Source organism: Luteimonas kalidii (assembly GCF_029887935.1).
Taxonomy (GTDB): Bacteria; Pseudomonadota; Gammaproteobacteria; order Xanthomonadales; family Xanthomonadaceae; genus Luteimonas; species Luteimonas kalidii.
Genome location: NZ_JARXRO010000016.1, coordinates 110156 through 222998 on the forward strand (window position 1 = coordinate 110156; position 112843 = coordinate 222998).

Below are 112843 nucleotides of genomic sequence, written 5' to 3' on the forward strand. Positions count from 1 at the left end.
GCCGTCGAAGTTCCTGATCCCGCTGTCGTACATGTCGCAGGCGGCCGGCGTGTGCACCCTGATCGGCACCTCGACCAACCTGCTGGTCGACGCGATGGCGCGCGAATCGGCGGGCATCGGCTTCACCCTGTTCGAGTTTGCGCCGTTGGGCATCGTGTTCGTCGGCATCTGCATGCTGTATCTGATGACGGTCGGGCGCTGGCTGCTGCCCGACCGCGGAATCCCCGGCAGCGACGACAACGAACACGTCGGCCGCTACGTCGCCGAACTGCTGGTGCCCGCCGAATCCGACGCCGTCGGCCTGCGCCGCGACCAGGTGGTGCCGGCCAGCATCGACGATGCCACGCTGCTCGAAATCCTGCGCCAGGGGCGCGCGGTGCCTGGCGCCGACGCGGTGGTCGAGCCGGACGACCGGCTGCTGCTGCGCGGCGAATGGCGCCACATCGGGGCGGTGCGCAAGGCGCGGCGTCTGCGCTTCGACCACGTGGCGCGCGACCTCGATGGCGACATCACCGCCGAGCGCGTTCAGGTGGAGGCGATGGTGTCGCCCGGCTCGCACCTGATCGGCCACACCCTGGCCGGAATGCGCTTCGGCCACATGTACCGGACCCGCGTGCAGGGCATCCATCGACGCCTGCTGGACATCCGCCAGCCGCTCGACCACGTCGAGCTCACCGTCGGCGACGTGCTGCTGCTGGACGCGCCCGAGACCGCGATCGAGGACCTGCGCGCGGACAAGGGCATGATCGTCCTGGGCACGCGCAAGGAAGTGAAGGTCGACGTGTTCCGCGCGCTGATGTCGGTGCTGATCATGGTCGCCACGATCGGCGTGGTGGCGCTGGGCTGGCTGTCGATCGTGGTCGCGGCGCTGATCGGATGCGCGGCGCTGCTCGTGTTCCGGCTGATCGAACCGGACGAGGCCTACCGCGCGATCGACTGGCGCGTGATCCTGCTGCTGGCCGGCATCATCCCGCTCGGAGTGGCGCTGCAGAAGAGTGGCGGCGCGGCACTGGCGGCGGAGGCCATGATCGGCACGCTCGGCCATTTCGGCCCCCTGGCCGCGCTGGCGGCGATCTACCTGATGACCGCGATCGCCACCGAATTCATGAGCAACAACGCCTCCGCGGTGCTGGTGGTGCCGATCGCGCTGGCCGCGGCCGAATCGCTGGGCGTAGACCCCAAGCCGCTGCTGGTGGCGGTGGCGTTCGCCGCCTCGACCAGCTTCGCCACCCCGATCAGCTACCAGACCAACACCATGGTCTTCACCGCGGGCGGCTACCGGTTCTCCGATTTCGTACGCATCGGCGTGCCCCTCAACATCGTGTTCTGCACCGCCGCCATCCTGCTGATCCCACGCTTCTTTCCGTTCTGACGCGCCGGCGCCGCTACGGGCGGCCGCACGGCCGACGCCCGAGCCACACGTCCGACCGGAGGCTCGGCGCGCTCACGTGCACGGGTGTTCAGCGAGCTGGGGGCAGCGCGCGGCATAATGTCGCGGAAACGTTTACAGCCCCGGATCCCCACTGATGCTCGCCAGCTGGTGGCTGGCCGTGATCGGCCTGCCCGTGTTCATGCAGCCCCTGCCCGACGCGCCGGACCTGCCGGCCGCGATCGCGGTCGCCTCCGGGCAGGTCTCGCTGCGCCAGCCGTGCCTGCAGCTGCGCTGCCCGGGGCGTGAATGGCAGGCGGACCGGCCAGGCCGGATGGTCGCAGGGACGGCGGCGCCCGGGGTGATCTCGCCGATCGCGCCCCTGCGGCTGCCACAGCTGGCCACGCGGCGCTACATCGGGCTGCACTCGCCGGCCTCCCGGCGCGACTGGTTCTACTCGACCGGCGGCGACGCGCTCGTGGCCACGCGCTACGGGCTGGAGGCCGTACGTGGCCCCGACACCCGGGTACAGGTCGAATTCGGGACCGGCTACCGGCTGCAGCCGTATGCGGACTACGGGACCGCGGCCCAGGGTCCGGTGGCGTCCGGGCAGCTGCGACTCTCGCAGCGGCTCGGGGAGCGGGCCGCGTTGAGCCAGCAGGTGCGGGTCGAACGCGGGCGCGAGAATGCCTTCGTGCGGCAGACGATCGGACTCGACCTGCAGCTGGACCCGCAATGGTCGCTGCTCGGCGACCTGGAGCTGCGCCACGACACCGCCGGCAACGGCGGTGAAGGCCATACCGATCGCGAAGGTTCGGTGCGGTTGCAGTACGCATTCTGAGGTGGCCTGCCGCCGGCTCCGGCGGCAGCGCGCGACGGACACCATGCGACGCGGCCCCACGGGCCCGGATCCACCGCCCGGCATCGCGATCGCCAGCGCGCACGCCGGCCGCGACGGCTCAGCCGGGGATCGCCCCCGGCGCCGGCAGGTCGAGCAGTCCGAGCAGTTCGCCCGCGCCCTGTGCGAACAGTCCGCGCGCCGCTTCGCGTCCGAGGGCGTCGGGATCGTGGCCCGAGACCTCGACCCGGACGAGACGCCCGTCGCCGGCGCTGCCGACCAGTCCCAGCAGTTCGAGCCCGGACCCGCCCTCCCGCGCGAAGGCGGCCACCGGGACATGGCAGCTGCCGTGGAGGGCACGGTTCATCGCGCGCTCGGCCTCCACGCAGCGGCGGGTGGTCGCATCGTTGAGCGGTGCCAGCAGGCGGTGCGTGGCCGCATCGCCGTCGCGGGTCTCGATCGCGATCGCGCCCTGCGCCGGCGCCGGCAGCCAGTCGGGCGGATCGAGCCGGGCGCGGATGCGCGCCTCCAGGCCGAGCCGCTGGAGGCCGGCGCAGGCGAGCACGATCGCGTCGTATTCCCCGCCGTCCAGCCGCGCCAGGCGGGTGTTGACGTTGCCGCGCAGGTCGCGCAACTCCAGGTCGGGCCGTCGCGCGCGCAGCAGCGCTTGGCGCCGCAGCGAGGAGGTGCCGACCCGCGCGCCGTGGGGCAGCGCGTCCAGGGCCTCGAAGCGGCTGCTGACGAACGCGTCGGCCGGATCGCCGCGCGCCAGGATGGCGGCCAGCGCGAAGCCCGGCTCCAGCGTCATCGGCACGTCCTTGAGCGAATGCACCGCGCAGTCGGCCTCGCCGCGCTGCATGGCGACCTCCAGCTCCTTGAGGAACAGGCCCTTGCCGCCGATCGCGGCGAGCGAGCGGTCCAGCACCTCGTCGCCGCGGGTGCTCAGCGGCACCAGTGCCACCTCCAGGCCCGGATGCGCCTCGCGCAGGCGCCGGGCCACATGCTCGGTCTGCCACAGGGCCAGCGGGCTCTTGCGGGTGGCGATGCGCAATCGTTCCATGCGCGCATTATCCCGTACCCGTGGCGCAGCGTGGCCCGGGCACGATCGTGTCCCGCGGGCTAGAGCTGGCGGACGGTCTCGCGCAGCTGGGACACGCAGCGGCGGCTGACTTCCAGCGGCCGGTCGCCGTGGCGCAGGATCGCATGCACGTGGCCGTCCAGGCCGCGCTTGAGCTCGACCAGCTCGTGCCGCGCGACCAGGCAATTGCGGTGGATGCGCACGAAGCGGTCCCCGAACTCGTCCTCCAGCGACTTGAGCGACTCCTCGATCAGATCCTCGCCGCGCGCGTGGTGGACCACCACGTACTTCTCCTCCGCCTGCAGGTAGCGCACGTCGTCGACCGGGATCAGGCGCAGGCTCCCGCGCAGGCGCGCGCACAGGTGGGTACGGCGCTTGCCGCCGCCACCCGGAGCCTCTCCCGCGTGCCGCGCCGCGGACAGCGCACGCGCGCGCTGCAGCGCCGATGCCAGGCGTTCGGGGCGCACCGGCTTGACCAGGTAGTCCACCGCCTCGGCATCGAAGGCCGACAGCGCATGGGCATCGTAGGCGGTACAGAACACCACCACCGGGCGCGGTTCGAACGCGCGCAGGTGGCGCGCCACTTCCAGCCCGTCGATCCCGGGCATGGCGATGTCCAGCAGCACCAGTTCCGGATCGTGCGCGGCGCAGGCGTGCAGCGCTTCGTGGCCGTCGCCGACCTCGGCCACGACCTCCACTCCCGGCTCATCGGCCAGCAGCGTGCGCAGCCGTTCGCGGGCAAGCGGTTCGTCGTCGGCGATGACGATCTTCACTGGGGCATCCGGTCCAGCGGGGCGAGATCCCGCAGGCATGGTAGCCGCGGTTCCCCGCCGACACCATCGACGGCTTCCCGCCGACCGCGCCCAACCGCGCCCCACGCCCCACCCCCGGATCCCGCAGCGATGGACCGGTCCGCGGGGCGCCCGCCATCGATCAGGCCGCGGCGATCCGGCGCGACATCCAGTCGCCGAGGTCGCGGATCTCCTCCAGGCACACCGAATGCGGGATCGGATAACGGTGGAACTCGACCTCGAAGCCGTGGCCGCGCATCCACGCCGCGCTCTGCTCGCCGGCGGCGAACGGAACCACCGGGTCCTGGGAGCCGTGGCCCATGAACAGCGGCTGCGAGGTCGCCGCGGAGGCCAGCGCGCCGGCGGCCTCGTGCATGGACGGCAGGTAGGTCGACAGCCCCACCAGGCCCGCCAGCGGCACCGCGCGGCGCAGGCCCGCGGCCAGGGTGACCGCGCCGCCCTGCGAGAACCCCGCCAGGAAGATGCGCGCGGGCGGGATGCCGCGCGCGACCTCGCGCTCGATGAGCGCGTCCACCTGCACCACCGATTCGGCCACGCCCGCTGCATCGGCGCGGTTGGCGAGGTCGAAGTCGCGGATGTCGTACCAGGCGCGCATGCGCGTGCCGTTGTTGATCGTCACCGCACGCACCGGCGCATGCGGGAACACGAAGCGCATCGCCGGCCAGTCGCGCCGCACCAGTTCAGGCAGGATCGGCACGAAGTCGCTGCCGTCGGCGCCAAGCCCGTGCAGCCACAGCACGCTCCATTCCGGCGCCGCGCCGGTCTCGCGTTCGATCGCTTCAAGCAAGGCGTGTTCGCCCTTGGACATGCACGTTCCCGGAGATCGCGGTGGACGCGGCAATATACCGCGCGCCCACGGCGGCGCCGGGGGTCAGTCGACCGGGCCGTAGCGTCGCCAGGCCCCGGCCACCGCCGCGCGCGCCGTCTCGAGTGCGGCATCGTGCGGGACCAGCCGCGAACGCCGGTCGAGCGTGCAGTCCAGGCCCGCGGCCACCAGCCAGGCATGGGCGTCGCGCAAGGCGTCGACGGCGGCCTCCGGCAACACGCGCGCCGTCGCCAGCGCATCGAGCAACGGCCGCGTGGCGCGCGGCACCAGCAGCGCAGGATGCGTGGCCGCCTCGCGCAGCACCAGGTACTGGAGCAGGAATTCCAGGTCGACCAGGCCGCCATCGCCCTGCTTGAGGTCGAACAGGGTGTCGGTGCTGCGGTCGAGTTCGCCGCGCATGCGCAGGCGCATCGACGCCACGTCCCCGCGCAGCCGCGCCGGATCCCGCTCGCGCGCCAGGGTGTCGCCACGGATGCGTTCGAACGCCTCCGCCAGTGCCTCGCCGCCGGCGATGAAACGCGCGCGCACCAGCGCCTGGTGTTCCCAGGTCCAGGCGCGCTCGTGCTGGTATTCGTCGTAGCTGGCGAGCGTGGAGACCAGCAGGCCCTGGCCGCCGTCGGGGCGCAGACGCACGTCCACGTCGTACAGCCGACCGCCGCCGGTGACCGCGCCGAGCAGGGCGACGATCTTCTGCGCCAGGCGCGCGAACCAGCGCGGCGCGTCGAGCGGGCGCGCACCGCCGGACTGCGCGTCGGGCGGCGCGTCGTACAGGAACACCAGGTCGAGGTCGGAGCCGAACCCCAGTTCCTCGCCCCCGAGGCTGCCGTAGCCGAGCACGGCGAAACCCGCGCCCGGGATCGCGCCGTGCGCGCGTTCGAGTTCGCGCCAGGCCAGCACCAGCACCGTGCCGACCACCGCATCGGCCAGCCAGGCCAGCTGCCGGGTGCTGTCGCAGGCGGGCTGGCGGCGGTCGAGGGTGGCCAGGGCGATGCGGAAGCTGAGCTGCTGGCGCACCTCGTTGAGCGCGAACAGCGCCGCCTCGGTCTCCATGCCGCGCGCCGGCGCACAGGCCTGCGCGAACAGCTCGCGCTGCGGCAGCGGGCCTTCGGCGCGCGCGTCGAGCAGTTCGTCCAGCAGCAGCGGATGCGCGGCCAGGCGTTCGGCGAGCAATGCGCTGCGGGTGACCAGGTCCACCAGCCGCGCCAGTACCGCCGGCTGCTCGTCGAGCAGGGCCAGGTAGCTCGCGCGGCGCAGGATGTTGTGCAGCAGCGACAGCAGGCGGCGGATCGCCTGCAGCGGGCGGTCGGCCGGCGCCGAGGCCTGCAGCAGTACCGGCATCACCCGGTCCAGGCGTGTGCGGGTGGCATCGGACAGTTCGCGCACGCTGGGCGAGCGCGCGAAGTCGCGCAGCGCGGCGTCGACCTCCGGCGCTGCCTGGAAGCCGGCCGCCGCCAGCGCCTGTGCGCTGCCGCCCTCGGGCAGCGCGCGCCAGTAGGCGGTGATGTCGTCGGCGACCGCCGGCTGCTGTTCGCGCTGCGAGAGCAGCGCATCGAACTCGCTCGAGACGTGCGCGCGATGGGCGGCGATCTCCTGCGCCAGTGCGTCCCAGTCGCGATACCCCAGGGCCACCGCGATCCGGGCGCGTTCCAGCGGCGATTCCGGCAGGGCGTGCGTCTGCGCGTCGTGCAGCATCTGCAGCCGGTTCTCGAGCCGGCGCAGGAAGCGGTAGTCGCCGGCCAGTCCGGCAGCGGCGTCCGGCTCGACCTGGCCTGCCTTGCACAGCGCCTCCAGCGCGGGCAGCAGCCGCGGCTCGCGCAGCGAGGCCTCGCGCCCGCCGCGGATCAGCTGCAGCGCCTGGGCCAGGAATTCGATCTCGCGGATGCCGCCGGGACCGCGCTTGATGTCGTCGGCCAGTTCCTTGCGCGCCACCTCGGCGGCGATCATCGCCTTCATCGCGCGCAGGCCGTCGAGCGCGCCGAAATCGAGGTAGCGCCGGTACACGAAGGGCCGCAGCGTGTGCAGGAACCGACGGCCGGCCTCGACGTCGCCGGCGACCGGACGCGCCTTCTGCCATGCGTAGCGCTCCCAGTCACGGCCCTCGCGCTGGAAGTACTGCTCCATCGCGGCGAAGCTCATCGCCACCCGCCCGGCGTTGCCGAACGGGCGCAGCCGCAGGTCGACGCGGTGGCAGAAGCCGTCGACGGTCGGCTCGTCCAGCAGCCTCGCCAGCTGCTGCCCGGCGCGGGCGAAATAATCCTCCGCCGCCAGCGGACGCACGCCGGTCTGCCCGGATTCGCCCCGGCTCTCGCCGCCGTGCTCGTAGGCGTAGACCAGGTCGATGTCGGAACTGAAGTTCAGCTCCCCACCGCCGAGCTTGCCCATGCCGAACACGACCAGGCGCACCGGCTGCCCCTCCGCATCGTGGACCACGCCGTGGCGACGCGCGAGGTCCTGTTCCACCGCCGCGAGTGCGAGCTGCAGGCAGGTGTCGGCCAGCTGCGTGGTGCCGGCGAGGGTGGCGTCCACATCGTCCAGGCCGAGCACGTCGCGCCAGACCAGGCGCGTGGACTCGGCCGTGCGGTAGCGGCGCAGCAGGCGTGGCCATGCGTCGCTGCTTCCGGGCTCGAGGGTCGGCGGCGACAGCGGCTGAGCACCGTCGTCCGCCGCCAGCCGTGCCAGCAGCTCGGGCTGGCGCACCAGCACGTCGATTGCGAAGTCGCTGGCCACGGCGACCCGGCCGAGGCGCTCGCGCAGGCCGGCGTCGTCGGGGATCGCTTCGAAGCGCGCGAGCGCGCGTGCGGCGCGCGCGTCGATCTCGGGAGGGGCGGTGTCCATGGCGCGATTGTGGCATCGCCCCCTGCCCCGGCACGCGCATGCTCCGCCGATGCACGGGCGTAAAAAAGCCCGCTTGCAGTTGCCTGCCAGCGGGCTTTGCTCCCTCCCCCACGTCGGGTGCGGAACCATCGTGAATGATTCGTTACCCCGGTTGCACGCTGCAGCGCAAAACGATACCGGCCGGTTTACTAAGCGCGCGCCCGTGGCAGACCCGGAAGGCCGTGGATGCAAACGGTTCCAGCCGCGGCGACCCGGCATTGCAAGTCGGCTGCATCCATCAGTCCGGACGCGGCCTGCGCCGCAGGTCGCGCAGGATTTCGCGCGCGGCGTTGCGTCCGGGCAGGCCGGTCACGCCGCCGCCGGGGTGCGTGCCCGAGCCGCAGAGGTAGAGGCCCGGCAACGCGCCGCGGTAGTCCGCCTGCCCGAGCAACGGGCGGGCGCTGAACATCTGGTCGGCGCCGAGCGCACCGTGGAAGATGTCGCCGCCCACCAGGCCGAACTCGCGTTCCAGGTCCAGCGGCGAGAGCGCGCGGTAGCCGAGCACGCTGCGCGCGAAGTTCGGCGCGTACGCATCGACCGTGTCGATCATCAGCCTGGCAACGGTGTCGCGGTGCGCGTCCCAGCCGCCGCCGACTTCGCCGCTGTCGGACAGCTCCGGGCTCACGTGCTGGCAGAACAGGCTGGCCACGTGCTGCCCCGGAGGGGCCAGCGTATCGTCGAGCGTCGAGGAGATCACCAGTTCCACGATCGGCGCGCGCGCCCATCCCGGGTTGTGCGCCTTCGACTTGGCGTCGAAGTAGGCGTTCTCGAAATACTGCAGCGACGGGCCGATCAGGATTCCGCTCTGGTGGTGCGGCTGCAGGTGGGTGCCGGGTGCGGCGCTGAAGTCCGGCAGTTCCGACAGCGCAACGTTCATGCGGAACGTGCCCGAGCCGCAGCGGTAGCGCGCGATGCGCTGCGCGGTGTCGTCGTCCAGGTGTTCGCGCGCCACCAGTCGGGTGTAGAGCAGCTTCGGGTTGAGGTTGGACACGATGGTCTTCGCGTGCAGCTCGCGGCCGTCGGCCAGCGCCACGCCGACCGCACGCCCGTCCCGCACCAGCACGCGCTCCACCGCGGCGTCGCTGTGCACGCGCACGCCGCGCGCGACGCATTCCTTCGCGATCGCCTGGGTGATCGCGCCCATCCCGCCGATCGCGTGGCCCCAGACGCCCTGCTTGCCGTTGACCTCGCCGAACACGTGGTGCAGCAGCACGTAGGCGCTGCCGGGCGTGTACGGACTGGCGAAGTTGCCGACCACCGAATCCCAGCCGAGCGCGGCCTTCAGCGGTTCGGATTCGAACCAGTGGTCGAGCAGTTCGCCTGCCGACTTGGTGAACAGGTCGAGCAGGTCGCGTCGGGCGCGCAGGTCGAGCTGCCTGAGGCGCTTGGCCGTGTCCCACGAGGCCAGCCAGTCGGCCAGCGACAGCCGCTCGCCCAGGTTGGGCGGCGTGCGCTGCATCAGTTCGCGCAGTACCACCACCACGCGATCGAGCATGGCGTTGTAGGCGACCAGTTGTTCGCCATCGCGTGGCGACCAGGCCTGCAGCGACTCCGCGGTGTGCGCGCCACCCAGACGGAACGCGCGTCCGTCCGGCAGCGGCAGGAAGTTCGCGTACGGGCGCTCGACCACGCGCAGGCCGTGCTCGGCCAGGCGCAGGTCGGCGATCACCTTCGGGTTGAGCAGGCTGACGGTGTAGCTCGCGGTGGAGTTGCGGAAACCGGGATGGAACTCCTCGGTCACCGCCGCGCCGCCGACCATGCCCCGGCGCTCGAGCACCGTCACCTTCAGGCCGGCGCCGGCCAGGTAGGCGGCGCAGACCAGGCCGTTGTGGCCGCCGCCGATGATCAGGACGTCATGCTCGTCGCGCATCTGTCAGGGATCCCCGTGCGTGCCGCGTGCGGCGTCCGGCCATTGTAGGAGCGCGTCGTGGCGCGATGGCGCTGCGGTCGCATCACTGCCGTGCATGGGGCCTCACGCCCGCCATGCGGTCACGCCGCCGGCAGCAGCCGCTCCACCGCATCGGCCAGCCGCGCGGCGGCATCGGGCCGCCCCAGCGCGGCCGCGGCGTGCGCGGCCTCGGGCAGCCGCGTCGGCGATTCGAACGCCTCGCGCAACACGCGCGCCAGGGATTCCGGTGTGAGGTCGGCCTCCGGGAGGTGCCAGCCGACGCCGGCCTGCGCCAAGGTGTCGGCGTTGCGTCGCTGCTCCTCGCGCGCACCGCCGTGCGGCAGCGGCACGAAGATCGCGGGGCGACCGATGGTCAACAGGTCGGCCGCGGTGGTCGCGCCGGCGCGGGTCACCACCAGGTGCGCCTCGCGCAGGCGTTCGCCCATGTCGTCGAAGAACGCTCGCACGCGCGCGTCGATGCCGGCCTCGCGCAGCTGCGCCACCAGCGCATCGGCATCCTCGCCGCGGTACTGCAGCGACAGGTGCAGGCGATGCCGCAGCGCCTCGGGCAGCAGCGCCAGCGCCGGCGGCACCACGCGGCCGAACACCGCCGCGCTCTGGCTGCCGCCCACCACCAGCAGTCGCAGCGGGCCGTGCGCGTCGAACGCCGGATAGTCGCCGCGCGCGTCGAGGATCGCGCGCCGCACCGGGTTGCCGGTCTCCACGATCTTCGCGGCGTCGATGCCTTCCGCTCCGGCGACCGTCGGGAACGAGGTCGCAAGCCCGTCGGCGAAGCGCAGCAGTCGCGCGTTGGCCTTGCTCAGCCGCGTCGCCTGCTCGTGCAGCAGCAATGGCAGGCCGAGACTCTTCGCCGCCAGCGCGGGCGCGAAGCTCGGGTAGCCGCCGAAGCCGACCACCAGCGCCGCGCCACGCCGCTTCAGGTCGCGCCGCGACGCGAGCACGCCGCGCAGGATCGTCAGCGCCGCCTTCGCCTTCGCCACGACACCGCCCTCGAGCGAACTCGCCGGCAGCACCACGTGTTCGATGCCCGCGAGCGCCTGCGTGTACTGCGCGCCACGGCGCTCGGTGTGGATCACCACGTCGAAGCCTCGCGCGAGCAGTTCGCGCGCCAGCGCTTCGGCCGGGAACAGGTGGCCGCCGGTGCCGCCTGCGGCGAGCGCGATCGTGCTGCGGCGGGATGAGGCGGTCGACGACATCGCGGGCGGGATCCGGCAGGGCGGCGGCGCACTATAGAACGTCGCCACGCGGCCCGCAGGCGGCGAAGCAGCGGTGCGTGCGTGTCGCGGACAAGCCGACGGCCACCTGCCCCACCCCGTCGACGAGTGCGCGAAATGCGCACCGCGGCCGTCTCCCCGTCATGAACGCGAGCAGCGCAGCGGCTACGCGTCCGCGCGGCGTAGCGTTCGCACGACGGCGTCCGTGCGTCGCGCGACGGCGGAGGATCCGCCCGGTCGACCCTCGCGTACCTGCTTGCCGCGTCTGGCCCGGACGCATGACTTTCGTCATGGGGCGCTACGAACGCGGCCTGTACCATACGGAGGCCAGTGCCGTGCCGCCGCCGGCCCGCCCCGCCCACCCGCCGAAGCGCTCCTTCCTCGCCCGACCGCGCCGCGGCCGGCCGCTTCGCATGCACCATGGATGTCCGGATGAACCGCAGAGGCCTCGTCAAACCCGCCCTGATCGTCGTGGCCGCGCTCCTCGCGGGCGTGCTGCTGTGGCAGGGATTCGGCAACGGCGGCGAGGAGGCCGAGACCCGCAGCGGCCGCGGATGGGGGCCTGACGGCGAACGCCCGCCCACGCCGGTGCGCGTGTCCACCGCCACCCGCGAGCGGCTGGCGGTGGAACTCAAGGCGCTGGGCACGGTGACGCCGCTGCGGTCGGTGACGGTGCGCCCGCGCGTGGACGGGCAACTGCAGCGCGTGGTGTTCGAGGAAGGCCAGCAGGTGGAGGCCGGCGACCTGCTGGCCGAGATCGACCCCGCGCCGTTCCGCATCCAACTGGCGCAGGCGCAGGGCCAGCAGAAGCAGAACCTGGCCGAACTCGAGAACGCGCGCATCCAGCTCCAGCGCTACCTGGACCTGTCCGAAGCCGCATACGTGTCGGCGCAGGACGTGGCCAACCTGCAGGCGCAGGTGCGCCAGCTGGAAGGGCGCCGCGAGATCGACCAGGCCCTGGTGGACGAGGCGCGGCTGCAGCTGCAGTACACCCGCATCGTCGCGCCGGTGGGCGGCCGCGTCGGCCTGCGCATGGTCGACGCCGGCAACCTGGTCGCCAGCGGCGACGAGGACGGCATCGCCAGCATCGCGCAGACGCAGCCGATCAGCGTGCTGTTCTCGCTGCCGGAGAACGTGCTGGGATCGGTGATCGACGCGATGCGGGGCGATTCCGCGCTGCCGGTGGAGGCCTGGGACCGCGGGGAGCGCAACGTGCTCGCCCGCGGCACGCTGTCGAGTGTCGACAACCGGATCGACACCGAGACCGGCACCCTGCGCCTGCGCGCCTTGTTCGCGAACGACGACGACGGCCTGTTCCCCAACCAGTTCGTCAACGTGCGCCTGCAGCTGGGCGACGACGAGACCCTGGTGATTCCCGATGCCGCGGTCCAGTTCGGCGGCGACGGCACCTACGTCTACGTGGTCAACGACGACAACACCGCCGCGGTACGGCCGGTGGTGCTCGGTGCGGGCAGCGGCGGCCGGGTCGCGGTGCTCGACGGCATCGCGGCGGGCGATCGCGTGGTGCTCGAGGGCATCGACCGGCTGCGCGAAGGCGCCGAGGTCGAGGTCGTGCAGACTGACGAGGCGCCGGTCGACGACGCGCCCGCGCAGGACGACGAGCCGGCGACATGAACCTCTCGCGCCCGTTCATCCTGCGTCCGGTGGCGACCACGCTGCTGATGCTGGCGCTGCTGCTGTCGGGCCTGTTCGCCTATCGTCTGCTGCCGGTCGCGGCGCTGCCGCAGGTCGACTACCCGACCATCCAGGTGCTGACGCTCTATCCCGGCGCCAGCCCCACTGTCACCACCAGCGCGGTGACCGCGCCGCTGGAGCGGCGCCTGGGCCAGATCCCCGGGCTCAACCAGATGTCGTCGACCAGTTCGGGCGGCGCATCGGTGATCACCCTGCAGTTCTCGCTCGAGATCGACCTGGGCGTGGCCGAGCAGGAGGTGCAGGCCGCGATCAACGCCGCCGGGAGTTTCCTGCCCGACGACCTGCCGATGCCGCCGGTCTACCGCAAGGTCAATCCGGCCGACACCCCGATCCTCACCCTGGCCATCGGCTCGGCGACGATGGCGCTGCCGGAGGTCTACGACCTGGTCGACACGCGCATGGCGCAGCGCCTGTCGCAGATGCCCGGCGTCGGCCTGGTCAGCATCGCCGGCGGCCAGCGCCCGGCCGTGCGGATCCAGGTCAATCCGTCGGCGCTGGCGTCCGCCGACGTGGGCATGGACGACATCCGCGCCGCGATCTCCGCGGCCAACGTCAACATGCCCAAGGGCAGCTTCGACGGCCCGACCCGCGCGATCATGCTCGACGCCAACGACCAGATGCGCTCGGCCGAGGAATACCGGCAGCTGGTGATCAGCTGGCAGGGCGGCGCGCCGCTGCGGCTGGGCGATGTGGCCACCATCAGCGAGGGCGCCGAGAACCGGCAGCTCGCGGCCTGGTCGGGCGAGCGGCCGGCGATCCTGCTCAACATCCAGCGCCAGCCCGGCGCGAACGTGATCGAGGTGGTCGACGCGATCCACGAGCTGCTGCCGCAGCTGCGCGCGTCGATGCCGGCCGCGGTCGACGTCACCGTGCTCAGCGACCGCACCGAATCGATCCGCGCCTCGATCCGCGGCGTGCAGCACGAGCTGCTGCTGGCGATCGGGCTGGTGGTGCTGGTGACCTTCGTGTTCCTGCGCACCATCCCGGCGACCATCATCCCCAGCCTGGCGGTGCCGCTGTCGCTGGTGGCGACCTTCGGCTTCATGCTGCTGGCCGGGTTCTCGCTCAACAACCTGACCCTGATGGCGCTGACCATCGCCACCGGCTTCGTGGTCGACGATGCGATCGTGATGCTGGAGAACGTCGCCCGGCACCTCGAGGAAGGCAAGTCGCGGCTGCAGGCCGCGTTCGACGGCGCGCGCCAGATCGGCTTCACCCTGATCTCGCTCACCGTCTCGCTGATCGCGGTGCTGATCCCGCTGCTGTTCATGGGCGACGTGGTGGGACGGCTGTTCCACGAGTTCGCGATCACGCTCGCGGTGGCGATCAGCATCTCGCTGGTGGTTTCGCTGACGCTCACGCCGATGCTGTGCGCGCGCTTCCTCAAGGCCGGCCGCGACCACGGCATCGCCGAGCCCGCGAGCGGAGACAGCGACGCCGAACACCATGCCGCCGGCGCCGAAGGCGACATGTTCGACCGCGTGGTCGCGCAGTACGACCGCGCGCTGCACTGGACCCTGGCGCGGCAGCCGCTGATGCTCGGCGTCACCGTGGCCACGCTGGCGCTCACGGCCGCGCTGTACGTCGCGGTGCCGAAGGGATTCTTCCCGTCGCAGGATGCCGGCCTGATCCAGGGGATCAGCGAGGCGCCCGCCTCGATCTCGTTCCGGGCGATGGCGCAACGGCAGCAGGCGCTGGCGGCGGCGATCCTCGAGGATCCGGACGTGGCGACGCTGTCCTCGTTCATCGGCGTCGACGGCAGCAATCCCACGCTCAACACCGGGCGCTTCCTGATCGAGCTCGCGCCGCATGCCGACCGCGACGCCGGCGCGCACGCGATCATCGAACGGCTGCAGCAACGCGTCGCGCAGGTGTCCGGCATCGCCCTGTTCCTGCAACCGGTGCAGGAGCTGTCGATCGAGGATCGCGTCAGTCGCGGCCAGTACCAGTTCGCGCTGACCAGCCCCGATCATGCCGCGCTGGCGCAGTGGACGCCGCGGATGATCGAACACCTGCGCGGCAGTGGCGCGCTCGCGGACGTGTCCAGCGACCTGCAGAACGAGGGCCTGCAGGCCTGGGTCGACATCGACCGCGATGCCGCCGCGCGCCTGGGCATCCAGGCCTCGGACGTCGCCGACGCGCTGTACGACGCCTTCGGCCAGCGCCAGATCTCCACCATCTTCACCCAGGCCAACCAGTACCGGGTGGTGCTGGAGGCCGATGCGCAGTTCCAGCTCGGGCCCGAGGCGATCGAGCGCATCTTCGTCGCCACCGCCGACGGCGGGCAGACGCCGCTGGCGGGCATCGCCCGTGTCTCGACCCGCAACGCGCCGCTGCTGGTCAGCCACATCGGTCAGTTCCCCGCCGCGACGGTGTCGTTCAACCTCGCGCCCGGCGCCTCGCTCGGCGAGGCGGTCGAACAGATCGAGGCCGCCTCCGCGGCGATCGGGCTGCCGGCGTCGATCGAGCTGCGGCTGCAGGGCGCGGCCCAGGCCTTCCGCAACTCGCTGTCCAGCACGCTGTGGCTGATCCTGGCTGCGGTGGTGGTGATGTACATCGTGCTGGGTGTGCTGTACGAGAGTTTCATCCACCCGGTGACGATCCTGTCCACCCTGCCCTCGGCCACGGTCGGCGCGCTGGCCGCGCTGCTGCTGAGCGGGCGCAGCCTCGACCTGATCGCGGTGATCGGCATCATCCTGCTGATCGGGCTGGTGAAGAAGAACGGCATCATGATGGTCGACTTCGCGCTCGAGGCCGAGCGCGAGCAGGGCCTGGCCCCGCGCGATGCGATCCACCGCGCCGCGCTGCTGCGCTTCCGCCCGATCCTGATGACCACGCTCGCGGCATTGTTCGCAGCGATCCCGATGATGCTCGCGAGCGGCTCGGGCGCCGAGCTGCGCCAGCCGCTGGGCCTGGTGATGGTCGGCGGCCTGCTGGTGAGCCAGGTGCTGACGCTGTTCACCACGCCGGTGATCTACCTGTTCTTCGACCGGCTGACGCGGAACCGCACGCGCGCGCCCGCCGCGGAACCGGCCGCAGGCTGATGGACACGCAGCGCGTCAACCTCTCGCGGCTGTTCATCGAGCGCCCGGTCGCGACCATCCTGCTCGCGATCGCGGTGGTGCTGGCGGGCATGCTCGCCTACCGCATGCTGCCGGTGGCGCCGCTGCCACAGATCGACTACCCGGCGATCCAGGTCAGCGCCTCGCTGCCGGGCGCCAGCCCCGAATCGATGGCCGCCACCGTGGCCACGCCGCTCGAACGCGCGCTCGGCACCATCCCCGGCATCACCCGGATCAGTTCCACCAGCAGCCAGGGCAATGCCCGGATCGACCTTGAGTTCTCGCTCGACCGCAACGTCGACGAGGCCGCGCGCGAAGTGCAGGCGGCGATCAACGCCGCGCGCGCGCAGCTGCCCGCGGGCATGCCGGGCATGCCGCAGTACCGCAAGATCAATCCCTCGCAGGCGCCGATCCTGGCGCTGGCGCTGAGCTCGTCGACGATGACGCCGGGGCAGGTGTACGACGTCGCGTCCACCGTCATCGCGCAGAAGATCGCGCAGATCCCGGGCGTGGGCCAGGTCGAGGCCGGCGGCGCCTCGCTGCCGGCGGTGCGGGTGTCGCTCAATCCGAATGCGCTCAACCAGTCCGGGATCGCGCTGGACGAGGTCGCCGGCGCGATCCGCGACGCCAACGCGCTGCGTCCGCTCGGACATGTCGTCCGCGGCGACCGCCAGTGGCAGGTCGAGGCCGGGCTGCAGCTGCGCACCGCGGCCGAGTACCGCGACCTGGTGGTGGCCTGGCGCAACGGACGGCCGGTACGCCTGCGCGACGTCGCCGAGGTCAACGAAGGCACCGAGGACCGCTACGCCGCCGGCTTCCACAACGACCGCGACGCGGTGCTGCTGGTGGTCAGCCGCCAGCCTGGCGCCAACATCATTCGCACGGTCGATGCCATCCACGCGCAGATGGACGGCCTGCGCGCGCTGCTGCCGCCGGACATCGACATGGCGGTGGTGATGGATCGCTCGCCGGTGATCCGCGCCACCATGACCGAGGCCGAGACCACCCTGCTGCTGGCGGTCGCGCTGGTGGTGCTGGTGGTGCTGGCGTTCCTGGGCAGCTGGCGCGCGGCGCTGGTGCCGACGCTGGCGATCCCGGTCTCGCTGTTCGGCGCGCTGGCGATCATCTGGATGCTCGGCTTCTCGCTCAATACGATGTCGCTGATGGCGCTGATCGTGGCCGCGGTGCTGGTGGTGGACGATGCGATCGTGGTGCTGGAGAACATCTCGCGCCACATCGACGCCGGCCTGTCGCCGTGGGACGCGTCGATGCGCGGCGCCGGCGAGGTCGGCACCACGTTGCTGTCGATGAACGTGGCGCTGGGCGTGGTGTTCGTGTCGATCCTGTTCCTGGATGACTTCGTCGAACGCCTGTTCCGCGAGTTCTCGCTGACCCTGGTGGCGGCGATGACGGTCTCGCTGCTGGTCTCGCTGAGCCTCACGCCCACGCTGTGCGCGCGCCTGCTCGGCCGCCACCGGCGCACCGCCGACGTGCCGAAGTGGCAGCGCATGGGCACCCATCTGTCGGACCGGCTGCGCGGGCTGTACCTGCGTTCGCTCGGCGGCACGCTGCGGCATACCACGCTGGCGCTGGCGATCCTGCTCGGGGCGATCGTGTTCAACGCCTTCCTGTTCGCCAAGGTGCCCAAGGGCGTGGTGCCCGAGCAGGATACCGGCCAGCTGCGCGGCTTCGCCCGCGGCGACGACGGCCTCTCGTTCCAGGTGATGCAGCCGAAGATCCAGGCCTACCGCCAGTACCTGATGACCGATCCGGCGATCGCCGACATCTCCGGCTACATCGGCGGCGGGACCGGCGTGAACAACGGCTTCGTCATCATCCAGATGAACCCGCTGTCCGAGCGCGGCGTGTCCAGCCGCGAGGTGATCGACCGCCTTCGCGAAGGCCTGCCGAAGGTCCCCGGCGGCAACCTGTGGCTGTGGGTCGACCAGGACATCCGCATCGGCGGCGGTGGCGGCGGCGACGGCAACTACGACCTGCAGCTGCTGTCCGGCGACATCGAACCGCTGCGCGAATGGACGCCGCGCATCCGCGCCGCGCTCGAAGCGCTGCCGCAGCTGGTGGACGTGGATTCGGGCGGCGACGAGGGCATGCGCCAGGTGGCGCTGGACATCGACCGCAACGCCGCCGCGCGCCTGGGCGTAGACATGCGCACGATCGCCACGGTGCTCAACAACTCCTTCAGCCAGCGCCAGGTCGCCACCCTGTACGACAGCCTCAACCAGTACCGCGTGGTGATGGAACTCGACCCGCGCTACACCCAGACCCCGGACACGCTCGACCAGGTGTTCGCGATCGGCGGCGACGGCCAACGCGTGCCGCTGTCGGCGTTCGCGCGCTGGGAATACGGCATGGCGCCGGACCGGATCCAGCACCGCGAGCAGTTCCTCTCCACCCGGGTGAGCTTCGCGCTGGCGCCCGGCGTGACCCTGGGCGAGGCGGTGGACGCGATCGACGCGGCGATGGCGCGGATCATGCTGCCCAACGACGTACAGGCCAAGCTGGGCGACGAGGCGGGCAGCCTGCAGGAGATGCAGGGCCGCCAGCTGTGGCTGATCCTGGGCGCGGTGCTGGCGGTGTACCTGGTGCTCGGCGTGCTGTACGAGAGCTACATCCAGCCTCTGGCGATCCTCTCGATCCTGCCCTCGGCCGGCATCGGCGCGCTGCTGGCTCTGCTGCTGTTCGACAACACGCTCGACCTGATCTCGCTGCTCGGCCTGTTCCTGCTGGTGGGCGTGGTGATGAAGAACACCATCCTGATGGTCGACTTCGCGCTGGCCGCGCAGCGCGAACAGGGCCTGTCGGCCGATGCCGCGATCCTGGAGGCGGCCAGGCTGCGCTTCCGCCCGATCCTGATGACCAGCCTGGCGGCCCTGCTCGGCATGCTGCCGCTGGTGCTGTCGACCGGCGAAGGCTGGGAAATGCGCAGGCCGCTGGGCCTGGCGATCGTCGGCGGCCTGCTGGTGAGCCAGTGGCTGACGCTGTACACCACGCCGGCCGCGTTCCTGGTGCTGGCGCGGCTGCGTGCGCGTTTCGGGCGGGCGCAGGCGGCGCCGCGGGACGCGGCGCCCGGCGGCCAGTCGCGCGACAGCGGCGCGTGAGTCAGGGCATGGCGGCAGGCGGGCCTTGCTGGCCCTCGATGCCGTCGATGCCCTCGAAGAATCCAAGCTTGCGCCGCCTGGGCAGGCGCTTGAGCTGCCACTCGGCGCGCGAGGCGCTGGCGCGGTCGGAATAGGCGCGGCTGGCGAGCAGGCGCACCGGCCCGCGACCTCGGGTGTAGCGCGCGCCGGTACCGGCCGCGTGCGCGGCCAAGCGCGCATCGACGTCGGTACTGATGCCGGCGTACCAGGTGCCGTCGCCGCATTCGACCAGGTACAGCCACCAGTCGCGGCCACGTGCAGGCATCGCGGGCCGCGGCACCGTGCATCGCGCGCGACTCATCCGGGCCCGTGCTCCGCCGCATGGCGGGCACGCGCCGCTGCCAGTTCCGGCAGGTGTTCCACGGTCCACGCGTACAGCGCGTGCAGGGGCACCACGAGGCTGCGTCCCAGCCCGGTCAGGGCGTACTCGACCTGGGGCGGCACGGCCGGCCGCACGGTGCGCGTCACCAGTCCGTCGCGCTCCATGCGCCTGAGGGTGAAGGTGAGCATGCGCTGCGAAATATCGCCGACCGCGCGCTGCAGCGCGCGATGACGCAGCGGCCCCGGCCAGAGCGCATGGATCACGAACACGGTCCAGCGATCGCCGATGCCGGCCAGCACGTCGGCCGCCGCACGCAGCCCGTCGTCCGGGATGGTCCCAAGGGGAACATGCGTGTGCGTAGCGCCCATGCCGGTGCCTGCTTGTACGGAAACGACCGCAGCCTATCATCGGGATGCGAACTGCCCCGCGACATCGATGGAGCACCACATGGTTTCGATGCACCTGGTTCCGATGCTGCCGGTGCGCAGCATGCCGGCGGCCGTCGACTTCTACCGCCGGCTCGGCTTCGAGGTCGAGCAGCGCAACGACCAGTGGCGCTGGGCGCGCGTGGCGTTGGGCGATTGCCGGCTGATGCTGGACGAGTCGATCGACGTGCATCCCGGTGCGCCGCGCAGCGGCGTGCTGTACCTGTATCCGGACGACGTGGCCGGCTACCACGCGATGGTGCGCGGCAACGGCGTCGAGGTGCCCGCGCTGGAGACCACGTTCTACGGCATGACCGAATTCCGGATCGCCGATCCCGACGGCAACCGGCTGTGGATCGGCCAGGAGGGCGCGGCCCTGCCCTCCGCTGCGCCGGACGCCGGGGGCTGACGCCGACGCGAGGCGTTCGCGCGGCTGCCGACGCGGTCGAGGCGCAAGCGCGCGACGCATCCGGCAGACCAGCGTTGGCCGTGGCTGCCCGCGCGCACCGGCTATCCAGTGCGCGCAGGTCGCGAGGCACGTTTTACTTCTTCGGCGCCAGGTAGCCGTGCATCTTCAGCCAGCGCACCCAGGCGTCGAACCAGCCGGTGCTGGTGGTGTCCTTGGAGTACATGCCGAAGCCGTGGCCACCGCGCTCGTAGTAGTGGAACTCCACCGGGCGCCCGGCCTTCTGCCAGCTCTCGATCAGGCCGAAGCCGGCATTGGAGAACAGGCCATCGTCCGCCGCCAGGGCGACGAACAGCGGCGGCGCGTCGGCCGGGACCTCCAGCGCGGAGATCGGGCCGTAGACGTTGCCGATAAAGGCCGGCTTCGCGTCCTCGCCCGACAGCGCGGTGACCATCGTGAGCATGGCGCCGGCCGAGAAGCCGATCATGCCGATGCGGTCGGGATCGACGTTCCACTCGCTGGCGCGGCTGCGCACCAGCGCGAAGGCGGCACGCGAATCGGCCAGCTGCGGCGCGAGCATGGTGGCCGACTCGCGCGAACCCGGGTCGCGCGGCGGGCGCGGTCCGGACAGCATCTGGCGGATCGACTGCGCGAAGCCGTCGAGGTCGGCCGGCGTCTGGTTGAGCCGGTACTTGAGTACGAACGCGGCCACGCCCTGCTCGGCCAGCGCGCGCGCCACGTCCCAGCCCTCGTTCTCCATCGACAGCGAGCGGAAGCCGCCGCCGGGAGCCACGATCACCGCCGCGCCGGTGGCCTTGCCGGCCTCGGGCAGGAACGGCGTGAGCGTGGCTTCGGTCACGTTGCGCGCGAACACGCGCTCGTACTGGCGGTGCCAGGATTCGTCGACGGTCGCATCGGGCAGCGGGCCGGTCCCGAGCGCGATCGCGTCGGGCTGGGCCGGAACCTCGATAGGCACCATGGCGTCGTCCTGCGCGCTGGCGGCGGTCGACCACAGCAGCGCCACGGCCAGGATCACGCGCCAGCGTTGACGGCCGGGGCGGGTGCGAGGAAGGGGTTGTGTCTGGCTCATCTCTGGACTCCGTGTTGGCGGGACAGGGACCGGTGCCGTTGGTGGTTCGGCGGGACCGGCGGAAGGGGCGGAGCGCCCGCAGCGCGGCGGGGCAGCCGCGTCAGCGGGGAATCGCGCGCGCGTGTTCGATTGCGAATGCCGTCGAGCGCGCGGCCACGCCGGTATCGGGCTGGCCGGACCCCACCGAGATCCGGTAGCGGCCGGGCATCACCAGGCGCGTGCCGTCGGCATCCACCGCGCTGAGATCGCGCGGATCGAGGTCGAAGCTCAGCGTGCGCGCTTCGCCGGGCGCCAGGTGCACGCGCCGGAAGCCGCGCAGCGCCAGCCGCGGCAGGTCGTCGCGTTCGGGAAACACCAGGTACAGCTGCGCCACCTCGTCGCCGGCGCGCGCGCCCGTGTTGCGCACCTGCGTGGTCACCCGCAGCCCCTCGTGCGCGCCGCCGGCAGCCTGCTGCAGCTGCAGCGGGGTGTACTCGAAACGGGTGTAGCTCAGGCCGTGGCCGAACGGATACACCGGCGCGCCTTCGAAATAGCGATAGGTGCGCCCGCGCATGTCGTAGTCGCCGAACGGCGGCAGATCGTCCACCGAGCGGTAGAACGTCAGCGGCAGGCGCCCGGCCGGATTGACGTGCCCGGCGATCACGTTGCCCACCGCCAAACCACCGGACTGGCCCGGGTACCAGGCTTCGACGATCGCGTCGGCGTGGCGTTTCGCCCACGCCAGGTTGACCTGGCTGCCGTTCATCAGCACCACCACCAGCGGCTTGCCCGTGGCCCGCGCGGCCTCCAGCAACGCCTGCTGGTCGGCCAGCAGGTCGAGCGAGGTCTTGTCGCCGCCCTTGAAGCCGGGCACCTCGATCGGTGCCTCCTCGGCCTCGAGGTCGGAGGTCAGGCCGACCACCGCCACCAGCACGTCGCTCGCGTCGGCGACCGCGCGCATGTCGTCCATCGGCGTGACCGACACCCGCTTCCACAGCAGGCCGATCCCGGTGAGGATGCGCGCCTGCGTCCGCACCGTGATCGGGTAGCGGCGCCCGCCTTCCAGCGGCACGGTCTTCATCGTCGGCAGGCTGTTCCACGAGGCGCCGGCGAGATCGACGAAGGGCTTGCCGTCGAATTCCATCTCGCCGTTGAAGCCGCCGATGCCCAGACGGTAGTGCCCCGTTTCCGGCGGGACGAGATAGCCGGTCCATTCCACCTGGTGCACGTCGCGCACCTGCGCCAGATCCAGGCTGCGCGAGTTGACGTCGGGCTCGACCCGGCTGACCACGGGCTCCGTATCGAAACCGGTACGCGCGATCCAGGCATCGAGCTCGCCCGGCGCGAAGCGCGCGGGCGGCGCCTCCGCGGCGTTGTAGTAACGCGCCAGCAGCCCGGGTGCGCCGTCGGGCGTGCGCAGCGCACTGGTGGGAACGGGATCGCCGTCGGTGTAGGTCTCGCCGAACGCGGCGTGGCGCACCTGCGCCTGCGGCATCGCGCGGCGCAGGCCTTCGAGCACCGACACCGGCGGCGCCGACTGCGGCGAGGAATAGTTCCCGCGCAGCACCCGGGTGGCATCGCCCAGCGGTCCGATCACGCCGATCCTGGCATCGGCGCGCAGCGGCAGCACGCCATCGTTCTTCAGCAGCACCAGGCTCTTCTCCGCCGCCTCCAGCGCGAGCTCGCCGTGTTCCGGCGCCCCGACCACGTCCGGCGAGACGGTGTGGGTGGACAGCGCGCGCAGCCCCGGCAGGTCGCCGTTGCGGTAGCGCGCGGCGAACAGGCGCACCAGCGCGCGATCGATATCGGCCAGGGTGATCAGGCCGCGCGCGAGCGCTTCGCGGTAGGGCTCGGTGAGTCCGTCGGTATCGGTGAGCGTGGCGCCGTTGCATTCGCTGTCCACGCCCGCGCGCAGCGCCGCGGCCACCGCGGCGGCCGCATCGGGCGCGAAATGGTGGTTCCGGTGGATGTCGCCGACGGCGTCGCAGTCGGACACCACGTAGCCATCGAAGCCCCAGTCGCGGCGCAGCACGTCGCCCAGCAGCCATTCGCTGGCGCAGGCCGGCACGCCGTCGACGCGGTTGTAGGCGCACATGATCGAACCCGCGCCGCCCTCGACGATCGCTGCGCGGAACGCGGGCAGGTAGGTGTCTTCCACGTCGCGACGCGACACGAAGACGTTGGCGTGGTGGCGCGTGGATTCCGGGCCGCTGTGGACCGCGTAATGCTTGGGCGTGGCGATCACGTCGTACTCGCCCGGGCGCTCCCCCTGCACCCCGCGCACGTAGGCCACGCCCATGCGCGCGGCGAGGAAGGGATCCTCGCCGTAGGTTTCCTGGCCGCGGCCCCAGCGCGGATCGCGGAAGATGTTGATGTTCGGCGACCAGGTGTTGAGCCCGGTACCGATGCGCCCCGTGCGCCCGGTCTCGCGCGCGAGCGCATGCAGGCCGCGCACCTCGGTGCCGATCACGCCGGCCACGCGTCGCACGAGCGCTTCGTCGAAGGTGGCGGCCAGGCCGACGGGCTCGGGGAAGTTCGTGGTGGGCAGCGTGCCCAGTGCGCCGTGCAGCGATTCGGTCCACCAGTTGTAGCGCGGCACGTCGAGGCGCGGGATCGCCGGCGCGGTGTTGAGCAACTGGCCGAGCTTTTCGTCGCTCGTCATGCGCGCGACCAGCGCCTCGGCCAGGGCCTGCGCCTCGGGCGGCGCGGCGGGCGCGCGGTCCTGCGCCGGCAGCGAAGCGGCAGCGAGCAGCAGGACCACGGCGGGCAGCAGGCGGCACATGCGGTCGAAGCGGTGCGTCATGGTGTCCCCTTGTGTCGCGGACCGATGGCGCCTGCGCCCGCATCCGCGCGGGGCGGGGGATGGGCGCGACGTCGTCGGAGGTACAAGGCTGCCCACCTCCGCCGGCCGGTACCAATCGAATTACGGGTATGCGTCATAACCGTTTAGGGATGCGGACGCGCCGCGGTGCAGGTGCGACCGGTAGACAGCGCATGCGGCGGACGCGTTGCGACGTGCAGGCGTCCACCCGCGGGAAGCGGTCGCGGCTGTCGCCGGCATGCGGCCTTCGCCGCGTCCGATGCACGCGTGAGGCCGGATGCATGCGCGCACCAAGGCGCCGGAGATGCGCGCAAGGCATCCCTCTCGTTCGCTGCGACGCCTGCTGCGCGGACGCCAGGCGGAACCCGTGTCCAGGGCCACGGCGTCACGCGCGGATCGCCCCGCGGCTGTCCGGATTCCGAGGCCGACGCGTCCTCACCCGATCCTCGTTCAGCCGCATTCATGTGCCGCCACGCGCATGCACGCGCAGTCACGCGGCCCCGACGAACCCTCTGCTCCACTTCCGCGCATGACCCCCGTGCTGCAGATGCCCGCTCCCGCCCCGCCCGCCACGCTCGAGGCGCGCGCACGCGCGCGGCTGCGCGTCGAAGGCGCCCTGCCGCTGCCAGGCCGTGGCCACACGCTCGACCGCTGGCGCGCGCTCGCCGCGATGGGCGCGGAGGACCTGGCGCTGGTGAAGGTGCTGGAGGCCCATCACGACGCGGTCGCGATCCTGGCGGAGCTGGGTGGCGCGCCAGCGCCGGCCGGCACCCTGCTCGCGGTGTGGGCGGCCGAAGGTCCGCAGTCGACCGTGCGCCTGCACGACGACGGCCACGGTCCGCGCCTGCACGGGCGCAAGCCCTGGTGCTCGGGCGCCGGCTTCATCGACGCGGCCCTGCTCACCGTGCAGGCCGGCGATGCGCGCCAGCTGGTGCGGGTGTCGACGTCGTCCTCCGGCATCACGCGCCCGGCGTCGGGCTGGGAAGCCGTCGGCATGGCCGCGATCGAGAGCGGACCCGTCGACTTCGACAACGTGCGCTGCGAACCGGTCGGCGCGCCAGGCGCGTACCTCGCGCGACCGGGCTTCTGGCACGGCGGGGCGGGGATCGCCGCCTGCTGGTTCGGCGCGGCGACCGCGATCGCCGCGCGCATGGCCGACCCGGCACGCGTCGCGCGCGACCCGCATCTGGCCGCGCACCTGGGCCGCGCCGACATGGCGCTCGGCGGCGCCGCCGCGCTGCTGCGCGAACTCGCGGCCCGGATCGATGCCGATCCCGCGCGGCCCTACCGGCGCGAGGTGGTGCGGGTGCGCTCCGTGGTCGAACGCGCCTGCCACGACGTGCTCGACGCCGCCGGCCGTGCGCTCGGCCCCGGCCCGCTGTGCGGCGACCGCGTCCACGCGCAGCGCTGCGCGGACCTGTCAGTGTTCGTGCGCCAGAGCCACGCCGACCGCGACTGGGCGGCACTGGGCCAGGACGTGGCCGCGATCGAAGGAGCGACCCCATGGCCGCTGTGACCGTGCGACGCATCGTCGGCGCGGGCAACGACGAGGCCGAGTGGCGCGCGTCGCGCTGGCTGGGGGACCTGGCCGACAAGGACGCCGGCGTGCTGCTGTCGGGCCACCGCCGGCTGCTGGTGCTCTCGCCCCATCCCGACGACGAGACCCTGGCCTGCGGCGGACTGATGCACGCGGCCGCGCGCGCGGGACTGGAGGTGGCGCTGCTCGCGGTCACCGATGGCGAAGCCTGCTATCCCGGCGATCGCGCCTGGACGCGCGCACGCCTGCGCAGCCATCGCCCGCGGGAACTGGCGCATGCGCTCGCGGCCCTGGACGTGGACGCGCGCATCTATCGCGCCGGGCTGCCGGATGGCGGCGTGTCGAGCGCGTTCGACATCCTGCTGGCGGCGATCAACAGCCTCATCCGTCCCGGCGACCTGGTGCTGGCGCCGTGGGAGCGCGACGGCCATCCGGACCACGATGCCGTCGGCAACGCCGCGTTGCGCGCCGTGCCCGCCACCGGCGCGCGCCTGCTGCGCTATCCGGTGTGGGCCTGGCACTGGCTCGACCCGGCCGCCGCGCACGCACCGTTCAATGCCTTCCGCGTGCCGCTGTCGCCCGCCGCGCACGCCGCCAAGCGCGAGGCGGTCGCGTGCTTCGCCTCGCAGCTCGGCACCGGCGTGCCGCCGGTCGCCGATCCGATCCTTCCGCCGCACGTGGTCGCGCGCTTCGAGCGTCCGTTCGAGGTCTACCTGCGGTGAGTCTGGCGCAGTACTTCGACTCGGTGTGGCGCGAAGGGGAGGACCCGTTCGGCTACCGCCACCGCTGGTACGAGGCGCGCAAGCGCGACCTGCTGCTGGCCACCCTGACGCGCCCGACGTACGACCGCGCCTGGGAGATCGGCTGCGCCAACGGCGAACTCACGCGCGCCCTGGCGCCACGCTGCGCATCGCTGCTCGCCACCGACCTGCATCCGCGCGCGGTGGCGGTCGCGCGGCAGGCCTGCGCGGACCGGGCGCACGTGCGCATCGAACGCATGGAACATCCTCGCCAGTGGCCCGCGGGCGTGTTCGACCTGGTGGTCGTGGGCGAGATGGGCTACTACCTCGACGACGCCGCGCTGGATGCGTTCGCCGACAGGCTGGCGGCCAGCCTCACGCCGGGGGCGCTGCTGCTGGCCTGCCACTGGCGCCACGATTTCGAGGGCCGCGGCAGCCCCGCCGATGCGGTGCATGCACGGCTGGGCGCGATCGCGGGGCTGGCCCCGGTGCTGCGCTATGCCGATGCCGATTTCGTGCTCGAAGGCTGGAGCGGCGATTTCGTCTCGCCCGCACAGCGGGAGGGCCTGCGGTGATCGGCGTCCTGGTGCCTGCGCACGACGAGGCCGCGCTGATCGGCGGATGCCTGGACGCGATACGCGCCGCGGCCGCATGTCCGCGGCTGGAGGGCGAGCCGGTCCTCGTCGTGGTGGCGCTCGACCGCTGCCGCGACGACTCCGCCCGCATCTGTGCCGATGCGGGGGTGGCGACCGTGCGCCTGGACGCGCGCAACGTCGGCCGCGCGCGTGCCGCGGCGGCGGAGTCGCTGCTGCAGGCCGGCGTGCGCTGGCTGGCCTCGACCGATGCCGACAGCCGCGTGCCGCGGGACTGGCTGTCGGCGCAGGTGGCCTGCGGCGCGGACGCGTTCTGCGGCACGGTCCGGGTCGGCGACTGGCTCGACTACGGCGCCGCGGTACGCGAAGCCTTCTTCGCGCGCGAACACCATCGCGACGAGCACCCGCACGTGCACGGCGCCAACCTCGGCGTCGCCGCGGCCGCCTACCGCGCGGCGGGCGGATTCCCGCCGCTGGCCGCGCACGAGGATCATGCGCTGGTGCGGGCACTCGCCGACGCCGGCTGCTCGATCGCCCGTCACGCCGCGCCCGCGGTCACCACCAGCGCCAGACGCGATGCCCGCGCGCGCCAGGGCTTCGGCGACCACCTGCTCGCACTCGAACACGCCCTGGCCTGAGCCGCGGCGCGGCGGTCGCGTTCCGGGCGTGCCCTTCCAACCGGGGGCAACCGGGTGTCCACGAGCGTGCGACGCGCGCCGGGCACACATCACCGCCCACGTTGTCGGAACAAGCGAAGCGCATCCGGCATCCCGACTTGGGTTGCAGCACCACTCTGCTTGCGATGCGCGCGTCGCCGTCGTCGTCCTCGTGGGCCGCCCACCCGGACGATCTAAGCGCTTCCGGGCTGCTCATGGCACCACCGCCGTGCGCATGTTCAGTCGCCTTGCATGCGCCGCCGACTACACTCCGGCCCCTGCTCCATCCGTGCGTCCGCCCCCGCCCCTCCGCCCATGTCCGCTGCCCTGCGTCCCGTCCGCGTCCTGTCCTGCCTGCTGTTCGCCGGCATCCTGGCCGCGTGCGGCGCGCGCGACGGCCGGCAGCGCGCCGAGGCCCCGCCCCTGGGGGACGCCTTCAGCTCCGAGGACACGTACGCGCGCGACTACCGGGTGCCGCCGCTGATCGCCTGCGAGGCTGCGCGTCGCGCCCTGCTCGGCCAGGGCTACGTGATCGCGAAGCAGGCGGCCGACTCGCTGGAAGCGACCAAGGTATTCCAGCCGCAGTCGGACGTGCACACCCAGCTCAACGTGCGCGCGACCTGCGTCGAGCGCGCACCGGGCGGCTCGATCGTGTTCCTCAACGCGGTGCAGGACCTGCACGCGCTCCAGGCGCAGTCGAGCTCGGCCAGCGTGGGCGTGAGCATGATCGGCTCGGTTTCGGTACCGGTGCCGATCGGCAGCGGCAGCGCCAACCTGGTGCGGGTGGGCAGCAACACGGTGCAGAACCAGGACTTCTACCAGCGCCTGTTCGACCGCATCGGCCATTACCTGCCCGGGACGCCGGACGTCCGTCCGCCGGTCGCCGAACCGGATGTCCCGCCCGACCCGGTGATCATCGAACCTCTGGACTGAGTGCGCCGACCCCGGCTCGCGGCCGCGGTGCCGTCGCCTCCCGGTCGCGAGGCATGAGTACGAAAGCGCCACGACGCTCCGCCACATCGCAACCCGCGGCCTGCGCAGCGGCCCTCGCGTTCACCCCGACATGCACACCCGCGGGCGATGATGCAGCGATGGCCGACGCTGCCTGCCAGCTTTTCCTGGTCTACGTCGAGACGCGGACCTCGCCGCATCCGGATCCCGCGCCCGACCTGGTCGCGCTGGCCCCGGGCCTGTACCTGACCGAATCGGCGCAGACGCGCTCCCGGCTCTACCACGCGCTCAAGCGCCGATTGGATCCGGTGCGGCTGATGGTCGCGCCCTTGGCCGACGATCCCAAGTTCAAGGGCATGCAGGCAGGCGCGCTGGCCTGGCTGCGCAGCCGGCCGCGCCGGCGTGGCGCCGACGCCCCCGACGCTTGAGCGGCTAGCGCAGCAGCATGTCCACGACCAGGCCCGTGGCCAGCGCCACAAGCAGGTAGCGCCCGTCGTTCTGGCGAACCCACCGGTGTCCACGCGGCGGGGCATCGAGTCCGATCCGGCCGTAGTCGTCGATCCAGTAGCCGTCGAGTTCGTGCACAGGCAGGCGATCGCCCTTGCGCCAGGCCTGCCTGACCCAGCCCGGAGGCGGCGCCTTGGCGTGGTGCGGGCCGCCGGCATGCGCGGGCGGGCCCTTGCCGCGCGCGTGCGGAGGCGGATCGGCCCAGACCGGGGCACCGGCCAGGCACAGGGCCAGGCCGGTCGCCAGCGGCAGGAGGTGGCGCGAATGCGTCTGGATGGAGGCCATGGCCGGCTCCTCGCTCATGTGTGTGTGTGCACGGACGGTAGCCCCTGCGCCGTCAACGCGGGGCCAACGCGGGCGCCCGGGTGCAGCGCCAGCCAGCCGGCGCGAAGCGGGGAGGGTGGACGGATGTCGAACCAGCACGCGCTGGTGCGTCGAACCGGCATCCCTGCCAGGATCCCGTGCCCATGCCACTCCCCGCGTCCGCCGCTCCAGCCCTCGACCGCAACTGGTCCCTGGTCGCCGCCGGGGCGGTGCTCGGCTGCGTCGGCATCGGCGCACTGTTCTCGCTGGCGGTGCTGCTGACGCCGATGGGCGCGGCCACCGGCTGGTCGCGCACGGGGATCTCGATGGCGATGACGCTGGCCTTCCTCACCAGCGGCATCGCGGGTTTCGGCTGGGGCATGCTCGGCGACCGCATCGGGCCACGCCCGGTGGTGACGGCCGGCGCGGTCCTGCTCGGGCTGTCGCTGCTGCTGGCCAGCCGCGCGACCAGCCTGCTGCAGTTCCAGCTCGCGTTCGGAGTTCTCATGGGCGTGGCGGTGGCCAGCTTCTTCGCCCCGGTGATGGCGGCGACGGCGGCGGCGTTCGAGCGCCGGCGCAACCTCGCCGTGTCGCTGGTGTCGGCCGGCGTGGGGGTGGCGCCGATGACGATGTCGCCGCTGGTGGCCTGGCTGCTGACCCGCTACGACTGGCGCGAGACGCTGCTGCTCACCGCGCTGCTGGCATGGGCGCTGGCGCTGCCCGCGGCCTGGTGCGTGCGCGCCGCGCCGGTCGCGCCAGCGGCCGCCACGCAAGACGGCCCGGCCGCGGACCGCATGACCCTGGCGCAGGCGCTGCGCTCGCGGCCGTTCCTGGTGCTGGCGCTGGCGTTCTTCGCCTGCTGCGCCGCGCATTCGGGGCCGATCTTCCACACCGTCAGCTATGCGGTGGGCTGCGGGCTGTCGGTGACCGCGGCAGTGACGATCTACAGCACGGAAGGCGCGGCCGGACTGGGCGGGCGGCTGCTGTTCGGCCTGCTCGGCGACCGCTACGGGGCGCGTCGGGTGCTGGTCGCGGGCCTGTCCCTGCAGGCGCTGGCCGGCGTCGCCTACCTCGCGGTGAGCGGACTCACCGGCTTCTACGCGGTGGCGTTCGTGTTCGGCCTGGCCTACGGCGGCACGATGCCGCTGTACGCCTCGCTGGCGCGCGAGGCGTTCGCGCCGCGCATCCTCGGCGGGGTGATCGGCGCGATGACGCTGCTGTCGGGGCTGGGGATGGCCCTGGGTCCGCTGGCGGGCGGCTGGCTGTTCGACCGCTACGGCAGCTATGCCTGGATGTACGTCGGCACATTGCTGCTCGGACTGGCGGCGGCGGCGATCGTCGCCTGCTTCCCGCGGCCGGCCGGCGGGCACACGCGCACCCGGCTGGAGGCGCGCACCGCGGCCACGTGAGCGCAGCGCCTCAGGCCGCGATATGCGGCGGTGCGAGCACGGGCGCGATGTCCAGTTCGACCGCCATGCCGGCGCGGCGCGCGCGGCGCGCGCAGGCACTGGCGTAGTCGTTGGCGGCGTCGAGCTCGCTGAAGTAGCCGTCGACGATGCAGTCGCGCGTCACCGACCATCCGCCCTGGATATCGGGCCGTACTTCGATCCGGATCCTGGCCTGGTTCATCGTGCACCTTCGCGGGACTGTCTGCGGGAGGCGCATCCTAGGGACGCCAACGTCAAGATTCCGTGGCGAATTCCGGTCGCGCGGATGACAGCGCGAGAGATGGTGGGGGCGGTCACATCCGGGCGTGGCGCGCGCCGATCCGGGCGCCCAGCAGCGCGGCCGCCGCCAGGGTCGCGGCTACGGCCAGCAGGGCGAAGACCAGGCTGGCGCCCTGGGCGACGAAGCCGATCAGCGCCGGGCCCGCCAGCACGCCGGCGTAGCCGAACGTGGACACCGCCGGGATCGCCAGGTGCGCCGGCATCCGGCGTTGCTCGCCGGCGAGCGAGAACATCACCGGCACGATGTTGGCGCAGCCCACGCCCAGCAGCGCATGGCCCGCGAGGCTGGCGCCCAGCCCCGGCGCGAGCACCGCCAGCGCAAGGCCGCACGCCCCCACCGCGCCGCCCGCGAGCACCGTCGGTGCGCGCCCCAGCCGCGCGATCACGCCGTCGCCCACCAGCCGGGTCGCGGTCATCGTCAGGTTGAAGGCGACGAAGCCCCAGCCCGCCTGCGCCACCGCGATGCCGCGCACCTCGTGCAGGAACACCGCGCTCCAGTCGAGCATCGCGCCCTCGGCGAGGAAGCTCACGAAGCACACCGCACCGATCGCCACCACCACGCCGCGCGGCAGCGCGAACACCGGCGCGTCGTTCGGCGCACGATCGCGCCGCCAGGCGCGCATCGACGCCGCGCACAGCAGCGCGGCGATGGCCGCCACGGCCAACGTCGCTGCCAGCGGGCCGCGACCGGTCCCCAGCACCACGGTGGCGAGCAGCGCGCCGGCCAGGCTGCCCACGCTGTAGAACGCGTGGAAGCCGGACATCATCGGCCGCGCGGCTTCGCGTTCGACCACCACCGCCTGGATGTTCATGGTGCAGTCCATCGCCCCGACCGCGGCGCCGAACAGCAGCAGCACCAGGCCCAGCAGCCACGCATCGGGCACCAGCGCCAGCAGCGGCAGCGCGGCCAGCATCAGCACCGTGCTGCCCAGCATCACGCGGCGGCAGCCCTGGCGCGCGGCCAGCGCGCCGGCCAGCGGCATCGCCAGCAGCGAGCCCAGCCCCAGGCACAGCAGCACCAGGCCCAGTCCGGCCTCGTCGAGGCCGGTGCGCAGTTTCGCGAACGGCACCAGCGGCGCCCAGGTCGCGATGACGAAACCGGGAATGAAGAACGCCGCCCGGGTGGCGTGCTGCTGAGCGCGACGTGGATCGATAGCCAAGGCGAATGCGCGTCCTTCGGAGGGCCCGCCACCATAGCGGGCGCGGCGCCGGCGCGGAATGGTCCGTTGGCAACCGTTCCCGGGTGCGCTGCGCTTACCCGGGGCACGATGGTCCCGATGCAATCCCCCAACCATCCGGTCCGCCGACGCTGCCGACCACCTGCGCTGGCGACGCGACGGTGGAATGTCCATGCGCTCTTCCCGGATCCCCTTGGGGCGCATGCGCCCCGGAGGCTCCTCACGTGCACCATTGCGCGTGGTCGCGCCTCGCGTCGTCCTCCACGCCGTGTACGTTCCGCACGCCACGGCCCACGCCGACCCCGCCGCGCACCACCCGCCTCCGTTTGCGGCACCATACGGGCCGCACAGGTCACGCCCGGGGGTCCGATGTCGCGTTTCCGTTTCGCCACCTGCATGGCCGCCTGGCTGCTGGCCGGCGCCGTCTCCGCCGCGCAACCGCCGGCATTCCCCTGGCCCGACGGCCAGCGCGCCGCGGTGAGCCTGGCCTACGACGACGCGGTGCCCTCGCAGCTGGACAACGCGATCCCCGCGCTCGACCGCCACGGCCTCAAGGGCACCTTCTACCTGACCCTGGCCGCCGATCCCGTGCGCGACCGGCTCGAGGAATGGCGCGCCGCCGCGCGCAACGGCCACGAGCTCGGCAACCACAGCCTGTTCCACCAGTGCTCCGCGCAGGGGCCCGGGCGCGAGTGGGTGCAGCCGGAGCAGGATCTCGACGCGATCACCGCGGCGCAGATGCGCGCCCAGGTGGCGCTGGCCAACACCATGCTGCACGCGATCGACGGCAGCACCGAATTCACCTTCACCGCGCCCTGCGGCGACCGCCGCGCCAGCGATGGCGACTACATCGGCCTGGTCGCGCCGCTGTTCCTGGGCATCAAGCTGGTCGGCGGCACGGTGGTCGAGGACATGTGGACGCTGGATCCCGCCGCGGTGCCGGTGACGGTGCCGGTCGATGCGAGCGGCGACGAGCTGATCGCGCTGGTCGAAGAAGCCGGGCGCCGCGGCACGATGGTCAACTTCACCTTCCACGGCATCGGCGGCGACCACCTGACGGTGGGCAACGCCGCGCACGAAGCGCTGCTCGCCCACCTCGCGCAGCATCGCGACCGCTACTGGACCGACACCTTCCGCAACCAGATGCGCTGGGTGCGCGATCGCCAGGCGGAGTCCGCGGCGCAGCGCTGACGCGCAGGCGCGCTCAGTCCCCGGCGTCGGCCCCGGCGTCGGCGTCGATGCCGCGGCCGGTCGCGGCCCACCAGATCCCGCCGTAGAGGTGCGCCAGGTAGGTGGCGTCGTCGTACGCGGCCGGCGGATGGCCGACCGCGGTGACGAACACGCGCCCGCCATCGAAGGCGTGGTACCAGGCGACCGGGTGGTCGGCGCCCATGCCGCGCGCGACCTGCCCGGGCCAGATGCGGGTGGGATCATAGCTGCGTTCGTCCACCGACAGCACCGTGCGCAGCCCGTCCACCAGCGGCGGCCCGAACTCGTACCACTCGTCGCTCCAGGTCCAGCGCGCGGGCAGCGCGAACGTTGCCGGGAACGCGGGGTCGGCCACCCGCACCAGCGCGGTCTGCACCATCGGATGGATGCGGAACGTGCGGCCGATCATGCGTTCGAACCAGGGCCAGTCCCCCGGCGGATTGAAGATCAGCGCGCGGTGCACGGCCACCACCCCGCCGCCGGCGCGCACGTAGTCCTCCAGCGCCGTGCGCTGGGCGGCGCGCAGTTCGTCGCCCGGCGTGTTGAGCAGCACAATCGCGTCGTAGCTCGACAGCTCGCCGTCGAACGGCGAGGTATTCCAGGTCCAGTCCAGGTCGAACCCGTGCTGCCGCGCCAGCTGCTCCAGGCGCGGCTGCGCCACCACGGTGTAATCGTGGTGGTAGCGATTGGGCACGGCGACCACCAGCACCCTGAACTGGTCGTCCGCGGCGGCGGGCACGGCGGCGAGCAGCCACCACAGGACGAGCGCGGCGAAGAGTGTCTTCATCGCCGCATGGTACCGGTCGCCGCAACCGTGCCGGCTCGCCCCTGGCCGGGGCCGCGGCAACCCGCAGCGGGGTCGACCCCCTCGCGAGCGTGCCCGGTGCGCGTCCATCGCCCCTTCCGGGCAGCATGCCCCGTGGGCTCGCAGCCCACCTTCGCGTGTCCCTCGCATCACCGCTGCGATGCTGCGGCTCCCCCACCCTCCCCCGGAGCGCCCGATGGGCCGTCCCCGCAAACGCCGTGCCCGTGCCACCACCGCCAGCGCCCAGCTGGTCGAACTGGGCGCCGCTGCGCCCCTGGTCGCGGCGGCGCGGCTCTCGCGCATGGCCCTGGCAGGGGCCAACCCGTCCGCGCGCGACCGCCGCGAGTTCAGCGGCATGGTGAGCGAGAAGCAGGCGGCGTTCGCCCAGTCCTGGGCCGCGATGTGGGCCGAGGCCTGGAGCCTGCAGGCACAGCTGGCGTGGTCGTGGTGGCTGTCGCCGACTGCCGCCGCGCAGGCGCGGCTGCGCCGGACGGCCTCGACCGGCTTCGACCGGATCATGGCCAGCGGCGTGGCGCCCTGGCATCGCCAGGTGCTGGCCAACGCGCGGCGACTGCGGAGCTGACGCGCCGCCCGGGCAGCCGGCATCCGGCGGCATCCGGCGCGGCCTGCGGTGGACAGGCCACCGTCCCGTGCATGACGCCGGTCGGGCCAACCGGTGAGTCCGTTCGCGGCGCGAAGCCCCCCGCGACGCCGCTACACTACCGCCGCGCACGGAACCTTCGGCGGCGCCGCCGGTCCCACGACGCGGACAGGGGAGAGCGGGTGGAGGCAGCGAAGATCCATTGGGTGGTCACGCTCATCCGGCGCAACCGGACGCTCTTCTTCGCGCTGGGTTTCGTGGTCCTCGGCACCCATCTGGTCTACCTGCGGGCCGGCCCGCTGATGTGGACCCTGCTCGCGCTGCAGCTGCTGGTGTACCCGCAGCTGGCGTACTGGCGTGCGGCCCGCGCGCGCGACCCGCTGCGCGCGGAGATGCAGAACCTGCTGGTCGACGGCCTGCTGCTCGGCGTGTGGATGGGCGTGTGGGGGCTGCCGCTGTGGATCTCCTTCATGTTCTTCGTCGGCACCTGCCTGAACGTGATGATCTTCATGGGCATGTCGGGGCTGTGGAAGGGGGTCGCCGCGATCGCCGCGGGCGTGGCCGGCGCAGCCGTGTTCAACGGCCTGTCCTTCCGCCCGCATACCGAACTGCATACCAGCCTGATGTGCATCGCGCTGCTGACCGGTTACCTGCTGATCTACGCGCGCGACGCCTACCGCCGTGGCGTGTCGCTGCGCGAGAGCCGGCGCCAGCTCGGCGAGCGGCTCGACGAGATCACGCGGCTGCAGTCGCAGCTGCAGGAACAGGCGCAGCGCGATCCCCTCACCGGCCTGCACAACCGTCGCGCGCTGGACGAGGCGCTGGAGCGCGAACTGGCCGCATGCGCCGCGACCGGCTTGCCGCTGGCGCTGGTCCTGATCGACATCGACCGCTTCAAGCGCATCAACGACACCTACGGCCACCCCGCCGGCGACGAGATGATCCGCCGGCTGGCCGACCTGTTGCGCGATCGGGTGCGCGACGAAGGCCTGATCGCCTGCCGCTACGGTGGCGAGGAGTTCCTGCTGATGCTGCCGGCCACGCCCCTGCACGACGCGGCGGGCCTGGCCGAGGAACTGCGTGCGACGTTCGAATCGCTGCGGGTGGAGGCCGGCGGCCAAGTGATGCGCACCACGCTGTCGATCGGCGTGGCCGGCTGCCCCGAACACGGGACGCACGCACCGACGCTGGTGCTGCGCGCCGACCACGCGCTGTACGCGGCCAAGCTGGGCGGACGCAACCAGGTGGTGCGCGCCGACGCACTGCCGGACCACGCGCCCCCGGTGCCGGCCGCCGCCACCTGACCTGGCACCGGCGGCCGCCGTCTCAGCCGTCGAGCCGCACCGGCCGCCCCGAGCGCGCGGACTGCGCGATCGCCTGCAGGATGCGCACATCGCGCAGGCCTTCTTCTCCCGGCAGCCTGACCGGGCGACCTTCGAGGATCGACAGCGCGAAATCGTCGAGCTCGGCGGCGAACGGGTCGATGTCGGGGAACTCGATCGCCACGCCGTCGCTGCGGCGGCCGCGGTTTCCGTCGTAGAAGAACGCCGGGTCGAGTTCGAACCAGCCGCGCTCGCAATCGACCCGCATCCGGCACATGCCGGAGCCCCGATAGCTGGTGGCGCAATGCGCGAGCACGCCACCGGGAAAGCGCGCGGTCCAGACCACGGTCTCGTCGACCTCGGCGTACTTCACCGGATCGGTCTTCACCTCCATCGCGCTGACCTCCATCGGCTCCTCGCCGGTGAGGTAGCGCGTGGCCTGGAGGGCGTAGATGCCCACGTCGAACAGCGCGCCGCCGCCGGCGAGCGCATGCCGCAGCCGCCACTGCCCGGGGCGGCCGACATCGATCGAGAACGCGGCCTGCACCGTGAGCGGCGCGCCGAACGTGCGCTCGCGCGCCAGGCGGATGCATTCGACGTGGTGCGGATCGTAGTGGCAGCGGTAGGCGGTGCCGAGCAGGCGGCCGGCGTCGCGGCAGGCATCGATCATCGCCTGGCAGCGCTCGACCGACACCTCCAGCGGCTTCTCGCAGAACACGTGCTTGCCGGCGCGCGCGGCGGCGATCGCGTGGCCGGCGTGCAGGGCGTTGGGTGTGACGACGTACACCACGTCGATGTCCGGGTTGTCGCACATCCGGTGCATGTCGTCGTAGCGGTAGACGCTGCGGTCGGGCACGCCGTAGCGCGACTGGAAGCGCGCCACCGTCTCCGGCGTGCCGCTGACCAGGCCGGCCAGCCGGCAATGGCGCGTCTTGAGCAGGGCGGGCGCGATCTGGTGTTCGCTCAGGTTGCCCAGTCCGCACAGCGCGACACCCAGGCGGCGATCGCCAGCGCTCATGATGCGCGTCCCCGCAGCGCGTCATGGCCGACATGGCCGCGCGTGCACACGCATGGGCACGCGGGCGGATGGACGATCATGGCGACTCCCGTACTGCGATGCGGACGTGCATCGTGTCCTGCATGGTCCGCGACCGGGGCACGCGGCGCAACGGCACGTCCGGATCGACGCCACGCAATGATGTCGTCCGGACACGGAGGCGCGGCTGCGGGACGGGTGCGCGCGCCGATCCGTGCAGCGACACCGGATGGTCGTTCGGGCCAGGCGGGGGTTCCGTCGACGCCTGCCTCGCGATACGCAGCGGGCCGGCGTGCCATTCGCGCACGCACGGCACGCGCCGGGCGTCGGCAACAGGCACGCGGCTTGCGAGGCTTGAGGTGCGATGGTTGCAACTGCATCGGTCGCCGCTCGCTGCGCCGCAGCGGGAGACACGTCGCGCGCGCGGGCATACTGCCGCGCGGCCGCCCTGGGCGCCCTGTCCCGACCTCTCCGGAGTTCCTGCATGAAGTCGTTCCTCGCGGCCACGTTCGGCCTGCTGCTCGTCGCCTGCCAGCCCGCCCCGCCTGCCGCCACCGGCGAGACCGAATCGCCCGCACCGGCCACGCCGCCCGCGCTCGTCGACCCCGCCCATATCGACGGCGTGCTGCGCGAGGTGGTCGAACAGGACCGCGCCGTCGGCGTGTCCGCGCTGGTGTTCGAGCGCGGCCAGGAAGCCTATTTCGGCGCGTTCGGCATGGCCGACCGTGAGGCCGGACGCGCGATGGCGCGCGACACCCTGGCGCAGGTCTATTCGATGACCAAGCCGGTGACCGGCGTGGTGCTGATGACGCTGTACGACGAGGGCAGGTTCAAGCTCGATGATCCGCTGTCGACCTACCTGCCCGAATACGCCGACGTGCGCGTGCATGCCGGCGAAGACGCCTCCGGACAGCCGGTGCTCGAAGCGCCGCAGCGGCCGATCCTGGTGCGCGACATCCTGCGCCACACCGCTGGCTTCGCCGCCGCGTTCGAGGACGACGCGGCCGCGCGGCTGTATCGCGAGGCGGGCGTCGACTCGCGCGAGATCACGCTGGAGGAGATGTCGCGGCGCCTGGCGCGCGTGCCGCTGGCCTACCAGCCCGGCACGCGCTGGCTGTACGGCATCTCGGTCGACGTGCAGGCGCGGCTGGCGGAAGTGCTGGCCGGCAAGCCGTTCGCGCAGCTGGTCCAGGAGCGCGTGCTCGATCCGCTGGGGATGAAGGAGACCGCGTACTTCGTGCCGCCGGAGCGGCGCGGCCGGATGATGGCGGTGTACGAGCTCCGCGAAGCGGGCGGCTTCGACCGCCTCCCGGATTCGCCTGCGCTCGACAACGCCTATCGCGAATGGACCATGGCGCCGGGCGGCTACGGCCTGGTGTCGACGCTCGACGACTACATGCGCTTCGGCCGCATGCTGGCCAACGGCGGCGAGCTCGAAGGCACCCGGATCCTCGCCGCCGACACGGTCGCCTTGATGGCCACCGACGACCTGCCCGACACCGTGGGCGACCGCTCCTGGCTGCCGGGCAAGGGCCAGGTGGGCTTCGGCATCGACTTCGCCGTGCGCCATTCGCCGCCTGCGCACCAGGGCGAGGCGTCCGGCGCGGTGGGCGAATTCTTCTGGGACGGCTATGCGAACACGCTGTTCTGGGTCGATCCCAGGCACGACATCGTCGCGGTGCTGTTCACCCAGTCGATCCCGCCCGGCGGTACCGACCTGCACAAGCGCTTCCGCGACGCGGTGTACCACCGCGATGCCGAGGCCTCGTCGGCCAACAAGCCGCCTGCGCCTCCCGATGCAGATGCAGATGCGGACCCGGAGGGCGCACAACCGGATGCGGATCAGGCAGCGGACGCAGCTGCGGACGCGGATGACGAAGCAGATGCAGCCGCAGATGCGGGCGAGGGCACGGGCGCGGACTGACGCGCACCGCGCGACCGGGGGGACCGACGGCGTGTTCGCGCCATGCTCCAGCCCGGTCTGCGCGGCCACGCGTGCGCACACAGCCCGTCGGCTCCAGCGACACCGCGCTCACGCGGCACGCGCGATCGTGACGCCTGCTCCCGACCGGATGACGACGATGGCCAAGACCACCCGCGACGAGGTGCTGGTCGAACTGGACCGCATCGATACGGCGCTCGAGGATCCCGCGAGCGACCGGGCGAGCCTGCTGCGCGAGGCCAGCGATTGGCTGTCCGCGCGGAAGGACATCGAGGCCGCCGATGCACTGTATTTCCGCGAGCGGCTGCAGGCGATCCGGGAGCGGCACGTCGACTGAGCCTCGCTGACCCCGCCTGTGGGTCGGCCAAAGGTGTCGTACCGGGTTGCCCGGGCGCCGCCCCCGCGATGCCGAGCGCCACCGTGGTGCGGAGCGTGGCACGCAGATCGCGGCCGGCAGATCGCAGATTGCGGAGGATCGTGTGGCGGCGCCCTCTGCTGCCCCGCGTAGCCCGGATAAGCGAAGCGCATCCGGGACATTCGCAGCGAAACCTGAGTCGCATCGCCACGGGTCCAACGAGGCAGGACGCAGCCCCCGCCCTGCCTGGCGGATCAGCGCGAAGCGCGCTTGCCGGCCCTGCTGCTGCGCGCCGTGCCGGACATGGTCGTCTTTGCCGTCTTGGCCGGGCGCTTGCGTGCGGCGGCCTTCTTCGAAGCGGCCTTCTTCGTGGCGCCCTTCGAAGCAGCCTTCTTCGCGGCGCCCTTCTTCGCCACGCCCGTCTTCGCCTTCGCCGGGGACTTGCGCACAGCGCGCTTGCCGGCGGCCGCACCCGTCGCACGTGTCGCGGTCTTGCGCGCACCCGCCTTCTTCGCCGGCGTGCTGCGCCTGCCGCCGGACGAGGGCGCCTTTCGGCTGCGCTTGCTGCGCAGGTCGACGATGCGGTTCTCGCCCATCACCTCCTCGTTGCCGGTGACGCGCGCGACCGCGAAGGTCAGCGCCTTGCCGATCCAGCTGCCGGGGCCGTCCCAGTACTCGATGGTGTCGACCGCCACCTCGATCAGCACGACGTTCGGATCGTCCTTGCCGTCAGGGAAGAACGCCTTCATCGCATCGTTCCAGAAGGTGTCGATCAACGCCTGGTCGCGCACCACACTCGCCTTGCCCGACACCGACAGGTAGGTATTCGCATCCTTCGAGGCGTAGGCGATGTTGACGTTGGGATGCCGGCGGATCTCGCCGACCTTGGGCGTGTCGCGCTCGGTCAGGAACCACACCCGCTCGCCGTCGAAGGTGGCGCACTGGGTGGACAGTGGACGGCTGACCAGGTGGCCACCCTTGCCGACGGTCGCCAGCATGGCGATGTCGATCTTCTTCATCAGCTTCGCGAGATGCTCGATTTCCTGCTTGGGTGTCGCCATGGGAGGCTCCGTGGGGCGGGGATGCCGCAGTGTGGCCACGGAGTGCGCGTGGGTGACGTGAAGGCGCGGACCGCCTTGTCCGCGATACGCTTCGCGCATGAACTGCGATGGACCCGATGCGTACCTGTTCCTCTACGGCACGCTGATGCGCGGCGAGTCCGCGCATGCGCGGTTCGCGCTGTCCACGCGCGCGTCCTTCATCGGCGAGGCCTGCGTTCCGGGGCGCCTGATCGAACTCGGTGGCTATCCCGGCCTGGTCGAAGGAGACGGCATGGTCGAGGGCGAGATTCACCGCCTCCTCGATCCCACCCTGCTCGTCGAACTCGACCACTACGAGGAATGCGATCCCGACGCCGGCGCGGATGCCGGGTACGTGCGCGAGCGCATGACCGTGCCCGGATCCGGGCTCCGGGCCTGGGTGTACCGCTATCGCGGGCCGCTCGCATGCGGGCGCATGTTGCCGCAGTCGCGTTGGCGCGGCGCGCTCGCGGGTGCGCGCTGATGCGCTGCGGCGGCCGCGGGACGGGAGAGGCGGTCATCGACGCATCCCGCCGGGGGAGTGCGCAGCATCGGCGAGGCGCGCTCCGCGGATTAACCACCGCGTCGTGAATTCTTCACGCGCGTCTTCCGTGCCGACGCTAGCGTGACCGGCAGTGCCCTGTCAGGAGGTCCGCGCATGACCCAGATCCTGTATGCCCAGGACGAGGCCGGCAATCGCCACAAGGTGATCCAGCGACTGGAGTCGCCCCAGGAAGGAGAGGAGCGGGCCGATCACGGCGCCACGCGCCTGGTCTATACGCTCGACGACGGCAGTCCGGTGCGCCGGGTCGACAACGACACGTTCCAGATCGTCCGCACCGGCGCGTACATCTCCGCAATCAGCGACTGAGGTGCGCCCGCGTCGGCGCTTACGCCGCCGCTGCGGTCAGAGCGAGATCGACTGGCTGAGCGCCTGCCACGAGGGCGGTGCCGGCCAGTCTGCTTCCTGGTTGCCTTCCAGCACGCGGCGCAGGTCGCGCCGGTCGAGTTGCGGTGCCACCCCGTGCAGCAGCGCGAGCGCGTATTCGCGCAGCACCCGCCCGCGCGGCACCACCGCCCAGGTGATGCAGTCGGGAATCTGCGCCGGTGCCGGCAGGATGCGCAGGTCCTCGTCCTCGCGCGGCCCGACCGCCATCTCCGCCAGCAGGCCCGCGCCGAGGCCGGCGCGGACATAGGTCTTGATCAGGTTCGCGTCGCGCGCGGTCATCGCGATCTGCGGTTCCACGCCCGCAGCCGTGAACGCGCGGCGCATCGACGAGTCGGCACGGGTCGAGGATTCGTAGCTGATCAGCGGGTGGCGCGCGAGTTCGGCCAGGGTCGGCGCGCGCTGCAGCGCGGCCAGCGGATGCGTCGCCGGCACCAGCAGCACGCGGCGCCAGCCGTACAGCGGCACCGCCAGCCCGCCCGACGGCGTGCCGCCGGCGGTGCTGATCAGCGCCAGGTCTGCGCCGTCGTGCAGCAGCTGAAGCACCTCGGCGTCGCTGGCCGCCTGCAGGTCCACGTCCACGCGCGGGAACTCGCGCCGGATCGCCGCGATCACCGGCGGCAGCACGTAGCGTGCCTGGGTGTGGGTGGTGGCCAGCAGCAGTCGGCCACTGTATTCGCCGCGCTCGTTGGCGGCGTAGCTGCGGATGTTCGCGGCCTCGGCCAGGATCCGCCTGGCGTGTTCGATCACGCGCTCGCCGGCCGGGGCGATGCCCTCGAGGCTCCGGCCCTTGCGCACGAACAGCTGGAAGCCGAGCTCGTCCTCGAGCTGCTTGAGCTGCTTGGACAGGCCCGGCTGGGTGGCGTGCACGCGCTCGGCCGCGAGCGTGATGTTGAGCCCGGAGTCGGCGATCGCGACGAGATAGCGCAGCTGGGTCAGGGTCATGCGGGAGCGGTCCACGCGGCATCGGTATCAGCCGCAACTTCATCCTTCCATCATGATTGAAAGATGGATTTTGGGAGCATAGCCGCGGCCGCGCTACCTGTCCACGCGGCGCAGCGCGCCGCTTATGCCGTTGCGGCATAAGCGAAGCACAGGTCGCCATTTCCACCGGCGCCCCCGCAATCGCTAGCGTCGCGTCCTCAGACCCGCCACTGCGTCCCGATGCCAGAGCCGTCCGCCAGCACCCGCCTGTTCCCGCTCTTCGCCGACCTGCGCGGACGCACGGTGCTGGTCGTGGGCGGCGGCGCGGTGGCGGCACGCAAGGTCGAGGCGCTGATGGGCACCGGGGCGCGGATCGTGGTCGGCGCGCCGGCGCTGGCGGCGCCGCTCGAGGCGCTGGCCACGGACGGGCACATCGAACATCGCGCGGGCCGGTTCGCGCCGGAGTGGCTCGACACGGCCTGGCTGGCGATCGCGGCCACCGACGCGCCCGAGGTGAACCGGGCCGTGGCCGAGGCCGGCGACGCGCGCCGGGTATGGGTGAACGTGGTCGACGACGTCGAACTGGCACGCGTGCAGTTGCCGGCGCGGGTCGAGCGCGGCCCGCTGCAGATCGCGATCTCAAGCGGTGGCGGCGCGCCGATGCTGGCGCGCTTGGTGCGCGAGGAACTGGAGACCCGGTTCGACGAGTCCTTCGGCGCGCTGGCCGAGCTGCTGGCGCGCAACCGCGACCGCTTCCGCCTGCGCTGGCCGGACCCGGTCGCGCGTCGACGCGTGTTCGAACGGCTGCTGGCCGGCCCGCTGCAGTCGCTGCTGCGCCGACGGCGGCATATCGAAGCCGGACGGCTGCTGGACGGCGTGCTGTCGTCCGGTGCCGGGCCGACGGACGCGCCTGCATCCGTGCCCCGGGCTGCGTCGCCCGCCGGTGGGGCCACGTCCCCCATCGGGGGCGGGCACGTCGCCCTGGTCGGCGCCGGCCCCGGCGACGCCGGCCTGCTCACGCTGCGCGCGCTGCGGCTGCTCAACGAGGCCGACGTGATCCTGCACGATCGCCTGGTCGGCCCCGACGTGCTGCAGCTCGCCCGCCGCGACGCCGAGCGCATCGAGGTCGGCAAGCGCGGAGGTGGGCAGGCCACGCCGCAGGCCGACATCAACGCCCTGCTGGTGGAGCACGCCGCCGCCGGCCGTCGCGTGGTGCGCCTGAAGGGTGGCGACCCGTTCGTGTTCGGACGCGGCGGCGAGGAACTCGAGGCGCTGCGCGCGGCCGGCATCGATTACGAGGTGGTGCCCGGCATCACCGCGGCCGCGGCCTGCGCCGCGTACGCCGGGATCCCGCTGACCCATCGCGACCACGCCCAGTCGGTGCGCCTGGTCACCGCGCACGGGAAAGGCTCGCTCGACACCCTCGACTGGCCCGCGCTGGCGCAGGAGCGGCAGACGCTGGCGTTCTACATGGGCGTGGCGCGGCTGGACGTGCTGCAGGCGCAACTGCTGGCCCACGGCCGCGCGCCCGACACCCCGTTCGCGATCGTCGAGAACGGCACGCGGCCGGAGCAGCGGGTGGTGACCGGCCGGCTAACCGATTTGTCACATCTGGCGCAGCGGCACGCCGTACAGTCGCCGGCGCTGCTGATCGTCGGCGAAGTCGCCGCGCTGGCCGGCGCCCTGCACTGGTTCGGCGACGCCCCGCTCGGCGCGGACGACCTGCCGCTCGCGGACGCCGCCTGACCCCCCTTTCCAGACCCCGAGGCATCGACCATGGCCCTCTACGACAGCATCCTCGACACCATCGGCAACACCCCGACGGTCAAGCTGCACCGCCTCGCCCCGGGCCACGCCACCGTGTACGTCAAGGTGGAGGCGTTCAATCCCGGCGGCTCGGTCAAGGACCGCCTGGCGCTGGCGATCGTGCTCGACGCCGAGAAGCGCGGCGCGCTCAAGCCCGGCGACACCATCGTCGAGGCCACCAGCGGCAACACCGGCGTGGCGCTTGCGCAGGTCGCCGCGGCGCGCGGTTACCGGTTCGTCGCGGTGATGGTGGAGACGTTCTCGATCGAACGGCGCAAGCTGATGCGCGCCTATGGCGCCAAGGTGATCCTCACCCCGGCCGCCGAGCGCGGCAGCGGCATGGTGAAGAAGGCGAAGGAGCTCGCCGAGCGGCACGGCTGGTTCCTGGCCTCGCAGTTCGCCAACCCGGCCAACCCGGCCTACCACCGGCAGACCACGGCGGCCGAGATCCTGCGCGATTTCGCCGGCCGGCGACTGGACTACTTCGTCAGCGGCTGGGGCACCGGCGGCACGCTCACCGGCGTGGGCGAGGTACTCAAGGTGGCGCGCCCGGAGACGAAGATCATCGCCACCGAGCCGGCCGGCGCCTCGCTGCTCGGCGGCAAGGAATGGGCGCCGCACAAGGTCCAGGGCTGGACTCCCGACTTCCTGCCCGAGGTGCTCAACCGCACCGTGCACGACGAGCTGGTGCTGGTGAGCGACGACGAGTCGATCGAGACCGCGCGCCGGCTGGCCGCCGAGGAAGGCGTGTTCGCCGGCATCTCCGCCGGCGGCACCCTGGCCGCGGCGCTGAAGGTCGCCGCGCAGGCGCCGGAGGGCTCGGTGCTGCTGGCCATGCTGCCCGACACCGGCGAGCGCTACTTCTCCACGCCGCTGTTCTCCCACCTGCTGGAAGGGTCGGACGACGAGTGGCTGGCCGGAATCGAGGGCGCGCGCGACGCGGCCTGAGGGGCCGCGCCCCTTTCCCATCCGGACACGCCCGGCGGCCGTGCGGCTGCCGTCACGCCCGTTGCCGCAGCATCGGCGGCCGTCGCCCCGCCCGTGGCGACGGCGACCGGTCCGGTCCGCCACCCCTCCTGCCCCGGGTCTTCCCATGCGCCGACTCGCCATCCATGTGTCCGGTGTCCTGCTCGCCGTCATCGCCTGCGTCCTGCCGCCGGTCGCGGCCGCGCGCGAGATCGAACTGCTCAACGTCTCCTACGACCCCACGCGCGAGATGTACGCCGAGGTCAACACGGCCTTCGCCCGCCAGTGGAAGGCCCGGACCGGCGACGACGTCACCATCCGCATGTCCCATGGCGGTTCGGGCAAGCAGGCGCGTTCGGTGATCGACGGCCTGCCCGCCGACGTGGTCACCCTGGCCCTGTCCGGTGACATCGACGCGATTGCCGCGCACACGCGGCTGCTGGCGAAGGACTGGCAGGCTCGGCTGCCCAACAACAGCTCGCCCTACACCTCGACCATCGTGTTCCTGGTGCGCAAGGGCAACCCGAAGCAGATCCGCGACTGGGGCGATCTCGCCAGGCCCGGCCTCGGCGTGATCACGCCCAACCCGAAGACCTCGGGCGGCGCGCGCTGGAACTACCTCGCCGCCTGGGCGTGGGCTTCGCGCGAGTACCGCAAGGGTCCGCTGGTGGTGGACTACCTGGGCAAGGTGTTCCGCAACGTCCCGGTGCTCGATACCGGCGCGCGCGGATCGACCACCACCTTCGTCGAGCGGGGGATCGGCGACGTGCTGCTGGCATGGGAGAACGAGGCGTTGCTGACCCTGGCGGACCCGGCCGTGCGCGACAGGTTCGAGATCGTCTACCCGAGCCTGAGCATCAAGGCCGAGCCGCCGGTGGCGGTGGTGGACGGCAACCTCGCCAGGAAGGGCACGCAGAAGGTGGCCGAGGCCTACCTGCAGTACCTGTACACGCCCGAAGGCCAGCGCCTGGCGGCGAAACACCACTACCGCCCGTCGCGGCCGGAGTCCGTGCCGGCAACGGCCATCGCCCACTTCAGGCCTCTGCCGATGGTCACCATCGACGACGCGTTCGGGGGCTGGGCCAGGGCGCAGCAGCTGCACTTCGCCGACGGCGGCTTCTTCGACCAGATCTACCAGCCCCGGTGATGCGCATGCACTTCCACGGATCGCGCGTGCACCGCTGGGAACCCGCAGGCGTCCGGGACGCCGCGGTTGGATGCGCGCCCGGTGCGACGCGCGCAGGCCACTCCTTCTCCCGCTCCCGCAGGTACGGTCCCTCCTCCAGCTCGCGCAAGCGCGGCTCCTGCTGCAGCCTGCGCACGTGCTGTTCCTTCTCCCGCTCGCGGAAGAAGGTGCCGAAAACAGATGCGGGCACGCGCCGGTCGCGCACACGCTGCGCAAGGCAGCCCGCTGCGATGAACCCAGGTCATCGCGCGTCCATGATCACCTCAGCCGCCCCCCGATGAGCACGCTCGCCCTTTCCCTGCCGCGTCCGCGCTGGCGCCGTCCGTTGCCGGGCTTCGGCGTCAGCCTCGGCCTGGGCATGGCCTGGCTCGGCATCGTCGTGTTGTTGCCATTGACCGCCCTGGCCGTCCACGCCGCCGGGCTCGGCCTCGATGGCTGGATGAAGGTACTGCGCGACGAACGCGTGCAGGCGGCGCTGAAGGTGAGCTTCGGCACCGCCTTCGTCGCCGCCGTGATCGCACTGCTGGCCGGCGCGCTGGTGGCCTGGGTGCTGGTGCGTTACCGCTTTCCCGGCCGGCGCCTGCTCGATGCGCTGGTCGATCTGCCGTTCGCATTGCCGACCGCGGTGGCCGGCATCGCGCTGACCGCGATCTATGCGCCGAACGGCTGGATCGGGCAGTTCCTCGAACCGCGAGGCATCCAGATCGCCTACCAGCTGGCCGGCATCGTGATCGCGCTGGTGTTCATCGGCCTGCCGTTCACCGTGCGCACGGTGCAGCCGATCCTCGAATCGCTCGGCCAGGACCAGGAGCAGGCCGCCGCCTCGCTCGGCGCCTCGCGCTTCACCGCGCTGCGCCGGGTGGTGCTGCCGGAAGTGCTGCCGGCGCTGCTGACCGGCTTTTCGCTGGCGTTCGCGCGCGGGCTGGGCGAATACGGCTCGGTGATCTTCATCGCCGGCAACAAGCCCTACCGGACCGAGATCGCGCCGCTGCTGATCACCATCCGCCTGGAGGAGTACGACTACAACGGCGCGATCGCGCTTGCGGCGGTGATGCTGGCGGCCTCGTTCCTGTGCCTGCTCGCCATCAACCTGATCCCGCTGCTGTTCCGCCATGAGCGCAGGAGCCGCCGCGATGTCTGACCACGCCCATGCCCAGGGTCTGGAGACCCCCGCCTGGCTGCGCCGCACCCTGATCGGCGCCGCGGTAGGCGTGATGGGGCTGCTGGTGGTGCTGCCGTTGCTGATGGTGCTGCTCTCGGCCTTCGGCGAAGGCTTCGCCACGTGGTGGGCGGCGCTGACCACGCCCGACGCGATCTCCGCGCTCAACCTCACCTTGCTCACCGCCGCGTTCGTGATCCCGGTGAATGCGATCTTCGGCGTGTCCGCCGCCTGGGCCCTGGTGCGCTTCGAATTCCGCGGCAAGCGCGCGCTGCTGGCACTGGTGGACCTGCCGTTCGCGGTCTCGCCGGTCGTCGCCGGCCTGTGCCTGGTGCTGCTGTTCGGGTCGCAGGGCTGGTTCGCGGACCTGTTGCTCGAGCACGACATCCGGATCCTGTTCGCGCGTCCTGGCATCGTGCTGGCGACGCTGTTCATCACCTTCCCGTTCGTGGTCCGCGAACTGGTGCCGCTGATGCAGCAGCAGGGCAGCGAGGAGGAGGTGGTGGCGCGCTCGCTGGGAGCGAACGCCTGGACCATGTTCTTCCGCGTCACCCTGCCCAACATCAAGTGGGGCCTGCTGTACGGCGTGCTGCTGTGCGGTGCGCGCGCGATGGGTGAGTTCGGTGCGGTGTCGGTGGTGTCCGGCCACATCCGCGGCCTGACCAACACCCTGCCGCTGCACATCGAGATCCTCTACAACGAGTTCGACAGCACCGCGGCGTTCGCGGTGTCGTCGCTGCTGGCGGGACTGGCGCTGGTGACGCTGGTGCTGAAGTTCTGGCTGGAGTCGCGCCACGCCGACGGCCTGGCCCGGGCGCATCGGAGGCACTGAACATGCGGCACATCCTCCATCGGCGCGGCGGTCTTGCCCCTCCCGCCCGCGCGCCTTCCCCGACCGCAGCCCATGCGGTTGCGGCCGCATCCCCGCCCTTCCACGCCCCAAATGGAGACCTCGACCATGCTGCTGATCAACGGGCACCCGCCGCAGGACGGGCGGCCGCCTCGATCCCCCGGGCATGCCACGCCGGGCCCGCCGGCCACGGGCCGCGGGGACATCGGCAATGATCCGGCCATGACCCCGACCGGCCATGGCGTGGACCTGTTGATCGAAGGCGTGGGCAAGCGCTATGGCGCCACGGCCGCGCTCGACCACGTCGACCTGCACATCGCCTCGGGCGAACTGGTGGCGCTGCTCGGCCCCTCCGGCTCGGGCAAGACCACGCTGCTGCGCGTGATCGCCGGCCTGCTGCCGGCCGACGCGGGCCGGGTCCTGTTCGGCGACACCGATGCCACGCGGCTGAGCCTGCGCGAACGCAACGTCGGCTTCGTGTTCCAGCAGTACGCGCTGTTCCGGCACATGACCGTGGCCGAGAACATCGCCTTCGGACTGCGCAGCCGGCCGCGGTCGCGGCGCCCGGACCGCGCCGCGATCCGCCGCCGCGTCGACGAACTGCTGGCGCTGATCCAGCTACCCGAGCATAGCGACCGCTACCCCGAGCAGCTCTCCGGCGGCCAGAAGCAGCGGGTGGCGCTGGCGCGCGCGCTGGCGATCGACCCAACCGTGCTGCTGCTCGACGAGCCCTTCGGCGCGCTCGATGCCAAGGTGCGGGTCGAACTGCGCCGCTGGCTGCGTCGCCTGCACGACCAGACCGGCCAGACCACGGTGTTCGTCACCCACGACCAGGACGAAGCGCTGGAACTGGCCGACCGCGTGGTGGTGCTGCGCGACGGCCGCATCGAGCAGGTCGGCACGCCGCGCGAGATCTACGACGCGCCGGCCTCGGCCTACGTGTTCGACTTCATCGGCCGCGCCAGCGTCATCGAAGGCACGGTCGCGGGCGGCCGGTTCGCCGCGCCGGCGCAGTCAGGGGACTTCGATGCCGCCGGCGTGTCCGACGGGCCGGCGCGCCTGTACCTGCGTCCGCACGACGCGGCGATCGGCGCGCCCGGGGAAGGCCTCGACGCGACCGTGTCCGCGGTGCACTGGCATGCGGACCGGATCACGGTGGAATTGGCGATCGGCGGGCAGCCGCGCCTGCTGGAGGTCGACCTGGTCGCCGCACCGGCCGTGCAGGTGCCGGTCGTGGGCGCAACGGTGGGCATCAGGCTGCCGCGATACCGCGTCTATCCACGCTGAGGATCGAAGCGCCCGGCTGCCTGCGGGCGCATCGACGGACTACGAACGCCCGTAGACGTCCTCGTAGCGGACGATGTCGTCCTCGCCCAGGTAGCTGCCCGACTGCACTTCGATCAGCTCCAGCATCTCGCTGCCGGGATTCTCCAGCCGGTGGCGGGCGCCCAGCGGGATGTAGGTCGACTGGTTGGCGTGCAGTTCGAACACGTCGTTGTCGCGGGTGACGCGCGCGGTGCCGCGCACCACGATCCAGTGTTCGGCGCGGTGCTTGTGCGACTGCAGCGACAGCCGCGCGCCGGGCTTGACCTTGATCCGCTTGACCTGGAAGCAGCCGTCCTCCTGGTCGATCGAGTCGTAGCTGCCCCACGGCCGGTGCACTTCGCGGTGCAGCACGGCGTGGCTGCGCTGCCCGGCCTTGAGCTGGGCCACCACGTCCTTGACCTGCTGCACCCGGTCCTTGCGCGCGACCAGCACGGCGTCGTCGGTTTCCACCACCACCAGGTCGTCCACGCCCACCAGGGCCACCAGCCGGCGCGAGTAAGCGTAGCTGTTGCGCGAATCGACCGCGATCACGTCGCCGTGGCGGGCGTTGCCCTCGCCATCCTGTTCGCTCACGTCCCACAGCGCCGACCAGGAGCCGACGTCGTTCCAGCCGATGTCGACCGGCAGCACCTGCGCGTCGCCGGTCTTTTCCATCACCGCGTAGTCGATCGAGTCCGCCGGGCTGGCGGCGAACGCGTCGCGTTCGAGGCGGATGAAGTCGCCGTCGCGCTGTGCGCCGTCGAACGCCTGGCGCACCGCGGCGAGGATGTCGGGGCGGAACCGCTCCAGTTCGGCCAGGTAGCGGGAGGCGCGGAACAGGAACATGCCGCTGTTCCAGTAGTAGCCACCGGCGTCGAGATAGCCCTGGGCGGTGGCGGCATCGGGCTTCTCGACGAAGCGCAGCACCGAGCGCACGCCGTCGCCTGCATCGGCCTGGATGTAGCCGAACCCGGTTTCGGGCGCAATCGGCACGATGCCGAAGGTCACCAGCGCCCCTGCTTCGGCCGACGGCATCGCGGCCTGCACCGCGGCGCGGAACCCCTCCGGGTCGCGCACCACATGATCGGATGGCAGGACCAGCAGCAGCGGATCGCCGCCGTCGGCCTGCGCCTGCAGCGCGGCGGCCGCGATCGCCGGTGCCGTGTTGCGGCCCACCGGCTCGAGCACGATGTGCGCATGCTCCACGCCCACCAGCCGCAGCTGCTCGGCGGCGAGGAATCGGTGTTCCTCGTTCGCGACCACGATCGGCGCGGCCGAAGCCAGCGGCGCGACCCGGCGCCAGGTGTCCTGCAGCATCGTCTCCTCGCCGGCCAGCGGCAGGAACTGCTTCGGGTAGGCCTCGCGCGAGAGCGGCCACAGGCGCGTGCCGGAGCCGCCGGACAACAGGACAGGTTGCAGGTGGGTCATTTCACGTCTCGCCGGGAGTTGCGCGGCAGTTTACCCTTTGCCCGCCCGGCATCCGCCGGCCGGAGACGCCATGGTTCAGCCCACCGACCCGCAGACCCGCGACCAGCAGCGTCTGCAGTGGATACGCAGCGTGCTGTCCGAGCCGGACACGGGCGTGGAGCGCGCGTCGTTCGACGCCGACTTCCGCAGCTACTGGCGCACCACCGGGCGCACGCCCAGCCTGGTGCTGATGGACGCGCCGCCGGAGCTGATGGACGTGCGGCCGTGGCTGTCGGTGCGCCAGCTGCTGGAGGACGGCGGCCTGCGCGTACCGCAGGTGGTGGCGCAGGACCTGGCGCAGGGGTTCCTGCTGCTCGAGGACCTGGGCGTGCACACCTACCTGCACGTGATCGACGCCGGCAATGCCGACGCGCTGTTCGATACCGCGCTCGAGCGCCTGGTGCGGCTGCAGTCGATCGCCGTGCCCGAGGGCCTGCCCGCCTACGACCGTGCGCTGCTGCTGCGCGAGCTGCGCCTGTTCGACGAATGGTTCCTGGGCACGCACCTCGGGCTCACGCTGGACGCGGCCGAGCAGGACATGCTGATGCAGGTATACGAGGTGCTGGTCGAGGCCGCGATGGCGCAGCCGCAGGTGCTGGTGCACCGCGACTACATGCCGCGCAACCTGATGCCCTGCGGCGACGAGGTGGCGATCCTCGATTTCCAGGACGCGGTGCGCGGCCCGATCGGTTACGACCCCGCCTGCCTGTTCAAGGATGCCTTCCTGAGCTGGCCGGAGGATCGCGTCGCCGCCTGGCAGGCGCGCTACCACGCGCTGGCGCATGCGGCCGGCCTGCCGGTCCCGCCGCTGCAGACGTTCCGCCGCGACCTCGACCTGATCGGCGTGCATCGCCACCTCAAGGTGCTGGGGATCTTCGCGCGCCTCAGGCACCGCGACGACAAGCCGAAATACGTGGCCGACGCGCCGCGCTTCCTCGCCTACCTCGACGCGGTGCTGCCGCGGCATCCGGAACTGCATCCGCTCGCGGCGCTGATCGACACGCGCGTGCGCCCGGCGATGCGTGCCCACGCGGCAGTGGGCGCATGAAGGCGCTGGTCTTCGCCGCCGGGCTGGGCGAGCGCATGCGGCCGCTCACCGACGCCACCCCCAAGCCGCTGCTGCGCGTGGGCGGGCGGCCGCTGATCGCCTGGCACCTGGAGAAACTCGCCGCGATCGGCGTGGACGAAGTGGTGGTCAACACCTCGTGGCTGGCCGAGCAGTTCCCGGCCACGCTCGGCGTGGGCCGCGCCTTCGGCCTGCGCATCAGCTACTCGCACGAGGGCGCGACGCCGCTGGAGACGGGCGGCGCGCTGTGGCATGCACGCGAGCTGCTCGGCGAGGCCCCGTTCATCGCGGTCAACGGCGACATCTGGACCGACTACGACTTCGCCCGCCTGCCGCGCGAGCCCGCCGGCGATGCGCACCTGGTGCTGGTGGACAACCCGGCCCACCACCCGCGCGGGGATTTCGTGCTCGGCCCCGACGGCGCGGTGCACGATGGCGACGGCGATGCGCCACGCCTGACCTTCTCCGGCATCGGCGTCTACCGGCCCGGGGTACTGCGCGACTGGCGCACGGTCGCCGGCGACGCCCCCGGCGCGCGCGAGACCCCACCGCGCTTCCAGCTGGCGCCGATGCTGCGCGCCGCGATGGCACGCGACGCGGTCACCGGCGAGCGCCACGGCGGCGCCTGGACCGACGTCGGCACGCCGCAACGCCTGGCCGAACTGGACCGCGCACTCGACCGCGACGCGCCGGCGGGGGCACACTAGGCCGGCGTCGGGCCTCCTGCCCGTCGCGGCCGTACGGGCCCCGTGGCCCGGCGTGCCACATCCACATCGGTCGCGCGGGACGCACATGCGCCCCGTCCCCCCGGGACCACCGGCTGGAGAGACGGATGACGGTCGCGTCACTGGTTCCGCTCGCGCGCGCCTGCGCGCTGGTCGACGACGTACCCCTGGCGGTGGATGCCGACGGCGTGCCGCTGGTGGTCGTGCGCCACCGCGGCGGCGTGTCGGTGTTCGACGGCCGCTGCCCGCACCAGGGCAACCTGCTGGCCGACGGCGAGGTGGTCGACGGCCACCTGGTCTGCGCCGCGCACGGCTGGCGCTTCGACTGCGCCAGCGGCCGGCGCGCCGGCGATCCGCGCACCTGCCTGCACCGCTTCGATGCCCGGGTGGTGGACGGCGAGGTCACGATCGATGCCGCCGAACTGGACGTGTTCCGCATGCAGCGCGCCGGCCGCGACGCGCGCGCCGTACGGCCGTTCCGGTCCCTGCCCGGCCCGCGCGGACTGCCGCTGGTGGGCAACCTGTTCCAGCTGCGCGAAACCGACCAGCACCTGGTGATGGAGGACTGGGCCGACGAGTACGGCCCGATGTACCGGATCCGGCTCGGGCCCTACCGGATCCTGATGGTCGCCGATCCGTTGCTGGTCGAGGACGCGTTCAAGCGCCGGCCCGACACCTTCCGCCGCATGAGCACTGTCGAGGGCATCGCCCGCGGGCTCAAGGCCGCCGGCGTGTTCACCGCCGAGGGCGACGAATGGCGGCGCCAGCGCAAGGTGGTGGTGCAGGCGCTGACCCATGGCCACCTCAAGCATTTCTTCCCGACCATGATGCGCATCGTCGCGCGGCTGCAGCGGCGCTGGGAACAGGCCGCCGACGAGGGCCGCGAGATCGACCTGCTCGACGACCTCACCCGCTTCACCATCGACGTCACCTCGACCTTCGCCTTCGGCCAGGACCTCAACACCATCGAGGGCCACGAGGGCACGCTGGAGCAGCAGATCGGCGAAATCCCGAGGGCGCTGTCGCGGCGCGTGACCGCGCTGGTGCCGTACTGGAACCACGTGAAGCTGCCGGCGGACCGCGCGCTCGACCGTGCGCTGGTCGGCATCCACGACACGCTGGCGCGGCTGATCACCGACGCCCGGAGGCGCCTCGCGGAAGATCCCGGACTCGCCGCACGCCCCGGCAATTACATCGAGTCGCTGGTCGCGCAGTCGGAAGGCGGCGGCTTCAGCGACGAGGACGTGACCGGCAACGTGATGACGCTGATGCTGGCCGGCGAGGAAACCACCGCGCGCGCGCTGGCTTGGCTGATCCATTTCATGTGCGAGCGGCCCGACCTGCGCGACACGCTGCGCGCGGAATCGGACGCCCTCCTCGGCGCGGACGAACTGCTGCAGGACTTCGCCACCCATCCGCGGATGGTGCGGATCGAGGCCGCCGCGCTCGAGGCGATGCGGCTCAAGCCGGCGGCGCCGGTGTTGCGGCTGGAGGCACTGCACGACACCGTGCTCGGCGATGTCGAGGTGCCGGCGCGCACGCCGGTGTTCCTGCTCACCCGCCATGCCACGATCCGCGCGCAGGCCGCCACCGGCGCTGCCGCGTTCGATATCGAGCGCTGGATCCAGCCGGACGGCACCACCCTCGACGCGACTTCGGCGAAAGCCTTCTTCCCGTTCGGCGCCGGGCCACGCTTCTGCCCTGGCCGCTTCCTCGCGCTGCTCGAGATCAAGGGCGTGATCTCGATGCTGTGCCGCAACTTCGAACTCGAACGTGCCGGCAGCGGCCCGGTCGAGGAGAAGCTGGTGTTCACCATGCGCCCCGACAACCTGGTGATCCGGCTGAAGCGGCGCGCGGCGCAGAGCCCATCGCCGCTGCGGAACCAGCCGTAGGCCGGACCGGGCTCCCGGCGGCGATTGACGGAGGCGTGCGGGGGCGATGATCCACGGGTGCGCCGGGCAATGGGTGCGGCGCGCGCGGCGACGCCGTTGCGGTCCACGCGCTTCCGTCAGGCATGCAGCAACCGCGCGCCACCACGCTCACGACCGCGCGCACGCTATCCGCCCTCGACGTTCCCGAGCACCTGCCGCAGGAACGGCACGGTGATGCGCCGCTGCGCGGCGAGCGACGCTGCGTCGAGGCGGTCGAGCAGCGCTGCCAGGCCGCCGAGGTCGCGCCCGGCGCGGCGCAGCAGCCAGTCGATCGCCGCCTCGTCGATCTGCAGTCCGCGCCGCTGCGCGCGCAGCCGCAGCACTTCGCCGCGGCCCGCGTCGTCGAGCCGGTCCAGCGTCACCCGCGTGCACTGGGCCAGGCGCGAGCGCAGGTCCGGCAGCCGCAGCGGCAGTGCGTCCGGCGCGGCCTGCGCGGTGTAGAGCAGCCGCCGGCCGCCATCGTGCATGCGGTTGTGGAAATCGAACAGCGCCAGTTCGTCGTCCGCATCGCCGGCCACCGCCTCGATGCCGTCCAGCGCCACCAGATCGAATGCGTGCAGCGCCTCGAGCGCCGCGCGCAGGCGGCCGGCGGCGCTGGCCAGCGGCAGGTAGCCGGGGCGTCGGCCCGCGGCCTCGGCCTCGGCGCAGACCGCCAGCGCGAGATGGGTCTTGCCGGTTCCGGCGGGTCCGGCCAGCAGCAGCCCGCGCCCGACGCCTTCGCCGCGCGCGAACGCCCGCAGTTGCGCCACTCGCGCGGAATCGCCGGCGAACGTGTCCAGGCGCTGGTCAGGCGGATAGCGCAACGCCAGCGGCAGTTGCGGCACGGGCGACGGCATCGGCGTCAGGACTTGTCGCCGCGTTCGGTGGCCTCGCCGATGTCGTCGTCGAGCACGATCACCCCGTGGCCGTGCGGGCGCTCGATCACGATCTTCGGGCCGTCGCCTGCGTACAGCCGGCTCTGGGTGTAGCGCTCGTGGGCGAAGCGCAGCAGCACGTTGCCTACCGCCGCCACCGGCAGCGCGATCAGCATGCCGACGAAGCCGAAGAGCTGGCCGCCGGCCATGATCGCGAAGATCACCGCCACCGGATGCAGGCCGATGCGGTCGCCGACGATGCGCGGGGTCAGGATGTAGCTCTCGATCAGCTGGCCGACGGTGAACACCACGCCGACCAGTACCAGCAGTTGCAGGTCGAAGCCCTGCGCCTGCACCAGCGCCGCGAGCACCGCCAGCACGATGCCGGTGGCCGCACCGAGATAGGGCACGAAACTGATCAATCCGGCCACGATCCCGATCAGCAGTCCCAGGTTGAGGCCCACCATGGTCAGTCCGGCGGCGTAGATCGCGCCCAGCGCCAGCATCACGATGAACTGGCCGCGCAGGAACGCGCCGAGCACCTCGTCGGATTCCTTCGCCAGGCGCGAGACGGTGCCGATGTGGTCGCGCGGGATCATCGCCGCCACGCGATCGACCAGCAGGTCCCAGTCGCGCAGGAAATAGAACGTGAGGATCGGTACCAGCACGATGTTGACCATCCAGGTGATGAAGGCGAAGCCGGAGGTCGACAGATAGCCGAACACGGTCGTGGCCACACCGCCGGCCTGGGCCCAGTGCGCGCGCGCCAGTTCGAACAGCCGTTGCGGGTCGAGCCAGCTGGTGATCTCGATCCCGGTGCGCGCTTCCACCCAGGGCAGGGCGGTCTCCATGAACCAGTCGCGGTACTCGGGCAGCGCATCGACCAGGGTCACCACCTGGCGTTCGATCATCGGCACCAGGATCAGCACCACCAGCACCACCAGCATCACCATCAGCACGAACACGAGGGTGACCGCGACCGGCCGCGAGCGCCCCGACCGTTCGAGCCGGTCCACCAGCGGATCGCCGAGCCAGCCCAGCAGCGCGGCCAGCACGAACGGCGTGAGGATCGGGCCCAGCAGCGCGATCAGCCACAGCGCGGCGAACGCGACCAGCCCCCACTGCAGCCGTTTCAGGAAACGGGCGATGTCCAGGGCGGCGGTGGGTGTGGGTTCCATGGGCTGTGGCTCGATGTGCTCAGCGCAGCAGGTAGACCGGAGCGAGGACGTCCTCGCCCTCCATCTCGATCAGCACGTCCTCGTCGGCCATGCGGCGGAAGCCGGCCAGGCCGGTCAGCAGGTCGAGTTCGACTTCGAGCCGGTCGGGCATGGCCCGCTGCGGACGGATCGCGCGCACCACCGACATGCGCTGAAGCGCCGCGGACAGGCGCAGGTAGTCGGCGCCCGTGCGCACGCCGGTGAACACCATGCGCTGCACGACCGGGTCGGCGGGCGCGGTGGCCTTCGCGTAACGCTTGATCAAGGCGTCGGCGCCGCCGTCGGCACCGGTCGCCAGCGTGCGACGGGCGTCCGCGCCTTCTTCCGACCAGCGCGACAGCACGCGGCCGTTGTCGACGAAGATCCAGTCCGCCTTCCACCCGGCGCCATCGCGGTACAGCTTGCCGATCAGCTGCATCGGCGGCTGGTAGCGCGCGGACAGGCGCGCGATCGCGCCGGTGTCGCCGCGCCAGATCGCGCCCACCGCGGCCTGTTCGGCCGCACTGCCCGACGGCAGCCCCAGCCGGTAGCCGCGCTGGACCGCGCGCTCCAGCAGCGGCCGCGCGACGTTGTTGTGCTGCAGGCCGACGAGGCGCGGGCCGTTGCCGTCGTCGATCGCCAGCCACACCACCGGCTTGGGCCGCGGCTGCGGCCAGACCGGCAGGCCGAGCGCCCCGGCCACGGCGTCGACCTGGTCGGCGTCGAAGCGCACCACCAGCATCGTCCGGAACGTCGGTGCCCCCGAAGCGCCGACGCTCTCGTCCTGGCGGTAGTCGTAGCCTTCGACGTAGTCGGCCGCGCGGCGCAGCTCCTGGCCCACGCCGGGGCGGCTGGCGATGGAACGGTCGCCCGACAGCTTGGCCAGCACCTGGACCAGCGCGCGCGCGATGCCGGTCTCGCGTTCGGACTCGGACTGGCTGCGCACCGGCACCTCGGCCTCGTACATGCCTTCGCCCGACGCGCGGTCGCCCTCGACCCGCTGTGCGAGCGCGGGAGTGGCCGCCAGCAGCAGCGCCAGCGTCCACGCCAGGCCCCGGGTGGTATGTGCAAGCAATCGCATCCGATGTCCTTGTGCAGCGGCAAACCGTGGCGAAATGGTGCCACAAAGGCCCTGCGCGAAGTCTGACGGGGGCCGCGTGAGGGACGTGACCGTCCCGGGTCGCGTCCGCCGGACGGCTGCTAGAATCGCGGGCCGACCGGCCCCTGCGAGCTCCCTTGACCACCCCGCCCCCCGGCCCGCCCGGCCTGACCTACCGCGACGCCGGCGTCGACATCGACGCGGGCAATGAAGTCGTCGAGCGCATCAAGCCGCTGGTGGCGCGCAGCCTGCGCCCGGAAGTGATGGGCGGGCTGGGCGGCTTCGGCGCCCTGTTCGACCTGTCCGGCAAGTATCGCGAACCGGTGCTCGTCTCCGGCACCGACGGCGTGGGCACCAAGCTCAAGCTGGCCCAGCAGCTCGGCCGCCACGACACCATCGGCATCGACCTGGTCGCCATGTGCGTGAACGACGTCCTGGTGCAGGGCGCCGAGCCGCTGTTCTTCCTCGATTATTTCGCCACCGGCAAGCTCGACGTGGACACCACGGTGGCCGTGGTCGGCGGCATCGCCAAGGGCTGCGAACTCTCCGGTTGCGCGCTGATCGGCGGAGAGACCGCGGAAATGCCCGACATGTATCCGCCGGGCGAGTACGACCTGGCCGGATTCTGCGTGGCCGCGGTCGAGAAGTCCGAACTGCGCGACGGCGCCGCCGTGCGCGCGGGCGACGTGCTGGTCGGCATCGCCTCCAGCGGCCCGCATTCGAACGGCTATTCGCTGATCCGCCGGATCTACGACCGTGCCGGCACGCCCGGCGGGCTCGATGTCGGCGGCGTGCTGCTCGGCGATGCGCTGATGGCGCCGACGCGGCTGTACGTGAAGCCGGTGCTGGAGCTGCTGCGCGGCAGCCACGGGCCCGCGATCCACGGTATGGCCCACATCACCGGCGGCGGCCTGACCGAGAACGTCATCCGCGTCGTGCCCGACGGCCTGGGGCTGGAGATCGACACCTCGTCCTGGCCGCTGCCGCCGGTGTTCGACTGGCTGCAGCGCGAGGGCAACGTCGCGCGCGAGGAGATGTGGCGCACGTTCAATTGCGGGATCGGCTTCGTGCTGCTGGTCGACCGCGACGCGGTGGCCGCGCTGGGCGGCGAGCTGGTGCGGCTGGGACTCGCGCACTGGCGCATCGGCCAGGTCGTCGCCGCGGGCGACGACGGGCGCGTGCGCATCGGCTGACGCGCATGGCGGGCACGTGCAGGATCGCGACCCGGTGGTGCGTCCGCGCGCCGCGGCCGCACATTCCCTGATCCCGCATCGTGGCGTCTTCCGCGCATCCACCGCTGCGCCTGGCGGTGCTCGCCTCGGGCCGCGGCAGCAACCTGCAGGCGATCCTGGACGCGATCGCGGCGCAGCGGCTGCGGGCCGTGGTGACCGGCGTGTTCTCCGACAGGTCCTCCGCACCGGTGCTGCAGCGCGCGCGCGAGGCAGGAGTGGCTGCAGCATCGCTGTCGCCGCGCGGGTTCGCCACGCGCCCGGACTTCGACCGGGCCCTGTTCGCACGCGTGGACGCGGCGAATCCGGACCTGATCGTGTGCGCGGGTTACATGCGGCTGCTCGATCCCGACGTGCTGGCGCCGCATGTCGGCCGCCTGGTGAACATCCATCCCTCGCTCCTGCCCGCGTTCAAGGGCCTGCACACGCATCGGCAGGCGCTGGCCGCGGGCGTGTCCGGGCACGGCGCCAGCCTCCATTTCGTCACCGCCGAACTCGACGGTGGCCCGGTGATCGCTCAGGTCCGGGTGCCGGTGCACGCCGGGGACGATGAAGCCAGCCTCGCGGCCCGCGTCCTCGCGCGCGAACACCCGCTGCTGGTCGAGACCCTGCGCCTGTTCGCGGACCGGCGGCTGGCGCTGCGTGAAGATGGTGTTCACTTCGATGGCCATGCGCTGACCGCGCCGCTTCAGCTGTCGTGCAACGACACGTTTGCATGATGTGCGGCTTATGCGTCTGGCCACCCGCCCCATCGTCGTTCTGCTGCTGGTGACGGCTCTTGCCGCCAGTCCCGGCGGGCAGTCGCGTGCCCAGTCGGACGCTCCGCGTCCAGTCACTCCCGATCCTGCGGTCGAACAGGTGCCGCCGACCGACATCGCCGAGCCGCGCGCGCTGCAACCCTTTGTCGCCACCTACGAAGCCTGGTACGAGGGCAAGCATGCCGGCTCCGCCACGATGCGGCTGGTGCGCGACGACGGGGCTTCGCGCTGGCGGGTGGACCTGGGCGTTCGCGGCGACCGCGGGTTCGCCGGAATCTTCAACCTGAACATCGAGCAGAGCACCGTGTTCGACGTCGCCGGCGATGGCGATGTCTACCGTCCTTTGTCGCAGGCCACCACGCGCAAGGCCGCGCTGTTCTTCAACCGCAGGACGACCGGCACCTACGACTGGCACACCAATACTGCACGCTGGACCGGCGACGTCAGCAAGGCCAGGCGCGTGCCGGTGCCGATCGCGCATGGCGACATGAGCGGATTGCTGATCAACCTGGCCGTGATCCGCGACGCCGAACCCGGGGCGTCGCTGCGGTACCGGTTCGTGGACAGCGGGCGGGCGCGCGACTACGAGTACCGTGTCTCCGCTGCGGCCGAATCCGTCACCGTGGCCGAACTCAGCTACCAGGCGCTGCGGGTCGAGCGGACCAACGGCGGCAACGACGAGATGATCCTGTGGGTCGCGGACGGCGTGCCCACGCCGGTGCGGATCCTGCAGCGCGAGGATGGCGAGGACGCCATCGACCTGCGCCTGGTCGAGTACCGGGCGGCGCAATGAGCATGACAACGAGGACCCCCACGATGTTCCGAACCCCACTGCGCGGTGTCGCGCTCGCTTCCCTGCTGGCGCTCGCGAGCGCCCCCCTGGCCGCGGTCGAGCCGTTCGCGGCCGATTACGGCGCCAACTACATGGGCATGCAGGCCGACGGCAGGATGACGCTCGCTCCGGCCGGCGACAACCGCTGGAAGTACAGCCTGGATGTGAGCGGCGCGGGCGCACGGCTGTCGCAGAGCACCGTGTTCGAGGTCGAGGGCGACCGCTGGCGCCCGGTGTCCGGCAACGATTCCCAGGGTGGCGAGAACGGCCTGGCGGCGATGCTGGTCAAGAAGCGCTCGGTCAACGCGACCTACGACTGGAGCAGCGGCCAGGCCACGTGGGAAGGCGACGTCAAGCCCGATCGCCGCGGTCCGGTGAAACTGCAGCCCGGCGACGTCGACGGCATGCTGATGAACCTCGCCCTGGTGCGCGACTTCAAGGCCGGCAAGCCGTTGAACTACCGCCTGGTCGAGGATGGCCGCGTGCGCCGCCAGGTGTTCAAGCCCGCCGGCACGGAGAACATCACCGTTGCCGGCAAGTCGCACAAGGCGACCAAGGTGACGTGGAAGGACGAGGATCGCAGCATCACCGCCTGGATCGTCGATGACCTGCCGGTCCCGGCGCGCATCCTGCAGCAGCGCGACGGCCGCGACCACATCGACCTGACGCTCAAGTCGGTGCGCTGAGGCGGTGCTGCGGGGACCGCGCGTGAAGGCGCGGCGCGTGGACGGCGGGACGTGCCCGCACCCGTGGGCCGGCCGGTCGAGCTGATCAGGTCGACGAGTCTTCGGCGGTCCCCATCCCGGCCTGGCGCGATAGGTTCAGGGATCGGCCCTGGCGGGTGCAGCCGGCGCCTCGCCATCGTCGAATACCACCCGGCACTCGACCCGGAACGGCGCCTCGCGGTCGCGCAGCCGCACGTAGCGACGACACGTGCGCGGACCGTCGCGCGTTTCATCCACCGCGACCACCGTGTAGCCCTGCACGATCTCGGCCCGGCTGGCGGTGCCGTCGTCGTCCCAGTCCATCTCCCGGGGCTGGGTGCCGTTGAATCCGGCGATGCCCATCAGCCGCAGCACCAGCATCGCCACCAGCACCAGCAGCACGGTCGCCAGCAGCACCTTGCGCCGCGGCGATAGGTGGAACCGGGGCGCGGTCATGCCGTGAGCCTCACGAGATCCTCCGGATCCGCGCCCCCAGGCCGGACAGCTTGCGCTCGATGTGCTCGTAGCCGCGGTCGAGGTGGTAGATGCGGTCGATGGTGGTCTCTCCCTCGGCCACCAGGCCGGCCAGGATCAACGAGGCCGAGGCGCGCAGGTCGGTCGCCATCACCGGCGCGCCGCTGAGCCGCGACACGCCCCGGACGGTCGCGCGATGGCCGTCGATCTGGATGTCCGCGCCCAAGCGCATCAGTTCGTTGACGTGCATGAAGCGGTTCTCGAAGATCCGCTCGTCGATCGTGCCGGTGCCCTCGGCCACGCAGTCGAGCGCCATGAACTGCGCCTGCATGTCGGTGGGAAAGCCCGGATGCGGCTCGGTGACGATGTCCACCGACCGCGGGCGGCGGCCATGCATGTCGACGGTCACGCGGTCGCCGTCGGCGGTGACCTCGGCGCCGGCGGCGCGCAACGCGTCCAGCACCGCGGCGAGGGTGTCGGGACGCGCATGCGTGGCGGTGACGCGGCCACCGGTCATGGCGCCGGCGACCAGGAAGGTGCCGGTCTCGATCCGGTCGGCGATCACCTCATGGCGCGCGCCGTCGAGGCGGTCGACGCCGTGCACGGTGATGCGCGAGGTGCCCGCGCCCTCGATCCGCGCGCCCATCGCCACCAGGCAGTCGGCGAGGTCGACGATCTCCGGCTCGCGCGCGGCGTTGTCGATCGTCGTCGTGCCTTCGGCCAGGGTGGCGGCCATCAGCACGTTCTCGGTGGCGCCGACGCTGACGGTCTCGAACACGACCTGCCCGCCGCGCAGCCGGCCCGCACGCGCCTTGATGAAGCCGTGCTCGACCACGATCTCCGCACCCAGCGCCTCGAGCGCCTTGATGTGCAGGTCGACCGGCCGCGAGCCGATCGCGCAGCCGCCGGGCAGCGACACCTCGGCCGCGCCGTGGCGCGCCAGCAGCGGCCCCAGCACCAGCACCGAGGCGCGCATCGTGCGTACCAGCTCGTAGGGCGCCAGGTGGCTGTCGACCGTGCGCGGATCGACCCGCACGATCCCCGCCGCGATGTCGTGACCGATGCCCGCGCCCAGCCCGCCGAGCAGGCGCGCGGTGGTGCGTACGTCGTGCAGGTGCGGCACGTTGCCGATCTCCACCGGCGCATCCGCCAGCAGGGTCGCGCACAGGATCGGGAGTACCGCGTTCTTGGCGCCGGAGATTCGCACCTCGCCGGCGAGCCGCACGCCGCCTTCGACGATGATCTTGTCCATCAGGCGCGTGCCGCTTCGTCGGGCGTGAGGGTCCTGAGCGCCAGCGCGTGGATCTCGCCGCCCATGCGCTCGCCCAGGGTGGCGTAGACCATGCGATGGCGGGCCAGCGGCAGCTTGCCGGCGAAGGCGTCGGAGACGACCAGGGCCTCGAAGTGGACGCCGTCGTCGCCGGAGACCTCGACCCTGGCGCCGGGCAGGCCCTGCAGGATCAGCGTACGGATGAAATCGGGGGTCAAGGGGAGTTTTCCTGCTGAAGCGCGCATGAGCCGGCCGGCGGCCCCGCGGCAGTGGCGGGCCTTTTGCGCCGGGAAGCGCCTAAAATGAACGGATTAGGTTAACGGAAAAGACCTCTCCCCGGATATGGCCATCCCCGGAACGATCCCTGCCGACCTGCCCGCCCAGACGCGGGCCGAACCCGCGTTCGCGGCCAGCGGCCGGCGCGTGTTCGCGGTCGAGGTCCGTGGCCTGGAAGCCGTCGCCGCGCGCCTGGACGGCGCGTTCTCGGACGCGTGCGCGCGGATCCTGGCCGCCCGCGGGCGGGTGGTCTGCACCGGGATGGGCAAGTCCGGGCACGTCGCGCGCAAGATCGCCGCCACCCTGGCCTCCACCGGCACCCCGGCGTTCTACATGCATCCGGGCGAGGCCGGGCATGGCGACCTGGGGATGGTGACCGACGCCGACATCGTGCTGGCGGTGTCCTACTCGGGCGAATCGGACGAGATCCTGATGCTGCTCCCGGTGCTCAAGCGCCAGGGCAACGGGCTGCTGGCGATGACCGGCCGGCCCGGTTCGACGCTGGCCCGGGAAGCCGACGTGCACCTGGACACCAGCGTGCCGGCCGAAGCCTGCCCGCTGCACCTGGCGCCCACCGCGAGCACCACCGCGGCGATGGCGATGGGCGACGCGCTGGCGGTCGCGCTGCTCGAGGCGCGTGGCTTCACCGCCGACGATTTCGCCCGATCGCACCCGGCCGGCGCGCTCGGCCGGCGCCTGCTGCTGCATATCGGCGACGTCATGCACACGGGCGACGACGTACCGCGCGTGCGCGGCGACGCCTCGCTGGGCGAGGCGCTGCTGGAGATGAGCCGCAAGCGCCTGGGCGTGACCGCGGTGGTCGACGACGCCGGCCGCCTGCTGGGACTGTTCACCGACGGCGACCTGCGCCGCACCCTCGGCGACCGCAGCATCGACGTGCATGCCACGCCCATCGTCGGGGTAATGACGCGCGATCCGGTGACCATCGGCAGCGACGCGCTGGCGGTCGAAGCCGCACGGCTGATGGAAACCCGCAAGATCAACGCGCTGCTGGTGCTCGACGCGGACCGCCATGTGGTCGGCGCGCTCAACGTCCACGACCTGCTGCGCGCGCGGGTGGTCTGACCGTCCCGCCCATGCCGGTTCGCACCCGATACAGGCCGGGTGCGGTCTCCTGCCCGTCCCGCCCCGACCCACGAACCGATCATCCACGTGCCCCATACCCGCCCCGACTATCCCGCCGACCTGGTCGACCGCGCCGCGAAGATCCGGCTGGTCGGCTTCGACGTCGACGGCACCCTGACCGACGGCCGGCTGTGGTTCGACGAGGACGGGCGCGAGTCGAAAGCCTTCCATGTCCTCGACGGCCAGGGCCTGGTGCAACTGCGCCGCGCCGGCGTCGCGATCGTGTTCATCACCGCGCGCAACAGCACGGTGGCGGCGAACCGCGCGCGCGAACTCGGCGCCGGCGCCTACGTCGACTGCAAGGACAAGCTCGCCTGCCTGCAGGCGCTCGCGGCCGAGCAGGGGCTGGCGATGGACGAAGTGGCGTTCATGGGCGACGACCTGCCCGACCTGCCGGTGCTGCGCGGGGTCGGCTTCGCGGTGGCGCCGGCCAGCGTGCACCACTGGCTGCGCGATGCCGTGCACTGGGTGACCCCGTCGCGCGGCGGCGAGGGCGCCGCGCGTGAGCTGTGCGACCTGATCCTGCACGCCCACGGCCGGGTCGAGGCACTGCTCCGGGACGACGCGCGATGAACTGGCGCCTGGCCATCATCCTGGCCCTGCTCGCCGGCGCCGTCCTCAGCGGATGGTTCGCCTGGCGCGGGCAGGCGCCGGAGGACCAGCAGGCGCAGGCGGAGGCGCGCTCGGACTACATCCTGCGCGACTTCGAGGTGGTGACCCTGGACAGCACGGGCCAGGAATCGTTCTCGCTGCGTGCACCGGAGCTGCGCCAGACCCCTGGCGCACGCACGCTGGAGCTGGAGACACCCCTGTTCCTGATGCCCGACGAGCACGGCAGCCGCTGGGAGGTGCGCTCGCAGACCGGCTGGGTCAACGAGAAGAGCACCCTGGTGCGCCTGCGGGGCGAGGTGGTCGCCGACAGCCCGGTGGGCGCCAGCCGCCCGACCAAAATGCGCACCGAGCAGCTGGACATCTTCCCCGACGACAACCGGGCCACCTCCGAGGCCGTCGTGACCATCACCACCCCCGGCACTACAATGCGCGGCACCGGGATGGAGGCCGACCTGGCCAGCAAGCGCATCCAGCTCCTCTCCGACGTGAGCCTCAACAATGACCCGAACCGCCGCTAAGCTGGCCCTCGCGATCGTCGCCGCCTGCTGCGCGCAGGCCGCCGTCGCCAAGTCCTCCGACCGCCAGCAGACGATGCAGGTGCAGGCCAACCGCAGCGACTGCACGGTGACCGATGCCGGCCCCTGCGTGCTCACCGGCAACGTGAACATCGTCCAGGGCACGCTGGTCATCGACGCCGCGCGTGCCGACATCCGCCAGGGCGACGGCGACATCCAGAGCGCCAAGCTCACCGGCTCGCCGGTCCGCCTCAAGCAGGAGATGGACAACGGCGGGATGATGAATGCGACCGCCGCCCAGGTCGACTACAACCTGCAGCAGGACACGGTGGTCTTCACCGGCAAGGCCGTGGTGCAGCAACCGGGCCGCGGCAGCATCGCCGGCGAGCGCATCGTCTACAACATGCGCACCGGCCAGGTGCAGGGCGGCGGCGGCGACGAGGGCGGCCGGGTGATGCTGCAGTTCGAGCCGCGCAACCGCGCGCCGGCCGACAACGCCGCGCCACGCGACGGGAACGACGACTGATGCTGGTCGCCGAGGGGCTGCGCAAGCGCTACAAGCAGCGCGAGGTCGTGCGTGATTTCGGCCTGACCCTGGACGCCGGCGAGGTGGTCGGCCTGCTCGGTCCCAACGGCGCCGGCAAGACCACCTGCTTCTACATGATCGTCGGCCTGGTGCCCGCCGACGCCGGCCGGATCGTGCTCGACGGCCGCGACATCACCGCCGAACCCATGCACCAGCGCGCGCGCCGCGGCGTGGGCTACCTGCCGCAGGAACCCTCGGTGTTCCGCAAGCTCAGCGTGGCGGACAACATCATGCTGGTGCTGGAGCTGCGCGAGGGGCTGGACCGCGCCGCGCGTCGCCGGGAACTCGAGAGCCTGCTCGACGAGTTGCAGATCACCCATGTCGCCGACCAGATCGGCGCCAGCCTGTCGGGCGGCGAGCGGCGCCGGGTGGAGATCGCCCGCGCGCTGGCGGCCAGGCCGCGCCTGATCCTGCTCGACGAACCCTTCGCCGGCGTGGACCCGATCTCGGTCGGCGACATCCAGCGCATCGTCGAACACCTCAAGAACCGCGGGATCGGGGTCCTGATCACGGACCACAACGTGCGCGAAACCTTGGGCATTTGCGACCGGGCGTATATCCTCAACGAGGGAGGCGTGCTCGCGCAGGGGGCTCCGGACATGCTTCTCTCCAATCCCGACGTGCGCCGGGTCTACCTCGGAGAATCCTTCCGTCTGTAGCCGTGCACGTCGTCCAGGGGATCGACCGGACGATGAAGCCACGCCTCCAGACATCGCTGGGCCAACACCTTGTCCTGACGCCCCAGCTGCGCCAGGCGCTGCACCTGCTGCAGCTGCCGGCGGTGGAGCTGGAGGCGGAGATCGCGGCCGCGGTGGAGAGCAATCCGCTGCTCGACTGGGCCGATGACGCACCGCCGCTCACCGCCGACGGCAAGCCCGACCGGCAGGACGACGGGGAGGACCGCGAGCCTGCCCAGGCCAACGGCGAGGACTGGGAACCGCGCGAGGACGGCTGGCGCGACGGCGGCTTCGAGTACACCGGCTCCGGCGGCCGCGGCGGCGAGGACGAGGAAAGCGACCCCGCCAGCCGCATGGTCCAGGCCGAGACCCTGCGCGGCCACCTGGCCTGGCAGCTGCACCTGTCGCACCTGTCGCCGCGCGACTTCAGGATCGGGACCGCCCTGATCGACGCGATCGAGGACGACGGCTACCTGCGCGTCCCCTTTTCCGAGATCGCCGCCGCGCTCGAACCCGAGCCGGCCCCAGACGACGACGAGATCCTCGCGGTGCTGCGCCAGGTCCAGCGCATGGACCCGGTGGGCGTGGGCGCGCGCGACCTGTCCGAATGCCTGTGCCTGCAGCTCGACGCCCTGCCCGCCGACACCCCCGGCCGCGCCCTGGCCCGCGTCCTGGCCACCACCCTGATCGACCGCCTGCCGCGGCTCGGCGCCCGTGGGGTGTGCGAGCAACTCGGCTGCAGCGCGGCGGAGGCCGACACGGCCCTGCACCTGCTGCGCTCGCTGGATCCGCGGCCGGGTTCGCAGATCGGCGAGGTGCCGTCCGACAACTACGTCGTGCCCGACTGCGTGATCGTGCGCCGCAACGGCGTATGGCAGGCGATGCTGGCCACCAGTTCGCTGCCGCGGCTGACCATCCACCAGGCCTACGAGCGCATGATCCAGACCACGGCCGGCGACGATGCCGGCTACCTCAAGGGCCGGCTGCAGGAAGCGCGCTGGCTGCTGAAGAACCTGGAGGCGCGCGGCGAGACCCTGCTCAAGGTGGTGCGCTGCCTGATCCGCCAGCAATCGGGCTTCCTCGAGTTCGGCGCGCGCGCGCTGCGGCCGCTGACCCTGCGCGAGGTGGCGGGCGAGATCGGCATGCACGAATCGACGGTGTCGCGCGCGGTGGCGCGCAAGTACGTGCACACCCCGCGCGGGACGCTGGCGCTGCGCGACTTCTTCGCCTCGGGCATCGACACCGACGGCGGTGGGGAGGCCTCCAGCGTCGCGATCCAGCAGATGATCCGCGGCCTGATCGAGGCCGAGGATCCGCGCAAGCCGCTGTCGGACGCGCGCCTGGCCGAGTCGCTCAAGGCCTCCGGGGTGCCGGTGGCGCGGCGCACCGTGGCCAAGTATCGGGAGGCCATGCACATCGCCGCGTCCCACGAGCGCATCCGGATCAATTGAACACGTCCGGCGCGAACTGTCCATGAGCTGTCCGGTCGCCGCCGGGCCGGGCCTGCGTTAACCTGTTTTCAACCCGCGGCGACCCGTTCCGGGCCATGCTGGGGTCCCAAGACAGGAGGCAGCCGATGCAGATCGAAACCTACGGCCACGACATCGACGTGACACCCGCCCTGCGCGAGTACGTGGACAGCAAGCTGCAGCGCCTGGGCCGCCACCTCGAACGCCCCTTCGACGTCCGCGTGCAGCTGAGCCTCGACAAGCCCCACCACAAGGCGGAGGCGAACCTCGTGCTCGCCGGCAAGGCCATGCACGCCGATGCCAGCGCGATCGACATGTACGCCGCGATCGACCTGCTGGCCGACAAGCTCGACCGGCTGCTGATCAAGCACCGCAAGAAGCAGGTCGACCACCATCGCGGCGAGAATGCCACCCGCGACGGCAGCTTCGGCTGAGCCCCACGGACCACGCGCATGCCATGGACCGACCTGCTGAGCGCCGAGCGCATCGTGGTGCTGGACGATCCGGGCAACCCCGAGCGGGTGCTCGATGCCGCGGCGCGGCTGCTGTCGGACGGTTCCACGGCGTCCGCCCGGGCCATCGGCACCGCGCTGCGCGAGCGCGAACGCCTGGGCAGCACCGCGATCGGCCATGGCGTGGCGCTGCCGCATGCGCGCAGCGCCGGCTTCCACGCGCCGCGAGGTGCCTTCCTGCGGCTGGGACATGCGCTGGATTTCGGCGCGCGCGATGGCGAACCGGTCGACCTGGTGTTCGCGATGAGCGCCACCGACGATCGGCCCGAGCAGCACCTGCAGCACCTGGCCGACATCGCGGGCCGCTTCGCCGACGAGTCGTTCCGCGAGCGCCTGCGCGCGGCGCGAAGCCTGGCGACGCTGCGGCGCCTGCTGCTGGCGCAGGCGCCCACGGCGAGTGCGGCGTGAAGCCAGCGGACCACCGCCGATGAACCAGCGCCTGACCGCCCTGGACCTGTTCGAGCAGCAGCACGAGCGGCTCGGGCTGCGCTGGCTGGCCGGCCAGCAGGGGCAGACGCGGGTGCTCGAATCGGTCGAGACCAATGCCCGCCGGCCGTCGCTGGCCGGCTACCTCAACATCATCTACCCCAACAAGGTCCAGATCCTCGGCACCGAGGAACTGCACTGGCTGGACGGGCTGGACTCGCGGCTGCGCTGGGAAACCATCGAACGGATGATCCAGTACCGGCCGCTGGCGCTGGTGATCAGCAAGAACCAGCCCTGCCCGGAAGACCTGCGCCGCGCCGCGGAGGAAACCCAGACCCCGCTGTGGATCTCGCCCAAGCGCGGCCACGAGCTGCTCAACCACCTGCAGTACCACCTGGCGCGCGCCCTGGCGCCGCGGGTCACGCTGCACGGGGTGTTCATGGAGGTCTACTCGATCGGGGTCCTGATCACCGGCGAATCGGGATCCGGCAAGAGCGAACTCGCGCTGGAACTGATCACCCGCGGCCACCGCCTGGTGGCGGACGATGCCCCCGAATTCACCCAGATCGCGCCGGACGTGCTCGACGGCACCTGCCCCGACCTGCTGCAGGACCTGCTGGAACTGCGCGGCCTGGGCGTGCTCAACATCCGGCAGATGTTCGGCGACACCGCGGTGAAGCGGAACAAGTACCTGCGCCTGATCGTGCACCTGAGCAGGCCCAACGCCGAACCGACCCTGCACGAGGACGGGATGGTGCGCCTGACCGGCGACCTGGGCATCCGCCGCGTGCTCGACCTGGACGTGCCGATGATCACCCTGCCGGTGATGCCGGGCCGCAACCTCGCCGTACTGACCGAGGCCGCCACCCGCACCCACATCCTGCGCGCGAAGGGCATCGACCCGGCGGCCGCGTTCCTCGCACGCCACTCGCACTTCCTCGAGAGCGGCGAAGAGCCGGTGCTGCCATGAACGCACGCGCCGAACTGCCGGAAGACGAACCGGGCGCGCGGCCGCCCACCTCGCTGCTGATCGTCACCGGCATGTCGGGTGGCGGCAAGACCGTCGCCCTCAACACCTTCGAGGATCTGGGCTTCTACTGCGTCGACAACTTGCCGGCGGAACTGCTGCCGGAGTTCGTGCGCGCCGCGACCCATCCCGAACGCGCCGAACAGAAGCTCGCGGTCGGCATCGACATGCGCAACCGCGGCGACCTGGCGAATCTGCCCGAATGGCTGTCGGCGGTCGGGGCGATGGGGCTGGAGCCGCAGCTGGTGTTCTTCGATGCCGCCGACGCCACCCTGCTCAAGCGCTACGCCGAGACCCGCCGCCGCCATCCGCTGACCCACCTGGGACTGGCGCTGGCCGACGCGATCGCGCTCGAGCGCCAGGCGGTCAAGCCGCTGCTGGCGCTGGCCGACGTGGTGGTCGACACCAGCGACCTCAACGTCCACCAGCTGCGGCACCGGGTCATCACCGAACTTGGCCTGAGCCAGGATTCGTCGCTGTCGCTGCTGTTCGAGTCGTTCGCCTACCGGCGCGGCCTGCCGGCCGACGCCGACTTCGTGTTCGATGCGCGCAGCCTGCCCAACCCGCATTGGGACCCGCGGCTCAAGCCGCTCTCCGGGCGCGATGCCGCGGTCCGCGCGTATCTCGAGGCACGCGACGAGGTCAACGAGTACGTCGCCCAGGTCGCGGACTTCCTCGACACCTGGCTGCCGCGGATGCAGTCCGGCACCCGCAGTTACGTGACCGTCGCCTTCGGCTGCAGCGGTGGCCGCCACCGCTCGGTGTATCTGGCCGAAACGCTCGCCGCGCACGCGCGCGACCGTGGCTGGACCGAGGTCGCCACCTTCCACCGCGAGCTCGACTGACCGGCGCGCACCGGCACGCATCGTCCCGCGCCACGCGCTACCGGGCGGTCACCGGCGTCTGCTAAGTTGGCGCCATGGCCGTCGGCATCCTCCTCCTCACCCATTCGGGCATCGGCACCGCGCTCGTCGCGGTGACCAGCGGCATGCTGCGCGGCAACCTGCCGCTGCGGCTGGAGGCGTTCGAGGTGCCGTTCGACGCCGATCCGGAGGTCCTGCTGCCGCAGGCCAGCGCCGCGATGCGCCGCGCGGACGGCGGCGACGGCGTGCTGATCCTGACCGACCTCTACGGCGCCAGCCCCAGCAATCTCGCGGCCCGGCTGTCGAGACTGGGCACGCCATCACGCCGCGTCTCGGCGTTGAGCTTGCCGATGCTGCTGCGGGTGATGAATTATGCTGAACTCCCCCTGGAGGAACTCCCCGCCGTCGCCGCCGCAGGCGCGCGCAACGGGGTGATCCTCGACGACGCCTGAGGCCGACGATGATCGAACGCGAACTGCTCATCGCCAACAAGCTCGGCCTGCACGCGCGCGCCACCGCCAAGCTGGTGCAGGTGCTGTCGGCCTTCCGCAGCAACGCCACGCTCGTCGCCAAGGGCCGCGAGGTGAACGCCAAGAGCATCATGGGGGTGATGCTGCTTGCCGCCGGACACGGCACCACGGTGCTGCTGCGGCTGGAGGGCGAGGACGAGGACGCCGCGATGGAGGCTGCGGCCGCGCTGTTCGAACGAAAATTCGACGAGGGAAGCTGAGTGCGCCACGCGCTGACCGGGCACGGCGCGTCGCGGGGCAATGCCCTCGGCCGCGCCCGGGTCCGCCTGCCGCATGCCCTCGAGGTCGCCGAGGAACACGTCGCCGCCGATGCGGTCGAGGGCGAGATTCGGCAGCTGCATACTGCGATCGATGCGGTGCGGGTGGAGATGCGCAACATGCGCACGCGCCTGCATGGTGCGTTGGCGCACGAGGTCGGCGAATTCCTCGACCTGCACACCCTGCTGCTCGACGACCCGGAACTGCTGCAGGGCCTGGACGACCTGGTGCGCAAGGGGCGCTACGGAGCCGACTACGCGCTGCGCCTGCAGCGCGACCGCCTGGCGGCGGTGTTCGAGGGCATGGACGATCCCTACTTCCGCAGCCGGGTCGAGGACATCGACCACGTCATCGGGCGCGTGCACGCGATGCTGCACAAGCGCGAAGCCGACCTGCAGGGCGTGGCCGGCGAGATCCTGGTCACCGACGCGATCGCGCCGGCCGAACTGAGCCAGCTGCAGGCGCAGGGCGTGCTGGCGGTCGTCACCGCGGGCGGCAGCGCGCTCTCGCACAGCGCGATCCTGGCGCGCAGCCTGCACCTGCCGCTGGTGGTGGGCGCACCGCTGGCGCTGCAGCAGGTCAACGACGGCGACGTGCTGGTGGTCGACGGCAGCAGCGGCGAGATCGTGGTCGAGCCCAACGCCGCCGACCTGCGCGCCTACCGTGGCCGCCTGCGCGAGGAAAAGCGCGAACGCAAGCAGCTGCACCGGCTGCGCCGCGAGCCCTCGCGCACGCTCGACGGGGTCGACATCAGGCTCTGGGCCAACGCCGAGTCGCGCGAGGACGTCACCGGCGCGCATGCACTCGGCGCCGCGGGCGTCGGCCTGTACCGCACCGAGTTCCTGTTCCTGCAGCGCAGCGAGCTGCCCGACGAGGAGGAGCAGTTCCGCGCCTACCGCGACGTGGTGCTGGGGATGACCGGGCGCGCGGTGACCATCCGCACCATGGACATCGGCGCCGACAAGGCCGATCGCACCGGCCTGGCGCTGACCAACGAGCCCAATCCCGCGCTCGGCCTGCGCGGCGTGCGGCTGTCGCTGGCGCGCATCGACGTGTTCCGTACCCAGTTGCGGGCGATGCTGCGCGCGTCGGGGTATGGTCCGCTGCGGGTACTGGTGCCGATGGTCAGCGGCCGCGAGGAAGTGCTGGCGGTGGCGGCGCTCCTTCGCGATGTGGCGCGCGAGCTGCGCAGCGAGGGCCACGAGATCGCCGAGCACGTGCCGCTGGGCGCGATGATCGAAGTGCCGGCGGCGGCGATCGCGCTGCCCACGTTCATCGGCTCGGTGGACTTCATCTCCGTCGGCACCAACGACCTGACCCAGTACCTGCTGGCGGCGGACCGCGGCAACGACGCGCTCGGCGAGCTGTACTCGCCGCTGCACCCGGCCATGCTGCTGCTGTTGCGCAACGTGATCCGCACCGCGCGTGCGCGCGGCAAGCCGGTCGCCGTCTGCGGCGAGATGGCGGGCGACGCCGCGCTGACCCCGCTGCTGCTGGCGCTGGGGCTGGAGGAATTCAGCCTGCATCCGGCGACCCTGCTCGAGGTGCGGCGCGCGATCCGCGCCCAGCGGCTGGATGCGCTGCGCGCGGCGGCGCCGGCGCTGCTGCGCTGCCGCGACCGAGATGCGATCGATCGCTGGCTGCGCGCCAGGGCCGCCCCGGCCTGAGCCATCGCCGATGGAGGGGGCAGGCATGCGCGCACCTGCATCGCGTCGCGATGACGCGCACAGGCTGGGCAACCGGCGAACCGCGGGCGATAATGCCGGCATGAACGCCTGATCGGCCGCGTCTCCAGGCGCGGCAAGCCCTCGCCCACGGAGCCGCCGCGCATGGCCGAAGCCGTCCGCCACGACAAGACCGCGCGCCAGCTGCGACTGCTGTCGGACGCGCTCGACAGCGGCCGCCTCGGTCCGGTGCGGCGCCTGGTCAACACGCTGGCGCCGGCCGAGATCGGCAACCTGCTCGAATCGCTGCCGCCCGACAAGCGCATGGTGGTGTGGGGCCTGGTCGATCCCGAGGACGACGGCGAGGTGCTGGTGCACGTCGGCGACGAGGTGCGCGAAAGCCTGATCGCGGACATGGACCAGGACGAACTGGTCGCCGCCGCGTCCGACCTCGACATCGACGACCTCGCCGACCTGGTCGAGGACCTGCCCGATGCGGTGATCGACGAACTGCTGCGCTCGATGGATCGCGACAACCGCGAACGCCTCGAGCAGGTGCTGTCCTATCCCGAGGACACCGCCGGGCGCCTGATGAACCCGGACGTGGTGACGGTGCGCGCCGACACCACGGTCGACGTGGTGCTGCGCTTCCTGCGCCTGCGCGGCGAGCTGCCCGAGCACACCGACCATCTGTACGTGGTCAACCGCCGCCACCAGCTGATCGGCTGGGTCTCGCTGCAGGATCTGGTGACACGCGAACCGGGCACCCAGATCAACCAGCTGATCGACGACGAACTCGAGTCGCTGCACGTCGACGCCTCCGCCGAGGAAGTGGCGCGCCAGTTCTCGGACAACGACTGGGTGTCCGCCCCGGTGGTCGACGACGGCAACGTGCTGCTGGGACGCATCACGGTCGACGACGTGGTCGACGTCATCCGCGAACAGGCCGAGCACCAGGCGCTGGGCGCCGCCGGTCTGGACGAGGACGAGGACCTGTTCTCGCCGATCCGGCGCGCGGTGCGCGGGCGCGTGGTGTGGCTGGGCATCAACCTGCTGACCGCGTTCCTGGCCGCCGGCGTGATCGGCCAGTTCGACGCCACCATCGAGCAGATCGTCGCGCTCGCGGTGCTGATGCCGATCGTCGCCGGCATCGGCGGCAACGCCGCGGTGCAGGTCCTGACGCTGATGGTGCGCGGCATCGCGCTGGGCCAGGTGGGCGCGAGCAACGCCTCGATCCTGCTGTGGAAGGAGTTGCGCGTGGCACTGATCAACGGCCTGCTGATCGGCGGCCTGGTGGGTGTGGTGGCGCTGGTGTGGTTCGGCTCCTGGGCGCTGTCGCTGGTGATCGCCGCGGCCCTGGTGATCAACTTCTGCTCGGCCGCGCTGGCCGGCGTCCTGCTGCCGCTGCTGCTCAAGCGCATGCACGTCGATCCCGCGGTGGCGGGCACGGTGGTGGTGACGGCCGTCACCGACGTGATCGGGTTCTTCAGCTTCCTCGGCCTGGCGACGGTGATCCTGCTGCAGTGACCTGCTGCAGTGACTTCAGGGGCGCGAGGGTGCGTCCGCGCCCTCCTCGTCACACGGCCTCAAGGGGCGGGCCCGCAAGATCCGGTAGCGACGGTCCGGGCATCCCACCACCGCAGGTGAGGGGGCCCCGGCTGCGGTGGACGACGCGATGACGACAGGAGAACACAGATGCGAATTGGGATCGGACTGCTGCTGGTGATGACCGCGCTGCTCGCGGCCTGCAGCTCGGCACCGCAACGTCCCGCGCGCGGCGAGTTCGTCGAGCGCGAACTGCGCGTGGACGGGCAGGTGCACCGCTACCAGGTGTTCGTGCCGGCGCCTGCGGCGGCGTCGGACAAGCCGCCGGTGATCCTGTTCCTGCACGGCTCGGGCGAGCGCGGCGACGACAACCAGCGCCAGGTCGCGGTCGGCCTGGGCCCCCAGGTGCGCAGGCAGGCCGACACGTTCCCCGCGATCGTGGTGTTCCCGCAGGTGCCCGAGAACGGCGAATGGAACCAGGTCGTCGACGTCACCTTCGCCCAGCTCGACGCGGCCACGCGCGAGTTCGGCGGTGATCCGGACCGCACCTACCTGACCGGGCTGTCGATGGGCGGCTATGGCGCGTGGGAGCTGGCGCTGCGCCAGTCCTACCGCTTCGCCGCCGTGGTGCCGGTCTGCGGCGGCCTGGTGCATCCGCGGCGGACGACGATGGCGGTCACCGTGGTGGCCGACGAGGCCGATCCCTATGCGGCGGTGGCGCAGCGTCTGCGCGACATGCCGGTGTGGATGTTCCATGGCGCGAAGGACGACCTGGTGCCGCCGGACTATTCGCGCCGGCTGGAGGCCGCGTTCCGCGCCGCGGGCGCGCGCGACGTGCGCTATACCGAATTCCCCGATGCCAACCACAACAGCTGGGATCCGGCCTACGCGACTCCGGAACTGTGGGACTGGCTGTTCGCGCAGCGGCAGGCGAACGCGTTCCGGCAGGAATAGGCCGCACGGGCGGAGCACGCGACCGCGCCCGGCGCCACGGCGTCAGCGCGCCGCCAGCAGGCCCTCGAGCACGGCCATGCGCACCGCGACACCGTTGGCGACCTGGCGCAGGATCAGCGACTGCGCTCCGTCGGCCACCGCGTCGGTGATCTCCACGCCACGGTTCATCGGTCCCGGATGCAGCACCACCGCCTCCGGCGCGGCGCGGCGCAGGCGCGTGGCGTCCAGACCATAGTCGCGGTGGTAATCCTCCAGCGAGGCGACCAGCCCTTCCTCCATCCGCTCGCGCTGCAGGCGCAGCATCATGATGGCGTCGACGCCGTCGAGCGCGGCGTCCAGGTCATGCCCCACCTCGCAGCCGGCCAGCGTGTCGTCGTCGGGCAACAATGCGGCCGGTCCGCACACGCGGATGTGGCCGGCGCCCAGCGTGCGCAGCGCGTGCAGATCGGAGCGGGCGACCCGCGAATGCTTCACGTCGCCCACGATCAGGAACCGGCGGGTGGAGAAGTCCGCGCCCAGCGCCTGGCGCAGGGTCAGCATGTCCAGCAGGCCCTGGGTGGGGTGTGAGCTGCGTCCGTCGCCGGCGTTGACCAGCGCGGTGCCGGCCTCTGCGGCCGCGGCCAGGTCGGCCACCGCACCGTCGCCCGAATGGCGCACGACGAAGCCGCGCACGTCCATCGCCTCGATGTTCCTGAGCGTGTCGCACGCGCTCTCGCCCTTGGTGGTCGAGGAGGTTGCCGCATCGAAGCCCAGCACGTCGGCGCCCAGCCGCTGCGCGGCGCGCTGGAAGCTCAGCCGGGTGCGGGTCGACGGCTCGAAGAACAGCGTGCACACGGCAATGCCGGCCAGCGACTGGCGCGCATCCGCGCCCTCCGCGAATGCCTGCGCCCGGTCGAGCAGCGCATCGAGGGACGCGCGCGGCAGGCCCTGGAGCGTCAGCAGGTGGAGGAGGCGGCCCTGGGCATCGGTCTGTGCGGTCATGGCGGGTATTGTCCGGCAAGTGCCCGGGTGACGGCCATGCCGGAGATGCGACGCCTACAGGACCGTCGCGTCGCCGGGCGCGGCGAACCAGCGTTCCACGATCACCGCCGCGGCGACCGCATCCAGCGCCGCCGCATCGCGCCGCCGGCGCCGGCCCTCGGCGCGGTCGAGCGCGAACCGCTGCGCCGCCTCGATCGAGCTGGCGCGCTCGTCCACCATCACCACCGGCAGGCGGTAGCGCGCCTGCAGATCGGCCGCGAAGGCACGGGCGCGGGCGCGGATCGGCTGGTCGCCGCCGTCCAGCGTCATCGGATCCCCGACCACCAGCCCGTCCGGGCGCCACTCCTTGTGCAGGCGGTCGATCGCGGCCCAGTCGATCTGCTCGCCGTGCACGTCGATCACCGCCAGCGCGCGCGCGCCGTGACCGTAGGGGCTGCCGACGGCGACGCCGATCCGGCGCGCGCCGACGTCGAACCCGAGCACGGTGCCGTCGACGCGCATGGGCCCCGCGTTCATGCGTGCCCCACGTGCCCCGCCATGCGCATCAGGTCGACGCCGATCTCGCCCGCCGCCCCCTGCCAGCGCTGGTCCAGCGGCAGCGAGAACAGGATCTCGTTGCGCACCGGCGCGGTCAGCCAACTGTTCTCGGTCAGCTCGAATTCGAGCTGGCCCGCGCCCCAGCCGGCGCAGCCCAGGGCGATGGTGGCGTGGCCGGGACCTTCGCCGCGGGCGATGGCCTCGAGGATGTCGCGCGAGGTGGTGACCCACAGGCCGTCGGCGACCGCCAGGGTGGAATCCCAGCCGTGGTCGCCGTCGTGCACCACAAAGCCGCGCTCCGGATGCACCGGGCCGCCGGCCAGGACGCGCTGGTCGAGCACGGCCGGATCGTCGCAGGCGATGTCCATCTGCCGCAGCACTTCGCCCAGGGTGTAGTCGGATGCGCGGTTGACCACGACGCCCATCGCGCCCTCGTCGTCGTGCTGGCAGATCAGCGCGACCGCGCGCGCGAAACCCGGGTCGGCCAGGGTCGGCAGCGCGATCAGCAACTGGTTGGCGAACGAGGACGTCGGCGCGGTCATGGCGCCATTCTAGGCCCTGCGCCCGCGCGGGGCGCCCGAGGCGGCGCGTGCGTTCAGGCGAGCCCGAACTGCTGCTCCTCGGGCGTGGCCAGGCGCACGTCCACCACTTCCACCAGCGCATCGACCGTGCGCCCGGCGAGCGGATGATTGCCGTCCACGGTGACGTGACCCTCGTCGACCGCCGTCACCACCACCTCGAGCGGTCCGCGCGCGGTCTGCGCGCTCAGCTTCGCGCCCACCGCGGGCGGCGATGCGACCTGCAGGCGGTCGCGCGGCAGCGTCTGGACCAGCGCGTCGTGGCGCGGTCCGAACCCCTGTTCCGGCGCGATCGTCACCCGGAAGCTGTCCCCGGGCGATTTGCCGGCCAGCGCCTGCTCCAGGCCGGGCATGATGCTGCCGGTGCCGTGCATGTACACCAGCGGCGCGTGGCCATGGGTGGAGACCAGGGTCTGGCCCTGCCCGTCGTGCAGGGTGAAATGGACGGTGGCGATGCGGCGGTCTGCGATTTCCATGGCGAAAGCCGGGAGCGGGGACATCCGAATGGTGGCCCGGGCGCGCGGCCCGCGGCAACCCGGGCGCGTCCGAGGGGCGAGGTGGCGGAATCGCGCGTCCATCGGACGTTTCGCACGGCGGAGGCCGCCTCCACCGGACCGGTGCACACGCGATGCCTGCCATCCGCGCGCAGCGCAAGCGCGAACACCGGGCCGTCATCCGGCTCCCGGACACGACTCCGGCCGCTCGCGCGGCCGGAATCTGCACATCGGCGCGGCGGGGACTCAGCCCTTCACCGCCTCCTGGTAGCGACGCTCGACCTCGTTCCAGTCGATCACGTTGTAGAACGCGGCGATGTAGTCGGGGCGGCGGTTCTGGTACTTCAGGTAGTAGGCGTGTTCCCACACGTCCAGGCCGAGGATCGGGGTGTTGCCCGAGCCGATGCCCTTCATCAGCGGATTGTCCTGGTTGGCGCTGCTCTCGACCGCGAGCTTGCCGGACGCATCCACCGACAGCCACGCCCAGCCGCTGCCGAAGCGGGTGATCGCGGCATTGGTGAAGGCTTCCTTGAACGCGTCGAAGCCGCCGAGGTCGCTGTCGATATGCTTCGCGACATCGCCGTTCGGCTGACCACCGCCCTTGGGCGACATCACGGTCCAGAACAGCGAATGGTTGGCGTGGCCGCCGGCGTTGTTGCGCAGCGGGCCGCGCTTGTCCTCGGGCAGCGCGTCGAGGTCGGCAATGACCTCCTCGACCGGCTTGTCGGCCCACTTCGTGCCCTCGAGCGCGGCATTGGCCTTGTCGATGTAGGCCTGGTGGTGCTTGGTGTGGTGGATTTCCATCGTCTGCGCATCGACGTGCGGCTCGAGCGCGTCGTAGGCGTACGGCAGCTTGGGGAGGGTGAAGGCCACGGCGATCTCCATTCGGGTCGGGGGATTCGGATCGCCATTGTGACGCCTGCCGGGTAAAAACGGGATCAACCGGCCCGCGATGCTGTTTTCCGCCGCACCTCGACCGCGCTCGAGGTGCGGCCGCCGACGCCGAGCCCGCCGCCGGCGCTAGACTGTGGCGATGCCGTTCCTCGAACTCACCGTCCGCTGCCGCCAGGCCGAACAGCCACGCCGCGAGCACGCGCTGGAGGACGTCGGTGCGCTGGCGGTGACCCTGCTCGATGCCGAGGCCGGCACCAGCGACGAGCACGCGATCCTCGAGCCCGGCGTCGGCGAAACGCCGCTGTGGGACGAGGTCGCGCTCAGCGCGCTGTTCCCGCACGATGCCGACGCCCTGCTGCTGCTCGCCGCGCTGGACGCGTTCGATCCCGCGCTCGACTGGTCCGGCGCCGCGTTCCGCCAGGTCGCCGACCAGGACTGGGAACGCGCGTGGATGGACCAGTACGTGCCGCTGCGGTTCGGCGCGCGCACCTGGATCGTGCCCTGGGACCAGGCGCTGCCGGACGACGCGCGCACCGATGACGCCGCGGTGGTGCGGCTCGACCCGGGACTCGCCTTCGGCTCCGGCACGCATCCGACCACCGCGCTGTGCCTGCGCTGGCTCGACGCACTGGCCACCGAGGGCCGGCTGCGCGGCGCGGCGGTGCTCGATTTCGGTTGCGGCAGCGGCATCCTGGCGCTCGCGGCACTGGCGCTGGGCGCGTCCGGCGCCGATGCGGTCGACAACGACCCGCAGGCGCTGCAGGCCACGCGCGACAACGCGTCGCGCAACGGCCTCGACACGCATCTGCGCGCATGGGCGCCGGACGATGCGCCGGACGGTCCGTGGCCGGTCGTGGTCGCCAACATCCTGGCGACCGCGCTCGATGCGTTGGCGCCGACGCTCGCCGCGCGCACGGCGCCGGGCGGGCGGATCGCCTTGTCGGGGATCCTCGACGGCCAGCAGGCCGCGCTGGTGCAGCGCTACTCGGAATGGTTCGACGCGCTCGCCGTCACGGTCGACGGCGACTGGGTGAGGATCGACGGCATCCGGCGGTGATCCAACGCACGGCTTCGCGCCGTGGCTGCGTGGTTGAATAGCGCCATGTTCATCAACTGCCGGCACTGCCACGCGCTGGTCGCCACCGATCCGGCCACCGACCTGCCGCCCGAGCGCTGTCCGCGCTGCGCGGGCGTGCTGCGGCGAAGCGACGTGGCGACACCCGCAGCGGTGCCGCAGACCGCGCCGACGCCCAGCGAGGACGCGCCGGCGGACGGCGCGTTCGCCGAACCTGCCCCCACTCCGGACCCCGCGCCCCGCGTGGAGACCGTGCCGGACCTGTCCGCATTGCTGCGCCCGGCGCCGGCACCCCGGATGGACGGCCCGACCGGGCTCCCCTCCCCTGCACCGGACACGTCCCCGGCCCCGGATCCGGCGCAAGCGGCGACGCAGGCGCCCGCCGGCCCGGTCGCGCCCCTGCACGCCGCCGCCGCAGCCGCGATCTCCGGCGCCGCGTCGCCTGCTTCCGCAGCGCCGGCCGACGACCCGCCCGCATCGACGGCCGACGCGGACGCTAACGCTTCCCTGGCGCGAGACAGGCCGGTCGACCTGCCGCCATCCGGAGCGGCGACGTCCAGAGCGACGCCGCCACACGTTCCCGCCGGGCCCGCGCAGGCGGTCGCCGTGCCCGACGCCGACCCGCAAGGACCGGTGCCGCATGGCGCGTCCGGCACCTCGCCACCAGCGGCGGGCCCCGGCTTCCTTGCCGGCCAGGCCTCCGGCACCCGCGCCGCCGATCCGCGTCGCCGGATCCGGCGGATCGCGGCGATCGTTGCGCTGCTGGCTCTGCTCGCCGTGCAGGTGCTGCTGGCCGACCGCGCGCGGCTCGCCGCCGATCCACGCTGGCGCCCGATCGTCGACGCCGCCTGTGGCGTCGTCGGCTGCAGCCTGCCGCCATGGCGGGAGCCCGCCGCGTTCGCACTGGTCTCGCGCGAGGTGCGCCCGCATCCCCAGGTGCCGGGAGCGCTGCGCGTGCGCGCCACCGTGCGCAACGACGCGCGCTGGCCGCAGGCGTGGCCGCAGCTGGTGCTGACGCTCTCGGACGTGGATGGACGCGCGGTCGCCGCACGCGCGTTCGCGCCCGGAGACTATCTCGCCGACGGCGCGCCATCGATGCTGGCGGCGGGCCAGTCGAGGGACATCCAGCTGGACATCCGCGAGCCATCGGCGGCCACGGTGTCCTACGCGTTCGACTTCCGCGACTAGGCCGCGCCGTCCGGACGGGTCGACGCCACGCACCCGGCAGGCGCCGCGGCCTCCGCAATTGGTCGAATTCGCATTGTCCGATGCGACCCCATGGCGCTAGACTCGACCGCCCGCGATGGCCGGCCGCGCCGCATCGCCCAGGTCGCACGAGCCGCCATTGAACGTCCCCGAACACGTCGACAGCACCGTCCGCAGCGCGCCGCGCGCGCCGCTGCGCGACCACGTCGCCAATTCGATCCGGCGCTACCTGGGCGACCTCAACGGCAGCGATGCCGACAACCTCTACCAGATCGCCCTGCGCGAACTGGAGATTCCGCTGTTCCTTGAGGTGCTCGAGCACTGCGACGGCAACCAGAGCCGCGCCGCCACCATGCTCGGCATCCATCGCGCAACGTTGCGCAAGAAACTTCGCGAATACGGCATCGCCTGACCGGCACGCGACGCGCGGCGGCTATAATTTCGCCCCGTTTTCCGCCCGCGAGTGCCGATGACCGCCGACCTCCTGCCCATGCGCCGGGCGCTGCTGTCCGTGTCCGACAAGACCGGCCTGGTCGAACTGGCGCGCGCCCTGTCCGCACGCGGCGTGGAGCTGCTGTCGACCGGCGGCACCGCGAAGGCGCTGCGCGAGGCCGGCCTGCCGGTGCGCGACGTGTCCGAGGCCACCGGCTTCCCGGAGATGATGGACGGACGGGTCAAGACCCTGCACCCGGTGGTGCATGGTGGCCTGCTGGGCCGCGCCGGCGTGGACGAGGCGGTGATGGCCGAGCACGGCATCGAGGCGATCGACCTGCTGGTGCTCAACCTCTACCCGTTCGAACAGGTCACCGCGCGCGCCGACTGCACGCTGGCCGACGCGGTCGAGAACATCGACATCGGCGGCCCGGCGATGCTGCGCTCGGCGGCGAAGAACTTCGCGCGCGTGGCGGTGGCGACCGATCCGGCGCAGTACGCGTCGCTGCTGGCGGAGCTGGACGCGCACGACGGCGCGCTGTCGGCGAAGACACGTTTCGCGCTGTCGGTGGCCGCATTCAACCGCGTGGCCCAGTACGACGCGGCGATCAGCAACTACCTGTCGGCCATCACCGATGCCTCGCGCGACGTGCCCGTGCGCGGCGCGTTCGCCGCGCAGGCCAACGGCAGCTTCGTCAAGGTGATGGACCTGCGCTACGGCGAGAATCCGCACCAGCAGGCGGCGTTCTACCGCGACCTGCATCCCGCGCCCGGCTCGCTGGCCACGTTCGAGCAGCTGCAGGGCAAGGCGCTGAGCTACAACAACATCGCCGACAGCGATGCGGCCTGGGAATGCGTGCGCCAGTTCGACGCGCCCGCCTGCGTGATCGTCAAGCACGCCAATCCCTGCGGCGTGGCGGTCGGCGTGGCCTGCGGCGACGCCTACGAGCTGGCCTACGCCACCGACCCCACCAGCGCCTTCGGCGGCATCATCGCCTTCAACCGCACGCTGGACGCCGCCACGGCGAAGGTGATCCTGGATCGCCAGTTCGTCGAGGTGCTGATCGCACCCGACTACGCACCCGGCGCGCTCGACTACGCCGCGAAGAAGGCCAACGTGCGCGTGCTGCGCATTCCGCTGGCACCGGCGTCGCGCGGCTTCATCGATACCAAGCGCGTGGGCTCGGGCATGCTGATGCAGACCGCCGACGACCGCGTGGTCGCGCGCGACGAGCTGAAGGTGGTGACGAAGCGCGCGCCGACCACGGCGCAGTTCGACGACCTGCTGTTCGCGTGGAAGGTGGCGAAGTTCGTGAAGTCCAACGCCATCGTCTACGCGAAAGACCACCGCACCATCGGCGTGGGCGCGGGACAGATGAGCCGCGTGTACTCGGCGCGCATCGCCGGCATCAAGGCGGCCGACGCGAACCTGGTGGTCGAAGGCTCGGTGATGGCCAGCGACGCGTTCTTCCCGTTCCGCGACGGCATCGACGCCGCGGCCGAAGCCGGGATCAAGGCCGTCATCCAGCCGGGCGGCTCGATGCGCGATGCCGAGGTGATCGCCGCAGCCGACGAACACGGCATCGCGATGGTGTTCACCGGCGTGCGGCACTTCCGCCACTGACCGCGGACGCACTGGAATGACGCTCGCGCTGCTGTTCGTCGCCGGCCTCGGGCTGCTGCTGCTCGGCGCCGAGGCCTTGGTGCGCGGCGCATCGCGGCTGGCGCTCGCCCTGGGGCTGGCGCCGATCATCGTCGGCCTGACCGTGGTCTCGATCGGCACCAGCGCGCCGGAACTGGCGATCAGCGTCGGCGGTGCGCTGTCGGGATCGCCCGACCTCGCGCTCGGCAACGTGGTCGGCAGCAACATCGCCAACGTGCTGCTGGTGCTGGGTTTGGTGGCGCTGGTGACGCCTCTGGTCGTGCAGCGCCAGCTGGTGTGGCTGGACGTGCCGATCATGATCGGCGCCTCGCTGCTGTGCCTGGTGGTGGCGTTCGATGGCCGCATCGCGCGCTGGGAGGGAGGCGTGCTGCTGGCCTGCGCCATCGCCTACATCCTGTTCCTGGTGCGGCTGGCGCGGCGCAGCCCGGAGCAGGTGCCCGAGCCCTCGGGACTCGACGACGGTGCCTCCGCGAAGCCGGGGCTGTTGCGCCAGTGCGTCCTGATGGCGGTGGGACTGGCGATGCTGGTGGGCGGCGCACGGCTGCTGGTGCGCGCCGCCACGGAGATGGCCACGTCGCTGGGCCTGAGCGAGCTGATCATCGGCCTGACGGTGGTGGCGATCGGCACCTCGCTGCCGGAAATCGCGACCTCGGTCCTGGCCGCGCTGCGCGGCGAGCGCGACCTGGCGGTGGGCAACATCGTCGGCAGCTGCATCTTCAACCTGCTGCTGGTGCTGGGCGCGACCGCGCTGATCGCCGCCGACGGCGTCCCGGTGAGCCCGGTGGCGCTGCGCTTCGACCTGCCGGTGATGACCGCGGTCGCGGTCGCGTGCCTGCCGATCTTCTTCACCGGCCACTGCATCCAGCGCTGGGAAGGCGCCGTGTTCGTCGGCTACTACGTCGCCTACACCGCCTACCTGCTGCTCGCCGCCGCGCGCCACGCCGCGCTCGCCGACTTCCGCTTCGGCATGACCTACGTGGTCATCCCGCTCACCGTGCTCACCCTGGCCGCCGTCGTGCTCGACAGCCTCAAGGCGCGCCGGCTGGCCAGATCCTGCAAGGACTCCTCATGAAAGTACTGGTCATCGGCTCGGGCGGCCGGGAACATGCGCTGGCGTGGAAGCTGGCGCAGTCGCCGCGCGTGGACGAAGTGATCGTGGCGCCCGGCAACGCCGGCACCGCGACCGAGGCGAAATGCCGCAACGCGGCGGTGCGCGCGGACGATCTCGACGGGCTGCTGCACCTGGCCCGCGACGAGGGCGTGGCGCTGACCGTGGTCGGGCCCGAGGTGCCGCTGGTGGCCGGCGTGGTCGACCGCTTCCGCGACGCCGGCCTGCGCATCTTCGGCCCGACCGCCGCCGCCGCGCAGCTGGAAGGCAGCAAGGCCTTCGCCAAGGATTTCCTGCATCGCCACGGCATCCCGACCGCGTTCTACGAAGTGCATACCGACGTCGATGCCGCGCTCGCGTACCTGCGTGAGAAAGGCGCGCCGATCGTGGTCAAGGCCGATGGCCTGGCGGCCGGCAAGGGCGTGATCGTGGCGATGACGCTGGCCGAGGCCGAGGCCGCGGTGCGCGACATGCTGTCGGGCAACGCCTTCGGCGACGCCGGCGCGCGGGTCGTGATCGAGGAGTTCCTGGACGGCGAGGAAGCCAGCTTCATCAGCATGGTCGACGGCACGACCGCGCTGCCCATGGCGACCTCGCAGGACCACAAGCGTGTCGGCGACGGCGACACCGGCCCCAACACCGGCGGCATGGGCGCGTACTCGCCCGCGCCGGTGGTGACGCCCGAGGTGCACGCGCGGGTGATGCGCGAGGTGGTGCAGCCCACCGTGGCCGGCATGGCCGCGGACGGCATGCCGTTCACCGGCTTCCTCTACGCCGGCCTGATGATCGACAGGACCGGGGCGCCGAAGGTGATCGAGTTCAACGTGCGCTTCGGAGATCCGGAAACGCAGCCGGTGATGCTGCGCCTCCAGTCCGACCTGCTGGACCTGATCGAAGCGGCGATCGGAGGCCGGCTGCACCAGGCGCAGGCGCAATGGAACCCGCGTCCTTCACTGGGCGTGGTGATGGCGGCGCGGCCATATCCGGACACGCCGATCACCGGCGATGTCATCGAAGGCCTCGACACCGTTCCGATCGAGGCCAAGGTGTTCCATGCGGGCACCGCGCTGGACGCGGCGGGGTGCGTCGTCAGCGCCGGAGGTCGCGTGCTGTGCGTGACGGCGCTGGGCGACACCGTGGCGGATGCTCAGCGCGCTGCCTACGCGGGCGTCGACCGCATCCGCTGGGCCAATGCCTTCCACCGCAGCGACATCGGATGGCGCGCGATCGCGCGCGAACGCGACGCCGGCTGAGCCGTCAGCCCGCGCTGCCGGTGGCCGCCAGCAGCGACTCGCCGTGCCCGCGCGGCGCGCTGCGCAGGTACTGCGGCGGCGCCGCGACCTGCGCGCCCAGTTCCGCGGCCGCATGCCACGGCCAGCGCGGGTCGTAGAGCATCGCGCGCGCCAGTGCGACCGCGTCCCCACGACCTTCGGCGAGGATCGCCTCGGCCTGCTGCGGTTCGGTGATCAGTCCCACCGCGACGACCGGCATGTCGACTTCGGACCGGATGGCCTCGGCGAACGGCACCTGGTAACCGGGCCCGGCCGCGATCCGCTGCGCCGGATGCAGGCCGCCGCTGCTGACATGCAGGTAGTGGCAGCCGCGTGCGTCCAGCGCCTGCGCCAGGGCGATGCTCTGCGCCAAGTCCCAGCCGCCCTCCACCCAGTCGGTGGCCGAGATGCGCACGCCCAGCGCCATCGACGCCGGCAGTGCCGCCGCCACCGCGTCGAACACGCGCAGCACCAGCCGCATGCGGTGCTCGAGGCCGCCGCCGTACGCGTCGGCGCGACGGTTCGACAGCGGCGAGAGGAACTGGTGCAGCAGGTAGCCGTGCGCGGCATGCAGTTCGATCAGGTCCAGGCCCAGACGCGCCGCGCGGCGGGCGCTGGCGACGAACGCCTCGACGATGGCGTCGATGCCGGCGCCGTCGAGCGCCTCGGGCAGCGGCTGGCCATCGTCGTAGGCCAGTGCAGAGGGGGCGACGGTCTGCCAGCCGTTCGGCTGCCCCGGCGCGATCGGCGCGCCACCGTGCTCCCAGGGGCGGTGCGTGGAGGCCTTGCGTCCTGCATGCGCGAGCTGCACGCCCATGCGCGTCGGCGACCAGCGTCGCACGGTGGCCAGCGAGCGCGCGAACGCCGTTTCGGTGGCGTCGTCCCAGAGGCCGAGATCGGCCCAGCTGATGCGGCCGCGCGGCTCGACCGCGGTCGCTTCCGCGATCACCAGCCCCGCACCGGAGAGCGCCAGCGTCGCCCAGTGCTGCGTGTGCCAGTCGCAGGCCTCGCCATCGATCGACGAGTACTGGCACATCGGCGCGACCACGATGCGGTTGGGCAGCCGCAGCGGGCCAAGGTCGAGCGGCGAGAACAGGTGGGTCATGCAGGGTCCGGCATCGGTCGTGGACAGGATCAGACGTTCGCGTCTTCGGGCGGCAGGCGGCTGTCGATCGGCGCGGCGCCGTCGCGATTCGCCGCGCCGGACGGGCAGCGCGCGTCGAGCGCGTACGAGGTCATCGACAGCGAGCCGTAGGCGTAGCCGTCCACCAGCGTGTCCGCGGGCCTGCCGGAGGCGGCCGCCAGCCCTGCGACGTAGAGCAGCGGCAGGAAATGGTCGGGCGTGGGCACCGCCAGACGGTAGTCCGGATGCGACTGCAGCGACGGCACCTCGTGCGGGCGCTCGAGCATCAGTTCGCGCGCGCGTTCGTCGAAGCGGCGCGACCAGTCGAACGCGCCGTCCGGCTGCTGCCAGTCGATCGCGCGCAGGTTGTGGACCACGTTGCCGCTGCCCAGCACCAGCACGCCGCGCGCGCGCAGCGCGGCCAGCTTCGCGCCCAGCGCGAGATGCCAGTCGACCGGCTTGCGGGTGTCGATCGACAGCTGCACCACCGGTATGTCGGCGTCCGGAAACGCGTGCACCAGCACCGACCAGGTGCCGTGGTCGATGCCCCAGCTGTCGACGTCGGCGCCGACCCGGTCAGGTTGCGCCAGGTCCGCCACCTCTTCCACCAGCCCGGGCAGGCCGGGCGCGGGGTACTGCACGTCGAACAGCGCCTGCGGGAAGCCGAAGAAGTCGTGGATGGTGCGCGGCCGCGGCATCGCCGTGACGGCGAGCACGCTGGTGTACCAGTGCGCCGATACTGCGAGGATCGCGCGCGGGCGCGGCACCGAGGCACCGAACGCGCGCCAGGCCTCGGTGTAGCGGTTGCGCTCGAGCGCGTTCATCGGGCTGCCGTGGCCGAGGAAGGCGGCGGGCATCAGCGGCTTGTCCATGGCGCGACTCCTGGCGGCCGGGGGCCTGCGGACACTCTAGCAATCGCCCGCATCGCCGCGGCCACGGCGGACGGAACGGTGCGTCCGTCCCGGCCGTCGCGCGCGGCGCCCTTCGCGCGCTCCGCACCGTGCGCGCCAGCGTGGCCCGTTGATGCGACGGAGCGCGACCGCAGCCGGTGCCGGTGCACGTGGACGCGACCACCGGGCGCGCCTCGCGCGACGCGGCCAGCGCGGTGACGCCGCGCACGCGCCAGCGGCTACACTCGCCGCGTCCCGCTGGAGGCCGCATGGCGCACGTCCCCGAGCCACCCGTCACCGACCACCACTCGCAGTTCGACCTGCTGCGCCAGCGCCGCTTCCTGCCCTACTTCACGGTGCAGGCGCTGGGCGCGTTCAACGACAACGTCTACCGCCAGGCGATCATCGGCCTGCTCGGCGCGATGGCGCTCGCCGGCACGCTCTCGGCCGACACCCGCGCGCTGTACACCCAGCTCGCACCGGCGATCTTCATCCTGCCCTACTTCCTGTTCTCGGCCACTGCCGGACAGATCGCGGAGAAGCTCGAGAAACAGCGCCTGATCGTGATCACCACGGCGATGGAGATCGCGATCATGTCGCTGGCCGCGGTCGGCTTCGTGCTGCAGAACATGCCGCTGCTGCTGGTGGCGCTGTTCTGCACCGGGCTGCAGTCGACCCTGTTCGGACCGGTGAAGTACTCGATCCTGCCTTCGGTGCTGCGGCCGGAGGAACTGACCGGCGGCAACGGCCTGGTCGAGATGGGCACCTCGATCTCGATCCTGCTGGGCATGATCTTCGGCGGCTCGATCTTCCTGCTCGCCGGCGCCGCCGGGCCGTACGTGGCCGCGGTGTCGATCATCGTGCTGGCGATCGCCGGCAACCTGGTCGCGCGCCGCATCCCGCGCGTGGATGCGGGCGAACCGGGCCTGGCGGTGAGCTGGAACGTGGCGCGTGAGTCGCTGCGCATCTGGAAGCTCACCCGGCGCCAGCCGGCGGTGCGCAACGCGGTGCTGGGCGTGTCGTGGTTCTGGTTCATCGGCACCGTGCTCACCGCGCAGCTGCCGATGTACGCCGAGACCAACCTGGGCGGCACCCAGGCGCTGTACATCTTCGCCCTGGCGCTGTTCTCGATCGGCGTCGGCGCGGGCTCGCTGCTGTGCGAGAAACTCTCGGGGCGCACGGTCGAGATCGGCCTGGTGCCGCTGGGCGCATTCGGCGTCAGCGCCTTCATGCTCGATCTGTACTTCGCGCGCCCGGGCCAGGCGCTGGCGGCCGGTCTGTCGGTGGCGCAGTTCGCAGGCGCGCCGGGCAGCTGGCGGATCATCCTCGACCTCACCGGCATCGGCCTGTTCACCGGTTTCTTCGTGGTGCCGCTGTTCGCGCTGATCCAGAGTCGCACGCCGCGCGCCGAGCTGGCGCGGGTGATCGCCGGCATGAACATCCAGAACGCTGCGTTCATCGTCGCCGCGGCGATGATCGGCATCGCCTTGCAGCAGCTGCTGGGCTGGTCGATCCCGCAGCTGTTCCTGGCGCTGGCCATCGCCAATGCACTGGTCGCGATCTGGATCTTCAGCATCGTGCCCGAGTTCTTCATGCGCTTCGTCAGCTGGCTGATGGTGCGCACGCTGTACCGCCTGGAGCTGCACGGCATCGAGAAACACGTCCCGGACGAAGGCCCGGCGCTGCTGGTGTGCAACCACGTCAGCTACATGGACGCGCTGATCCTGGGCGCCACCATCCCGCGCCCGGTGCGCTTCGTGATGTACCACCGCATCTTCAACGTGCCGGTGATGCGCTGGATCTTCCGCACCGCGCGCGCGATCCCGATCGCCGGCGCACGCGAGGACCCGGCGCTGATGCAGCGCGCGTTCGACACCATCGACGCGGCGCTGGCCGAGGGCGAGCTGGTGTGCATCTTCCCCGAAGGCGCGCTGACGAAGGATGGGAGCATCGCGCCGTTCAAGTCGGGCGTCGAACGCATCCTGCGCCGTGCAGCCGAGGCCGGGCGCCCGGTGCCGGTGGTGCCCATGGCGCTGCGCGGGATGTGGAGCAGCATGTGGAGCCGGCGCGATTCCCGGATCGGGCGCATGCGCGTGCCGCGGAGGTTCCGCGCGCACGTGGGGGTCGTCGCGGATGCGCCGGTCGGCGATCCGATGGTGACCGCGGAGCAGCTGGAGGCGCGGGTGCGGGCCTTGCGCGGGAGCGCGGAATAAGGCGTTCGCGTTCGCTGGCGCGCGAGGCCGTGCCGCGGGCGTGGTCTTTGGCGCGATGCCGTCCGTGGTGGGAGTGCGTGGCCTCCGGACACCCCGGCCCGCACATCCTTGTGCGGGCGTTCGCTGACGCTGCGCGGCATGCGGCGGGCGTGATCTTTGGCGCGATGCCGTCCATGGCGGAAGTGCGCGGCCTCCGGACACCCCGGCCCGCACATCCGTGTGCGGGCGTTCGCTGACGCGCGAGGCAGTGCCTCGCAAGCGCGTCAGCTCACCCATCCTCCGATGACGAACAGGGCGATGACGGCGAGCCACAGCAGCAGTGCACGCCAGGCCAGGCTCATCGCGTCGCGCAGTTCCGGCAGCGGACCGAGCGTGTGCACCAGCGCCGTGCCCGGGGCGACGCCGGACACGGCGTAGTCCTCGGCCTCGTCCGCGAGTTCGCTGCGCACGCCCGCGCGGCCCGCGGCGGCCAGGAAGCCGGGATCGGGTCGCAGCGACGCGCCGCCCGCCTCCTTCCAGGCGCCGACCACCACGTCGAAGTCGCCCACCAGCGCCAGTGCCAGCGTCGCCAGCTGGGCCGGCAGCCAGTCGAGCACATCCAGCAGCGCCCGCGCACCAGCCACCAGTGCGGCCGGCAGTCGCGCCGCGATCGCGTCCTCGGCGGTGATCGCGCACAGGCGGTACCCCAACGCACCGACCGGCCCCAGCAGCACGAACCAGAACAGCACGCCGAACCAGCGCCGCAGCGCCGCCTCGAATACCCCGCCGACCAGCGCCGACGGACGCAGCCCGGCCTGCTCCCGGCGGCCCTCCGGCCACAGTCGGGCTGCGGCCGCGCGCCGGGCGTCGGCATCGGGCGCGGCGAGGATCGCCTCGACGTCGCGATCAAGGTCGCGTGGCCCCCACGCGTGGAACAGCACCAGCACCGCGAACAGCAGCCAGGGCAGGCCGAAGGACACGTCGTGCAGCCACCATTGCACCAGCGCGACCAGCAGCAGCCAGGGCGCGATCGCCAGCACGATGCCGAACCGGCCACGCCACGCCGCGCTGGCGCCGATGCGCGCATCCAGCCAGCCGAGCCAGGCGCGATACCAGCCATGTTCACGCAGGACCGCGGTCAGCTCGCGCGCGACGTGCCCCAGCACCAGGGCGACCACGACCGCGAGCAGGGTGGCGAACATGGCGCGATTCTAGGCGCTTTCGCCCGCATGCCAGCGCTCCACCAGCCAGCGCGAGATCGACAGCCGCGGCGACAGCAGCAGGCCCGAATCGCGGGTTTCGCCACGCAGCGCGGCACCGACTTCTTCGCGCGTGAACCAGCGCGCGTCCTCGAGTTCGGCATCGCTGGGCCGCGGCTCGTCCGGTTCGGCCTCTGCGACGAAGCCGAGCATCAGCGACGACGGGAACGGCCACGGCTGCGAGGCCAGGTAACGGCAGCGGCGCACCCGCACCGCCGATTCCTCGAACACCTCGCGCATCACCGTCTGTTCCAGCGTCTCGCCCGGCTCGACGAAGCCGGCCAGGGTCGAATAGCGACGCGGTGGCCACCCGGCCTGGCGCCCAAGCAGCAGCCGGGCACCGTCGCTCACCGCGACGATCACCGCCGGGTCGGTGCGCGGATAGTGCTCGATTGCGCAGGCGTCGCAGCGGCCCAGCCACCCCGCGCGCTCGAACCGCAGCGGCTGGCCGCACGCCCCGCAGTGGCGATGTCGCGCGCGCCAGTGCAGCACGGCGCGCGCCTGGGCGAAGGCGGTGGCTTCGCGCACGGGCCAGTCGGCCGCGGCTGTGCGCAGATCGACGCGCGCTGTCGCCGCCCCGACGGACGCGTCCACCGCGGCGAACCAGGCGCGACCGCTCTCGACCCCCAGCAGCACGGCCTCCGGGCGCAGGCCCGGGTACGCCGCGCCGAGGTCATCGGGCGCACTGCCGTCGGGACCGGCCAGCGCCCGGCCGTCGGCGTCGAGCCGCAGCAGGCGCGCCTGCGGCCACAGTCCGTCGAGACGGGCCGCGTCGCTGCGCATGAATTCGGCGCGGTCGAGCGCGCCCTCGACGAAGGCGAACGGCGGGATCGCGCCGGGCATCGGGCTCAGACGGTGAACGACGACCCGCAGCCGCAGGTCGATTTCGCGTTCGGGTTGCGGATGGTGAACTGCGCGCCGTGCAGGCTCTCGGTGTAGTCGACCGCGGCGCCCATCAGGTACTGCAGGCTGAGCGGGTCGACCACCAGCGTGACACCGTCGGTGGTCACGGCCAGGTCGTCCTCGGCCTGCTGCTCGTCGAACTCGAATCCGTACTGGAACCCCGAGCAACCGCCGCCTTGGATGTAGACGCGCAGCTTGAGCGCCGGGTTGCCCTCTTCGGCGATCAGCTCGCGCACCTTGCCCGCGGCCGCGGGGGTGAAATCCAGCGGGCGCTGGAGCGAGAGGTAGTCGGGGGCGGGCGTGGACATGCGCTCAGGATGGGGGGCGCACGCGGCGACTTCAAGCGCCACGACTGCGCGCGAGGGCGCTTCAGCCGGCGGGCGTGGTGCGGGCGGCCTCGCTCCAGGGCAGGGTCTGCTCGACCGCCGCGCCCGAGGACGGGGCCAGGCGCGCGGTGATCCGCAGCGGCTGGAAGCCCGCCGGCAGCATCACCTCCCCCTCGACCTGCTGGAAGTACTTGAACGAGTACTCCACCCCCGGGGCGTCGTCCTCCTGACGCAGCGCCGCCCAGTCCAGCCGCTCGAGCTTGCCGTCGCGGCTGCCTTCCACCTCCAGCGTCAGACGCCCGCTGCTGACGGCGCCGCGGTTCAGGTTCTGGGTCAGGGTGGCGGTGTAGTGCCAGGCCTGGCCGGCCTGCGGGGTGAGCACCAGTTCGTGCACCGCGAGTCCGCGCCGCTGCGCGGTGGAACCGACGAAGCGTTCGTAGAAGGCGACGTCGGCGCGCAGGGCCGAGATTTCCTCGTCGCGCTCGGCCAGCGCGCCCTGCAGGTCGCGGTTGGCGTCGCGGCTGATCTGGTCGGAGCGGGTCAGGGTGGCGACCTGCTGCTCCAGCGCGTCCACCCGCGCCTGCGCCTGCGCAAGGTCGCCGCGCGACGCCCCGCCCGTGGCGACCAGGGCGGTCCACACGCCCCACAGGCCGAACAGCATCGCGGCCGCGAACAGGCCCAGCACGGCGTAGCCGGCCGGCGACGTCGGGGCCGGTGCGCCATGTCCGGGCGAAGCGGACGGCGCGGGGGACGCGGTCGCCGGTGCGGTCTCGCCCGGCGGGCGTGGAGAGGGGTCCGTCATCCCGCCGGTATAGCGAGGCGCTCGCGCCTGCGTCAAGGCGCCCTTGCCTATACTCCCGGTGGTCGGGCCCCGGGTCCGTCGCAACGTTCAGCCGCCATCCGGCCTGCGAGGAGGCCTCCATGTCCGAAGCCCACCTGTTCGCCGTCGGCGTGCTGCTGGCCTGGCTGGCGGGGATCCGCGCCTACCTGACCGTGTTCGGCGTCGGGCTGGCCGGCGCGATGGGCTGGCTCGACCTGCCGCCGGCGCTGGAGGCCACCGCCTCGCCCTGGGTGCTGGGCGTGTCGGGCGTGCTGGCGGTGGCCGAATTCCTGGCCGACAAGATTCCCGGCGTCGACTCGGCCTGGGATCTGCTGCAGACCCTGGCACGGGTGCCGGCCGGCGCGTTCCTGGCCGCCGCCGCTCTGTCGCCCGATGGCGAACTCGGGGCCGGCATGCTGGCCGCGGGCGCCGGCGTGGCGTTCACCAGCCATGCGGTCAAGGCCGGTTCGCGCATGCTGCTCAACACCTCGCCCGAGCCGGTCAGCAACTGGACCGCCTCGGCGACCGAGGACGTGGTGGTGGTCGGCGCGCTCGGCCTGGCGTGGTCGTATCCGTGGCTGGTGCTCGCGATCGTGGTCGCGATCGGCGTGGGCCTGTTGCTGCTGCTGTGGTGGGTGTGGCGGCGACTGTTCCGGCGCGCGCCGCGGCCCGCCACCAGCGGTTGAGCCGGCGGTCACACTTCCGGCGCGCAGATCGGAGAGTAGCGGCCGCATGGCCGCGCGCCGACGGCTTTGCCGTGCAATAGTCGTCGGGCCGCGTTGCGCGATAATGCCGGCATCAGGGGGACATGGAATGACTCGCGTGGCTGCGCAGGCAGACTCCTCGCTTCATCGGCTGTTGCGTCGCGCGCCGAGCGCGGTTGCCGGCGCACGTGGTTTGCGGCAAGGTTCCGGCGGTGTCTGACGCCGACGACCGCCAACGCGCCGAATTCCCGCCGACCGGTTTCTGGCGCCGCTGGTGCGAGGATGCGGCCGCGCCCGTCCTTCCGCGGGTCGATCCCGCGCCCGACGACAGCCCGCCCCCGCCCGTGGCGTCGCCCACCGCGACGCAGGCCGCCGCGGGCCAGGACGCGACGCCCTGGCGGGTGCTGATCGTCGAGGACGATCCCAGCCAGGCGCTGTTCGCCGAGAGCGTGCTCAACGGGGCCGGCATGCAGTCGCAGGTGGCCTCGGTCACCAGCGAGGTGATGGCGGCGATGGAGCAGCTGCGCCCCGACCTGGTGCTGATGGACCTGCACATGCCGGGACTGGACGGCGCCGAACTGACCGCTTTGATCCGCGCCCACGCCGACTTCGCGACCGTGCCGATCGTGTTCCTCACCGGCGACGAGGATCCCGAGCGCCGGTTCGAGGCGCTCGACCTGGGCGCCGACGATTTCCTGCGCAAGCCGGTGCGACCCAAGCACCTGATCTCGGCGGTGCAGAACCGGATCGTGCGCGCCCGCGCGCTGCAGTCGCCGGCCGCGGCCACCCATCGCCATCCGGCCACCGGCCTGCGCACGCGGCCACAGATGCTGCAGCTGCTGTCGACCTCGGTGCCGGGTGCGCGCGACGGCGCGACCTTCTTCGTCGAGATCGCCGGCATCGCCGCGCTGCGCGACCGCTTTGGCTATGCCGCGCTCGAGGCGTTGCTGACCGATGCGGGGCGCCGCCTGGGCGAGGTGGCCGAGCCGCATGCGGCCGCACGCCTGAACGACAACACGTTCCTGGTGCTGGCCACGGGGCTGGCACCCGACGCGCTGGCGCCGCTGGCGCGGCAGCTGCGCGACGGCCTGGGCGAGCATGCCTTCCGCGTGGGCGAGGAGCGTGTCCGGCTGCGGACCGTGGTCGGTTATGCCGACCTGGCGCAGGGATTCGACGATCCCGGCGCTGCGCTGACCGCGGCCGAGGAAGCGCTGCGCGCCGCGCGCAGCCACACCCACGCCGTCGCCGCCTGGGAGCGCCCGGTGTCGGTGGAGGACCAGACCCTGTCCGACCTGTCGCGCAGCCTGCGCGACGCGCTCGCGTCCGGCGGCCTGCAGACCGCGTTCCAGCCGATCGTCGCCGTCGCCGGGGGCAACGACGCCCAGTACCAGGTGCTGCTGCGCCTGCGCGACGCGCGCGGCACCGAATACGGCGCCGGCCAGGTGCTGGCCGCGGCCGCGCGGATCGGCGCGATCCTGGAGGTCGATCGCCGGGTGCTGGAGATCGCGATCGGCGCCCTGCGCCGCCAGCGCCAGGAAAACCGGGCCCTGCGCCTGTTCGTGACCCAGTCGCCGGCCACGCTCTCGCATCCGGGCCATGCGCAGTGGCTGCTGCAGTCGCTGGCCGAGGCCGGCGTGGACGGCGAGTCGCTGGTGATCGACGTACGCCAGGAGGACGCCCTCGTGCACGCGCTGTCGCTGCAGGAATTCTGCCGCGACATGGTCCAGGCAGGCGTCCAGCTGTGCCTGAGCCAGTACCGTTTCGGCACCGAGGCCAACGCCCTGATCGGGCAGCTACCGCTGGGCTACGTACGCCTGGCCGCGCTGTACTCCAGCCAGCTGCACGAAGCCGCGATCCGCGACGAGATGCGCAGTGCGATCGACCATGCCCACCGCCTGGGCCTGCAGGTGATCGGCCAGCAGGTCGAGGATGCGCAGTCGGCCGCGACGCTGTGGATGACCGGGGTCGACTTCATCCAGGGCAACCTGGTGCAGCGGCCGGCCGGCGAACTCGAATTCGACTTCCAGAACTCGGTGCTCTAGGGCCCGCCGATGGCGATGATCAGCAATGCACGCCCGTCCAGCGCGATGCTGCGCTGGTTCACCCTCGGCGCCGCCGGCGGCGCGGCGGTCACCATGGCCCTGCACGTGCTGGGCATGGAAGGGCCGTGGCAGGGCTTCGCCCTGGTGCTGGCGCTGCTGGCGGTTTTCGCCTCGATCGCGGTTTTCTACAACATCCGCTCGCGCGAGCGGGAACTGGCCGATGCGCAGGAGCGCACGCAGCGCGACGAACAGCTGCTGGGCGAACTGCAGCGCGAACTCGAACGCCACGCACAGCTCGAGCAGGAACTGCGCCTGGCCAAGCAGGCGGCCGAATCGGCGGTGATGGCCAAGGGGGAGTTCCTGGCCACCATGAGCCACGAGATCCGCACGCCGCTCAACGGCATCGTGCCGATGCTCGACCTGCTGATGCACGCGCGGCTCGCCGCCGACCACGCGGAACTCGTGCGCACCGCCTACCTGTCGTCGCAGCAGATGCTGCGGATCGTCGACGACATCCTCGACTACTCCAAGCTCGAGGCCGACCGGCTGGAACTGGAGACCACCGGCTTCAACCTGCGCGAGCTGCTCGAGGGCGTGCTGCAGCTGATGGAGCGGCCCGCGCAGAGCAAGGGCCTGCGCCTGCACATGCAGCTCGACCCCGGCGTGCGCCTGCCGGTGCGCGGCGACCCGGTGCGGCTGCGCCAGGTGCTGGGCAACCTGGTCAGCAACGCGGTGAAGTTCACCGAACGCGGCTCGATCACCGTCTCGCTGCGCAGGACCGGCGAGACCGCGTCCCAGCACCAGTTGCGTTTCGAGGTGCGCGACACCGGGATCGGCATCTCGCAGGCGGCCCAGTCGCGGCTGTTCCAGGCCTTCAGCCAGGCCGATGCGTCGACGACCCGGCTGTACGGCGGCACCGGGCTGGGGCTGGCGATCTCGCGCCGCATCGTCGAACTGATGGGCGGGCGCATCGGCGTGGAGTCCGAGACCGGGCATGGCGCCACGTTCTGGTTCGAAATCCCGCTGCTCAAGGTGCAGGGCGACATGCAAGCCGAAGACAAGACCCCGCAGGATGGACGCCTGCTGCTGCTGAGCGCGGATCCGCGCCTGCGCCTGCGCCTGAGCATGCTGCTGCCCAACTGGGGCCTGCGCGTGACCTCGGTGGAGACCACGCAGGAAGCGCTGGACCGGCTGCGCAACGCCGCCAACCAGGGCCCGCCGTGGGCCTACTCGATCGTGCTCGCGGACCTGGCGGGCATGCGCAACACGGCGCTCGCGCTGCATCGCAATCTCGGCCGCCAGGCCGTGTACGGCGACCTGCGCCTGGTGTGCCTGTACGGCGACGACCCGGTGGCCGACGAGCTGCAGCGCAGCGTGACCCTGCTCAGCCGCCAAGCGCCGGATCCGGACCTGCGTGCGGCGCTGTTCGAAACCGCTACGTCCGAGGCACCCGCGACCGACGTCGCCGATGATCGCGCGGCTGGCGCCGCTGTTTCACCGCCACCGGCGCCGGCGGTCAACCTGGACAAGTTCGCGGTGCGCAAGCCGCGGGTGCTGCTGGTCGAGGACAACCCGGTCAACCTGATGGTCGGCCAGCGCCTGCTCGGCGTGCTCGGCATCACCTGCGATACCGCCAGCAACGGCGAGGCCGCGCTGCTGCGCATGTCGGCCTCGCGCTACGACATCGTATTGATGGACTGCCAGATGCCGGTGATGGACGGCTACACCGCCACCCAGCGCTGGCGCGACAACGAGGCCGCCGGCGGCGACGGTCGCCGCCTGCCGATCATCGCCATGACCGCCAATGCCATGGCCGGCGACCGCCAGAAGTGCCTCGACGCCGGGATGGACGACTACCTGCCCAAGCCGGTCACGCGGAGCGAGCTCGAACGCTGCCTGCACCGCTGGTGGGATCCGGACCAGATCAGCGTGCCGGCCGAGTTCGCCGACCTGGTCGGCGGTGCGGACGCCCCGGCGCCGGCAGCGCCGACGTCGCTGGATCCGCAGCTGCTGGGGTTGCCCACGTTCGACGGGCCTGTGCCCGCACCTGCGCCTGTATCTGCGCCCCCACCTGCACCAGCACCCGCGCCTGCACCGACTGCGATTGAAGCAGGTGGAGAAGGCCCCGGCGCACGCCTCGAGGCGCGGACTTCGGTCGCGGGCCAGCCCGCGGGCGCGGCGGTCCGACCGGCGTCGCCCCCCCCCCGGGAGGTACCGGCACCCTCCTTTATCGCGGATGCAGCGTCCGGCACGTCAGACGCGCCGGGGGCTTCGGTGAGCGCGCAGACACCGGCCGTGACGCCGGCATCGTCACCGACGCCGGGCGCATCGGCATCGGCCCGTGCCGGCGCTGTAACCGCAGGCCCGCCAGCCGCAGCCGGGCCGTCCGCGCCGTCGCGGCCGGCAGCCACCCCGCCCTTCCCGCGTGCTCCCGTCGCGACGCAGCAGCCCGCCGCGCCTGCTGCGACGCCCCCGCGCGCCGCGTCCGCGCCGACGGCCTCGTCCGCAAGTACGGCCTCGTCTGCCTCGCCGGCACACTCCCACACCGAGCCACCCAGGCGGCCGCTCGCCGTGGTGCTCGATCCCGAGATCCTGGACGACCTGCAGGCGATGCTGGGCGAGGAAGTCGACCGCCTGGTCGATGTGTTCCTTGAGGACACGCCGCGACTGATCCGGGCGCTCGAACACGCGGCCGGAGGCCCGGATTACGAAGCCCTGCGCGATGCCGCGCATTCGCTGAAGTCCTCCAGCGCCAACCTCGGTGCGATGTCGCTGTCGGCCGCGGCGAAGCGGGTCGAGCTGGCGTCACGCGAGAAGTCGCTGGAACGCCCTGCCGTGGCAGTGGCCCTGATCGCCAACGAGTTCGCGCGCGCGCGGCAGCAGTTGCTGGCGCGCCGACCCGCTTCCCAGGCCTGACAGGCGCCGGGCGGCAGCAGCAGCGGCGGCAGCGCCAGACATGACGGTCTGGTCGCGCAAGCCCGCGGTCCAGCGTGCGCCGTGGCGCCGTCGGCGTACGGCCTGCACCGGCGGTCGTCCGCGGCACGTGCGTGCGCGGCGCGGCGCCTCGCGACTCAGTCTTCGATCTGGCTCTGCAGGTAGTTCTGCTCGCCCACGCGGGCGACGAGATCGAGCTGGGTCTCCAGCCAGTCCACGTGCTCTTCCTCGTTCTCGAGGATGTCGGCGAACAGCTTGCGGCTGACGTAGTCGCCCACCGTTTCGCAATGCGCGATCGCCTCGCGCAACAGCGGAATGCCGTCCATCTCCAGCGCCAGATCGGCGCGCAGGATCTCGATCGGGGTCTCGCCGATCCTCAGCTTGCCCAGCGCCTGGAAATTCGGCAGCCCCTCCAGGAACAGGATGCGCTCGGACAGCACGTCGGCGTGCTTCATCTCGTCGATCGACTCTTCGTACTCGTGCTTGGCGAGTTCGGCGAGTCCCCAGTTCTTCAGCATCTTGGCGTGCAGGAAGTACTGGTTGATCGCCGTGAGTTCGTTGTAGAGCGCCTTGTTGAGGTAGCGGATGACCTCTGCATCGCCTTTCATGGCCGGATTCCGTGCAAGCGTGGACGCACGCACTCTAGCGCCGCACGGGCGCGCGTGCCGGAACACGAATCGGGTGCATTTGTATCCGCGCGCGGTGCGCGCCGGCGCGCTCAGGCGGCGCGCAGCACCGGCAGGGCGACCCGCCGACCTTGGGCCTCGGGACGCGCGGCGTCGAGCAGGGCGCTGGCGGTGTCGATGCAGGTGCCGCAGCAGGCGCCCACGCCCGTGCGCATGGTCAGCTCGGGAAGCGAGTTGCAGCCGGCCTCCGCCGCGCGGCGGATGTCGGCTTCGGTGATCCCGTTGCAGATGCAGACGTACAAGGCGCGCGACCGATGGCAAGATCCGGCCGCCATTTCGCCATGCATGAGAATGATTGTCAATGCCGCCAGGACTTCGATCTGGCCGAGTCCCTATTCCCGGTCGCGCGACGGCTGCCGGGCCACCGAACCCCGGTGCCGGGGCCGGCGACGCGTCCGCTCGCGCTCGATGGCTGCGGCCGGAATCGCGGCAAGGCCTGCGATCTGGCGCGCGAACGGCGCCAGATGGCGCAGCGCGCTGGCATACACCCCGCGCTTGAACATCACCACATGCTCCGTCGGGTACCAGAAATCGACCCAGCGCCAGTGGTCGAACTCCGGCTTCGGGGTCAGGTCCAGCTGCAGGTCGCTTTCCTGGCCGGTCAACTGCAGCAGGAACCAGACCTGCTTCTGGCCGATGCACACCACGCGGTCGTTGCGGCGGATGGCGTTGTACGGCAGCCGGTAGCGCAGCCAGCCGGGGGTCACGCCGAGCACGGCCACGTGCTCGGGCAGCAGGCCGGTCTCCTCGCGGAGCTCGCGGTACATCGCCTCGATCGGCGTCTCGTCGCTGTTCATCCCGCCCTGCGGAAACTGCCAGCCGTCGCGACGCACCCGGCGCGCCCAGAAGACGCGGCCATCGGGATGCATCAGGACGATGCCGACATTGGGCCGGTACCCGTCCGGATCGATCACGATGCGGACTCCAAGATCTACTGCCCCCGACTCTGCCACGGCCACTGCGAAAGTGCCAACCCGGCCGCTCCGGCGTTGACGTCGCCGGCCTGCGCCCCGACAATACGCGGCTCGCCGCCATGCGCGTGCGATCGATCTGGCTATGTAGCTCAGCCGGTTAGAGCACAGCACTCATAATGCTGGGGTCGGTGGTTCGAGTCCACCCATAGCCACCAGATTCCCTAGCGGAATCAACGCGTTGAAGAGAACCCGTCGAGAGGCGGGTTTTTTGTTGGTGTGGGTCTGGGAAGGTGGGACGGATTTGGGGCGACTTAGGGGGCCGAAGCTCCCCGCGGCAGTGGCTCTCGGGGACTTGAGCGCCACCATCGCTGAAGCCAGGGAGATGGCTCCGGCTGCCGAGCCAGGCTGATCGTCGAGTCCAACCAGTTCCCTCAGGAATCACACCCGGGTCTCAACAAGCTCACGCGCCTTGTCTGTGCCGCTATTACGAGGCTGTGGAATGTCGTAACCACTATCCAATCGGCTCGGCGGCGGGGAAGGACCAACTGCCGTCCAAGATCTCCTGGCGCGGGCGGTACAGTCGAACCATGTAATTCCAACCGCTGGTCACCGGCAGACAGTTCGGCGTGTCGTTGGCGCAACCGCCGAACTGGATCGTGATGGCGCCATCCTCGCCCCTGTTGCCGGTGATGCTGTTGATCGAATAGGCGTTCAGCTCATTGGGGTTGAAGTATCCGTCGGCGGTGTACGCCGTCACTGACCAGAACGCGTCAACCGGAACGTCCTTTACCGTGAGCCGGTACGGTGTCTTACCGTCGTTCTTCTCCGGGAACACGTTCAAGTAGACAGCATCCTTGTCGGGGTTCAGGCCCCAACCCGACGCTGCCGCAGCGATGCGCCTGACTGGATCTACAGCATTCCTATCGGCGCCAGCGGCATAGCGCAGGTCGGGAATCGTGTTGGACAAGGCTATGAGCGCCTCGCGGACCTTCCTCTGACTAATGGGATCCCACTGTGGAATCTCGAACTTGCCCGGACCACCGGGCTGGCTGACGGTAATGGCGTCCTGCAACGCATTGGCCTTCCTCATGTCCTCCGGATCGTTGGGATCGGCGAGGATGCGGACGCCTACCATTGCGTAACGGGTCCCCACACTCTCCTTCGTAAGCGTATGAGCACCGGCGCCGTAGAAGACCTGGGGGTTGTAATGGTCCTGATTGATGACGAGAGCAGATAGGAATCGCTCGTCAGGATTCGGCAGAGTGATGGAGACCGGCCCCGCATCCAGGTCGAACACACCCGACGAGTAGATGGTGTCGCGGTTGAGTCGCACAATCAGCTGCCTGTCGACCGGAGCGGGTTCGCGGGTGTGCTTGAAGTTGCCGAACGCCCCATCCTTGACTTGGGCCGCCATATAGACGTCGGATTCCGCACGTACGAAGTTGTCCGGCGTGACGATGATCTTGCCATCGGTGGTCTTCTTCCACTGATCCGGGCTGGCCAGGTCGGGGACGACCGGAGGCGTCGCGCTGCTTGCGGGCGCCGTTTCCGCCGCAGGCTCACTGACGGCCGCCGCAAGTTCGGCTTGCGCCGCCTGCGGCTTTGCGCGGTCAGAAGCACCATCGCAGCCGGCCAACGCCGCGATCAGCGTGAGCGAGATGAACGCGATTCGTGTGCTTCTCATTGCGTGAACTCCGGGCAGACGGGCTGGGAGGGCATACGAGAGCCGAGCACCTCGTTGCCGTGCTTGTGCGTCACTGCGCCGTGCGGACCGCGGGCGGTGCCTTCCAGGTGCCGTCCAGGGCTTCGGGCTTGGGCCAGTACTCGCGCATGATCATGAAAAACGGCCCCTTGGGTGCCGGCAACCAGTTGGCTTCCTTCCTGTCCCCGGGCGATTCATGCTGGATGTACAGCGTGATGCCCCCATCCGCATCGCGGACGAGATCCGGCTCCATGGGCGAGTTGATCAGATAGCGGTTGATCGGGTTTTCAGTCAGCAGGCTGGCCGGCAGCTCGTACATGGTCAGCGACCAGAACGAGTTGACCGGTGGCAGCCTTCCCGGCTCGAAGCGCAGTGTGTAGCGGCTGAGTGCGCCCTCCAGCGGCTTACCTTCGGAATCGGTGAAGTACGCCGGGTAATTCGCCTCCTCCTTCGAGTTGCCATAGATGCCCAGTGCCGCAGACGCCATGCGCATGAGGTAGTCGTTGTGGAGGTATTCGCGCGTACCGAATCCATCGGCACTGCCCTTCTTGCCGGTGTCGATTACCTCAGCCTTGTACTGGGCGAAGGCCTTCCACGCATCGGCCATACCCTCTTGGACCGCTTGGCGCTGCGCAGGCGAAAACGCAGCAACATCGAACCCCTTCCCCGCACCGATGCCCGCCTTGGCGAAGCGTGACATCAATGCCTTTTCGCTGGGATGGGTCGGAGTGAACTGCAACAGCCAATTGAGGATGCCGAAGAACTCCGGCGAGGTCTTCTGCGCCTCAGCCGACAACGGTTGGATGAACTCGTCGGCGGATGCCTGCGGCGGCGGCGCTTCTGTGAAGCGTGACAGTGGCTGGGCCTTGTAGTTGGCCTGGATCTTCTCGACGTTCTCTACGTCATCGGTACCGAACAACTGGGTGCGGTAGAGCACGAAAGCCAGATTCGTTTCGGCTCGGATCACTGACTTGATTCCTTCCGGCACGGTGCCTTGCCACGACGGTCCGGCCAGCAGATAGTCGCCCGCCGCGCTGCCCGTCGCGCGACTCCCCACATAAGCAAAGTTGTGGGTGTACATGTCGATGAACTGAAGCGAGTAGTAGCGGTCCGGGATCGCCGGCACGCTGATCACCAGCGGCTCGGCGCGAAGGTCCGCACCCAGGAAGCTGTATGGCGTATCCGAATTGGGCGTCTGTATCGCCTTGTCCTGCGGAGTGAAAACGCGGGCCACGTTGTGCACTTCGTTCCACTCGCCCTTGTACTCAGGGCTGGCCCTATCGACGAAGTACGAGTACTGGATACGGTAGCTGTCCACCATGGGGAAGCCATAGATGTAGGCCTCTTTGACAATTGCCCGTAACTCGGCCGGCGTAGGTTCGACTGCTTCCATTCCCGCCCCGTTACGGGCCATGGAGTTGGGTGTCGTTTCACAGGCTGACAGCGTCAGAACCAATCCAGTTGACGCCAGCACATGGAAGGCAGACCACAGAGACAAGCGGCCGATGCGCCTCATGACGAGCCTCCTTGAAGTGCTGCGATGGGGCGCCAAGACCGAGGAAAGCCCCGTCCAAGCTGGATCGATCCCGCTCACGGGATACCTGAACCTGGACGCCTGCGAGCCACCGTCCAGCCTCGGGATAAAGCCGGCATATACTCAAAGCCATAACGACTGTCAAGGTATTGTGGACCGAACTGATTTGATAGCGCCTGGCACTGCCACAGCATGTTCACCAGTCTCGTTACACTTCGCGTCCCCCCATGGGCGGGACCGGTGGAAGCACACACGGTTTGGGGGAACGATCTTTCGGAAGCTCCTTCACCCATAGCCACCAGATCCGGAGCGCGGCCCGCGCCGCACCAAGCCCGGCCGCCAAGCGGGTTTCTGTCTCAGCGAACGGAATTCATCCGCCCCGCTGCGCCGCGAAATGCTCGATCCCGGCCGCGAGGGAGTGCCGGCGCGGGTAGCCTCGGGGCAGCACAATCGGCACCCGCACGACCTCCATCAGGCAGGCGGACAGGAGCTCCCGCCCGCAGGCCGGGGTGTTACCGGCATGCCACGCCCGCACGCCCGCAGGCGCCACCCACGGCACCTTGCACGCCAGCGCGAAGAGCAGCAGCGGCGGCATCCAGATGGGTGGTGGCACCACCCTATCCCCGGCACGGCCCGCGCCAAGCGGGCAAGACCCGCCAACTTCCGGAACCTGTCGGGCAGCGTGTCGACACAGGTACGCCATCTGGCGTAGAGTGACGCTCATATGGAGGGCCGCCCATGAATGCCGTCACCCCGCTCCGCCCCGTCGCCAGCCCCGTGTTCACCCACATGTCGCGGCTGCTGGACGTGGCCCTGGAATCGGAAACCGACGCCGTGCGCCTGGCCGCGGCCGGCGTGAGCAGCCGCTCGTACCGGCGTGCGGCGCACCGGCTCGGCTTCCCGCCGTCGCTGGTGGCGCCCGAGAGCACGGTGCGCCGGCGACTGGCCCGCAATGCGCGCTTCACCGAGGCCGAGTCCGAGCGCCTGATCCGGCTGGCCCGCGTGTATGCCGAGGCGGTGGAACTGTTCGGCGACGAGGCCCAGGCGCTGGAATGGCTGAATGCGCCGGCCGCCTACATCCCCGGCGACGCGCCGGTCACCCCACTCCAACTCGCGGCCAAGGACTCCGGCGCCCGCCTGATCGAGTCGCACCTGCGCCGCACCGCCCACGGCGTGTTCTGATGCGCCTGTGGCGGATCTCCGCCTTCCCGGGGCTGGGGGGCGAAGGCGGGCACCATACCGACGGACGCTGGCACACCCTGCCGCGTTCGGTGCTGTACGCGGCCGAGCATCCGGCGCTGGCGATGGTGGAGGTGATGGCGCACATGCGCCTGAGCGTGACCCGCATCCCGACCACGCTGAAGCTGATCACGCTCGAGGTGGCCGACGATGCGGCAGTGTCACCGCGCCCGGACCTGCCCGACGGCTGGCAGGCGAACGAGCCCACGTCGCAGGCAGTGGGCAACGCCTGGCTCGATGCGCGCGAAGGACTGCTGCTGCCGCTGCCCTCGGCCCTGCTGCCCGATTCGACCAACTACCTGGTCAACCCGGCGCACCCTCAGGCCGCCACCCACCTGCGCGAGGCGCAGGTACGGCCGTTCTGGTTCGACCAGCGCTATTTCCGCTGAGCGTCCGGACGCGCGGGCGGCGCGCGTGCGAAGCCGATCTGCCGATCCGTTCCGGCTGGCGGATCGCGTGCGCCGCCCCCAAAGGGCAGGCCGTCAGCGCGTAGCCCGGCGCAGCCTCGCTGCGGACTACCGCAGGCGCACGCCCGGGCCTCGAGCGCAATTACCAGAACACGGCGTACAGCGCGGCCAGGATCGCCAGCACCGCGACCGCGCCGGCGTTGAAGCTGGCGCCCGTGCGGTAGTCGACATCGTCGGTGCGGATGATGTCCTTCTCCGGCGCGTGCCGCATCGACAGCGACACCACCACCGCCAGCGCCAGCGCCAGCAGGAACACCAGCCCGACGCGATCGATGAAGGGCAGCGACGGCCACGCCAGCTTGAGCACGATCGAAAGCACGAACGAGCCGATCGCCGCGGCCAGCGCACCGGCCTCGTTGGCGCGCTTCCAGAACAGCCCCAGCACGAAGATCACCACGATACCCGGGGTGAAGAAGCCGGTGTATTCCTGGATGTACTGGAACGCCTGGTCGAAGCTGCCCAGCAGCGGGCGCGCGGCCAGCACCGCCAGCGCCATCGCCACCACCGTGACGATGCGGCCGGTGCGCACCAGCCGGCGCTGGTCGCCCGCCTCGCGCGGGCGGTACAGGTCGAGGGTGAAGATGGTCGAGATCGAGTTGGTCATCGACGCCAGCGAGGAGACGATCGCCGCGATCAGCGCCGCGAACACGATGCCGAGGATGCCCGCCGGCAGCAGCGACATCATCGCCGGGTAGGCCGCATCGGGACGGCCGATGTCCGGCGCCAGCAGCACCGCGGCCAGGCCCGGCACCACCACGATCACCGGCATCAGCAGCTTGAGGAATGCGGCGAACAGCACGCCCTTTTGCGCCTCGGCCAGGTCCTTCGCCGCCAGCGCGCGCTGGATGATGTACTGGTTGAAACCCCAGTAGCTCAGATTCATGATCCACATGCCGCCGATCAGCACGCTGAGACCGGGCAGGTCCTTGTAGAAGGGATTCTCGGGCGACAGGATCATGTGGAAGTGCCCGGGCACCTCCATGCGAAGGCGCTGGAAACCGGCCCAGATGCCGGCGCCTTCGCCGATGCGATCGAGGCTGATCCCCGCCAGCAGCAGCCCGCCCGCGACCAGCAGCACCACCTGCACGATATCGGTCAGCGCCACCGCCTTGAGCCCGCCGTACAGCTGGAACGCGAGCGCGAACACGGCCAGTCCCAGCAGCGCCGCCATCTGGTCGATGCCGGCCACGTGCGCGATCGCCAGCGATCCCAGCCACAGGATCGAGGTCAGGTTGACGAACACGTACAGGCCGAGCCAGAACACCGCCATCACCGTGCGGATGCGGGTGCCGTAACGCCTCTCCAGGAACTGCGGCATGGTGTAGATGCGGTTGCGCAGGAACACCGGCAGGAACCACTTGCCGACGATCAGCAGGGTCGCCGCCGCCATCCACTCGTAAGAGGCGATCGCCAGGCCGATGGCAAAGCCCGAGCCGGACATGCCGATGATCTGCTCGGCCGAGATGTTGGCCGCGATCAGCGACGCGCCGATCGCCCACCACGGCAGCGACTTGCTGGCCAGGAAGTAGTCGTCGGCGTCCTTGGCGTGCCCCGCCTTCTCGCGCGAGACCCATTGCGCCAGCGCGAACACGCCGGCGAGGTAGGCCAGCACGATCGCGATATCCAGGCCGGACAGTTGCATCACGCGTTCCTCATGGGTTGCAGCGAGGTGGGGGAGGTCCAGGCGTCAAGCAGGTATCTCGGTGGTGCTGGTGGCGTGGATGCGCGCGGCCGCAGAGGCGATTCACGCCTCCAAAACCAAGCGCCCGAGCGCACGCGACGCGTCTTCGGCCTGCCCCCATCCGCCTTCGGCACCTTCCACCCGTGAAGGGCGCAATGCCCGCGAGCGGGGGAAGGACGACGTAGCGGTGCTCCGGAGCGTCCGCGTTCCCGGAGCGCCAGCGTTCCGGAAACGTCGGCATTCGGGCGCGTCAGCCCTCCATCTGCTCCAGTTCGCGGCCCTTGGTCTCGTGCACGAACTTGATCACGAAGAACACCGAGAGCACCGCCATCACCGTGTAGATGCCGTAGGCCGTCGCCAGGCCGATCCCGGCCAGCAGCATCGGGAAGGTCCAGGTGATCAGGAAGTTCGCCGTCCACTGCGCCAGGCCGGCGACCGCCAGGCCCGAGCCGCGGATCTGGTTCGGGAACATCTCGCCCAGCATCACCCACATCACCGGACCCCAGGAGAGGTTGAAGAACACCACGTAGGCGTTCGCCGCCACCAGCGCGAGCAGGCCCATCGAATCGCTGAGCTGCAGCCTGCCGGCCGCATCGACGCCGCCGGTGGCGAAGGCGAAGGTCACCAGGCCCAGGGTGACGGCCATGCCGACCGAGCCGATCCACAGCAGCGGCTTGCGCCCGACCCTGTCGATCAGCAGCACGGTCACGACGCAGGCGCCGATGCTGAGCGCGCCGGAGAGCACGTTGATCAGCAGCGCGTCGGATTCGGAGAAGCCCACCGCCTGCCACAGCACCGCGCCGTAATAGAACACCACGTTGATGCCGACCAGCTGCTGGAACGTCGCCAGGCCCACGCCCACCCACACGATGGGGCGGATCCTGCCGGTGGCCTTGCTGACCAGGTCCGACAGCCGCGGGCGGTGGTGATCGGTCGCCAGCGAGGCATCGATCTCGCCCAGCTTGCGCTCGCCCTGCACCGCGCCGTACAGCCGCGACAGCACCGACTGCGCGCGGTCGCGCAGGCCACGCGCCACCAGGTAGCGCGGGCTTTCGGGAATGAAGAACAGCAGCACGAAGAACAACGACGCCGGCACCAGCTCGGCCCAGAACATCCAGCGCCAGGCTTCGAAGCCCATCCACAGCTCGGCCACCGACGAGGTGGCCACCTTCGCGAGCAGGTAGTTGCTCAGGAACGAGGCGAACAGGCCGGAGATGATCGCGATCTGCTGGATCGTGGCCAGCCGGCCGCGGTAGCGCGCGGGCGCCACCTCGCTGATGTAGGCCGGCGACATCACGCTCGCCGCGCCCACCGCCAGGCCGCCGATCACGCGGTAGATCACGAACTCGAACGAGGAGGTGGCGATGCCCGAGCCCCAGGCCGAGACGATGAAGAACACCGAGGCGCACAGCAGCATCGTGCGGCGACCGTAGCGGTCGGCCAGCGTGCCGGCGAACCACGCGCCGACCGCGCAGCCCAGCAGCATCGAGGCGACGTTGAAGCCGGTCACCGCCGCGTCGGAAGCGAACGCCGCGGTGATGCCGTCGACGGTGCCGTTGATCACGCCGCTGTCGTAGCCGAACAGGAAACCGCCGATCGTCGCCACCAGGCTGATCAGGATGATGAAACCGGTGTTCTCGCCTGGTGCGTGGGGACTGCTCATGTGTTCCCTCCGGGGAATGGAAAGCGTTGCGTCTGTCTGGAACCCGATGCCTGTCCGCGCGTGCGCGACCCCCGCCCGGGCGGGTCGCACGACGGATGGACTGCGCGGCGACGCCGTATCACCGCCTCCCCGGCACCGGCGTCGCGCGCACTACGGCGGTCGAACGACCGCCGCCGCACCGCGACTGGATGACTGCGCTGTCATCCAGCGCGCTATCGTAGCCCGACAGTCCCGCCGGAGCGTTCGTGCATCGCAGCATTCGGCGGCGGTTGCGGCTGAAACCGGCATGTGCATTGCGCGCCAGTGCCGCGTTCATGCGCGTACCAGCGCGCCGTCGCGCCACGCCAGGGTGGCGCTCTCGCCTGCCGCAAGCGCCAGTGCGATCCCGCGCCCGCGATGGTCGACCCGATAGTCGCCGCCGCGCTCGCTGCGCAGGACCGCTGCCTCGACGACGCCGTCCCGCCAGGACAGGTCAAGGCGCGCGGCGTTGCGCACCGGCACCCCGTGCAGCGTGCCCGTCGGCCAGTCGCGCGGCAATGCCGGCAGCAGGAACACGGCGCCGCCCCAGCTCTGCACCAGCATCTCGGTGATGCCCGCCGTGCCGCCGAAGTTGCCGTCGATCTGGAACGGCGGATGGGCGTCGAACAGGTTCGGATAGGTGCGCGACGGGCTCAGCAGCATGCGCAGGATCTTCATCGCGCGCTCGCCATCGCGCAGGCGCGCCCACAGGTTCAGGCGCCAGCCGATGCCCCAACCGGTCGCCTCGTCGCCGCGGATCTCCAGCGAGCGACGCGCGGCTGCCACCAGCTCCGGGGTATCGCGCGGGTTGATCTGGCTGGACGGGTGCAGCGCGTACAGGTGCGAGACGTGGCGGTGGTCCATCTCCGGCGCGTCCATGTCCCAGTCGTCCTGCCATTCCTGCAGCTGGCCGGCACGGCCGATCCGGTGCGGCGGCAGGCGTTCGCGCAGGCGCCGCAGGCGCTGCGCGAAGTCGGCATCGATCTGCAGCAGCGCCGCGGCCTCGATGCACTGCCCGAACAGGTCGCGCAGGAGTTGCGCGTCCATCGACGGGCCGGTGCACAACGCGGCCCCGTGCGGATGCACGTTCTCCGGCGAGATCGAGGGTGCCGTGACCATCGCGCCGGTGTGCGGATCCTCGACCAGGGTGGCTTCGAAGAACTCCGCCGCGCCACGGAACAACGGGTAGATGCGACGCAGGTAGGCCACGTCGCGCCCGTAGTCCCAGCGATCCCACAGGTGCTGCAGCAACCAGGCGCCGCCCAGCGGCCACAGGCCCCACTGCGCGCCGTCGATCGGCGCGGTCGCGCGCCACAGGTCGGTGTTGTGGTGCACCACCCAGCCCGGCGCGCCGTACATGCGGCGCGCGGTCTCGCGTCCGCGTTCGGCCAGTTCGAACACCATGCGTTCCAGCGGCTCGACGCATTCGGCCAGCGCGCCCGACTCGGCCGGCCAGTAGTTCATCTCGGTGTTGATGTTGATCGTGTACTTGCTCTCCCACGGCGGCTGCAGCAGGTCGTTCCACACGCCCTGCAGGTTCGCCGGCTGGCTGCCGGCGCGCGAGCTGGCGATCAGCAGGTAGCGGCCGAACTGGTGGTAGAGCGCGGCGAGCGCAGGATCGACCGCATCGGCAAAGCGCGCGACGCGTTCGTCGGTGGGAAGCTGCGCGAGCTCGACCGGTGTGGCCCCGAGGTCGATCTCGACGCGCCGGAACAGCGTGCGGTGCGCCGCGACATGATCGTCGTGCAGGTCCTGCCACGAGCGCGCGGCGGCGCGCGCGAGCTGGTCCCGGGTGATCGCGTCCGGATCGCCGGAGACATCGTCGTAGCGGCGGAAGCTGGTGGCCGCGGTGAGCAGCAGCACCACCTCGTCGGCGTCGCGCACCTCGATGCGGCCGTCGCGCTGCTGCAGGGTGCCGCCGACAGGGAGTACCCGTAGACGCGCGGCGAAGCGCAGGCGCCCGTCCACGCCGAAGGCGGCCTCGTTGCGGCCGCGCAGCAGCAGGCCCGCGTCGCCGTCGGCGTCCACCGTCGCGCTGGGCTGGTCGCTCGCCAGGCCGATGCGCAGCGAGATGCGCCCCGGCGTGTCGCCCGACAGCCGCATCGCCAGGCACTGGTCGACCGGCGAGACGAACACCTCGCGCCGGTGCTGCAGGCCGCGCGCCTCGAAAGTGGAGGTGGCGAGCGCGCGGTCCAGGTCCAGCTCGCGGCGATAGCCGTTGGTCTCGGCGATCTCGAAGAAATCCAGCACCAGGTCGCCGAGCGGCTGGTAGGGCATCTGCTTCGGCGGCCGGCCGAGCATGGTGGCGTTCGCCAGCGCCTCGGCCTCCGCGTAGCGGCGCGCGAACAGCAGGCGCCGCACCTCCGGCAGTGCCTCGAGCGCGCCGAGCGGAGTGGGGTCGTAGGGGCCGCCGGCGTAAAGCGTGTCCTCGTTGAGTTGCAGGCGCTCGTGCTTGCCGCCGCCCCAGACCATGGCGCCGAGCCGGCCGTTGCCGAGCGGCAGCGCCTCGACCCACTGCGTGGCCGGGCGCGGATACCACAGCCGCAGCTCCTCCCACGACGTGCCGCCCCCAGCAGCACCAGTCTGCGCAGCGGCCGGGTTGGCGCCGGTCGCGACGGTGGCAGCCGCAGGCGTGGCTGCCACCGCCTCGCCGCGGCCGAAGCCCGCCGCCGCGCCGCCGCCCGCCACCGCCGCCAGCGCGGCGGCCCGGAGCGCCTCGCGGCGGCGCGGGTCGAACGCCGCCATGCGTCAGCCCTTCGCCGGCCGCGCCACGACCTGCGCCGAGCCGTCGTAGGTGACGGTGGCGTCGGCCGCAGGCTCCAGCGCGCCGTTGTCGCCACGCGGTCCGTCGATCCAGCGGACGCGGATCTCGCGCGACTGCGCCATGCCGGGATACGAACCCTCGCGCGCACCGATGGTCAGCTCGCCGCGCGCCTGGTTCCACGCCAGCGGGATGCGGCTGGACTCACCGCGCTCGTAGCCGTAGCTGCGCCCGGCATCCTCGTACAGCGGGAAGCTGCCGTCCGCGCCGGTGTAGACCTCGATGGTCAGCGGCGCATCGGGCTGCTCGTCCACGTACTGCTGCACGACGGTGCGCGGCACGATCGAGCCGGCACGCACGAACAGCGGCATGCGCTGCAGCGGCGCGGCGGCGGTGATGCTCTGACCGCCCTCGTGCCGCTGGCCGGTCTCGAAGTCGATCCACTGCGCGCCAGCCGGCAGGTAGACCTCGCGGCTGGTGGCCCTGAACTCGGTCACGG

The 112843-nt window shown here is 71.6% G+C and carries 105 protein-coding genes and 1 tRNA gene (2 of these 106 cut by a window edge); 61 read left to right on the forward strand and 45 right to left on the reverse strand.

The annotated features are described in order from the left end of the window. On the forward strand, window positions 1–1372 hold the 3' portion of the coding sequence (locus tag QFW81_RS10320; protein ID WP_280578691.1) for an SLC13 family permease. It extends 383 nt beyond the left edge of the window; the window shows 1372 of its 1755 coding nt (coding positions 384–1755); its start codon lies off the left edge, out of view; the stop codon is at window positions 1370–1372. Between the two features lie 154 nt (window positions 1373–1526). Then, window positions 1527–2210: a DUF481 domain-containing protein gene (locus QFW81_RS10325; RefSeq protein ID WP_280578692.1), complete on the forward strand. Its 684-nt coding sequence runs from the start codon at window positions 1527–1529 to the stop codon at window positions 2208–2210. Window positions 2211–2328: 118 nt separating this feature from the next. Here the strand turns inward: QFW81_RS10325 and hemC are convergent, their stop codons facing one another. The 6 genes from hemC to QFW81_RS10355 form a co-directional block, all read right to left on the reverse strand. Continuing rightward, window positions 2329–3267: a hydroxymethylbilane synthase gene (gene hemC, locus QFW81_RS10330; RefSeq protein ID WP_280578693.1), complete on the reverse strand. Its 939-nt coding sequence runs from the start codon at window positions 3265–3267 to the stop codon at window positions 2329–2331. Between the two features lie 59 nt (window positions 3268–3326). Next, window positions 3327–4058, reverse strand: a complete 732-nt coding sequence (locus QFW81_RS10335) for a LytR/AlgR family response regulator transcription factor (RefSeq protein ID WP_425604013.1) — start codon at window positions 4056–4058, stop codon at window positions 3327–3329. Window positions 4059–4218: 160 nt separating this feature from the next. Continuing rightward, the gene (locus QFW81_RS10340; RefSeq protein ID WP_280578695.1) at window positions 4219–4905 is read right to left on the reverse strand and encodes an alpha/beta hydrolase; all 687 of its coding nucleotides are present in this window, start codon (window positions 4903–4905) and stop codon (window positions 4219–4221) included. Window positions 4906–4968: 63 nt separating this feature from the next. Beyond that, window positions 4969–7758, reverse strand: coding sequence for a bifunctional [glutamate--ammonia ligase]-adenylyl-L-tyrosine phosphorylase/[glutamate--ammonia-ligase] adenylyltransferase (glnE, locus tag QFW81_RS10345; RefSeq protein WP_280578696.1), 2790 nt, complete (start codon window positions 7756–7758; stop codon window positions 4969–4971). Between the two features lie 277 nt (window positions 7759–8035). Continuing rightward, on the reverse strand, window positions 8036–9667 hold the full coding sequence (locus QFW81_RS10350) for a phytoene desaturase family protein (protein WP_280578697.1): 1632 nt from the start codon (window positions 9665–9667) through the stop codon (window positions 8036–8038). A gap of 119 nt (window positions 9668–9786) precedes the next feature. Then, window positions 9787–10902: a UDP-N-acetylglucosamine--N-acetylmuramyl-(pentapeptide) pyrophosphoryl-undecaprenol N-acetylglucosamine transferase gene (locus tag QFW81_RS10355; protein ID WP_280578698.1), complete on the reverse strand. Its 1116-nt coding sequence runs from the start codon at window positions 10900–10902 to the stop codon at window positions 9787–9789. A gap of 450 nt (window positions 10903–11352) precedes the next feature. Between QFW81_RS10355 and QFW81_RS10360 the strand changes: the two genes are divergently transcribed. Genes QFW81_RS10360 through QFW81_RS10370 form a run of 3 tightly spaced genes read left to right on the forward strand, consistent with a single transcriptional unit; the run spans window position 11353 to window position 18817 of the window. Continuing rightward, a complete protein-coding gene (locus QFW81_RS10360) occupies window positions 11353–12555 on the forward strand; it encodes an MdtA/MuxA family multidrug efflux RND transporter periplasmic adaptor subunit (RefSeq protein ID WP_280578699.1) in 1203 nt (400 codons plus the stop codon). Then, a complete protein-coding gene (locus tag QFW81_RS10365; RefSeq protein ID WP_280578700.1) occupies window positions 12552–15680 on the forward strand; it encodes a multidrug efflux RND transporter permease subunit in 3129 nt (1042 codons plus the stop codon). Before QFW81_RS10360 ends, QFW81_RS10365 begins: the two co-directional genes overlap by 4 nt. Continuing rightward, complete coding sequence (locus tag QFW81_RS10370; protein ID WP_280578701.1) at window positions 15680–18817, forward strand: efflux RND transporter permease subunit; 3138 nt, start codon at window positions 15680–15682, stop codon at window positions 18815–18817. The genes QFW81_RS10365 and QFW81_RS10370 overlap by 1 nt, the downstream gene beginning before the upstream one ends. A 1-nt stretch (window position 18818) precedes the next feature. On the opposite strand, the gene QFW81_RS10375 is transcribed toward QFW81_RS10370, so the two are convergent. Further along, complete coding sequence (locus QFW81_RS10375) at window positions 18819–19121, reverse strand: GIY-YIG nuclease family protein (RefSeq protein WP_280578702.1); 303 nt, start codon at window positions 19119–19121, stop codon at window positions 18819–18821. A gap of 32 nt (window positions 19122–19153) precedes the next feature. After that, window positions 19154–19546, reverse strand: a complete 393-nt coding sequence (locus tag QFW81_RS10380) for a winged helix-turn-helix transcriptional regulator (protein ID WP_280578703.1) — start codon at window positions 19544–19546, stop codon at window positions 19154–19156. A gap of 79 nt (window positions 19547–19625) precedes the next feature. Here QFW81_RS10380 and QFW81_RS10385 point away from each other — a divergent pair, with 79 nt between their 5' ends. Beyond that, on the forward strand, window positions 19626–20012 hold the full coding sequence (locus QFW81_RS10385) for a VOC family protein (RefSeq protein ID WP_280578704.1): 387 nt from the start codon (window positions 19626–19628) through the stop codon (window positions 20010–20012). A gap of 133 nt (window positions 20013–20145) precedes the next feature. Here QFW81_RS10385 and QFW81_RS10390 read toward each other — a convergent pair whose 3' ends face one another. Next, window positions 20146–21099, reverse strand: a complete 954-nt coding sequence (locus QFW81_RS10390) for an alpha/beta hydrolase (protein ID WP_280578705.1) — start codon at window positions 21097–21099, stop codon at window positions 20146–20148. A gap of 100 nt (window positions 21100–21199) precedes the next feature. Further along, a complete protein-coding gene (locus QFW81_RS10395; protein ID WP_280578706.1) occupies window positions 21200–23881 on the reverse strand; it encodes a glycoside hydrolase family 3 C-terminal domain-containing protein in 2682 nt (893 codons plus the stop codon). 547 nt (window positions 23882–24428) lie between these two features. Here QFW81_RS10395 and QFW81_RS10400 point away from each other — a divergent pair. From QFW81_RS10400 to QFW81_RS10425, 6 genes are all read left to right on the forward strand, one after another. Next, a complete protein-coding gene (locus tag QFW81_RS10400) occupies window positions 24429–25415 on the forward strand; it encodes an acyl-CoA dehydrogenase family protein (RefSeq protein WP_280578707.1) in 987 nt (328 codons plus the stop codon). Next, window positions 25403–26158 carry a PIG-L deacetylase family protein gene (locus QFW81_RS10405; protein ID WP_280578708.1) on the forward strand — a complete coding sequence of 252 codons (756 nt, stop codon included), beginning with the start codon at window positions 25403–25405 and terminating at the stop codon, window positions 26156–26158. The genes QFW81_RS10400 and QFW81_RS10405 overlap by 13 nt, the downstream gene beginning before the upstream one ends. Continuing rightward, on the forward strand, window positions 26155–26751 hold the full coding sequence (locus QFW81_RS10410) for an SAM-dependent methyltransferase (protein ID WP_280578709.1): 597 nt from the start codon (window positions 26155–26157) through the stop codon (window positions 26749–26751). Before QFW81_RS10405 ends, QFW81_RS10410 begins: the two co-directional genes overlap by 4 nt. Then, window positions 26748–27407, forward strand: a complete 660-nt coding sequence (locus QFW81_RS10415) for a glycosyltransferase family 2 protein (RefSeq protein ID WP_280578710.1) — start codon at window positions 26748–26750, stop codon at window positions 27405–27407. The genes QFW81_RS10410 and QFW81_RS10415 overlap by 4 nt, the downstream gene beginning before the upstream one ends. Before the next feature lie 333 nt (window positions 27408–27740). Next, window positions 27741–28358, forward strand: a complete 618-nt coding sequence (locus QFW81_RS10420) for a DUF2242 domain-containing protein (RefSeq protein ID WP_280578711.1) — start codon at window positions 27741–27743, stop codon at window positions 28356–28358. Window positions 28359–28516: 158 nt separating this feature from the next. Next, entirely contained in the window at window positions 28517–28804 is a 288-nt protein-coding gene (locus QFW81_RS10425) for a hypothetical protein (protein WP_280578712.1), read from the forward strand. 4 nt (window positions 28805–28808) lie between these two features. Here the strand turns inward: QFW81_RS10425 and QFW81_RS10430 are convergent, their stop codons facing one another. Next, entirely contained in the window at window positions 28809–29168 is a 360-nt protein-coding gene (locus QFW81_RS10430; protein WP_280578713.1) for an RcnB family protein, read from the reverse strand. A gap of 182 nt (window positions 29169–29350) precedes the next feature. On the opposite strand from QFW81_RS10430, the gene QFW81_RS10435 reads away from it, so the two are divergent. Further along, window positions 29351–30595 carry an MFS transporter gene (locus QFW81_RS10435; RefSeq protein ID WP_280578714.1) on the forward strand — a complete coding sequence of 415 codons (1245 nt, stop codon included), beginning with the start codon at window positions 29351–29353 and terminating at the stop codon, window positions 30593–30595. A 10-nt stretch (window positions 30596–30605) separates the two neighbouring features. Here the strand turns inward: QFW81_RS10435 and QFW81_RS10440 are convergent, their stop codons facing one another. Further along, complete coding sequence (locus tag QFW81_RS10440) at window positions 30606–30815, reverse strand: hypothetical protein (protein WP_280578715.1); 210 nt, start codon at window positions 30813–30815, stop codon at window positions 30606–30608. Window positions 30816–30927: 112 nt separating this feature from the next. After that, the gene (locus tag QFW81_RS10445; protein ID WP_280578716.1) at window positions 30928–32073 is read right to left on the reverse strand and encodes an MFS transporter; all 1146 of its coding nucleotides are present in this window, start codon (window positions 32071–32073) and stop codon (window positions 30928–30930) included. A 387-nt stretch (window positions 32074–32460) separates the two neighbouring features. Here QFW81_RS10445 and QFW81_RS10450 point away from each other — a divergent pair, with 387 nt between their 5' ends. Then, window positions 32461–33282 (forward strand): polysaccharide deacetylase family protein, encoded by an 822-nt coding sequence (locus QFW81_RS10450; RefSeq protein WP_280578717.1) that lies wholly within the window; start codon window positions 32461–32463, stop codon window positions 33280–33282. Window positions 33283–33295: 13 nt separating this feature from the next. On the opposite strand, the gene QFW81_RS10455 is transcribed toward QFW81_RS10450, so the two are convergent. Then, window positions 33296–34087 carry a ThuA domain-containing protein gene (locus tag QFW81_RS10455; protein WP_280578718.1) on the reverse strand — a complete coding sequence of 264 codons (792 nt, stop codon included), beginning with the start codon at window positions 34085–34087 and terminating at the stop codon, window positions 33296–33298. A gap of 214 nt (window positions 34088–34301) precedes the next feature. Between QFW81_RS10455 and QFW81_RS10460 the strand changes: the two genes are divergently transcribed. Continuing rightward, window positions 34302–34688, forward strand: a complete 387-nt coding sequence (locus QFW81_RS10460; protein ID WP_280578719.1) for a polyhydroxyalkanoate granule-associated phasin — start codon at window positions 34302–34304, stop codon at window positions 34686–34688. A 224-nt stretch (window positions 34689–34912) separates the two neighbouring features. Then, on the forward strand, window positions 34913–36010 hold the full coding sequence (locus QFW81_RS10465; protein ID WP_280578720.1) for a sensor domain-containing diguanylate cyclase: 1098 nt from the start codon (window positions 34913–34915) through the stop codon (window positions 36008–36010). Window positions 36011–36032: 22 nt separating this feature from the next. On the opposite strand, the gene QFW81_RS10470 is transcribed toward QFW81_RS10465, so the two are convergent. Continuing rightward, window positions 36033–37046: a Gfo/Idh/MocA family protein gene (locus tag QFW81_RS10470; RefSeq protein WP_280578721.1), complete on the reverse strand. Its 1014-nt coding sequence runs from the start codon at window positions 37044–37046 to the stop codon at window positions 36033–36035. A gap of 502 nt (window positions 37047–37548) precedes the next feature. Here QFW81_RS10470 and QFW81_RS10475 point away from each other — a divergent pair. Next, window positions 37549–38988 (forward strand): serine hydrolase domain-containing protein, encoded by a 1440-nt coding sequence (locus QFW81_RS10475; protein WP_280578722.1) that lies wholly within the window; start codon window positions 37549–37551, stop codon window positions 38986–38988. A gap of 157 nt (window positions 38989–39145) precedes the next feature. Beyond that, on the forward strand, window positions 39146–39343 hold the full coding sequence (locus tag QFW81_RS10480) for a hypothetical protein (protein ID WP_280578723.1): 198 nt from the start codon (window positions 39146–39148) through the stop codon (window positions 39341–39343). A gap of 272 nt (window positions 39344–39615) precedes the next feature. On the opposite strand, the gene QFW81_RS17745 is transcribed toward QFW81_RS10480, so the two are convergent. Continuing rightward, window positions 39616–40422, reverse strand: a complete 807-nt coding sequence (locus QFW81_RS17745; RefSeq protein ID WP_425604014.1) for a pyridoxamine 5'-phosphate oxidase family protein — start codon at window positions 40420–40422, stop codon at window positions 39616–39618. Window positions 40423–40519: 97 nt separating this feature from the next. On the opposite strand from QFW81_RS17745, the gene QFW81_RS10490 reads away from it, so the two are divergent. Further along, entirely contained in the window at window positions 40520–40924 is a 405-nt protein-coding gene (locus tag QFW81_RS10490; protein WP_280578724.1) for a gamma-glutamylcyclotransferase family protein, read from the forward strand. A 174-nt stretch (window positions 40925–41098) separates the two neighbouring features. Continuing rightward, on the forward strand, window positions 41099–41311 hold the full coding sequence (locus tag QFW81_RS10495) for a hypothetical protein (protein WP_280578725.1): 213 nt from the start codon (window positions 41099–41101) through the stop codon (window positions 41309–41311). 36 nt (window positions 41312–41347) lie between these two features. On the opposite strand, the gene QFW81_RS10500 is transcribed toward QFW81_RS10495, so the two are convergent. Then, complete coding sequence (locus QFW81_RS10500; RefSeq protein ID WP_280578726.1) at window positions 41348–42331, reverse strand: LysR family transcriptional regulator; 984 nt, start codon at window positions 42329–42331, stop codon at window positions 41348–41350. A gap of 219 nt (window positions 42332–42550) precedes the next feature. On the opposite strand from QFW81_RS10500, the gene cysG reads away from it, so the two are divergent. From cysG to QFW81_RS10530, 6 genes are all read left to right on the forward strand, one after another. Beyond that, on the forward strand, window positions 42551–44056 hold the full coding sequence (gene cysG, locus QFW81_RS10505) for a siroheme synthase CysG (protein WP_280578727.1): 1506 nt from the start codon (window positions 42551–42553) through the stop codon (window positions 44054–44056). 30 nt (window positions 44057–44086) lie between these two features. Further along, on the forward strand, window positions 44087–45064 hold the full coding sequence (gene cysK / locus QFW81_RS10510; RefSeq protein WP_280578728.1) for a cysteine synthase A: 978 nt from the start codon (window positions 44087–44089) through the stop codon (window positions 45062–45064). A 145-nt stretch (window positions 45065–45209) separates the two neighbouring features. Beyond that, complete coding sequence (locus QFW81_RS10515; RefSeq protein ID WP_280578729.1) at window positions 45210–46229, forward strand: sulfate ABC transporter substrate-binding protein; 1020 nt, start codon at window positions 45210–45212, stop codon at window positions 46227–46229. A 316-nt stretch (window positions 46230–46545) separates the two neighbouring features. Beyond that, window positions 46546–47409, forward strand: a complete 864-nt coding sequence (gene cysT, locus QFW81_RS10520; RefSeq protein WP_280578730.1) for a sulfate ABC transporter permease subunit CysT — start codon at window positions 46546–46548, stop codon at window positions 47407–47409. After that, on the forward strand, window positions 47381–48259 hold the full coding sequence (gene cysW / locus QFW81_RS10525) for a sulfate ABC transporter permease subunit CysW (RefSeq protein ID WP_425604015.1): 879 nt from the start codon (window positions 47381–47383) through the stop codon (window positions 48257–48259). The genes cysT and cysW overlap by 29 nt, the downstream gene beginning before the upstream one ends. A gap of 261 nt (window positions 48260–48520) precedes the next feature. Further along, window positions 48521–49564 (forward strand): sulfate/molybdate ABC transporter ATP-binding protein, encoded by a 1044-nt coding sequence (locus QFW81_RS10530; RefSeq protein WP_425604018.1) that lies wholly within the window; start codon window positions 48521–48523, stop codon window positions 49562–49564. A 39-nt stretch (window positions 49565–49603) separates the two neighbouring features. Here QFW81_RS10530 and QFW81_RS10535 read toward each other — a convergent pair whose 3' ends face one another. After that, entirely contained in the window at window positions 49604–51010 is a 1407-nt protein-coding gene (locus tag QFW81_RS10535; protein ID WP_280578732.1) for a mannose-1-phosphate guanylyltransferase/mannose-6-phosphate isomerase, read from the reverse strand. 70 nt (window positions 51011–51080) lie between these two features. Here QFW81_RS10535 and QFW81_RS10540 point away from each other — a divergent pair, with 70 nt between their 5' ends. The 3 genes from QFW81_RS10540 (at window position 51081) to QFW81_RS10550 (ending at window position 54732) form a co-directional block, all read left to right on the forward strand. Next, on the forward strand, window positions 51081–52097 hold the full coding sequence (locus tag QFW81_RS10540) for an aminoglycoside phosphotransferase family protein (protein ID WP_280578733.1): 1017 nt from the start codon (window positions 51081–51083) through the stop codon (window positions 52095–52097). Then, the gene (gene murU / locus QFW81_RS10545; protein ID WP_280578734.1) at window positions 52094–52822 is read left to right on the forward strand and encodes an N-acetylmuramate alpha-1-phosphate uridylyltransferase MurU; all 729 of its coding nucleotides are present in this window, start codon (window positions 52094–52096) and stop codon (window positions 52820–52822) included. The genes QFW81_RS10540 and murU overlap by 4 nt, the downstream gene beginning before the upstream one ends. 125 nt (window positions 52823–52947) lie before the next feature. Beyond that, window positions 52948–54732, forward strand: a complete 1785-nt coding sequence (locus tag QFW81_RS10550; protein ID WP_280578735.1) for a cytochrome P450 — start codon at window positions 52948–52950, stop codon at window positions 54730–54732. A 164-nt stretch (window positions 54733–54896) separates the two neighbouring features. Here the strand turns inward: QFW81_RS10550 and hda are convergent, their stop codons facing one another. The 3 genes from hda to QFW81_RS10565 are packed head-to-tail and all read right to left on the reverse strand — an operon-like array spanning window position 54897 to window position 57902. Continuing rightward, window positions 54897–55607 (reverse strand): DnaA regulatory inactivator Hda, encoded by a 711-nt coding sequence (gene hda / locus QFW81_RS10555; protein ID WP_280578736.1) that lies wholly within the window; start codon window positions 55605–55607, stop codon window positions 54897–54899. Between the two features lie 5 nt (window positions 55608–55612). Continuing rightward, on the reverse strand, window positions 55613–56803 hold the full coding sequence (locus QFW81_RS10560; protein WP_280578737.1) for an AI-2E family transporter: 1191 nt from the start codon (window positions 56801–56803) through the stop codon (window positions 55613–55615). A 19-nt stretch (window positions 56804–56822) separates the two neighbouring features. Continuing rightward, window positions 56823–57902, reverse strand: coding sequence for a DUF2066 domain-containing protein (locus QFW81_RS10565; RefSeq protein ID WP_280578738.1), 1080 nt, complete (start codon window positions 57900–57902; stop codon window positions 56823–56825). A 155-nt stretch (window positions 57903–58057) separates the two neighbouring features. Between QFW81_RS10565 and purM the strand changes: the two genes are divergently transcribed. From purM to QFW81_RS10585, 4 genes are all read left to right on the forward strand, one after another. Further along, window positions 58058–59113 carry a phosphoribosylformylglycinamidine cyclo-ligase gene (gene purM, locus QFW81_RS10570; protein WP_280578739.1) on the forward strand — a complete coding sequence of 352 codons (1056 nt, stop codon included), beginning with the start codon at window positions 58058–58060 and terminating at the stop codon, window positions 59111–59113. Between the two features lie 80 nt (window positions 59114–59193). Then, window positions 59194–59868: a phosphoribosylglycinamide formyltransferase gene (gene purN, locus QFW81_RS10575; protein ID WP_425604016.1), complete on the forward strand. Its 675-nt coding sequence runs from the start codon at window positions 59194–59196 to the stop codon at window positions 59866–59868. A 16-nt stretch (window positions 59869–59884) separates the two neighbouring features. Next, window positions 59885–60700, forward strand: a complete 816-nt coding sequence (locus QFW81_RS10580; protein ID WP_425604019.1) for a DUF3108 domain-containing protein — start codon at window positions 59885–59887, stop codon at window positions 60698–60700. A gap of 23 nt (window positions 60701–60723) precedes the next feature. Next, window positions 60724–61425 carry a DUF3108 domain-containing protein gene (locus tag QFW81_RS10585; RefSeq protein WP_280578741.1) on the forward strand — a complete coding sequence of 234 codons (702 nt, stop codon included), beginning with the start codon at window positions 60724–60726 and terminating at the stop codon, window positions 61423–61425. Between the two features lie 135 nt (window positions 61426–61560). On the opposite strand, the gene QFW81_RS10590 is transcribed toward QFW81_RS10585, so the two are convergent. From QFW81_RS10590 to QFW81_RS10600, 3 genes are read right to left on the reverse strand one after another with little or no spacing between them, the layout of a single operon-like run. Beyond that, window positions 61561–61899 carry an EF-hand domain-containing protein gene (locus tag QFW81_RS10590; protein WP_280578742.1) on the reverse strand — a complete coding sequence of 113 codons (339 nt, stop codon included), beginning with the start codon at window positions 61897–61899 and terminating at the stop codon, window positions 61561–61563. 10 nt (window positions 61900–61909) lie between these two features. Continuing rightward, window positions 61910–63169, reverse strand: coding sequence for a UDP-N-acetylglucosamine 1-carboxyvinyltransferase (gene murA / locus QFW81_RS10595; protein WP_280578743.1), 1260 nt, complete (start codon window positions 63167–63169; stop codon window positions 61910–61912). Continuing rightward, window positions 63169–63405 (reverse strand): BolA family protein, encoded by a 237-nt coding sequence (locus QFW81_RS10600; RefSeq protein WP_280578744.1) that lies wholly within the window; start codon window positions 63403–63405, stop codon window positions 63169–63171. Before QFW81_RS10600 ends, murA begins: the two co-directional genes overlap by 1 nt. A 124-nt stretch (window positions 63406–63529) precedes the next feature. Between QFW81_RS10600 and QFW81_RS10605 the strand changes: the two genes are divergently transcribed. The 15 genes from QFW81_RS10605 to QFW81_RS10675 all read left to right on the forward strand — a co-directional run bounded on the left by QFW81_RS10605 (window position 63530) and on the right by QFW81_RS10675 (window position 76247). Further along, the gene (locus tag QFW81_RS10605; RefSeq protein ID WP_280578745.1) at window positions 63530–64549 is read left to right on the forward strand and encodes a KpsF/GutQ family sugar-phosphate isomerase; all 1020 of its coding nucleotides are present in this window, start codon (window positions 63530–63532) and stop codon (window positions 64547–64549) included. Window positions 64550–64636: 87 nt separating this feature from the next. Then, window positions 64637–65182: a KdsC family phosphatase gene (locus tag QFW81_RS10610; protein WP_280578746.1), complete on the forward strand. Its 546-nt coding sequence runs from the start codon at window positions 64637–64639 to the stop codon at window positions 65180–65182. Then, a complete protein-coding gene (lptC, locus tag QFW81_RS10615; RefSeq protein ID WP_280578747.1) occupies window positions 65179–65739 on the forward strand; it encodes an LPS export ABC transporter periplasmic protein LptC in 561 nt (186 codons plus the stop codon). Before QFW81_RS10610 ends, lptC begins: the two co-directional genes overlap by 4 nt. Further along, a complete protein-coding gene (gene lptA, locus QFW81_RS10620; RefSeq protein ID WP_280578748.1) occupies window positions 65720–66262 on the forward strand; it encodes a lipopolysaccharide transport periplasmic protein LptA in 543 nt (180 codons plus the stop codon). Before lptC ends, lptA begins: the two co-directional genes overlap by 20 nt. Next, on the forward strand, window positions 66262–66981 hold the full coding sequence (gene lptB / locus QFW81_RS10625) for an LPS export ABC transporter ATP-binding protein (protein WP_280578749.1): 720 nt from the start codon (window positions 66262–66264) through the stop codon (window positions 66979–66981). The genes lptA and lptB overlap by 1 nt, the downstream gene beginning before the upstream one ends. 32 nt (window positions 66982–67013) lie before the next feature. Then, on the forward strand, window positions 67014–68450 hold the full coding sequence (locus QFW81_RS10630; RefSeq protein ID WP_280578750.1) for an RNA polymerase factor sigma-54: 1437 nt from the start codon (window positions 67014–67016) through the stop codon (window positions 68448–68450). Window positions 68451–68575: 125 nt separating this feature from the next. Beyond that, window positions 68576–68902 (forward strand): ribosome hibernation-promoting factor, HPF/YfiA family, encoded by a 327-nt coding sequence (gene hpf, locus QFW81_RS10635; RefSeq protein ID WP_280578751.1) that lies wholly within the window; start codon window positions 68576–68578, stop codon window positions 68900–68902. A gap of 18 nt (window positions 68903–68920) precedes the next feature. Then, the gene (locus QFW81_RS10640; protein ID WP_280578752.1) at window positions 68921–69388 is read left to right on the forward strand and encodes a PTS sugar transporter subunit IIA; all 468 of its coding nucleotides are present in this window, start codon (window positions 68921–68923) and stop codon (window positions 69386–69388) included. Between the two features lie 19 nt (window positions 69389–69407). Next, on the forward strand, window positions 69408–70376 hold the full coding sequence (gene hprK / locus QFW81_RS10645) for an HPr(Ser) kinase/phosphatase (protein ID WP_280578753.1): 969 nt from the start codon (window positions 69408–69410) through the stop codon (window positions 70374–70376). Then, window positions 70373–71278, forward strand: coding sequence for an RNase adapter RapZ (rapZ, locus tag QFW81_RS10650; RefSeq protein WP_280578754.1), 906 nt, complete (start codon window positions 70373–70375; stop codon window positions 71276–71278). Before hprK ends, rapZ begins: the two co-directional genes overlap by 4 nt. A gap of 74 nt (window positions 71279–71352) precedes the next feature. Further along, a complete protein-coding gene (locus QFW81_RS10655; RefSeq protein WP_280578755.1) occupies window positions 71353–71748 on the forward strand; it encodes a PTS sugar transporter subunit IIA in 396 nt (131 codons plus the stop codon). Window positions 71749–71756: 8 nt separating this feature from the next. After that, window positions 71757–72026, forward strand: coding sequence for an HPr family phosphocarrier protein (locus QFW81_RS10660; protein WP_280578756.1), 270 nt, complete (start codon window positions 71757–71759; stop codon window positions 72024–72026). Further along, a complete protein-coding gene (gene ptsP / locus QFW81_RS10665; RefSeq protein ID WP_280578757.1) occupies window positions 72027–73751 on the forward strand; it encodes a phosphoenolpyruvate--protein phosphotransferase in 1725 nt (574 codons plus the stop codon). It begins immediately after the preceding gene. A 162-nt stretch (window positions 73752–73913) separates the two neighbouring features. Next, complete coding sequence (gene mgtE / locus QFW81_RS10670; RefSeq protein ID WP_280578758.1) at window positions 73914–75275, forward strand: magnesium transporter; 1362 nt, start codon at window positions 73914–73916, stop codon at window positions 75273–75275. Between the two features lie 168 nt (window positions 75276–75443). Continuing rightward, complete coding sequence (locus QFW81_RS10675) at window positions 75444–76247, forward strand: carboxylesterase family protein (RefSeq protein ID WP_280578759.1); 804 nt, start codon at window positions 75444–75446, stop codon at window positions 76245–76247. Window positions 76248–76289: 42 nt separating this feature from the next. On the opposite strand, the gene QFW81_RS10680 is transcribed toward QFW81_RS10675, so the two are convergent. From QFW81_RS10680 to QFW81_RS10700, 5 genes are all read right to left on the reverse strand, one after another. Then, a complete protein-coding gene (locus QFW81_RS10680) occupies window positions 76290–77228 on the reverse strand; it encodes an aspartate carbamoyltransferase catalytic subunit (protein WP_280578760.1) in 939 nt (312 codons plus the stop codon). A 54-nt stretch (window positions 77229–77282) separates the two neighbouring features. Then, window positions 77283–77744 carry a Holliday junction resolvase RuvX gene (ruvX, locus tag QFW81_RS10685; protein WP_280578761.1) on the reverse strand — a complete coding sequence of 154 codons (462 nt, stop codon included), beginning with the start codon at window positions 77742–77744 and terminating at the stop codon, window positions 77283–77285. Continuing rightward, window positions 77741–78307, reverse strand: coding sequence for a YqgE/AlgH family protein (locus QFW81_RS10690; RefSeq protein WP_280578762.1), 567 nt, complete (start codon window positions 78305–78307; stop codon window positions 77741–77743). Before QFW81_RS10690 ends, ruvX begins: the two co-directional genes overlap by 4 nt. Before the next feature lie 53 nt (window positions 78308–78360). Then, entirely contained in the window at window positions 78361–78819 is a 459-nt protein-coding gene (locus QFW81_RS10695) for an FKBP-type peptidyl-prolyl cis-trans isomerase (RefSeq protein ID WP_280578763.1), read from the reverse strand. A gap of 264 nt (window positions 78820–79083) precedes the next feature. Then, on the reverse strand, window positions 79084–79710 hold the full coding sequence (locus QFW81_RS10700; RefSeq protein ID WP_280578764.1) for a superoxide dismutase: 627 nt from the start codon (window positions 79708–79710) through the stop codon (window positions 79084–79086). 160 nt (window positions 79711–79870) lie between these two features. On the opposite strand from QFW81_RS10700, the gene prmA reads away from it, so the two are divergent. The 6 genes from prmA to purD all read left to right on the forward strand — a co-directional run bounded on the left by prmA (window position 79871) and on the right by purD (window position 86468). Further along, entirely contained in the window at window positions 79871–80788 is a 918-nt protein-coding gene (gene prmA / locus QFW81_RS10705; RefSeq protein WP_280578765.1) for a 50S ribosomal protein L11 methyltransferase, read from the forward strand. A 45-nt stretch (window positions 80789–80833) separates the two neighbouring features. Next, on the forward strand, window positions 80834–81994 hold the full coding sequence (locus tag QFW81_RS10710; protein WP_280578766.1) for a DUF3426 domain-containing protein: 1161 nt from the start codon (window positions 80834–80836) through the stop codon (window positions 81992–81994). 157 nt (window positions 81995–82151) lie between these two features. Next, the gene (gene fis, locus QFW81_RS10715) at window positions 82152–82424 is read left to right on the forward strand and encodes a DNA-binding transcriptional regulator Fis (protein WP_280578767.1); all 273 of its coding nucleotides are present in this window, start codon (window positions 82152–82154) and stop codon (window positions 82422–82424) included. A 57-nt stretch (window positions 82425–82481) separates the two neighbouring features. Next, window positions 82482–84068 carry a bifunctional phosphoribosylaminoimidazolecarboxamide formyltransferase/IMP cyclohydrolase gene (purH, locus tag QFW81_RS10720; RefSeq protein WP_280578768.1) on the forward strand — a complete coding sequence of 529 codons (1587 nt, stop codon included), beginning with the start codon at window positions 82482–82484 and terminating at the stop codon, window positions 84066–84068. A 16-nt stretch (window positions 84069–84084) separates the two neighbouring features. Further along, window positions 84085–85179: a calcium/sodium antiporter gene (locus QFW81_RS10725; protein ID WP_280578769.1), complete on the forward strand. Its 1095-nt coding sequence runs from the start codon at window positions 84085–84087 to the stop codon at window positions 85177–85179. Further along, a complete protein-coding gene (purD, locus tag QFW81_RS10730; RefSeq protein ID WP_280578770.1) occupies window positions 85176–86468 on the forward strand; it encodes a phosphoribosylamine--glycine ligase in 1293 nt (430 codons plus the stop codon). Before QFW81_RS10725 ends, purD begins: the two co-directional genes overlap by 4 nt. A 4-nt stretch (window positions 86469–86472) precedes the next feature. Here the strand turns inward: purD and QFW81_RS10735 are convergent, their stop codons facing one another. Then, window positions 86473–87618, reverse strand: coding sequence for an NADH:flavin oxidoreductase/NADH oxidase (locus tag QFW81_RS10735; protein WP_425604020.1), 1146 nt, complete (start codon window positions 87616–87618; stop codon window positions 86473–86475). A 2-nt stretch (window positions 87619–87620) separates the two neighbouring features. Beyond that, window positions 87621–88481, reverse strand: a complete 861-nt coding sequence (gene ygiD / locus QFW81_RS10740; RefSeq protein WP_280578772.1) for a 4,5-DOPA-extradiol-dioxygenase — start codon at window positions 88479–88481, stop codon at window positions 87621–87623. Between the two features lie 287 nt (window positions 88482–88768). Between ygiD and QFW81_RS10745 the strand changes: the two genes are divergently transcribed. Next, the gene (locus QFW81_RS10745) at window positions 88769–90712 is read left to right on the forward strand and encodes an MFS transporter (protein ID WP_280578773.1); all 1944 of its coding nucleotides are present in this window, start codon (window positions 88769–88771) and stop codon (window positions 90710–90712) included. 263 nt (window positions 90713–90975) lie between these two features. Here QFW81_RS10745 and ampE read toward each other — a convergent pair whose 3' ends face one another. The 4 genes from ampE to QFW81_RS10765 all read right to left on the reverse strand — a co-directional run bounded on the left by ampE (window position 90976) and on the right by QFW81_RS10765 (window position 93864). Continuing rightward, entirely contained in the window at window positions 90976–91893 is a 918-nt protein-coding gene (ampE, locus tag QFW81_RS10750; protein ID WP_280578774.1) for a regulatory signaling modulator protein AmpE, read from the reverse strand. Window positions 91894–91902: 9 nt separating this feature from the next. Continuing rightward, window positions 91903–92793: an NAD(+) diphosphatase gene (nudC, locus tag QFW81_RS10755; RefSeq protein ID WP_280578775.1), complete on the reverse strand. Its 891-nt coding sequence runs from the start codon at window positions 92791–92793 to the stop codon at window positions 91903–91905. A 5-nt stretch (window positions 92794–92798) separates the two neighbouring features. Beyond that, complete coding sequence (gene erpA, locus QFW81_RS10760) at window positions 92799–93161, reverse strand: iron-sulfur cluster insertion protein ErpA (protein ID WP_280578776.1); 363 nt, start codon at window positions 93159–93161, stop codon at window positions 92799–92801. 61 nt (window positions 93162–93222) lie between these two features. Then, on the reverse strand, window positions 93223–93864 hold the full coding sequence (locus QFW81_RS10765) for a DUF6776 family protein (protein ID WP_280578777.1): 642 nt from the start codon (window positions 93862–93864) through the stop codon (window positions 93223–93225). A 236-nt stretch (window positions 93865–94100) separates the two neighbouring features. Between QFW81_RS10765 and QFW81_RS10770 the strand changes: the two genes are divergently transcribed. The 3 genes from QFW81_RS10770 to QFW81_RS10780 all read left to right on the forward strand — a co-directional run bounded on the left by QFW81_RS10770 (window position 94101) and on the right by QFW81_RS10780 (window position 99661). Further along, window positions 94101–94685, forward strand: a complete 585-nt coding sequence (locus QFW81_RS10770; RefSeq protein WP_280578778.1) for a DUF4126 domain-containing protein — start codon at window positions 94101–94103, stop codon at window positions 94683–94685. A 230-nt stretch (window positions 94686–94915) separates the two neighbouring features. Next, window positions 94916–96745 carry an EAL domain-containing protein gene (locus tag QFW81_RS10775; protein WP_280578779.1) on the forward strand — a complete coding sequence of 610 codons (1830 nt, stop codon included), beginning with the start codon at window positions 94916–94918 and terminating at the stop codon, window positions 96743–96745. A 9-nt stretch (window positions 96746–96754) separates the two neighbouring features. Continuing rightward, window positions 96755–99661: a hybrid sensor histidine kinase/response regulator gene (locus QFW81_RS10780; RefSeq protein WP_280578780.1), complete on the forward strand. Its 2907-nt coding sequence runs from the start codon at window positions 96755–96757 to the stop codon at window positions 99659–99661. A 155-nt stretch (window positions 99662–99816) separates the two neighbouring features. On the opposite strand, the gene bfr is transcribed toward QFW81_RS10780, so the two are convergent. The 3 genes from bfr to QFW81_RS10795 all read right to left on the reverse strand — a co-directional run bounded on the left by bfr (window position 99817) and on the right by QFW81_RS10795 (window position 101279). Next, window positions 99817–100287, reverse strand: a complete 471-nt coding sequence (bfr, locus tag QFW81_RS10785) for a bacterioferritin (protein ID WP_280578781.1) — start codon at window positions 100285–100287, stop codon at window positions 99817–99819. A 110-nt stretch (window positions 100288–100397) separates the two neighbouring features. Further along, a complete protein-coding gene (locus QFW81_RS10790) occupies window positions 100398–100607 on the reverse strand; it encodes a (2Fe-2S)-binding protein (RefSeq protein WP_280578815.1) in 210 nt (69 codons plus the stop codon). A 90-nt stretch (window positions 100608–100697) separates the two neighbouring features. Further along, entirely contained in the window at window positions 100698–101279 is a 582-nt protein-coding gene (locus QFW81_RS10795; protein WP_280578782.1) for an RNA pyrophosphohydrolase, read from the reverse strand. A gap of 138 nt (window positions 101280–101417) precedes the next feature. On the opposite strand from QFW81_RS10795, the gene QFW81_RS10800 reads away from it, so the two are divergent. Next, window positions 101418–101494: transfer RNA gene (locus tag QFW81_RS10800), tRNA-Met, on the forward strand. Between the two features lie 296 nt (window positions 101495–101790). Here QFW81_RS10800 and QFW81_RS10805 read toward each other — a convergent pair. The 3 genes from QFW81_RS10805 to QFW81_RS10815 all read right to left on the reverse strand — a co-directional run bounded on the left by QFW81_RS10805 (window position 101791) and on the right by QFW81_RS10815 (window position 105128). Further along, entirely contained in the window at window positions 101791–102963 is a 1173-nt protein-coding gene (locus QFW81_RS10805) for a DUF1214 domain-containing protein (RefSeq protein WP_280578783.1), read from the reverse strand. A 70-nt stretch (window positions 102964–103033) separates the two neighbouring features. After that, complete coding sequence (locus tag QFW81_RS10810) at window positions 103034–104497, reverse strand: DUF1254 domain-containing protein (protein ID WP_280578784.1); 1464 nt, start codon at window positions 104495–104497, stop codon at window positions 103034–103036. 388 nt (window positions 104498–104885) lie between these two features. Beyond that, on the reverse strand, window positions 104886–105128 hold the full coding sequence (locus QFW81_RS10815; RefSeq protein WP_280578785.1) for a hypothetical protein: 243 nt from the start codon (window positions 105126–105128) through the stop codon (window positions 104886–104888). 125 nt (window positions 105129–105253) lie between these two features. On the opposite strand from QFW81_RS10815, the gene QFW81_RS10820 reads away from it, so the two are divergent. Beyond that, a complete protein-coding gene (locus QFW81_RS10820; RefSeq protein WP_280578786.1) occupies window positions 105254–105697 on the forward strand; it encodes an antitoxin Xre/MbcA/ParS toxin-binding domain-containing protein in 444 nt (147 codons plus the stop codon). Then, entirely contained in the window at window positions 105697–106143 is a 447-nt protein-coding gene (locus QFW81_RS10825) for an RES family NAD+ phosphorylase (protein WP_280578787.1), read from the forward strand. The genes QFW81_RS10820 and QFW81_RS10825 overlap by 1 nt, the downstream gene beginning before the upstream one ends. 160 nt (window positions 106144–106303) lie before the next feature. Here QFW81_RS10825 and QFW81_RS10830 read toward each other — a convergent pair whose 3' ends face one another. The 4 genes from QFW81_RS10830 to QFW81_RS10845 form a co-directional block, all read right to left on the reverse strand. After that, window positions 106304–107863, reverse strand: coding sequence for a sodium:solute symporter family transporter (locus QFW81_RS10830; RefSeq protein ID WP_280578788.1), 1560 nt, complete (start codon window positions 107861–107863; stop codon window positions 106304–106306). A 289-nt stretch (window positions 107864–108152) separates the two neighbouring features. After that, window positions 108153–109583 (reverse strand): sugar porter family MFS transporter, encoded by a 1431-nt coding sequence (locus QFW81_RS10835; RefSeq protein ID WP_280578816.1) that lies wholly within the window; start codon window positions 109581–109583, stop codon window positions 108153–108155. Window positions 109584–109877: 294 nt separating this feature from the next. Further along, a complete protein-coding gene (locus QFW81_RS10840) occupies window positions 109878–112328 on the reverse strand; it encodes a glycoside hydrolase family 95 protein (RefSeq protein WP_280578789.1) in 2451 nt (816 codons plus the stop codon). Window positions 112329–112331: 3 nt separating this feature from the next. After that, a protein-coding gene (locus tag QFW81_RS10845; RefSeq protein WP_280578790.1) for a TIM-barrel domain-containing protein crosses the window boundary here: on the reverse strand, window positions 112332–112843 show its 3' portion. Its footprint extends 2350 nt past the window's final position; 512 of the gene's 2862 nt are visible here — the last part of the coding sequence; its start codon lies beyond the right edge, outside the window — the gene reads right to left on this strand; its stop codon occupies window positions 112332–112334.

Coding starts and splice junctions, on each gene's coding strand:
- hemC (WP_280578693.1), bottom strand. CDS start 3,267: ATGGAACGATTGCGCATCGCCACCCGCAAGAGCCCGCTGGCCCTGTGG.
- QFW81_RS10825 (WP_280578787.1), top strand. CDS start 105,697: ATGCGCCTGTGGCGGATCTCCGCCTTCCCGGGGCTGGGGGGCGAAGGC.
- QFW81_RS10420 (WP_280578711.1), top strand. CDS start 27,741: ATGTCCGCTGCCCTGCGTCCCGTCCGCGTCCTGTCCTGCCTGCTGTTC.
- lptC (WP_280578747.1), top strand. CDS start 65,179: ATGAACTGGCGCCTGGCCATCATCCTGGCCCTGCTCGCCGGCGCCGTC.
- QFW81_RS10430 (WP_280578713.1), bottom strand. CDS start 29,168: ATGGCCTCCATCCAGACGCATTCGCGCCACCTCCTGCCGCTGGCGACC.
- QFW81_RS10690 (WP_280578762.1), bottom strand. CDS start 78,307: ATGACCGCGCCGACGTCCTCGTTCGCCAACCAGTTGCTGATCGCGCTG.
- QFW81_RS10810 (WP_280578784.1), bottom strand. CDS start 104,497: ATGAGGCGCATCGGCCGCTTGTCTCTGTGGTCTGCCTTCCATGTGCTG.
- QFW81_RS10495 (WP_280578725.1), top strand. CDS start 41,099: ATGACCCAGATCCTGTATGCCCAGGACGAGGCCGGCAATCGCCACAAG.
- ygiD (WP_280578772.1), bottom strand. CDS start 88,481: ATGGACAAGCCGCTGATGCCCGCCGCCTTCCTCGGCCACGGCAGCCCG.
- QFW81_RS10550 (WP_280578735.1), top strand. CDS start 52,948: ATGACGGTCGCGTCACTGGTTCCGCTCGCGCGCGCCTGCGCGCTGGTC.
- QFW81_RS10480 (WP_280578723.1), top strand. CDS start 39,146: ATGGCCAAGACCACCCGCGACGAGGTGCTGGTCGAACTGGACCGCATC.
- QFW81_RS10830 (WP_280578788.1), bottom strand. CDS start 107,863: ATGCAACTGTCCGGCCTGGATATCGCGATCGTGCTGGCCTACCTCGCC.
- QFW81_RS10630 (WP_280578750.1), top strand. CDS start 67,014: ATGAAGCCACGCCTCCAGACATCGCTGGGCCAACACCTTGTCCTGACG.
- QFW81_RS10805 (WP_280578783.1), bottom strand. CDS start 102,963: ATGAGAAGCACACGAATCGCGTTCATCTCGCTCACGCTGATCGCGGCG.
- QFW81_RS10325 (WP_280578692.1), top strand. CDS start 1,527: ATGCTCGCCAGCTGGTGGCTGGCCGTGATCGGCCTGCCCGTGTTCATG.
- QFW81_RS10560 (WP_280578737.1), bottom strand. CDS start 56,803: ATGGAACCCACACCCACCGCCGCCCTGGACATCGCCCGTTTCCTGAAA.
- QFW81_RS10660 (WP_280578756.1), top strand. CDS start 71,757: ATGATCGAACGCGAACTGCTCATCGCCAACAAGCTCGGCCTGCACGCG.
- QFW81_RS10340 (WP_280578695.1), bottom strand. CDS start 4,905: ATGTCCAAGGGCGAACACGCCTTGCTTGAAGCGATCGAACGCGAGACC.
- bfr (WP_280578781.1), bottom strand. CDS start 100,287: ATGAAAGGCGATGCAGAGGTCATCCGCTACCTCAACAAGGCGCTCTAC.
- hprK (WP_280578753.1), top strand. CDS start 69,408: ATGAACCAGCGCCTGACCGCCCTGGACCTGTTCGAGCAGCAGCACGAG.
- QFW81_RS10500 (WP_280578726.1), bottom strand. CDS start 42,331: ATGACCCTGACCCAGCTGCGCTATCTCGTCGCGATCGCCGACTCCGGG.
- QFW81_RS10585 (WP_280578741.1), top strand. CDS start 60,724: ATGTTCCGAACCCCACTGCGCGGTGTCGCGCTCGCTTCCCTGCTGGCG.
- mgtE (WP_280578758.1), top strand. CDS start 73,914: ATGGCCGAAGCCGTCCGCCACGACAAGACCGCGCGCCAGCTGCGACTG.
- QFW81_RS10490 (WP_280578724.1), top strand. CDS start 40,520: ATGAACTGCGATGGACCCGATGCGTACCTGTTCCTCTACGGCACGCTG.
- murU (WP_280578734.1), top strand. CDS start 52,094: ATGAAGGCGCTGGTCTTCGCCGCCGGGCTGGGCGAGCGCATGCGGCCG.
- prmA (WP_280578765.1), top strand. CDS start 79,871: ATGCCGTTCCTCGAACTCACCGTCCGCTGCCGCCAGGCCGAACAGCCA.
- cysT (WP_280578730.1), top strand. CDS start 46,546: ATGAGCACGCTCGCCCTTTCCCTGCCGCGTCCGCGCTGGCGCCGTCCG.
- ruvX (WP_280578761.1), bottom strand. CDS start 77,744: ATGAACGCGGGGCCCATGCGCGTCGACGGCACCGTGCTCGGGTTCGAC.
- QFW81_RS10390 (WP_280578705.1), bottom strand. CDS start 21,099: ATGAGCCAGACACAACCCCTTCCTCGCACCCGCCCCGGCCGTCAACGC.
- lptB (WP_280578749.1), top strand. CDS start 66,262: ATGCTGGTCGCCGAGGGGCTGCGCAAGCGCTACAAGCAGCGCGAGGTC.
- QFW81_RS10565 (WP_280578738.1), bottom strand. CDS start 57,902: ATGCGATTGCTTGCACATACCACCCGGGGCCTGGCGTGGACGCTGGCG.
- QFW81_RS10680 (WP_280578760.1), bottom strand. CDS start 77,228: ATGACCGCACAGACCGATGCCCAGGGCCGCCTCCTCCACCTGCTGACG.
- lptA (WP_280578748.1), top strand. CDS start 65,720: ATGACCCGAACCGCCGCTAAGCTGGCCCTCGCGATCGTCGCCGCCTGC.
- cysW (WP_425604015.1), top strand. CDS start 47,381: ATGAGCGCAGGAGCCGCCGCGATGTCTGACCACGCCCATGCCCAGGGT.
- erpA (WP_280578776.1), bottom strand. CDS start 93,161: ATGTCCACGCCCGCCCCCGACTACCTCTCGCTCCAGCGCCCGCTGGAT.
- hpf (WP_280578751.1), top strand. CDS start 68,576: ATGCAGATCGAAACCTACGGCCACGACATCGACGTGACACCCGCCCTG.
- QFW81_RS10450 (WP_280578717.1), top strand. CDS start 32,461: ATGTCGCGTTTCCGTTTCGCCACCTGCATGGCCGCCTGGCTGCTGGCC.
- glnE (WP_280578696.1), bottom strand. CDS start 7,758: ATGGACACCGCCCCTCCCGAGATCGACGCGCGCGCCGCACGCGCGCTC.
- QFW81_RS10425 (WP_280578712.1), top strand. CDS start 28,517: ATGGCCGACGCTGCCTGCCAGCTTTTCCTGGTCTACGTCGAGACGCGG.
- nudC (WP_280578775.1), bottom strand. CDS start 92,793: ATGCCCGGCGCGATCCCGCCGTTCGCCTTCGTCGAGGGCGCGCTCGAC.
- QFW81_RS10440 (WP_280578715.1), bottom strand. CDS start 30,815: ATGAACCAGGCCAGGATCCGGATCGAAGTACGGCCCGATATCCAGGGC.
- QFW81_RS10725 (WP_280578769.1), top strand. CDS start 84,085: ATGACGCTCGCGCTGCTGTTCGTCGCCGGCCTCGGGCTGCTGCTGCTC.
- QFW81_RS10375 (WP_280578702.1), bottom strand. CDS start 19,121: ATGCCTGCACGTGGCCGCGACTGGTGGCTGTACCTGGTCGAATGCGGC.
- cysG (WP_280578727.1), top strand. CDS start 42,551: ATGCCAGAGCCGTCCGCCAGCACCCGCCTGTTCCCGCTCTTCGCCGAC.
- QFW81_RS10470 (WP_280578721.1), bottom strand. CDS start 37,046: ATGAGCGCTGGCGATCGCCGCCTGGGTGTCGCGCTGTGCGGACTGGGC.
- QFW81_RS17745 (WP_425604014.1), bottom strand. CDS start 40,422: ATGGCGACACCCAAGCAGGAAATCGAGCATCTCGCGAAGCTGATGAAG.
- QFW81_RS10385 (WP_280578704.1), top strand. CDS start 19,626: ATGGTTTCGATGCACCTGGTTCCGATGCTGCCGGTGCGCAGCATGCCG.
- QFW81_RS10770 (WP_280578778.1), top strand. CDS start 94,101: ATGTCCGAAGCCCACCTGTTCGCCGTCGGCGTGCTGCTGGCCTGGCTG.
- QFW81_RS10435 (WP_280578714.1), top strand. CDS start 29,351: ATGCCACTCCCCGCGTCCGCCGCTCCAGCCCTCGACCGCAACTGGTCC.
- purD (WP_280578770.1), top strand. CDS start 85,176: ATGAAAGTACTGGTCATCGGCTCGGGCGGCCGGGAACATGCGCTGGCG.
- QFW81_RS10380 (WP_280578703.1), bottom strand. CDS start 19,546: ATGGGCGCTACGCACACGCATGTTCCCCTTGGGACCATCCCGGACGAC.
- QFW81_RS10640 (WP_280578752.1), top strand. CDS start 68,921: ATGCCATGGACCGACCTGCTGAGCGCCGAGCGCATCGTGGTGCTGGAC.
- QFW81_RS10360 (WP_280578699.1), top strand. CDS start 11,353: ATGAACCGCAGAGGCCTCGTCAAACCCGCCCTGATCGTCGTGGCCGCG.
- QFW81_RS10405 (WP_280578708.1), top strand. CDS start 25,403: ATGGCCGCTGTGACCGTGCGACGCATCGTCGGCGCGGGCAACGACGAG.
- QFW81_RS10540 (WP_280578733.1), top strand. CDS start 51,081: ATGGTTCAGCCCACCGACCCGCAGACCCGCGACCAGCAGCGTCTGCAG.
- hda (WP_280578736.1), bottom strand. CDS start 55,607: ATGCCGTCGCCCGTGCCGCAACTGCCGCTGGCGTTGCGCTATCCGCCT.
- ampE (WP_280578774.1), bottom strand. CDS start 91,893: ATGTTCGCCACCCTGCTCGCGGTCGTGGTCGCCCTGGTGCTGGGGCAC.
- purH (WP_280578768.1), top strand. CDS start 82,482: ATGACCGCCGACCTCCTGCCCATGCGCCGGGCGCTGCTGTCCGTGTCC.
- rapZ (WP_280578754.1), top strand. CDS start 70,373: ATGAACGCACGCGCCGAACTGCCGGAAGACGAACCGGGCGCGCGGCCG.
- QFW81_RS10475 (WP_280578722.1), top strand. CDS start 37,549: ATGAAGTCGTTCCTCGCGGCCACGTTCGGCCTGCTGCTCGTCGCCTGC.
- QFW81_RS10535 (WP_280578732.1), bottom strand. CDS start 51,010: ATGACCCACCTGCAACCTGTCCTGTTGTCCGGCGGCTCCGGCACGCGC.
- QFW81_RS10590 (WP_280578742.1), bottom strand. CDS start 61,899: ATGACCGCGCCCCGGTTCCACCTATCGCCGCGGCGCAAGGTGCTGCTG.
- QFW81_RS10460 (WP_280578719.1), top strand. CDS start 34,302: ATGGGCCGTCCCCGCAAACGCCGTGCCCGTGCCACCACCGCCAGCGCC.
- QFW81_RS10355 (WP_280578698.1), bottom strand. CDS start 10,902: ATGTCGTCGACCGCCTCATCCCGCCGCAGCACGATCGCGCTCGCCGCA.
- QFW81_RS10370 (WP_280578701.1), top strand. CDS start 15,680: ATGGACACGCAGCGCGTCAACCTCTCGCGGCTGTTCATCGAGCGCCCG.
- QFW81_RS10350 (WP_280578697.1), bottom strand. CDS start 9,667: ATGCGCGACGAGCATGACGTCCTGATCATCGGCGGCGGCCACAACGGC.
- QFW81_RS10400 (WP_280578707.1), top strand. CDS start 24,429: ATGACCCCCGTGCTGCAGATGCCCGCTCCCGCCCCGCCCGCCACGCTC.
- QFW81_RS10840 (WP_280578789.1), bottom strand. CDS start 112,328: ATGGCGGCGTTCGACCCGCGCCGCCGCGAGGCGCTCCGGGCCGCCGCG.
- QFW81_RS10515 (WP_280578729.1), top strand. CDS start 45,210: ATGCGCCGACTCGCCATCCATGTGTCCGGTGTCCTGCTCGCCGTCATC.
- QFW81_RS10695 (WP_280578763.1), bottom strand. CDS start 78,819: ATGGAAATCGCAGACCGCCGCATCGCCACCGTCCATTTCACCCTGCAC.
- QFW81_RS10710 (WP_280578766.1), top strand. CDS start 80,834: ATGTTCATCAACTGCCGGCACTGCCACGCGCTGGTCGCCACCGATCCG.
- QFW81_RS10780 (WP_280578780.1), top strand. CDS start 96,755: ATGGCGATGATCAGCAATGCACGCCCGTCCAGCGCGATGCTGCGCTGG.
- QFW81_RS10605 (WP_280578745.1), top strand. CDS start 63,530: ATGGCCATCCCCGGAACGATCCCTGCCGACCTGCCCGCCCAGACGCGG.
- QFW81_RS10655 (WP_280578755.1), top strand. CDS start 71,353: ATGGCCGTCGGCATCCTCCTCCTCACCCATTCGGGCATCGGCACCGCG.
- QFW81_RS10820 (WP_280578786.1), top strand. CDS start 105,254: ATGAATGCCGTCACCCCGCTCCGCCCCGTCGCCAGCCCCGTGTTCACC.
- QFW81_RS10395 (WP_280578706.1), bottom strand. CDS start 23,881: ATGACGCACCGCTTCGACCGCATGTGCCGCCTGCTGCCCGCCGTGGTC.
- QFW81_RS10455 (WP_280578718.1), bottom strand. CDS start 34,087: ATGAAGACACTCTTCGCCGCGCTCGTCCTGTGGTGGCTGCTCGCCGCC.
- QFW81_RS10745 (WP_280578773.1), top strand. CDS start 88,769: ATGGCGCACGTCCCCGAGCCACCCGTCACCGACCACCACTCGCAGTTC.
- QFW81_RS10675 (WP_280578759.1), top strand. CDS start 75,444: ATGCGAATTGGGATCGGACTGCTGCTGGTGATGACCGCGCTGCTCGCG.
- murA (WP_280578743.1), bottom strand. CDS start 63,169: ATGGACAAGATCATCGTCGAAGGCGGCGTGCGGCTCGCCGGCGAGGTG.
- QFW81_RS10365 (WP_280578700.1), top strand. CDS start 12,552: ATGAACCTCTCGCGCCCGTTCATCCTGCGTCCGGTGGCGACCACGCTG.
- cysK (WP_280578728.1), top strand. CDS start 44,087: ATGGCCCTCTACGACAGCATCCTCGACACCATCGGCAACACCCCGACG.